Here is a 114,446-nt window from a genome sequence, read left to right on the forward strand (position 1 = left end):
CGTTGAAGCGCCGCCGCGCCCATTCCAGCCCGACAAACACCCACGGCCAAAAGAGTGCACTGACCGGCACGGGGACCAGAAACAACAGTGTCGGTGGACGGTTGCCGGTCAGTGTATTGAGCCACAACTGCACCAGTTGCCCGATCCCTAGAATCACCAGCAGCACCAGGCTTTGCTGAAGCAACGGGAACATACGCAGGCGCTGTTGCAGGCTCAGCACCAGAAAGGTAATCAGCAGCAGTGGTAAGCCGTTCTGCCCAAGCAAAGTGCCCGACAACACATCCAGCATCAGCCCAAAGAAGAAGGCCGCTGCCATCCCTCCACGATGCGGCAGGGCAATTGCCCAGTAGGCGATGAACATGCCGAGCCAGAGCGGACGCGCCAGGCCGAAACTCTGGGGCATAGGGGCCACGCTGAGCAGTAGCGCCAGCAACAGCGACAGCCAGATAACCCAGCCATTGTTTGAACGACCATGGATCATGGTCGCTCCTCCGGTTCCGGGGATGGCAATGGCGATGGCGTATCGGACGCTGTTGGTGCAGCGGGCGCGGTGGGCGCCGGCTGCTCCGAAACCGCACTGTCGCCAACCGTTGCCTCTTCCGCCTTGCGGTCGGCGGACTCCTGGGCCTGGGCCGCAGCAGTCGCTCGCTCTTCAGGCGTCCTTGAATCGCTGAAGACCAGCAACAGGTAACGGCTGCGATTGAGCATGGCGGTTGGAATGGCACGAACGATCAGGAAGGGCTGACCGGAGCCGCGAACCACCTCCGTGACCTGGGCGACCGGATAGCCACTGGGAAAGCGCTGCCCTAAACCGGAACTGACCAAAAGATCGCCTTCTTTGATGTCCGCCGTCTCGGCGACATGACGTAACTCGAGATAATCCGGGCTCCCGGTGCCCACTGCAATGGCGCGCAACCCATTGCGATTGACCTGCACCGGAATGCTATGCGTCACGTCTGTCAACAGCAGCACGCGTGCCGCGTAGGGCATGACCTCGACGACCTGACCCATCAGCCCGCTGGCGTCGAGCACTGGCTGACCGAGAAACACGCCGTCGCGCTCACCCTTGTCAATCAGGATGCGATGGGTGAAAGGGTTCGGGTCCAGCCCGATCAGCTCGCTGACGATCACCTTGTCGTCAACCAGCGCGGCAGAGTTGAGCAATTCGCGCAGGCGCACGTTCTGCTCCGTCAGCATCGCCAGCTTTTGCAGGCGCCGCTGCATGAGCAATGCTTCGGCCTTCAATTTTTCGTTTTCGGCCACCAGGCTGGTGCTGCTGCTGATCTGTTCGGTCGCCCGCTGCCAGGTGCGAACCGGTAAATCGGCCAGCCAGTAAAAGGGGGTGAGCACCAGCCCCATCTGGCTACGTAATGGCTTCAGCGTCTCGAAACGCGCATCCACCACCATCAGCACAACACAGAGCACGGAGAGCACCAGCAGGCGCACTCCGAGCAAGGGTCCTTTAGCGAAAAGCGGTTTGATGGGCGGGTCCTCGCAGCTGCAGGCTTCACACTAAACGCGAAAAGCCGAGAGCAGGGCAGGCCCTGTCATCGGCTTGTAATTAGAGCCTGTTAGCTCACTCCGTGGATAGCAAATCCATGGCGTGACGGTCCATCATTTCCAATGCACGACCGCCGCCGCGCGCGACGCAGGTCAGCGGCTCTTCAGCGACGATGACCGGCAAGCCGGTTTCCTGCGCCAGCAGCTTGTCCAGGTCACGCAGCAGGGCACCGCCACCCGTCAGGACCAGCCCGCGCTCGGCGATATCGGAAGCGAGTTCCGGTGGAGACTGCTCCAACGCACTCTTGACCGCCTGGACGATGGTAGCCAAGGATTCTTGCAGCGCCTCGAGCACTTCATTGGAATTGAGGGTAAAGCTGCGCGGTACGCCTTCGGCCAGATTGCGGCCACGTACGTCGACTTCACGGATATCGCTGCTTGGGAATGCGGTACCGATTTCCTGCTTGATGCGCTCGGCAGTGGACTCGCCGATCAGGCTGCCGTAGTTACGGCGTACGTAGGTCACGATGGATTCGTCGAAACGGTCACCACCGACGCGAACGGATTCAGCGTAGACCACGCCATTCAGCGAAATCAGGGCGATTTCGGTGGTGCCGCCACCGATATCCACGACCATGGAGCCGCGCGCTTCGTCTACTGGCAGGCCGGCACCGATAGCGGCGGCCATGGGCTCTTCGATCAGGAAGACTTCACGAGCGCCAGCACCCAGCGCAGATTCACGGATTGCACGGCGCTCAACCTGCGTCGATTTGCAGGGAACGCAGATCAGTACGCGAGGGCTGGGCTGGAGAAAGCTGTTTTCGTGAACCTTGTTGATGAAGTACTGCAGCATCTTTTCGCAGACGCTGAAATCGGCGATCACACCGTCTTTCATCGGGCGGATGGCGTTGATGTTGCCCGGCGTGCGGCCAAGCATGCGCTTGGCATCGGTACCTACAGCAACAACGCTTTTTTGGTTGCCATGGGTACGGATGGCGACGACCGACGGCTCGTTCAGGACGATGCCGCGATCACGCACATAAATAAGGGTATTGGCAGTGCCCAGGTCGATCGACAAATCGCTGGAAAACATGCCACGCAGTTTCTTGAACATGGAGAAAGGGCCCTGGGGCAAACGCGTGGGGAAAAAAGTGCCGCAAACTCTAACAATGGTGGGAAGTTAGGGCAAGGCGCGTGTCCGCGCTCATCTGATCAGACGTGAGCCACTGCGCGAAAAACGGACAGCGCCATCAGTTCATCGCAGGGGCCGCAAGCCGCAGCCATGCTACCGACAAGCGCCTCAGGCATGTAAGATTGACGGCTTTTCCGGGCTCGAATGCCCGCCGCCGCGGTTCGACACCGTTGCCCTTGTGTTGGCCTTTGCCGACGGAAGGCATACCCGATTCGCTTCCTGTTGGAGATTCCCGATGGCGCTTGAACGCTCCGAGGTGGAAAAGATCGCTCATCTGGCCCGCCTGGGCCTGAACGAAGACGACCTTCCCCGCACCACCGAGACCCTGAACAACATCCTCGGCCTGATCGACCGCATGCAGGCCGTCGACACCAGCGGCATCGAACCCCTGGCGCATCCGCTGGAGACCTACCAGCGGCTGCGCCCCGACGCCGTCACCGAAAGCAATCAGCGCGACGCCTATCAGGCCATCGCCCCGGCCGTGGAAGACGGCCTGTATCTGGTTCCGCGGGTGATCGAGTAATGAAGGACGCCGACATGCATCAGTTGACCCTCGCCGAGATCGCCCGCGCGCTTGGCGACAAGCAGTTCTCCGCCGAGGAGCTGACCCGTTCGCTGCTGGCGCGCATCCAGCAGCTCGACCCACAGCTGAACAGCTTTATTACTGTCACCGAAGAGCAGGCCATCACCCAGGCCAAAGCCGCTGACGTGCGCCGCGCCAACGGCGAGAGCGGCGCCCTGCTGGGTGCACCGATCGGTCACAAGGACCTGTTCTGCACCCAGGGCATCCGCACCAGTTGCGGCTCGAAGATACTCGACAGCTTTCAATCGCCCTACAACGCCACTGTGGTCGAGCGGCTGGCCGCCGCTGGCGCCGTGTCGCTGGGCAAGCTGAACATGGACGAGTTCGCCATGGGCTCGGCTAACGAGTCGAGCTACTACGGCCCGGTAAAGAACCCTTGGGACCTGAGCCGTGTGCCCGGTGGTTCGTCCGGTGGTTCCGCCGCGGCGGTTGCGGCGCGACTGCTACCCGCGGCCACAGGCAGCGACACGGGCGGTTCGATCCGCCAGCCTGCAGCGCTGACCAACCTCACCGGCCTCAAGCCCACCTACGGCCGCGTATCGCGTTGGGGCATGATCGCTTACGCCTCCAGCCTCGATCAGGGCGGCCCGCTGGCCCGCACGGCTGAAGACTGCGCGTTGATGCTCGGCGCCATGGCCGGCTTCGATACAAAGGACTCGACCAGCGTGGACCAGCCGCTGGACGACTACCTCGCCGCGCTGCGCAAGCCGCTGACCGGTCTGCGCATCGGCCTGCCGAAGGAGTACTTCGGCGAGGGCCTGGATGCCAAGATCGCCGACGCGGTGATGGCGGCAGTCGAGGTGCTGAAGAAGCTTGGCGCCACGGTGAAGGAGATCAGCCTGCCGAACATGCAGCACGCGATCCCCTCCTACTACGTGATCGCTCCGGCCGAGGCCAGCTCCAACCTGTCGCGTTTCGACGGCGTACGCTTCGGCTACCGCTGCGAGAACCCGGTGGATCTGACCGATCTCTACAAGCGTTCCCGCGCCGAAGGCTTCGGTGACGAAGTGCGCCGCCGCATCATGGTCGGCACCTATGCGCTGTCAGCGGGCTATTACGACGCCTACTACTTGAAGGCACAGAAGATCCGCCGCCTGATCAAGAACGACTTCGTCAGCGCCTTCGATGAGGTGGATGTGATCCTCGGTCCGACCACACCGAATCTGGCATGGAAGCTTGGCGAGAAGAACAACGACCCGGTCTCGGCCTACCTCGAAGACATCTACACCATCACCGCCAACCTTGCGGGCATCCCTGGCCTCTCCATGCCGGCGGGCTTCATCGACGGTCTGCCGGTGGGCGTGCAGTTGCTGGCCCCATATTTCCAGGAAAGGCGCCTGCTCAACGTTGCTCACCAGTACCAGCAGGCTACCGAGTGGCATAAACAAGCACCGAGCGGATTCTGAGGACGAACACATGCAATGGGAAACCGTGATCGGGCTGGAAATCCACGCACAGCTCGCGACTCAATCGAAGATCTTTTCCGGTAGCGCCACCACCTTTGGTGCCGAGCCCAACACCCAGGCCAGCCTGATTGACCTGGGTATGCCAGGCACCCTCCCGGTACTCAACGCCGAAGCGGTGCGCATGGCCTGCAAGTTCGGCTTGGCGATTGACGCCGAGATCGCCGACAAAAACGTTTTTGCGCGCAAGAACTACTTCTACCCGGATCTTCCCAAGGGCTACCAGACCAGCCAGATGGACCATCCCATCGTCGGCAAGGGTTATCTGGACATCACCTTGGAAGATGGCACCACCCGCCGTATCGGCATCACCCGTGCCCACCTGGAAGAGGACGCCGGCAAGAGCCTGCACGAAGACTTCCAGGGCATGAGCGGCATCGACCTGAACCGTGCTGGCACGCCTCTGCTGGAGATCGTCTCCGAGCCGGAAATGCGCAGCGCCAAGGAAGCCGTAGCCTACGCCAAGGCCATCCACGCCCTGGTGCGCTACCTCGGCATCTGCGACGGCAACATGGCCGAAGGCTCGCTGCGCTGCGACTGCAACGTCTCGGTACGACCCAAGGGCCAGGCCGAGTTTGGCACCCGCCGCGAGATCAAGAACGTCAACTCCTTCAAGTTCATCGAGCGCGCCATCAACACCGAGATCGCCTGGCAGATCGAAGAGTTGGAGTCCGGCCGCAAGATCGTCCAGGAAACCGTGCTGTACGACGTGGCAGCCAACGAGACGCGCTCCATGCGCAGCAAGGAAGAAGCCAACGACTACCGCTACTTCCCCTGCCCGGACCTGCTGCCGGTCGTGATCGAGCAGAGCTTTCTCGATGAAATTCGCGCCAGCCTGCCCGAACTGCCGGTGCAGAAGCGCGAGCGTTTCGAGCGCGAGTTCGGCCTGTCCACTTACGACGCCGACGTGCTGGCGGCCAGCCGCGAGATGGCCGACTACTTCGAAGCGGTGCAGAAGACCTGTGGTGACGCCAAGCTGTCAGCCAACTGGGTCATGGGCGAGCTGTCCAGCCTGCTGAACAAGGAAGGGCTGGACATCGAGCAGTCTCCGGTATCGGCCGAGCAACTGGGTGGCATGATCCAGCGCATCAAGGACAGCACCATCAGCGGCAAGATCGCCAAGATGGTCTTCGAAGCGATGGCCGCCGGCGAAGGCTCGGCTGACGAAATCATCGAGAAGAAGGGCCTCAAACAGGTCACCGATTCCGGTGCTATCGAAAAGATGTTGGACGAGGTGCTAGCCGCCAACGCCGAGCAGGTCGAGCAGTACCGCGCCAGCGACGAAGCCAAGCGCGGCAAGATGTTCGGCTTCTTCGTCGGCCAGGCCATGAAAGCCTCAAAGGGCAAGGCCAACCCCGCTCAGGTCAACCAGTTGCTCAAGAGCAAACTGGAAGGCTGACCGACACGGGCCCGACAGGGCCCGTTTCTTGTTGAACCCCACCTTGGCCACTGCAACCTCATTGTCGAGTGAACGGTGGCGCAGGTCGACGATCCAAAGCTGACAAGACCGAACCAGTAACTGCAGCCTGATCCGTTCAGGAAGGATTGCTTATGCAAACCCGAATACTGACCGCCCCGATCCTGCTTGCCTTTGCCGCCGGCTGTACCGAGTCGCCAGAGGCAGACGCCACCGAAAGCACCGTCACCCAGAAGGGCAAGGCTTCGTATTACGCCCGCAGCTTCCAAGGGAAAGAAACGGCCAGCGGAGAAACGTTCAACCAGAACGAATTGGTGGCCGCACACAAAACGCTGCCCTTCGACACGCGCGTGCAAGTCACGAACCTGGAAAACGGCAAGCAAGTCACCGTACGCATCAATGACCGCGGACCTTTCAAGCCAGGCCGAATCATCGATCTGTCACGAGTGGCGGCGAACCGAATCGATCTGCTCGACGAGGGCATCGCCCCGGTGAAGATCGAAACGCTGGACTGATTGCCGGATTGCCTTCAAAGGAATGCTGATGAGTTTGATGACCTTCGCCTACCTGATCGGCGGCCTTGTGCAGCTGGTTGTTGGCGCCGAAGCGCTGGTACGTGGCGCCTCCAAACTGGCTGCACGCTTCGGCGTTTCGCCACTGATCATCGGCTTGACCGTGGTTGCGTTCGGCACCAGCGCACCGGAAACGGCGGTGAGCATCCAAGCCTCTTTGAATGGCAACGGGGATATCGCCGTCGGCAATGTGATCGGCAGCAACATCGCCAACATCCTGCTCATTCTCGGCCTGTCGGCCCTGATAGCGCCGTTGGTGGTGTCTCGCCAATTGGTGCGCCTCGACGTACCGGTAATGATCGGTGCAGGTCTGCTGACATTCGCGCTGGCGTGGAATGGCCGCATCAGCCAGATAGACGGCCTGATCCTGCTCGCGCTGCTGCTGGTCTATACGGGCTTTCTCGTGGTCGCAAGCAAGCGAGAAGCGCGCCTGCCGTCCGATGAGTTCCGCGATGAATACGGCGCAGACCGTAGCGCCAAGCCGCTCGGATGGATTCTCCAATTGACGTTGGTGCTGCTCGGCCTCGGTTTGCTGATTCTGGGCTCCAACCTGCTCATCGAGGGCGCGGTGGCCCTGGCTCGGACGCTGGGATTGTCGGAGCTGGTCATTGGCCTGACCGTAATCGCCGTTGGAACATCCATGCCCGAACTCGCCACCTCGCTGCTGGCTGTCTACCGCGGTGAGCGGGACATCGCAGTGGGCAATATCGTCGGCAGTTGCATCTTCAACCTGTTGCTGGTGCTGGGCGCCGGAGCCGCGATTTCGCCCGAAGGCCTTTCCATTTCGCCAAATGCCTTGGCGTTCGACCTGCCCGTGATGCTTGCCGTGTTCGCAGCCTGCCTGCCGATCTTCTTTTCCGGGTACCGCATCAATCGATGGGAAGGCACCATGTTCTTTGGTTATTACGTCGCCTATACCCTCTACCTGATCATGTTTTCCACTGGGCTACCGGCGATCAATCTGCTGCGCCATGCAATGACTTGGTACGTATTGCCCTTGACCGCCATCACGCTTTTGGTGATCTTCCTGCGCGCCTGGAAACGCCAGCGCTGAGCATTATCCCTCCCCCTTCTGGAGCCTTATTTTCGTGTCCGCAATGACCTTTGTTTATCTGATAGCCGGTCTGGTACTTCTCGTAGCCGGGGCCGAGGTGTTGGTGCGGGGCGCTGCCAAACTGGCCGCTCAGTTCGGTATCCCACCGCTGATCATCGGTCTCACCGTGGTCGCCTTTGGCACCAGCGCACCGGAAACCGCAGTTAGCGTGCAGGCTGCGCTCAACGGCAGCGGCGACATCGCCATTGGCAACGTACTCGGCAGCAACATCGCCAACGTTCTGTTGATTCTCGGCGTGACGTCGCTGGTCGCACCGCTGATCGTCTCTCGCCAGCTGATTCGACTCGACGTGCCCATCATGATTGGTGCCAGCCTGGTCACCTACGCCCTGGCGTGGGATGGCTCGCTCAGTCGCCTTGACGGTGCATTGCTGTTTTCAGCGGTGATCGCCTACACGCTGTTTCTGATCATTAGCAGCCGTCGTGCCACTGCTGCGGCCACAGCCGACGACGAGTTCGCCAAGGAGTTCGGTCTCGACGAAACACCCAAGCGTTATGCCTCTCTGATTAACGCCGGCCTGGTGGTTGCCGGCCTGGTTCTGCTGGTGACCGGCTCGAATTTTCTGGTGGAAGGTGCCGTATCCCTGGCTCGCGCGCTGGGCCTATCGGAACTGGTTATCGGCCTGACGGTCATCGCCGTCGGCACGTCGCTCCCCGAGCTGGCCACTTCCATCCTCGCTGCCATACGCGGCGAACGGGATATCGCGGTCGGCAACATCGTCGGCAGCAATATCTTCAACCTACTGTGCGTGCTGGGGCTGGCCTCGCTGGTATCACCGGACGCGATCAGCGTGGCCGCCAACGCATTGGCATTCGACTTCCCGGTCATGATTGCCGTTGCCCTGGCCTGTCTGCCGATCTTCTTCAGCGGTTACACCATCAAACGTTGGGAAGGTCTGCTCTTCCTCGCCTACTACGTGGCCTATACGGTCTATCTAGTGCTGGTCAGCACCGGCCGCCCGTTGGCCGAAGTGTTCGGTGACGCCATGATCGGCTATGTGCTGCCACTGACTGCGGTGACCCTGGTGGTGATTGCCGGACGGGCCTGGAAGGCCCAGCGCGCCTGATGGTCACGCCGGCTGGTTAGATCCAGCCGGCCCAGCCCAGGAGGAACAACCCGACATTGATCGTCAACGCCGCGCCGAGCGTGGTGATGACGATGATGGTAGCGGCCAGCTGATGGTTGGAATTAACCGCCCGCGCCATAACGAAGCTGGACGATGCCGTCGGGCAGCCGAAGTAGAGAAACAGGATCCCCAGTTCGGCGCCGCGAAAGCCGCATAGCCAAGCGCCTAGCGTCGCCAACGCCGGAAACCAGACCATCTTCATCAGGCTCGAGCTCATCGCAACGCTGCTGCTTTCACGCAACACTGAAATCGACAGCGTGCCGCCGATGCAGATCAGAGCCAGCGGCAACGTCAGCTGGGCGAAATACTGACCTGATGTCATCAGCCAGTCGGGCAGCGCGATTTGCCAGTAGGCGAAAGGGATCGCCGCAGTCACCCCGATAATCAGCGGGTTGCGCAAGATGCTGCGAATGATCGCCCCGGCATCGGCCTGGCCATCCGGGCTATAGATGGCCAGCACCACCGCGGACAGGCTGTTGTACAAGAGGATTACCAAACCAGCAAGCACACCGCCTAGTGACAGCCCGTAGTCGCCGTAGAGGCTGGTCGCCAACGCCAGTCCCACCACTCCGTTATTGCCGCGGAAGGCGCCTTGTACATAGACGCCGCGGTCGGCGACCGGGCAGCGCCAAAGCGCCCAGGCCCACGCCAGCAGAAATCCCCCCACCGTAGCGGCAACGTAATAGATGAGCAGTGTTGGCTGAAGCGCGGCGCTCAGATCCGCTTTGATGACCGAAAGGAACAGCAGGGTTGGCATCGTGGCCTTGAACACCAGCGTCGATGCGGTGTGAATGAACGCGCCATCGATCAAGCGCAGACGCATCAATGCGACGCCGATGAACAGCATCACGAATACCGGAGCGGTGACGCTCAGGGTCTGCATAACCATGGGCAGCATGGAGAGGCTCGAAAAGTAGAGTCAGGACGGGACGATACGGGAATGAACATGCCGGATCGAGCCATGGCCAGCTGCCGATCCGGCATTGAACGAGCGCTGCGCCAAGGGAGAAACCATTGGCGCTGGCGTGTATGGCGATCAGCGGCGCACGGGGCGCTTCTGCAGTTTGCGCTGCAGGGTGCGACGGTGCATCCCTAGCGCGCGAGCGGTAGCGGAAATATTGCCGTCGTGCTCGGCAAGCACTCGCTGGATGTGCTCCCACTGCAGGCGATCCACCGACATGGGGTTTTCCGGCACCAGCGTATCCAGATCGGCATGTTTGGAGAGCAATGCCGCCAGCACGTCGTCTGCGTCGGCGGGCTTGCACAGGTAGTTGCAAGCCCCGCGCTTGATCGCTTCCACGGCGGTGGCGATGCTCGAATATCCGGTCAGGATCAGCACCTTCATTTCCGGGTCCAGCTCGAGAAGCTTAGGGAGCAGCACCAGCCCGGAGTCTCCCTCCATTTTCAGGTCAAGCACCGCGTAATCAGGTAGCTCTTGCTTGGCCATCTCCAGGCCTTCTTCCGCCGACCCGGCAATGCTGACGTGCAGACCGCGGCGGCTCATGGCGCGTGCCATGACGCGAGTAAAGGTCGGGTCGTCGTCTACCAGCAGCAGATGGGGCTGTTCTTCGCCTTCGTGCTGCAACTCTTCGGTCATGTTTGCATTCCTCGCGTAATGATCGCGTCTGGTCAGGCCCGAACCGAGCCATGCGGCAGACGCAGCTCGGTCAGGGTGCCACCCTCTTCGTGATTGTAAAGCTTCACAGTGCCACCGGCGCGCGTAACGCTCGCCTGACTCAGGAACAGGCCAAGACCAAACCCCTTGCCCTTGGTTGTGATGAACGGCCTGCCGATCTGTTCGGCGATCGCCAGCGGTACACCCGCGCCGTGGTCGCGGATGGTCAATCTGATCCACTGTGCGTCCCAATCCAGACGAATGTCCAGGTTGTCCGGGCTGGCATCGGTGGCGTTGTTCAACAGGTTGAGCAGCGATTGCCCCAGATCCGCCGGGGGCATCAGGCGCGGCGGAGTGCCTTTGCCCAGACACTGGAAACGATAGGTGGCTTCCGGATGCATCAGATGCCAGCGCTGCAACACCGACTCGACCCATTCACGTACGGTCTGTTCGACGATGGCCTGGCGACGATCGGCTTCAGCCGCACGGACCAGCTGGCGCAGGCTGTCCTTGCACAACTGAACCTGCGATTGCAGCAATGCCAAGTCCTCGCTGAGCTCCGCAGGCTCCTTGTAATCCTGACGCAACTCCTTGAGCAGCACACTCATGGTCGCCAATGGCGTGCCCAGTTCATGAGCGGCTCCCGCGGCCTGTGTCGCCACGGCCAACAGCTGCTGGTCACGCATGCTTTCTTCACGACGCTGAGCTTGAAGCTGCTCCTGACGGCGCAGTTGTTCGGCCATGCGCGCCACGAAAAAAGTGATCAGTGCCGCCGCCAGCGCGAAACTCAGCCACATGCCATAGACCAGCAACGTGGTGCGATCGACCGGTGGCACGATGACCGGGTCGTACCACACCAGCATCAAGGTGTATCCAGCCAGCGCGAGCCCGGACAACGCCACCGAATACAGCCACGGCAGCGTTGCCGCCGCAATGGTAAGCGGCACCAGGTAGTAAGAAACGAACGGATTGGTCGAGCCGCCCGAGTAATACAGCAGGGCGCTGTGGATCAAAAGATCCGTCGCCAGGTGCCCGGCATATTCAAGCTCCGTCACCGGCCAAGGTCCGCGCAGCCGCAACGCCGTACCCAGGCAGATCAGCGCTGAAACACCAAGCGTGACCCCCAGATGAAACCACGGCAGACCGAACAGCTGGGTGGCGTAGGCGAGCCCTACCGCACCGGCCTGGGCAGCCAGCACGAGGACGCGGATCAGGGTAAGCAGACGGAGATTCTGGCGGCTGGCAGACAGCAGGTGAACGGATGCGTACATGGGGTCTCCAAAGGAGCGACGAGTATAACCAAGCCGCCCGAAACACAGCCTGTCTGCGGCAACGCGCCGCACGGAAAAACTGCGCACTGGCGAGCAAAGGGCTAAAGTCTTTGCGCCGCACCGTTGGTGCCCTCGAATTCAGGAGTTTCCATGTTCGTTTCCGTTCCGCGCAGCATTGCGCTGTTGGCCTGCATAGCCTGCCTTCCCGCTGTAGCCGACGAGCAACATTACAATCAGATTTCCCTGCGCGCCGAGGCCAGCAGCGAGGTCGCCCAGGACCGCATGCATGTAACGCTGTTCACCGAGTCGCAGCACGAGGACCCGGCGCAGCTGGCAGCGCAAACGACTAGGACGATGAACAAGGCACTGCAGCGCGCCCGGCAGGCGAAAGAAGTCGAAGTCAGTCAGGGCAGCCGTAGCAGTTACCCCGTCTATGAGGAAAAGGGTCAGCAGATCACCGCTTGGCGTGAACGCGCCGAACTGCGCCTGGAAAGTGGAGACTTCGCCGCCCTCTCCAAGCTCACCGGAGAGCTGATGCAAGACCTGAAGATGGGCAGCATGTATTTCAGCGTGTCTGACTCGATCCGACAACAGAACGAAGACGCCTTGCTCAATGATGCGGTAACTGCCTTTCGCGCCCGCGCGCAGCTGGCGACCGAGGCGCTGGGCGGCAGCGACTATAAGATCGTCAGCCTCAACCTCAATAGCAGCGGCAATTTTCAGCCCGAGATGATGCGCAGCGTGTCTATGAAGAGCATGGACGCTATGCCTACGCCGGATGTAGAAGCCGGCACCCGGCAGATCAGTATCAATGCCGATGGTGTGATCGAAGTGCAGATGCCCTGAAGCCATGCCACGCGGCCCACAATGGGCCGCGTCTTTAACCAGACATTACGGCTCGCAACAAGCGTCGGGGATGGTCACCAGACCACGTTGATAAAACGGTAGAACCAGCCTGATACCAGACACAAAAACGCCGCGAACTTCGCGGCGTTTTACATGGCGATGACGCTTAGATGTAGTAAGCCTTGAGCGGCGGGAAGCCATTGAATTCCACGGCGCTGTAGCTGGTGGTGTAAGCACCGGTGGACAGCCAGTACATGCGATCCCCGATGGCCAGGTTCAGCGGCAGGCCGTACTTGTAGTTCTCGTACATGATGTCGGCGCTGTCGCAAGTCGGGCCGGCGATGACCACTTCTTCCATCTCGCCCTTCTTCTCGGTCCAGATCGGAAACTTGATGGCTTCGCCCATGGTTTCGATCAGGCCGGAGAACATGCCGACGTCGGTGTAGACCCAGCGCTCAACGGCAGTACGCGACTTGCGCGCCACCAGCACGACTTCGCTTACCAGGATGCCTGCGTTGGCAATCAGCGAGCGACCCGGCTCAAGAATGATTTCCGGCAGCTCGTCGCCAAAGTCTTCCTTGAGGAAACGGATGATCTCTTCGGCGTAGGTTTCCAGGCTGTTGGTACGAGTGATGTAGTTGGCCGGGAAGCCGCCACCCATGTTGATCATCTTCAGCTCGATGCCGTCTTCTTCTTTCAGACGCTCGAAGATCACCTTGACCTTGGCAATCGCGGCGTCCCATACGGAGATGTCGCGCTGCTGCGAACCGACGTGGAAGGAAATGCCATAGGGTTCGAGCTTCAGCTGACGGGCCAGGATCAACAGATCCATCGCCATGTCGGTCTGGCAGCCGAACTTGCGCGACAAAGGCCAATCGGCGGTAGTCGAACCTTCAGTCAGGATGCGTACATAGACTTTCGAACCCGGTGCGGCCTTGGCGATGTTGCGCAGGTCGGCTTCCGAGTCGGTGGCGAACATGCGCACACCCTTTTCATAGAAGTAGCGAATGTCCTTGGCTTTCTTGATGGTGTTGCCGTAGCTGATGCGCTCCGGGCCGACACCGCGGGACATCACCTTGTCCAGCTCATAGATAGAAGCGATGTCGAAGCTCGAGCCCTTGTCGCGCAGCAGATCGATGATTTCGACCGCAGGGTTGGCCTTCACGGCGTAGTAGACCTTGGCGAAATCGAAACCGGCGCGCAGATCGTCGTACGCCTTGTCGATGGTTTCGGTATCGATGACCACGAACGGTGTTTCGTGCTGATCAGCGAAGGCCTTCATCTTCTGGAAGGTGGATCGGGAATAGTAATCTTCGATCTTGATCGACATGCATGGCTCCAAATCGGGAAACGTAAAGTCGGATTGGGGACTAGCTTCTGCGCGGCTTCACTGCGAAGCGGACAGACCTAACAAGAACGCCTGATCAGTTTCCCCACTTTGGTTCGCCTACTTCCCAAGGCATGTCGCCGAGTATCACGGCCAGGTCATCGCAACGGGGCGGCGACCTGGTGAATCCTGATCTCTCGTCGTCAGTACTTGAGCCGGATGGATCGTTGCCAGCATGGACGTTCGGGCGCGAACTTTAGAACCACAGCTGGTTGAGATCAATGAAAAATCCGCACTCAGTCCATATTTTGCCGCACGGGCGAACCTACCCTATTCAAACCGACCGACATGACGCGGGGATGTTCCTCGCACGAGACGCAAGGTAGCGCTCGACGGCGATGGGTTGAGCGCTCAGCCGACGCAGAGATGCCTGTCAGCATCTACATGCCGAGCGTCCATGCACCCTGCTTGCCCCGGCGAAACCTCGCCTGGCGATCTTGCTGTAATAGGCCTGCTCCGGCTGAGAAGTCGAAAGGGCGTATACACACCCTGCCCGACCGCTCCGCGCCGGCACTGATCCGCCAAGCCAGCCCGGTGGCTTTGCTTTATAATCGCCGGCTTTTTCCGACACGTTTTCATACCGGGACCGCCATGACCTCTCAGGCCGCCGAAGTCGCGAAGCGCCGCACCTTCGCCATCATTTCCCACCCCGACGCGGGCAAGACCACCATCACCGAGAAGCTGCTGCTGATGGGCAAGGCCATTGCCGTGGCCGGTACCGTGAAGTCGCGCAAATCCGACCGTCACGCGACCTCCGACTGGATGGAAATGGAAAAGCAGCGCGGCATCTCCATCACCACCTCGGTGATGCAGTTCCCCTACCGCGAGCACATGATCAACCTGCTCGACACCCCCGGCCACGAAGACTTCTCGGAAGACACCTACCGCACACTGACTGCTGTGGACTCGGCATTGATGGTCCTCGACGGCGGTAAAGGGGTTGAGCCGCGCACCATCGCGCTGATGGACGTCTGCCGGCTGCGCGACACACCCATCGTCAGCTTTATCAACAAGCTCGACCGCGACATCCGCGACCCCATCGAACTGCTCGACGAGATCGAAGCGGTCCTGAAGATCAAGGCAGCCCCGATCACCTGGCCGATCGGCTGCTACCGCGACTTCAAGGGCGTGTATCACCTGGCCGATGACTACATCATCGTCTACACCCCCGGCCACGGGCACGAGCGCACCGACGTCAAGATTATCGAGAAGCTGGATTCGGACGAAGCGCGCCAGCACATCGGCGACGAGTACGACCGTTTCGTCGAGCAGCTCGAGCTGGTCCAGGGTGCCTGCCACGAGTTCGACCAGGACGAATTCATCAAGGGCCAGCTGACCCCGGTGTTCTTCGGCACCGCGCTGGGCAACTTCGGCGTCGACCACGTGCTCGATGCGGTCGTCGACTGGGCCCCGCGCCCTCTTCCGCGCGCCGCCAACGAGCGCGTGGTCGAGCCGGTTGAAGAAAAATTCACCGGCTTCGTCTTCAAGATCCAGGCGAACATGGACCCCAAGCACCGCGACCGCATCGCCTTCATGCGCATCTGTTCGGGCAAGTACGAAAAAGGCATGAAGCTGCGCCACGCGCGCATCGGCAAGGACATCCGCATCGCCGACGCCCTGACCTTCTTCTCCAGCGAACGTGAACAGCTGGAAGAAGCCTGGGCCGGCGACATCATCGGTCTGCACAACCACGGCACCATCCAGATCGGCGACACCTTTACCGAAGGCGAGAACCTCGGCTTCACCGGCATCCCGCACTTCGCCCCGGAACTGTTCCGCCGCGTCCGCCTGAAGGACCCGCTGAAATCCAAGCAGCTGCGCCAGGGCCTGCAGGAGCTGGCCGAGGAAGGCGCCACCCAGGTGTTCTTCCCCGAGCGCAACAACGACATCATCCTCGGCGCCGTCGGCGTGCTGCAGTTCGACGTTGTCGCCAGCCGGCTGAAAGAGGAATACAAGGTCGAGTGCGCCTACGAGGCGATCAACGTCTGGTCGGCGCGCTGGATCGAGTGCGACAACGAGAAGAAGCTGAAGGAATTCAGCGACAAGGCCTACGAAAACCTCGCCCTCGACGGCGGCGGTCATCTGACCTACCTGGCACCAACGCGGGTCAACCTGAGCCTGATGGAAGAGCGCTGGCCGGATGTGAAGTTCAGGGCTACGCGGGAGCATCATTAAGCGCGACGGTTCTACCGGGGCGGAGTCCTGAGCGCTTCGGCAGATCCATGATCGCCAGCAAGCTGGCTCCTACGAAAAGCCAAGGCAAATGTATTTACCCTGTAGGAGCCAGCTCGCTGGCGATCCTCATGTGAAATCAGGGCGACGCGCGAGCATCATTAAGGGCGACGGTTCTGCCGGGGCGGAGTCCTGAGCGCTTCGGCAGAACCATGATCTGCCAGCAAGCTGGCTCCTACGAAAATCCAAGGAAAATGAATTTTCCCTGTAGGAGCCAGCTTGCTGGCGATCCGGCCCCGCTACGCTGGAAAGAATAAAAGTTCGTTAATCCACATGGAGGTGGATGTGCAGAGCCAGTACAACCACCGCGGCCATGCACTGCGTCGCGGCAGGCATTCCGAGCTGGGTCAGGTTTACTTGGTGACCGCAGTTACAGAGCGACGCAAAACCATCTTCACCGACCCGCTGCTAGCCCGAGTGCTGGTGAGCGAAATGCGCCACCTCCATAACGATCGCCACCTCGAATCTCTGGCCTGGGTCGTCATGCCGGATCATGTTCACTGGCTGATCGAACTGGGCTCAGCGCCGTTGCCAAAAGTGGTCCAGCGTTTCAAGTCCCGCAGCGCAGTAGCCATCAACCGCATTACAGGCGAAACAGGCACACGGATCTGGCAGCGGGGGTTTCACGATCGTGCGCTGCGCCAAGATGAATATCTGATCGACGCTGCGCGGTATGTCGTTGCCAATCCGTTGCGGGCGGGCCTGGTTGAGCGTATCGGCGACTATCCGTGGTGGGATGCGGTTTGGTTGTAAGGCTCAGCTCGGGGTGGTTGATCGCCAGCAAGCTGGCTCCTACGAAAAGCCCAGGCGTCGCGCCTCACTCTGTAGGAGCCAGCTTGCTGACGATCCCGACGTCTCGTACAAGCAAGCCGTCGGAAGCATCACGGTAATGTCGCGGCCCTTCTTACCTGCGCCCCAAATCAATCCCAATCACCAGCGGATCGTGGTCAGACGCCCGATAAGGCTCGGTGCTGTACAGCATCGATTGCTGGCGTGGCGTCTTGAACTCGAGGTTGTAGTCCAGCACCCGCGGTTCATCGGCGTTGATGTGCCATTCGGTTGCGCCGCGCACCTGCGGGGTCAGGCTTGCACTGGCCAGGCCGTGGTCGAGGTAGCCGGACTGGCCGGAGAAGACGTAGGAATACGCGTCGCCCCCACCGAAGGTGGCCAGCAGATCGGTGTAACCGGACGCCCTGATCACATTGATCGGATCCTCCTTCGCGTAGGCATTCAGGTCGCCGATGATCAGCCGGTCCGGATCGTAGGAGCGCGTAGGATCACGGCCCAGCCAGGCGACCAGCGCCTGGGCGGCACGAACGCGGGTCAGGTTGCAGTTGCCCTGGCCGTCACCCATGTCCTTGTCACCGAGGTCGTCGCAGCTGGAGCCCTTGGATTTGAGATGATTGACCGCCACCGTCAAACGCTCACCCGTACGGCGTTCACGGAAGGTCTGTGCGAGCACCGGGCGATTACGGGTGTCGTTGAAACGCGGGTCGACCGAGCCATCCAGCACCGCCGCGCCCTTGTGCGGGCTGACCATGTCTTGGCGGTAGATCAGGCCGACGGCAATTGCGTCGGTGCCAAGCCGTTCGCGTTTCGGATCGATGAACGCGTAGCGGTCCCCGCTCCGTGACGCCGCATTGAGGCCGGCCACCAGATCGACGATGGCGCTGTGCTCGCCATATCCGTCATTCTCGATTTCCATCAGCCCGATGATGTGGGCATCGGCACCCAGAATCGCCGCAATGATCTTGTCGCGCTGGCGGTTGAACTCTTCACGGGTATCCGCGCCCCGCGAGGTGGGGAAACCTGCGCCACGACCGTCGCCGTTGAAGTAGTTGAGGACGTTGAAACTCGCTACACGCAAGCGACCCTCGATGGGCTTTGGCGCGCCCGGCCTGGGGTTTGCCGCAACGAAGCTCGGAGCTTGGGTCGGCTGGACGCGATAGCTTCCGGCCAGGTAATGCAGCACACCCTGCACGTCAGTGACTTCATAGCCCACACGCAGCGTGCGGTAGGCGTCGAGTTCCGGTGAGGGGTAGCGGATCGGGTCGGGATTCTGACCGCTGCGGCCGTCATCCAACACGATCCGGTTGAGGTCGTTCTGTGCCTGTAGCTGTCGGGCCGGCTCGCCGGGCGAGACCTTGTTGGTGGGTATCCACAGCCGACCGCCGGACGACAGCACCAGCTCGCCGTAACGTCCCAGGTTGTAGACCTCGCTGACCGTAAGCGGCTGGGCGAAGCGGACCTGCATGCCCTCGTAACGCTCAAGTGCATCAGGCGCCGACAGCGGCAAGCTGATCTGCACCATGCTTGGCAGGGGCTGCGCGCGGGCCAGAACACTGACCTGAGGCGCGGTCAGCTCGGTGAGGCCGTTGTATTCAGCGACCATCGCGCGTACCTGAACGCGATCGCCCACCTTTACATCGACACCGTTGCCGGTGCCGTAGACGAACAGACCTTCGGAGGTTCGAGGATCGTCATCGATCTCGTTATCCGAAGCCTGGATGAAGAATCCACCCAGCTCGTTCTCACCCTGGAAGTCGGCGACCACGACGCCTTCCACTGTGACGCGCTGGTTGATCAGCGGACTGAGGTCGCCAGCGCCTTGCACTTCGGCAATGGAACGCCGGCCTGCGTCGTCTCCACCCGGTTCACCTTCGCCGTACTGGCCAAGCTGGGCGAAGGTGTTGGCCGCATAGCCCTGCCATTCGCTGGCCGGATCGAAGGCATCACTGGGGTCCTGATCGCCGACCCGGACCGACGTCTTGCGGGTCAGCGTGCGATCAGCCGTCTGCGTCTGCCCGGAGCCCCACTTGCTGCCCGGATCGACGCCGAGCTGGCCGAAGCTGTCGAGAATCTCACCGGACGGCCCGCGCAGCACAATCGCATCGTCGCCGTTGTACCAACTGCCGCTACCGCGCTGGTTCGCCGTGGCCTGCAACTCAGGGACGCCGCTCTCGTGCGCCAAGACATGCACGCCACCCGGCGCCACCTCGCCCGCCAGGCTGATGCTCCGGCCGCTGCTGGTCGAGCCATTGAAGTAGAAGTCGACTCGATAGCCGTCGAGGGTAATCGACGTCTCGCCAGCGTTGTAGAACTCCAGCGCTTTGTTATTGCCGCTGCCCTCTACGTACTCGGAAATCAGCAGCTCGGCGGATGCCATGGAGTGCACGCCCATTGCGGCGATTGCCAGCAGGGCGGCGGTGAGCGGGTGCGGCTTGAAGCGGTCGTTGCGGCGCATGGATGTCGCTCCCTGGTATCAGGCGTGTTGGGGTTCGAGGGTTTTGGAAAAGACAGAGGCACCGTCGATATCGCGAAGGGTGACGCTCAGGGCGCCGCTGCGTGAATCGATTTCCACTTCACCGAAGAACTGAAAACCGGCGTAGGGCGATGCGTTGGCATAAGCGGGTGCTTTCTGGAACACCAGCTCGGGGCCAAAGGTGGCATCCAGCGGATTGGGGCCGAAACTTCCTGCGTTGAGGGGCCCGGCAACGAACTCCCAGAACGGATCGAAATCCTGAAATAGCGCGCGGTTTGGATGGTAGTGATGCGCTGCGCAATAGTGAACGTCAGCAGTCAGCCAGACCGTGTTGCGCACGCGGTATTTGCGCAGGTAACCCAGCAGTTCAGCGATTTCCAGCTCGCGCCCGGCTGCCGGCCCGTCCTGTCCGTTGGCGATCGCCTCCCAGCGCGCCCTGCCGGCCGCGTCCTTACCGTCTGGTACGTGCAAGCCAATGGGCATGTCGGCTGCGATCACCTTCCAGGTGGCGCGTGAGCGGCGCAGTTCACGCTTGAGCCAGGCAAGCTGCTGCCGGCCAAGGAAGGTGGTATCCGGCCCTTGCTCGGGTTGCAGATTGTGGGTATTGGGGCCGCGATAGCTGCGCATGTCCAGCACAAACACGTCCAGCTGCGGGCCGTAGGCGATCTTGCGGTAGACACGACCCGTCGCGTCGCGGCCGGTGATGCGCATCGGCGCATATTCGAGAAACGCCTGACGACCGCGACGGGCGAGCAGTTCGATGTCCTTGACCTGATAGCGCTCATCCAGCTCCTTGCCGGGCGACCAGTTGTTGGTGACTTCGTGGTCGTCCCACTGCCAGATCTGCGGCACTTCAGCGTTGAACTGACGCAGGTTGTGGTCCAGCAGGTTGTAGCGGTAGCTGCCGCGGAACTCGTCCAGTGTTTCGGCCACTTTGGTCTTGGCCTCAGTGACGATGTTGCGCCAGAGGCGCCCATTCTCAGCGGTCACTTCAGCCTGGATCACGCCGTCGGCATAGATGGCGTCGCCACTCTGAATGAAGAAGTCAGGATGGCGCTGGCGCATGGCTTCGTAGATGCGCATGCCGCCGAAGTCGGCATTGATGCCCCAGCCCTGGCCGCAGGTATCGCCGCCCCAGACGAAACGGATATCCCGCGCGCGCCTGGGTGCAGTGCGCAGATGGCCCATCCAGGGTTCGCTGCGGGCATGGTCGCGGGCGTCCTCGAAACTGGCGCGGTAGAAGATCGACTGATCCGACGGCAACCCACGCAGATCGATACGCGCGGTGAAGTCGAGTCGTTCATCCGTGACCGGCGAAACCATCCGCCGAGCGTTGTTAAAGCCACTGCTGGTATCCCACTCCACCACCAGCCGCGCCGGGCGATCGCAGCGGCTCCAGATCACGGCACGATCAGCCAGCACGTCACCGGACTGCACGCCATCGGTGATCCAGGGTCGCGCGGTGGGCGCTGCGATGATCGCAGGCGAAACGCCGAGCGCGGGCAGCGCAAGGCCAGCACCGATGCCTTGAACAAGTCGGCGGCGTGTCTGGTCGAGTTCGGGTTTGGTTGATTCGGTCATGGTCGTCCCCTTCAACGGATGCTGGAAGAAGGGTTTAAGCGAGCCGCTTGACAGAACCGTGACGCCCAGACGAACGGTCGTCAATAAATCGGCTTTACTGCAGATCGCCGCCGTACGCGACTTTGTGAAAATCGTTAAGAGCAGACGAGTTCAACGATCGGGATGCCGCCCACACTCAGCGCTTCGGCGATCGGTTATGTTCGCGGTATCAAGGCCAGGGGTTACACCATGAAGCGTTTTCTGTTCGTCTTTGCCTTCATCACGTCCTCTGCTCAGGCAGGCGTGCTGATCAACAGCCCGTACTGGGTCGTTGGCCTGAGCTGTTCCAACAATCAGGAGTGCTATGCCGCCAGTAACAGTAACGGTAGCTATACCGGTTCGTTGAATGGTGCACGGCGCTTCGACGACTAGGCACAGGCCATGAAGTTTTTGGACAGCCTCACGTCCAGCCTGCGGGACAAGTCGCCGCGTATTGAGCAACATACGGAACAGCACTGCGTAGAGCCCAGCCAGAATCGCAACTACAACGGGCGGCCATGCTGAATGGCCGCTAGTACTGGCTGTTGGTGAGTACGATGGCTTTGCTATTGGATCGCAGCCTGTCCAGCCCATCACCTCCGCACTGCGAGAGGCGATGGGCTGACCATTAGGCCCGATGCCCGACCGGTCTAGTTCGCATCATCTTCCTCAAGCGTCCAGGCGATCACCGAGTCGCCGATCTTAGTGCCGAACGAGCCGTGCCCGCCGGCCACCTGCACCACATACTGCTTACCGGTCTGCTCCGAGACGTAGGTCATCGGTGTGGCCTGGCCGCCCGCCGGTAACCGCCCTTTCCACAGTTCCTCTCCGGTCTGCAGGTCATAGGCGCGCAAGTAGTAGTCCAGCGTGCCGCTCATGAAGGCGACGCCGCCTGCCGTCACGATCGGACCGCCCAATGCTGGTGTGCCCACCGGGAAAGGAATGCCCAGCGGCGCACTGTCGCGGCTGGTGCCGTTCTTCTGCATCCAGACCTTCTTCATGGTGCGCAGGTCCACGGCGGTGACATAACCCCACGGCGGGCTCTGGCAAGGCAGGCCCAGCACTGATAGCAGAGGCTTCAGACTGACCATGTAGGGCGCACCAAGGTTGGGTTGCAGGCCGGTTTCGCCGCCTCCGGTGCGCTCATTGGGATCGACCTCGCTGCGCTTGTACATCTTCGAGACAAACGCCAGGTAGTTCGGCGCGCCGAACAGCAACTGCCGACTCGGATCGACCGCCACGGACGGCCAGTTGAAGGTACCGACGTTGCCCGGATAGATCAGCGAGCCCTTTTCCGATGGCGGCGTGAAGTCGCCTTCATAGCGCAGCTTGCGGAACTGGATGCGGCACATCATCTGATCCAGCGGCGTGCCGCCCCACATGTCCTTCTCGTACAGCGGCTCCTGCGGCGCATAGGTCAGCGCCGAGACCGGCTGAGTGGGCGCGGTGAAATCACCATAATCGGTGCCCTGCGGAACAGGCACCTCGGTCACCGGCACGATGGGCTCACCGGTGCGCCGATCAAGCACATAGAGATCACCGCGCTTGGTCGCCTGAATGATGGCCGGCACCTTGCCTTCGGGCCGGTCGATATCGACCAGCGTCGGCTGGGAGGGCAGGTCGCGATCCCAGAGATCATGGTGGACGGTCTGGAATTCCCAGCGGACTTTGCCGGTCTCCAGGTCCAGAGCAATCAGGGTGTCGGTGAAACGCTCGGCCTGGGCCGAGCGATCGATTGCCCACTGATCAGGGGTCTGGTTGCCGGAGGGGATGTAGACCAGGCCCAGCGCCTCGTCGGCGGTGGCCACCGTCCAGGAGTTCGGCGTGCTGCGCACGTAGGTTTCACCCGGTGGCAACGGTTCCGTGGCATCCGGGTTGCCCGGGTCGAAATTCCAGACCAGGCGGCCAGTTTTCACGTCGTAGGCACGAATCACGCCGCCGGGTGAATCCACGGCGCCGTTATCGGTAACCGAACCGCCGATGATCACCAGCTTTTCGGTCACCACCGGCGGCGAGGTGGGCAAGTAGACCCCGAGCGCCCCTTCACCCAGGCGCAGCTTCAGGTCGACGACACCGGCGTTACCGAAGTCTTCGCAGGGCTTGCCGTCTTCCACATCGAGCGCGATCAACGTGGCATCGTTGGTCGGCAGGAACAGCCGCCGCTCGCAACGCGCCGCCGATTGATCCGGCTGGCCGCTGGTCGAACCCGGCGAGGGATAGCGAGTGCCGTCGTGAAACGCCAGGCCGCGGCACGTCATGTGCTGGTAGTACTCGGCGTCGCGGTTGATGCTCGGGTCGAAGCGCCAGCGCTCCTTGCCCGTATCGGCGTCCAGGGCGATGGCGATGCTGTGAGGCGTGCAGATGAACAGGCTGTTGCCGACCTTGAGCGGGGTGACCTCGTAGGTGAACTCGCCGGGATCGTTCGGCCCCGGCAGATCACCCGTGTGGTATTCCCAGGCTTTCGTCAGCGTGCCCACGTTCTCGGGCGTGATCAGATCTGCGGTCGAATACCGGTCGCCCTGCTCTGATCCGCCGTAAGAAGGCCATTCGCTGTTGGAGCGACCGGCCTGCCCTTGCGGATCGAGCCCCTGCATCTGCGCGTCGCTGAACTGGCCGTCGATCGAGTGGTAGTCCTGGGTCAACGAGTACCCTGCCATCAACGCCCCGGCCAGCAGGCCGAGCCCGAGCAAGCCACTGGCACCGTCGCGCCAGACCAGACGGTCGCTCACGTAGCGATTGACGAAGGGCAGGATCAGCCAGAGGCCGAGGATGCACCAGAGGTCGATCCGCGGCGCCAGCTGCCACCAGTCGAAGCGCACCTCATAGAGGGTCCACGCCAGGGTCGCCAGCAACAGCGCTGCATACAGCCAGATCGCCGCGCGGCGACGGGCAAACAGCAGGCCGGCCACTACCAGAAGACCGATGCCGGCCAGCAGGTAGTACCAGGAGCCGCCGAGCACAGCCAGGTACGCACCGCCGCCCGCCATCAGCACACCCAGCACCAGCACCACCACAGCGGTCAGGGTGATACGCAAGGGCCGAGGCCCATAATCGATACTCATGCAACACACTCCAAGCGGGACGTATTTATAAACAGGGAAAGCAAAAAGCCGGCGAAACTTCCTGTGACAAAGTTTCGCCGGCTTTCAGTGGATACGCCGCGAAGGGCTTTAGTTCAGCGCTTGCAGCGTTGAACCTCAGGCCGCAGCGCCAACGGCAAGCGGCTGCGCCTCGGGCCGCTTGATCACCGCGTAAACCACCCCGGTCACCAGGCTGCCGGCCAGAATCGCCAGCAGATAAAGCAATGCGTGATTGATGGCGTTGGGAATCAGCAGTACGAACAGCCCGCCATGCGGCGCCAGAAGCTTCGCGCCGAAGGCCATGGACAGCGCACCGGTCAGCGCACCGCCGGCGATACTCGCCGGAATCACTCTCAGCGGGTCCTTGGCGGCGAAGGGAATCGCGCCTTCAGAGATGAAGCAGCAGCCCAGCACCAGCGCCGCCTTGCCGGCTTCACGCTCGGTCTGCGCGAACTTGCGCCGTGCGATCAACGTGGCGATGCCCATGCCGATGGGCGGCACCATGCCCGCTGCCATGGTCGCCGCCATCGGCGCGTAGCTCTGCGATGCCAGCAAACCCACCGAAAAGGCATACGCCGCCTTGTTCACTGGCCCGCCCAGGTCGACGCACATCATGGTGCCCAGCAACAGCCCGAGCAGGATGGCGTTGGAGGTGCCCATGGTGTCGAGGAATTCGGTGAGCCCAGCGAGCATCTTCGCCACCGGCGTGCCGACCACGTAAATCATCACCAGTCCCGTCACCAGACTCGCCAACAACGGAATGATCAGGATCGGCTTGAGCGATTCGATACTGGCCGGCAAGGGAATCCAGCGACTGACCGCCTTGGCTGCATAACCGGCCACGAAGCCGGCAATGATGCCGCCGATAAAGCCCGCACCCAGGGTGCCCGCCAGCAGGCCACCAATCATCCCCGGCGCTAGACCCGGGCGGTCGGCGATGGAATAGGCGATGTAACCCGCGAGCAGCGGCACCATCAATTGGAAAGCCGTTTCGCCGCCGATCTTCATCAATGCGGCAGCCAGGGTGCCCTCCTCCTTGAAGGCCTCGATGCCGAATACGAACGACAGCGCGATCAGCAAACCACCGGCCACCACCATCGGCAGCATGTAGGACACGCCGGTGAGCAGGTGCTTGTAGACGCCAGTCTTCTCACCTTTCTGCTCACCACCTGCGCTCGTGGCGGCAACACCGCCGCTGAGTACCGCACCCTCTTCCAGCGCGCGATCAAGGGTGGCGTCGGGTTGTTTAAGGGCCACACCGGTGCCGCAGCGGAACACCCGCTTACCGGCGAACCTAGCCACATCCACCTCGATGTCCGCAGCCAGCAGGACCACATCGGCCTCTTCGATGGCCTGTGCTTCGAGCACGTTGCGCGCACCCACCGAACCGCGGGTTTCCACCTGTAGGTCGTAACCCTTGCGGATGGCGGCTTGTTGCAAGGCTTCGGCGGCCATGAAGGTATGCGCGACACCGGTCGGGCAGGCGGTGATGGCCACCAGCTTGGGTTTGCCGTTGGCCGGGGTAGCCTCGGCGTCATCTGCCTCTTGCAACTCGCTCGCCGTTTCGGCGGCGCTGCGCAGGAAGGCCTCGGGGTCGAGCAGCGCTTCGGACGGCGTCGATTGCGCCACACGCTTGCCGACGAAGCGTTGCAGCGACAGCGGCCCGGTTTTCACCACAACCACGAGATCAGCATTGGCGATCTGCGCGGGCGTCAGCGGTGAGCCGATGGCTTTGGGATCGTGGACTTCGACGGCCGTCGACCAACCCATACGATGGGCAGCCGCTTCGAGCAGGCGTGACGTCAGCACGCTGGTGACCATTCCGTTGGGGCAGGCCGTGACGATGAGAAGATTCATTCCTTCACCTCTTGTGATTATTGGCACAGCCGCTGAAGGCGGACTGCAGCCTCCAGCTCGGCGAGTCCATCCGTGTCGGTGATGCCGAAGCCGACCTGCCCGACCGCCTGAGCAGCGATGGCAGTGGCGTGAGTGAGTGTGCGTTCCGCTGGCCAGCCCTCGAGCAGCCCATGGAGCATGCCGGCCAGCAGCGAGTCCCCCGCCCCCACGGTGCTGACCACCCGGACCTTGGGCGGAGAAGCGTGAAGCCCGGCACCGGGCGCGAACCAGCTCACGCCGTCGGCACCCTGAGAAATAACTACGTGCTCGATGCCTTCGGCTTGTAATCGTCGTGCTTCGGCTGCCAGCGCTGCCGACTCGGTGAGCCCGACGCCACGGGCCTCGGCCAGCTCTTCCTCGTTGGGTTTGATCAGCCAGGGCGCGGTCACCAGCCCCACACGCAGCGCTGCACCGCTGGTGTCCAGCGCGACCCGCACGCCGAGCCCCTTGAGCATCTGCAAGAGCTGGACGAACCACTGGCTGTCGATGCCAGGCGGCAAGCTGCCGGCGACGACCACGAGGTCATGGGAGGGCGCCAGCCGTTCGAGCCGCGTCAGCAGCTCCGTGCAGTGCGCCTCGGTCACCTTGAGCCCCGGGCCGTTGATGTCGGTGACCTGCCCGTCGGCTTCAGCCAGCTTGATATTGCTGCGGGTTTCACCGGCGACGCGGACGAATTCGTCGGCAAATCCCCGTGCGACGAACAACTGCTCGAACGCTTGCGGATTACCCTCGCCGAGAAAGCCGGTGACGGTCAGCTGATGGCCGAGATCGGCCAGCACCTGCGCCACATTGAGGCCTTTGCCGGCAGCATGGACCTCTAGGCTGTCGCTGCGGTTGACCTGGCCCAGACGCAGTGAAGGCAGCTGCACGGTCAAGTCCAGCGCGGGGTTCAAGGTTACGGTCAGGACACGAGCCATCAGCAATGCTCCCCGACGAAGGCGCGGACTTCATGGGCACCCGGCAACATCAGCGCCTGCTTGGCCAGCTGCTGGCAGGCAGCGAAGTCCAGCTCGCGCACCCGTGCTTTCACCAAGGCAATGCTGCGCGCCGAAACGCTCAGCTCGTCCACGCCCAGGCCCACCAGCATCGGCACCGCCAATGCATCAGCGGCCAGCTCACCGCACACGCCGACCCACTTGCCATGGGCATGGGCCGCCTCGACGGTCATGCCGATCAAGCGCAACACGGCCGGATGCAGCCCATCAGCCTGGCCGGAAAGCGTCGGATGGCCGCGGTCGATGGCCAGTGTGTACTGGGTGAGGTCGTTGGTGCCGATGCTGAAGAAGTCGACTTCCTGCGCCAGTACCGGCGCGATCAGGGCCGCAGAGGGGATCTCGATCATGATGCCGACCTGCAGATCGGCCACTGGCAGCTCCACGCGCAGGCGTTCGACCATGGCCTTGGCGGTACGCCATTCGTCGATGTTGCCGACCATGGGGAACATGATCCGCAGCGGACGGCCATCGGCCGAGGCGAGCAAGGCGCGCAGCTGGGTTTCGAGAATGTCCGGGCGCTGCAGGCTCAGGCGAATCCCGCGCACGCCGAGGAAGGGATTCTCTTCGGCGGGCATCGGCCAGTACGGCAGCGGCTTGTCACCACCAACGTCGAGCGTGCGAACCACCAGCGGCCGGCCTTCGAGGGCTTCCAGCACACGGCGGTACTCGGCCTCCTGGGTCGCCTGGTCCGGCGCCTGGGAATGGTTCATGAACACCAGTTCGGTGCGCAGCAAACCGATGCCCTCGGCACCCATCGCCACGGCCTCAGGTGTTTCGCCGGCTGCGCCGATGTTGGCGGCGATCTCGACATGATGACCGTCGCGGGTAATGGCCGGCTCCATGCGGCGCTCGTCGGCCAGGCGCTTGCGCTCCTCGCGAGCCGCGCGCTCGCCCCTGGCCTGTTCCAGCTGCGCATCGGTTGGAGCGACTAGGAGTTCACCGCGCTCGCCGTCGAGCAACAGCAGGGTGTTGGGCGCCAACCCGAGCACGCCCGGCCCGGCACCGACGATGGCTGGAATACCCAGCGCACGGGCGATGATGGCGCTGTGGGATGTAGCGCCACCACCGGCCGTCAGGATGCCGGCGACGCGCTGGGCGTTGAGCGTGGCAACGTCCGAAGGCGCCACTTCGTCCATCACCAGAATGTAGGGTTCGTCCGGGGCCTGCTCGGCTTCGACGCCGGTCAGGCAGGCCAGCACCCGACGGCCCACGTCACGCAGGTCGGCGGCGCGCTCGGCCAGCAGTTTGTCGTGAAGTGCCTCCTGCTGCTGCGCCGCGCTCTCGATCTCTTCCATCCAGGCCGCTTCGGCGCTCAAACCCTTCTGCAGCCGCACCTGCACGTCTTCGCGCAGCGCCGGGTCACGCAGCATGGCCTGGTGAGTGGTGAAGATGTCGCGAATGCTGACGACCTGGCTTGCGTCGATCAGCGTGCCGATCTCTGCATGGACCTTGTCCAGCGCAGCATCCAGACGTTGCAAATCCGCCGCTGGCGATTCGCCCCGCTTGGGGTAGTCGATCACCTGCGGCTTGCGCACCAGCACCGGACCGATGGCGATGCCCGGCGAAGCAGCGATGCCGTTTACCTGATCGCCCGCGCGCAGAGCGGCCTGCTCGATGGCCGACTCATCGGGTTGCGTGGCGATGACGGGTTGCACCGTCTCCCCAGCTGCCGGCAAGGGTTCGACCTCTTCGCCCAGCCCTTCTTCCACCGCGCGCACCAGCGCCGGCAGTGCATCGTCGGCAATGGAAGGCTCGGCAATGAACTCCAGCACCTGACCACGATGCGCGCCCATCGCCAGCAATTTGCTCAGGCTCTTGACCGACACTCCGGCGCTCTCGCTGCCGGCCAGGCGCACGCGGATCTCGCCATCGAAAGCTTGAGCCACTTCGGTCAGCGCCTTGGCCGGGCGCGCATGCAGACCATGGGCGTTGGCCAGCGGCACCTGAGCGCTGGGCCAATCTGCCGGTACCTCGCCGCCCAGCGCTTCGAGCACCACGCGGCTGGAAGTCGCCTGGCTCAGCTCCTGGCCGCGCCCTTCGATCAACAGGTTGCACAGACGCTCAAGCATGGCCTGATGCGCTTCGCCCAGGCTGGCCAGCACGAACAGGCCATTCAGCGGCTGGCCCAGATGCTCAAGGTTCGAGGTTGGCGTGACGAACGCGAGCCCCGGACTCTGCACCGACTGCTCGCTACTGAGCCACCAGAGGCCATCGCCCAGCGGCAACGCCTGGCTCATCGGCAGGCTGGCATTGAAGCCAGGCTCCACGCATTGGGCGCGCTTGAGCAATTTGACACCTTGCCAGGCCAACTCGTCGAAATCATCGGCGGCGACGCCCAGGCCCACCAGTTCGCCGTCCAGCGCCAACGCCTGCGGCGCGCCCTGTAGCAGGTCGATGATGGCTTCGGGGCTTTCTGCCTTCTGCAGCGCCTCGCTCAGATCGCCCTCGCCCAACGCTCGGGTCAGCAGTTGCAGCAGCCGCAGATGTTCATCCGAGCGCGCCGCGATGCCGATCGCAAGGTACACCTGCTGACCATTGCCCCAATCGACGCCGGCCGGAAAATGCAGCAGCCGCACGCCAGTGGTGAACACCTGATCGCGGGTTTCCGGCGTGCCATGCGGAATCGCAAGGCCCTGGCCGAGAAAGGTCGACCCCTGCGCTTCGCGCGCGCGAAGCCCGTCGAGGTAGCCCGGCGCGACCAGTCCGTCGGCGACCAGAACCTCGCCCAGCAGAGCCAGCGCCGCAGGCTTGTCCGCCGCGGCCTGATGCATGTGGATGTGCTGTGCATTCAACTCAAGCATGGAGAACTCCTGCGGGGCTCGCGATTGTTGTGGCCGACGGTTACGCCGGCTTTGCCCGAATCCTGGGCTGGCGCTTCAGACCGATACACTGCTGAAACGTTTCACCTAAGACTGGCACATTACGCAATATTGGGTAATTCTAGAAGCCCGAGTTCATACCACCCGTCTCAGGACCCTCTGTTGAAACTGACCGACATCGCCCGCCTCGCCAACGTTTCGGTAACCACTGCCAGCTACGTGCTCAACGGCAAGGCTGCGCAGCGCCGTATCAGCCCGGCCACGGTCGAGCGGGTGATGGCGGTGGCCGAACAGCAGGGCTTTCAGCTAGACCAGCAGGCAGCGGGCCTGCGCCGCGGGCAGTCACGTACCCTCGGATTCATCGTTCCGGATCTGGAAAACCCCAGCTACGCGCGCCTTGCCAAGTTGCTCGAACAGCGCGCGCGGCAGCGCGGCTATCAGTTGTTGATCGCCGGGACCGACGACGAGCCGGACACCGAGCGTCAGGTCATCCAGCTGCTGCGCTCGCGACGTTGCGATGCGCTGATCGTCGCCAGCTGCCTATCCGCCGACGACCAGAGCTATCGCAAAGTGCAGGAGGCTGGCACGCCGGTGATCGCCCTCGACCGTGCGCTGGACGCCAGCCACTTCTGTTCGGTGGTGAGCGACGACTGCGAAGCGGCCGCCCTGCTCACCCGCTCGCTGGCAGTTCCGGCCGCCGCGCATATCGCCCTGATCAGTGCACGCCCCGCATTGCCCATCAGTCAGCAGCGCGAGGAAGGTTTTCGCCAGGCACTGTCGCAGCACACAGGGCAGGTCAGCATCCTGCGCGCCGAACAGTTCAGCCGCGCCTGCGGACGCGAGCAGATGCTCGCCCTGCTCGACCGCGGCCCGCTGCCCGATGCCCTCATCACCACCGCCTACGTGTTGCTCGAAGGTGTCTTCGATGCGCTGCGCGAGCGCGATCTGCTCTGGCCGGAGCAACTGCGGCTGGCAACCTTCGGTGACGCGCAGTTGCTGGATTTCCTGCCGATCCGGGTCAATGCGATTTCCCAGCAGCACGAGCAGATCGCCGAGCAGGCGTTGGAGCAGGCTATCCGCGCCACCGAGCAAGGCGACTATCGCCCCGGGGTCATCGCTGTCGAGCGTGAGCTGAAGGTACGTCGCCTCTGACGCTCCCCTTGCGGGCGCGGGCGCGCTGGCGGAAGCTTGTCGCCTTTCAACGAGCCCGCCCTTCTGAAGATGAACATCGAACAGATCACCCAACGCCTGCACGCGATCCGCGACCAGAACGACTGGCAGCGCTTTCACAGCCCGAAAAACCTCGCCATGGCCGCCAGCGTGGAAATGGCCGAGCTGTTGGAAATCTTCCAATGGCAGACTGAGGACGAATCGCGCCAGCTCTCAGCCGACAAGCTCGCACACGCGGGCCAGGAAGTCGGCGACATCCTCATGTACCTGCTGCTGATGTGCAGCGAGCTGGGCATCGACATGGAACAGGCGCTGCTGGCGAAGCTTGCCGACAACGCACGGCGGTTCGCCCGATGAGCGATCGGCATTTCGATGAGCTGGCGACGCGCTTCGCCGAAAAAATCTACGGCGGCGCCAAGGGCGCGATCCGACTCGCCGTGCTGCAGGCGGACTTGACTGAAATACTGCCAGAGCGCCCGCTACGGGTCCTGGACATCGGTGCAGGCCTCGGCCACATGAGCCTGTGGCTGGCGCAGCAGGGCCATCAGGTCACGCTGTCGGAACCCGCCGAACCCATGCTGGAAGGCGCCCGCAAGCAGTTTGCCGACGCCGGCCAAAACGCAACGTTCATCCAGGCACCCTGGCAAGACGTCGAAAACCACGTCGAGGGCCGGTTCGATCTGGTTATCTGCCATGCAGTGCTGGAATGGCTGGCTGAGCCTCAGGCGATCCTGCCGGTGCTGCATCGCCTGGTTGCCGAGGACGGCTGGCTCTCGCTGGCCTTCTATAACCGCGACGCGCTGATCTACCGCAACCTGCTCAAAGGCCATTTCAAGAAGCTGCGCACTCAGACCTATGCCGGCGAGCGCCAGAGTCTGACACCGCAACAGCCGCTCGACCCGCGCGAGCTGGCTGCGCAACTCGCGCCGCACTGGCGGGTCGAATCAACCAGTGGCGTGCGCGTCTTCCATGACTACATGCCCGCCGATTTCCAGGCCCGTACCGAGCCTGCCGACCTCATCGAGATGGAACTGGCCTACCGCCGCCATCCCAGCTTCGCCGGCCTCGGGCGTTACCTGCACTGGTTATGTCGGCCGCTTTGAGCCGACCGGGAGGTACCGATGTCGATCCGCCCTGCACTGCCCCTGCTCTGTTCGCTGCTCGGCTTGAGCCTCGCGGCCTGTCAGAGCAGCAACCCGTACACCAACGAGTCCGCGCCGATTCCTCCTGCCCCGCCTATCGAACGTATCCAGTCGCCGACTTACCCGGCAGCACCGCAGGACTTTTCCAGCTACCAGAACTGGAGCTGGCGCAACCCACCGGCTGGCACAGCTTCGCTGGGCACCGAGGAGCTGCAGGAAATGATCTCCGGCGCGCTCGACCAACGCGGCTTGCGGCCTGCACCAACGGGCGCCAAGGGCGACGTGCAGATCAGCGCCAGCGCGCAGATGGAGACGCGCGTGCGCCAGGTCTACGATGACTATGGTCCCCGAGTAGGCGTCGGTGCCGGGCGCTATGGCGGCTACGGCCCGGGCTACAACACAGGCTACGGCATTGGCGGCAGCACCCCGGTGGTGCGCAACTATCAAGAGGAAGTGATGACGGTGCGCATCGAGATGATCGACAGCGCCTCCGGCCAGACCGTGTGGAGCAATCGCGCCGAAGCTCGCAGTGGCGGTGATCAGGCCGAGCGCAAGGACGCCGCGCGAGCCGCCGTGAACCGCGCGCTTGCTGATTACCCACCGCGCTGAGCCCACGCACTTAACGCAAGGAGAACCCCGATGTTCCGTTCATTGCTGATGCTGCCTCTGCTGCTGATGCTGGCCGCCTGTCAGAGTACCCAGGTGCAACGCGATTTCGACCCGCAGCGTGATTTTTCCGCCTATCGGACCTGGAGCTGGAAAGAGCCCGCCCTGCAGTACCGACCAGACGATCCCCGCATCAAAAGCGACCTGACCGAGCAACGCATCCGCAGCGCCGTCAGCGAGCAGCTGGACCAACGCGGCCTACGCCAGGCCCAGTCAGGCGCACAACCGGATCTCTTGGTGCAGGCCTGGTTTCTCGTCGATGAGCGCAGCCAGCAATACACCACCTCATCGGTCAGTGGCTGGGGCGGCCCATGGCATGGGTTCTGGGGCGGGCCGGTGATGACTGACACCCGCACCATTCACTATCAGGTCGGCACCCTACAGCTGGATATGTATGACGCTGACGACGGCAAACTGGTCTGGCGCGGCAGTGCCGAACAGGTTCTGCGCGACGACCCGGGGAGCCCTCAGGAGCGGGCCGGGATGTTTCGGGAAACCGTCAATAAGGTTCTCTCGCAATATCCGCCGCGCTAGCATTGTCGGCTCGCTCTGAATAACGCCCGCCGCCTCGGCGGGCTTTCTTTTGCTCTGGAGGAAATCTGCATGCCCGTCGCAGCCTGGTGGCTTCTCGTTCTGCCTTTTATCGCCGGGGCTTTCCTGCCGCTACAGGCCGGCATCAACGGGCAGGTGGCCAAGCACTTTGGCAGCGTCATGAGCGCCGCGATGCTGTCCTTTGCAGTGGGCACCGTCGCGCTGATCTGCGTGGTGCTGTTCCAGCGGGACATGCCGGGCATCCAGGCACTGCGGGGCCTGAACTGGTATCACTGGTGTGCCGGATTGCTGGGAATGTTCTTCATTGCCACCGCCGCCTTCGCCGGCCCGCGTATCGGTGCGCTGCTGTTCATGGCCTTGGTATTGGCCGGCCAGCTGGGGATGGCGCTGCTGCTCGATCACTTCGGCTGGGCGGGCTTTCGCCAGGCGTCGATCAGCCTGGGCAAGCTAGGGGGATTGCTGCTGATTTTCGCAGGCGTCTGGATGATCCGCCGCGGCTGACCCAGGTTCGGCTACTTGCGCTCGAAGGCGTAGAACAGATTGGGTTCGCTGACCAGATACAGATCGCCACGCTCGTCAAAGGTCATGCCTTCGGCCTGAGGCACGCTCTTGTCGAGACCGGCAAAGCCGCTCCACAACGAGCGGAAGCTGACCAGCTCGCCCTCACTGTCGAGCTCGAGCATCATCTTGGCTTCGTCGCTGAGCAGCACCAGGTGGCCGGTGCGCTCGTCGTAGTGCACCGAGGCAAGGTCGCTGGCCATGTCCTTGTCGTCGATCCATGCCTCACGATCGATGACCTTGAGGTTCAGTTGCCCGCTGAGGCTGGCCTTGATGCCCTGGATCTCATAGAGCTTGCGTGGTGAGTGTTCTTTCACCGCAAACAGTCGATCACCGGCGCGGTCGTAGCCCAACCCCTCGAAACCCGAGTTGTCCGATGCGCCCATGGACAGCGAGACTGCCGCGTAATCCTCACGCACCAGCTCACCGGGCTGCGAGGGAACCGGGAGGATCACGATCGTTTGGCTGCGCTCCTCGGCAACTGCCAGCAGGTTGTCGCCCAGGTAGGTAACGGCCTCGACGTCGATGAACCCCTTCAAGGGATAGCGAGCGATGAATTCACCGTTGAGATCCATCGCGACGAGCTCCTCCGGGTTGTTCACCACGGCCCAGAGCTGATTGCGCTGCTCATCGAAGGTCAAGCCGGAAAGGTTGTTACCGACGGTCGCCACCGGCTTAGCCTCGACACGCACCTGGTACTCGGGCAACCAGAGGCTGCGCGTCTGGAGACTGCTCTCCTGCCAAGCCGATTGCAGCGAATAGAACACCCGCTCATCGAGGTGAAAGGTGGCAGCTGTGTGCAGCAGACCTGCAGCCAGCATTCCCAACGCCCAGACCTGCGGGCGAACCTCGGGCAACCAACGCGGGCGGGTACTGGTAACAATCGGCATCGTCTTTTCTCGTTAGGCCGCTACTGGCGAGATAGCCTGATCGCGAAGGGTTGCATTTGCGTGACGGTGCACGCGATGGCGACGATCAGCCTGCTACTGACCCATCGCCTTGGCTGCGGTTCAATCGCAACGCCGGGAACTGCCAGACGGATTGGCAGCCCAATGGACCAGGGAACGGCTGCGCTTGCGGCCGCGGATCGTTTGGCAGGAGTGCAGCATGCAGGTGGAAAGCTTTTTCGAATGGTTGGGCCAGGCGCTCGGCACCGTGATTCGTTACATCGTCGATGCGCTCAGCGGCTTTTTCGGGCTGTTCGCCGATGCCGGCGCCAACTTTCTCGAGGGCCTGTCGCGGACCCTCGGCATGGATCGTTCACTGATCAGCCTCATTGCACTGGCCATCGGCCTGATGTTGCTGGTCGGCGCGTTTCGCGCGTTCTTCCGCCGCTCGATCATCGCTGGGGTGATCTATCTGTTCCTCGGGCTCTGGCTGCTGAGCTGGCTAATCCACTGAGCCATTCGTAGCGCCCTACTCCTCCGACAACCCGACCGAGCACGGCACCAGCGCCATCGCTCGGCTGCGCTCCGGACCATCGCGACGTATCATGCCCGGCTGTTCTGGAGCACTTCATGTCACGGTTATTGACCGCCTGGCAGCACGCCCCCACTCATAAACGGGTCTGGGCGCTGGCTGCGCCGATGATTCTGTCCAACCTCTCCGTGCCACTGGTGGCGTTGGTCGACAGCGCCGTGATCGGCCACCTGCCGCACGCGCATCAGCTCGCGTCGGTTGCGGTAGGCGGCAGCCTCTACAGCCTGCTGGTCTGGGTAATGGGTTTTCTGCGCATGGGCACCACCGGCTTTGCTGCGCAGGCCGCCGGACGTCAGGACGGCGGCGCGCTGCGTCAGGTGCTGCTGCAGGGCTTGCTATTGGCGCTGGGCTTTGCGCTGCTGTTGAGCCTGTTTGCGATGCCGCTGAAAGGTTACGCGCTGCAGCTTATGCAGCCCTCTGCCGAACTCGACGCGCTCACCCAAGCCTATTTTCATACCCGCCTGTTCGGCCTGCCCGCCGCGCTGGCGAGCATGGCGCTGATTGGCTGGTTTCTCGGCACCCAGAATGCGCGCGCGCCATTGGCGATTCTGTTGACGACAAATCTGATCAACGTTGCGCTGGATCTGTGGTTCGTCATTGGTCTGGAGTGGGGCGTGGCCGGCGCAGCCCGCGCCTCGGTCATTGCCGAATGGAGCGGTGTGCTGGTCGGCCTGGCGCTGACCCGAGGCGCGCTGTTGCGTTACGCCGGACGCTTGGACCGTCAGGCGCTGCGCCTGTGGGCCAGTTGGCATCCGCTGATGTCCGTCAACCGCGACATTTTCCTTCGTTCGCTGGCGCTGCAGCTGGTGTTCTTCCTGGTCACGGTCCAAGGGACGCGGCTGGGCGACGCCACGGTAGCGGCCAATGCCTTGCTGCTGAACGGCTTGATGCTCACGGCGCATGCACTCGACGGTCTCGCCCACGCCGTCGAAGCATTGAGCGGGCATGCGATCGGCGCCCAGAGCCGCACCGAGCTGCGACGGATTCTGACTGTTGCCGGCGGCTGGTCATTGCTGGCGAGTCTGGCCTTCGGGCTGTTCTTCCTGCTGGGCGGCGAGCTGTTCGTCAGCCTGCAGACGGACATTCCTTCGGTGCGCGAAACCGCCGCCGTCTATTTGCCCTATCTCGCCGCGCTGCCCCTGGTCGCCGTCTGGAGCTATCTACTGGACGGCTTGTTCATCGGAGCCACCCGTGCGCGGGAAATGCGAAACGCCATGCTGCTTGCCGTTCTGATTTCGCTACCATTGGGCTGGCTGTTGCGTGGGATGGGCAATCACGGCTTGTGGCTGGCCTTTCTCGCCTTCATGCTCCTGCGCGGCGTCTGCTTAGGCAGCATCGCCAGGCGGCTGCAACGCCAGGGGCAATGGTTCGCCTCGACCCATGCGGCGGCAGCTGTCACCGCCGCACCGCAGCAACCCTAACCAAAGGACCTTCAGAAAATGGCCTATGCCGTCGCCGCCTACCTGCACTTCGTGGCGATCTTCCTGCTCTTCTCCCTGCTGGTGCTCGAGCACCAGCTGTTCCGCCTGCCGCTGAATTTCAAACGCGCCCGCAGCCTGTTTCGCGTTGATCTGGCCTTCGGCATCGCCGCCGGGTTCGTCCTGGTCACCGGCGCAGCGCGCGCGATGCGCTATGGCAAGGGGCTGGACTATTACCTCAACAACAGCTTCTTCCACGCCAAGGTCGGGCTGTTCGTCATCGTCGCCCTGTTGTCGATCTATCCGACCGTGACCTTTCTCAAATGGCGTCCGGCGCTGAAGGCGGGCCAGGTCCCATCGATCAGTCCAACCACTGCGCGCTGGGTGAAGACAGTGATCCGCATCGAACTGCTCGCCCTGCTGCTGCTTCCTCTGCTGGCGGCACTGATGGCGCGAGGGCTTGGTGTAATTCCGCAGTAAAACGGCGCGCTCCTGGGCCTGGGCAATCCAGGCTTGTGGACTGATCCTGCGCGAAGCCCATCCACAACGGCTTGCACGCTCTTCGAAAACGATTCCAGACCTCGATTGTCGACTACAGACCGCGGCGCAGCAGTCCATAAGTCCGCATCACCAGACGGAGCCGAGCCGATGACCGATCGCCTGACCGTAACGCCCCTACCCTTCGACCCTGCATACGAACAGGTGCCAGACGACGAAGCCGAGACCATCTCCGGCCTGATCCAGGCCATGCGCGAGATCATCGAGACGACCTTTGCTGACAGTGGCCATGCCGTTCGCAGCGTGCACGCCAAGAGCCACGGCCTGCTGCAGGGCGAAATCGAAATCCTGCCTGACCTACCGCCAGAACTGGCCCAGGGGGCTTTTGCGAAGCCAGGGAAGATGCCGGTGGTGATGCGTTATTCGACCAACCCGGGCGACATCCTTGATGACAAGGTTTCCACTCCGCGCGGGCTGGCGATCAAGCTCATCGGCGTTGAAGGCGAACGCCTGCCGAATGCGGGCGGCCAGGTCACCCAGGATTTCGTCATGGTCAACGCGCCGGCATTCATGGCGCCGACGCCCAAGGACTTTCTCAAGTCGGTGAAGTTGATCGCCAAGACTACCGACCGAGCGCCCCGCACCAAGCAGGCGCTGTCTGCCGCGCTGCGCGGTGCCGAGAGTCTGGTGGAAAAGGCCGGCGGCGAAAGTGCGACGCTCAAGGGCATGGGCGGCCATCCCACCACCAATTTGCTCGGGGAGACCTATTACAGCGTGGTTCCGCTGCTCTATGGCCGCTACTTCGCCAAGCTTTCGGTGGTGCCTGTTTCGCCGGAATTGACGGCGCTGACCGATCAGAACGTCGACCTCAAGGACAAGCCGAACGGGTTGCGCGAGGCGATCAACGACCATTTCGCTCAGCACGGCGGGACCTGGGAGCTACGTGTGCAGCTGGCCACCGACATCGAGAAGATGCCCATCGAGGACGCCAGCGTGGTCTGGCCGGAAGATGCCAGTCCTTACGTCACGGTTGCGCGGATCAACGTCCAGCCGCAATCGGCCTGGAGCGAAGCCCGCGCAGCGGTGGTGGATGACCAGATGTCCTTCAGCCCCTGGCATGGACTGGCGGCCCACCGACCGCTCGGCGGCATCATGCGCTCGCGCAAGCCGGCCTATGAGATGTCATCCGAGTTCCGTGCTCGTCACAACGGCTGCCCGATGCATGAGCCAAAAACACTGGACCGGCTGCCGAGCTGATCCACCTAGCTGTAAGGCACGACGCCCCGGCACGCTTGCCGGGGCGTTTTCACATCAGCGCCAGATATTGTTGTTGATCTTGGCTTTCAGTTCCGGGTAGTCCGCGGCCTTGAACGTAGGCACCTCGCCCGCCTTGATCTGCGCCATATAGTCCTTGGTCAGCTTAACCACCGTGCCGGAGAGCAGCGTGATTGCGATCAGGTTGATCGTTGCCATCAGCCCCATGGACGCATCCGCCGCGTTGAACACGGTCGTGACTGCCTCGTAAGCGCCCCAGATCACCATTCCCAATGCCGCCAGGCGCAGCAGGGTCAGCCCGAGTTTGTTACCGGCACCCAGGAAGATCAGCGCGTTCTCCGCATAGGCGTAGTTGGCGACAATCGAGGTAAAGGCGAAAAACAGAATGGCGATGGCGATGAAGTAGGTCCCAGCCACGCCGATGTGGCTTTCCATCGCCTGCTGGGTGAGCTGCGTGCCGGTTACACCCGAACCGGGCTCCAGAACGCCCGACAGAAGAATCATCACCGCGGTCGCGGTGCAGATAACGATGGTGTCGATGAACACCCCCATCGCCTGCACCAGCCCCTGGGAAGACGGATGATGCGGCGCTGGGGTCGCGGTCGCCGCCACGTTGGGCGCCGAGCCCATGCCTGCCTCGTTGGAGAACAAGCCGCGCTTGATGCCATTGAGCATCGCCGCGGTCACCGAGCCAGCGACACCACCGGCGGCTTCTTCGAGGCCAAAGGCGCTACGGACGATGGTCATCAGCACGCCTGGCACCTCGGTGATGTTCATCAGCAACACGATCAGTGCCATCAACACATACAGGCCCGCCATCAGCGGCACCACGAGTTCGGCGAAGCGCGCGATGGAGCGTAGCCCGCCAAAGATCACCAGCCCGGCGAGGATGGCGATGGCAACGCCAACCCAGAGTTTCGGGACGCCAAACGCGCCCTCCATGGCATCGGCAATGGAGTTGGCCTGCACCGCGTTGAACACCAGCCCGAACGAGATGATCAGCGCCACGGAAAACACGCCGCCCGCCCATGGCGCTTTCAAACCCTTGGCAATGTAGAACGCCGGGCCGCCCCGGTACTGGCCCTCCCCGTCGCGCACCTTGTACAACTGCGCGAGTGAGCTTTCCGCATAGGCCGTGGCCATGCCCACCAGCGCCACTATCCACATCCAGAAGATTGCCCCGGCACCGCCCAGGTAAAGCGCAACGGCTACCCCGGCCAGGTTGCCAGTGCCGACCCGCGACGCGAGGCTGGTACACAACGCCTGGAACGGCGAGATCCCCGAAGCGTCGCTTTGCCGCGCGCCGCGGATGGCCCGCACCATCTCCCCGAAGTGAATGAACTGCAGAAAGCCCAGCCGGATGGTGAAGAACACACCCACCGCAAGCAGCCCATAAATAAGAACGTAGCCCCAGAAGATGGTGTTGAGAAAGTCGACGATGGGAGTCATGAAGGCGCCTTTTCGTGAGAAACGTAAGGGGTACGGCTTACTCTAGTCGCTACGCTGGGCAGCACCAGCCAGAGCGCTTCGAGCAGCCTGGACGCAAGGTCGGAACCGACTCGCCCGCGAGGGTTCAATCGGAACGGCAAAGCCTGTCAACCAGATTGCTACCGCACTGCCCTGGCCCCCAGTTGCAACTGGCGTTATGGTCGGCACACATCCATCCAGGGACGAATCATGGCCGCAAAGCCCAGCAACACCCGTCAGCAAATCCATCTTGCGGTTCTTATCGACGCCGATAACGCCCCCGCCGCGATTGTCGAAGGCCTGTTCGAGGAATTCGCCAAATACGGCGTCGCCAGCGTCAAGCGCATCTACGGCGACTGGACCAAGCCCAACCTCGGCAGCTGGAAGAAGGTACTGCTCGACTATTCGATCCAACCGATTCAGCAGTTCGCCTACACCTCCGGTAAGAACGCCACCGATAGCTCGTTGATCATCGACGCGATGGACCTGCTCTACACGCGTCGCTTCGACGGCTTCTGCCTGGTCTCGAGCGACAGCGACTTCACGCGTCTGGCCGCACGAATCCGCGAAGAAGGCCTGACCGTCTACGGCTTTGGCGAACAAAAAACCCCATCGCCCTTCGTTTCAGCCTGCGACAAGTTCATCTACACCGAAATTCTTCGCGCCGACGCACCCAAGACCTCACAGGAACCCCCAAGCAATGGGGACAAGACGCCCGCACTGGAGCCTGCAGAAAAGCCCGAAGACGAGGCCAAAACCGCCGAGAAAGGCGGCCAGGTCAAAGCGCAAAAAGCGCCGGTGGAGTTCATCGCCAAGGTTCTTAGCGACATTGCCGATGACGAGGATGACTGGGTGCACCTCGGCGAGCTTGGCTCCAACATCAGCAAACTGCGTCCCGCCTTCGACCCGCGTCTGTATGGCTTCAAGAAACTCAGCGACCTGATCAAATCGCACTCCAAACGCTTCGAGCTGGAGGCCAGAGGCACCACCTCCACCGGCGGCAAAGCGCTTTATGCGCGCAATCTGAAGCCGCAGAAGTAGCGCTCACACGCTGGTTGCGAAGCAACGGTCAAGCAAATCGGAGAGCAGACCGAACCCTCACCCCTCGAACCCTTCTAAGCAGTCATCGACTCGAGGAGGTTTCCATGACCAAGGCACTGCTCACGACCCTAGGCTTAGCCCTTTGCGCACCTGTTGCGCTTGCCCAGACACCCAAGCCCGAAGTGATCACCCACCTGAACGGCCTGGATATCGAAGTCAGCGCCATGGGCGTGCCGACCTCGACCACCGAGGCGGGTGGCGAGCTGGTTGGAATACGCGCGGTGAAGGTGAGGAACAATACCGGTGACACCGTGACCTGCGAATTCCACGTGCCCGAGGATGCACGTGCCGACACCTCCGCCCCGCCCGTTTTCACCGTAAGCCCCAACACTCAGCGGGTAGAGCGGGTGCCAGGCGAGTACTCGCCGGACCAGCCTTTCGCCGAGCTGACCTGCCGTGGCGCCTCGCAAAGCATCGGAACGCCAACAGTCGTACCGTCCAGCGAGCCTGAAGCCGGGCCTGCTGACGACACCCAACCCGATACCGAATCCTCGGCAATGACCGGCACCGAAACGCCAGCCGACTCGACTCGGTCCCGCGAGGGTGCCAGCCGGGATCGTTGATTTCAGGATGGCCGTTGCGATGCGCCGGGCATGAGTGGCGCATCCTCGCGGCAAATCAGTGCGCGGGGGGAAGCCTCGATACCACGAGGCTGATCGACCGAGCGCCCTCTGGCCCTCCTTGTAGGGTGCCGAACTCGCGTCATTCGACGCGCAACGTGGCTCGCTGATATCTGGGCTGTCCGTCCTGTCCGCGCAGCATGCCGACTTGCCCGCGCGATGTTAATCATCCGAGCCGGCCGGGTTCGCTCGCTTCCCTACCGGCTCCCTTATTGTCCCCGTCGACAAGACCTGCTCAGCAACATTGCCGGGTTGAACGGCACGGCAATGGCTATCGATAACGCCAAACCGACCCAATTAGGCATCCAGCCAAAAGACTCAATTGATAATAGTTATCAACATCTATAGCATCTGCGCCCCTCTGCTCGAAGCCTTCAAAAAGGAACTGCCGCAATGCGTCGACTTCTCGTGCCTGTGCTGTCGCTACAGGCGCTCGCCGCCACCGCCTACGCTGTCGAACAAGCGGGATCTACCGGGGCCCCCATCGCCCTCGAACAAATGGAGATCACCGCCTCGCAAGCCGAACGCGCCGACGGCCCAGTGGACGGTTATCGCGCTACGCGCTCGGCTAGCGCAACGCGTACCGACACGCCCATCCATGAAATCCCGCAGTCGATCAGCGTCGTCCCTGGCCAGGTGGTAGAAGACATCGGCGCCACCCGTCTCGAGGACGCACTGGACTATGCCGGCGGCGTCGAGCGCGGCAACAACTTTGGCGGCCAGGGCCTGACCGAATTCCTGGTACGCGGCTTCAGCTCCCAGGAGTTCTACCGCAACGGCTTCGCCATCAACCGTGGCTACCCCAACATGCCGGACGCCGCCACTATCGAGCGAATCGAGGTCCTGCGTGGCCCGGCTTCGATGCTGTATGGCCGTGGCGACCCGGGCGGCACCTTCAATATTGTCAGCAAGCAACCGCAGGCCAAGCAGCGGACCGTGCTGGGCACTCAATTCAATACCGAGGGGCTGCGCCGCGGCACGCTGGACACCACCGGCGCACTGGACGAGCAGGCCGAATTCACCTATCGCCTCAACCTGGTGGCCGAAGGCGCTGACAGCTTTCGCGATCATGTCGAAAGCGAACGCTACAACGTTGCCCCAGTGCTGCGCTGGGACCTCAGCGACGCCACCGCGATCATTCTGGAAGGTGACTATCTCCACAACCGGCACCCGCTCGACCGCGGCGTGACGCGCTACGCCAGCCAGCAAGGCCAGCTGCCACGTGATCGCTTCCTCGGGGAAGAAAGCGCCGGCAAGTTCACGAACGAAAACGCCATGACTCAGCTGCGAATCGAGCATCTGCTCGATGACCAATGGACCCTGCGCGGCGGCGTGCAATACCTCGACGGCAGCCTGGACGGTGGCGCCGTGGAGAACAATGGCCTGGCCGCTGACGGCCGCACCGTGGGGCGCAATTACAGCGAACGACGGCTGGAATGGAACGATACGGCCGTTCAGGCCAACCTCGAAGGCCGCTTCAGCGCTCTGGGCTTCATGCATACCCTGCTGACCGGCATCGAGTACGACGACTTTAACTACAACTCCCGCATCGACCGTTCCGCAGGTGGCGTAGGCTCCTTCCCGATCGACATGTACGAGCCGGTCTATGGCCAGCCGCTGCCCCCCATTCTCGGCCCCAACTACTGGGACGACGAAGACCTGAAGTCCTATGCCTTCTATATGCAGGATCAGGTCGAGCTGACCGAACGTTTCACCCTGCAGCTGGGTGCGCGCCTGGAACGCTTCGAGCAGAACTACACCAACAAGCTGTCGGCTGCTGGCAGCTGGGATCAGGCGCATAACGCCGTCTCGCCGCGCATCGGTGCAATCTACGACCTGACCGAAGCGCTGGCCGTCTACGCCAACGCTTCCCGCTCATTCAAGCCCAACCGTGGCGCCGACCGCAGCAGCCAGGCATTCGACCCGGAAGAAGGCGTCGCCTACGAGACTGGCATCAAGTACGACCTGCCCGAACACAACCTGAGCGTGACGGCCGCGCTGTTCCACATCACCAAGGAAAACGTGCTGACGGCTGATCCGGCAAACGTTGGCTCCCAGGCCTTCCAGGTGGCTGCAGGCGAGGTCCGCAGCCGCGGCTTCGACCTCAGCGTTGCCGGCAATATCACCCCGCAATGGCGCGTGATTGGCGGCTATGCCTACGTTGACGCTGAAGTCACCGAAAGCAACAGCGCCGCCGTGCCGGTGGGCAGCCGCATGGCCAACGTGCCAGAGCATAGCTTCAACCTGCTCGACACCTACGAGTTCGACAACGGTGCGCTGGACGGGCTGGGCCTTGGGGTCGGCGTGAAGTACGTCAGTTCACGCAAGGGCAGTACCTCGAACACGGCCTACGACATGGGCGCCTACACCGTGGTCGATCTGCTGGCCTACTACCCGCTCACCGACCGCATTCGCCTCAACCTCAACCTCGACAACGTCTTCGACGAGGAATACGAAGAGCGCGCCTGGAACATCTGGGCCTACCCGGGCGCTCCGCGCACCCTGCAGGCCGGGGTATCAATCGAGCTCTAGTGCCTATTGGTGCAATGCCCTGGGTTGATGGCTTGGCCATCGCCCAGGGCGCGGTATCACCCACCGTTACAGCTCATTCTTTTACAACGATCACACGGGCCCGTCCTAGCGATCCTAGGCGGTTCGCCCTTTAGCGATCGAACCTGGCGGCCTTATAGCCGGACCAGCGCATCCCTCTGCGCATACCGCAAACTTACAAACGATCCAACGGACTCAAAACCGCCAAGCCGCCCCGGTTTAGTACGTGCGTGTAGATCATGGTTGTCTTCACGTCTGCATGGCCCAACAACTCCTGCACAGTGCGAATATCTTGTCCGCTTTCCAACAGATGAGTTGCGAAGCTATGCCGCAACGTATGCGGGATCGCCAACTTGGCTATACCGGATTGCGCTACTGCGCGTTTGAAAGCCCTTTGCACCCGCTTTTCATCCAGATGATGACGACGCACTGAGCCACTGCGTGGGTCAACCGACAGGCCTGCCGCAGGGAACACGTACTGCCAAGCCCATTCCCATGGCGCGTTGGGATACTTACGAGCTAAGGCGTCAGGCAAGTAGACATCACCCCGCCCTGCAACGACCTCGCTCTGATGAATAGCCCGTACGACAGTGATGTGCTGCTTAAGCGGCAGCACAAGGCTTGCCGGCATGACGGTGACGCGATCCTTCTGCCCCTTACCGTCACGGATGATGATCTCGTTGCGCGAGAAATCGACGTCCTTGACCCTGAGCCGTAGCCCTTCCATCAACCGCAGGCCGCCACCATATAACAGTCGTGCTATCAACCCGACGTCGCCATCCAGTTGGCTGAGAATCCTTTGCACTTCGTCGATAGAGAGCACCACCGGCAACCGAGCGGGCTTTTTTGCACGTACCACTTCGCCAAGCCAGGGTAGCTCCTGCTTGAGTACTTGCTTATAAAGAAACAACAACGCAGCCAGCGCCTGATTCTGCGTCGAAGCGGATACATCACGGCGCACAGCCAAATCCGAAAGAAACGCCTCAACTTCAGCTGCGCCCATTTCAAGCGGATGTCGATATTTGTGAATATCGGATATAGCGCTTCACCCACTCGCAATAGACACGTTCAGTTCTGATCGAGTAGTGTTTCAGCCGGATCTGGTCCCGGACCTGACGAGCAATCGCGGCCTTCCATCCATGGTGTATAACTTCCTTATACAGTCACCGTCCTTCGGAAACGCCCAGCCTAGAAAAGGAGCACCGCGATGACAAGGAATGTTATACACCACGCCCGTCCGGCGTCTTATACACCAAATGGTGTCTAATTATAGTTAGGGTGTTTATCAAAATGGAACTTGACGAGCTAGCAGTAAATTACTACCACGAGTCTCTAGCTCTAGCACAGAAATCACTGATCTCTGGTATCACTGTTTCAGGTATTGCTTATTTAGTTGCAATATCTGGGATAGGAAAATCCTCATACTCAATACCTTTCATTGGTATTGAAGTAGAGTCATTGAGTTATTTTTCTATATCGCTTCTATGTTTGTATTTCACTTGTGGCATGCTGTGCATGCACGGTATGGAGAGAGCAGAAACAAACTGGAAGCTTATCTCAGACGTTAAGCTTGCGGCCAGGCTTCTTCACGCGCCTAACATACTAATGACTGGAAGCATATCAAAAGCAATCTTGTATGGTGGCCTATTCTCGGTAGGAGCCCTATTGTCTGCGCAAATTCTTAACCTTGAAGGTTGGAAGGTATCTATAGTCGGCAGTATTGTGAGCTCTCCTTACTTCTTGGCCCTTAGAACGTCCTCGTATTTTGTAAAACCGTCTCTCCTTAAGAGTACGGACAACCCTAACTAGTGGTTCAAACCGTTCGCTTCGCTCACTGGGACGGGCTAAAGCCCGCCCCTTAACCAAACGTTAGAAGCCTTCAAAAACATGAATCTAGCCACCTTATCAACTCATAATTTACTAAAGCTCCAAGCCGCAGTAATAGGTGAGCTTAAAGTTCGAGGAATCCTCAGAACAAAAAACAATCCTGTCGGCGACTATGCCGAATGGCTAGTTGCTTCGGCTTTAAATTTGAAGCTCGCGAAAAACTCAGCCGCAGGTCATGACGCAGAATCTGACTCAGGTAAGAAAATTCAAATAAAAGCACGCCGAGTTACAGCCGATAATAAATCCAGGCAGCTAGGCGTAATTCGTAACCTAGAAAAAATAGACTTTGACGAACTAGTTGCTGTAATTTTTAATGAGTCGTATGAGGTCATTGAGGCCGTGTCTATTCCTCACTCCGTCATCGCTGAGTACAGCACCTTTAGGCCACACGTAAACGGTCATGTCCTGCATGTTCGTGGAGCATTGCTTTCCGATAATCGCATTCGAAATATCTGCGTAGAGTTAAACGCTGCTAACAATGCGCTCAAATCGCTCGCTTCACTCGCTGGGACCGGAGAAGCCGGCCCCTTAGCTTAATCGTTATAGGCACAAGCTTATACTGCAGATATCGGAGCCTTTGATGATTGCAAAACAAATATACGATGAACTAGTTTCCATATCTAAAAGGGCTTCAGATGCCCAAGACGCCAATATAATAGTCCACGAAATCCCCAAAACTGGGGCAACGGTTATCGGGAAATCGAATTACATGCTGCTCAACTGTAAATATACTGATGAGCGAGGCGACTCAGTCGTGTTTCACTATAGGTCATATGACCCATCAGGCCCATTTCAAAATTTACCAGACATTAATAAATTCAGGGTTGAGCTTTGGGTGGATGAAAAGCTATTGGAGCTCTTTGAAGATGGTTTCGATGACCCGCGATGAAGCTATAACAATCGGTTCAAATCGTTCGCTTCGCTCACTGGGACGGGCTAAAGCCCGCCCCTTAACCAAACGTTAGGGGGGTGCTCTGAAGTAGCACTGTAATTCCGGTCAACTTCGGCCGCCGCTGATTTTGAAAGCGAGATACCGACCAAGAAACAATCAGATCGCCCGCTTATTGCTGAGCTTTTAGCCGCCACGAGCTTTTCTTGGCAGCCATTTCCTGCACTACAGGCGCGCCTCTCCTGTATTCGCCAGTAAATGTCGGCGCGCCATCCACAAGTCCGACAGGGCGAACAGGGTCACCAAGGCTGTGCTGATGCGGCCCAATTCACTCGCCTACGAACAAGCGCCTCGTCGATACGCGTGAACTTCCCCCCAACGGCACGATCCCCATTTATGCACAGTCAGAGCGAACCAGGGAGCAGGCGCATCCGCGCGATGCATCAGGCCTGGGTCGCCATCCATGAAATCCCGCAGTCGATCAGCGTCGTCCCGGGGCAGGTGGTAGAAGACATCGGTGCCACCCGTCTCGAGGATGCGCTGGACTACGCCGGCGGCGTCGAACGCGGCAACAACTTCGGCGGCCAGGGGCTGACCGAATTCCTGGTACGCGGCTTCAGCTCTCAGGAGTTCTACCGCAACGGCTTCGCCATCAACCGTGGCTACCCCAACATGCCGGACGCCGCGACTATCGAGTGAATCGAGGTCCTGCGTGGCCCGGCTTCGATGCTGTATGGCCGTGGCGACCCGGGCGGCACCTTCCATATTGTCAGCAAGCAACCGCAGGCCAAGCAGCGGACCGTGCTGGGCACTCAGTTCAATACCGAGGGGCTGCGCCGCGGCACGCTGGACACCGGATCTCGTTGGCCTGGCGCCGCTCACGTATTTCTCGCTCCAGGGTCTCCGCTCGCGTTCGCTGCTGGTCTGGCGTTCACGCTTACCGCTATCACGCTCGACGCACTCAGCTGCGCACCGTTTCGGCAGTAAGAATCGATCTTGGCGGAATAGAGCAGATCGATTCACGCTCCGACTCATGGTGGTCTTGATGCTCCAGTACTGGTCGAACCGCTCGCTCATGGGCTTCTTGGGAATGCTTCGTCGTTGTGTTCATGGCTCAACCTGTCAAGAGTCAGAGCCTCTGGGAACGCAGGGGCGGTTCAGCTTCCTTAGATGTGATCAGCACACTTTAAAAGGTTGCCGGGACGTGCCTTTGCGCAGGAGAGCCAGTCTCAGGTCGAAGCCAAGCGGCAGCATCATTGCCAAGCTTTCGTTGTAGGTGAGGGGCAAGCTGCGATTGGCCTTTTTGCGGTCCTTGAAAACGCACAGCGTATAGCCGGACATGTTTAGAACATTGCGTCGCGCATAGCCGTCCAGCCACGAACCGTTGAAATGGTGAATGGTGAAGTTTTTTTTGTGCGGCGCAGGCGTGCAAAAGTAATGAACCGGATAGATAAACGAGTAACTATCTAACGCGGTTGGCTCATCGGTCTTATAGGGCTTTTTCAGGCCGAACCTGCGCGCGTAATACAGCGTCATGCGTTTGGTATTGGCCGTAAGGTCGAGATTGCCGTTGCGGTCCACTAGACTCAGCGACGCATACTCGGCTAGCAGATCACCAATAATTGCATTATTAGGAACCGCGCCGATGAACGCCGACATCGGATACCGGTTGCCCTGATACTCTTCGAAGCCAGCAACAAAGTCATGTTCGCGGAACGGCTCTATATCGGCTGTGACTTCTAGATCGGAGTCGAAGTAAAAGCCGCCATAGCGGTGCAGTGCGTACAACCTCATGTAGTCCGATGCGAACGCCCACTTGCGGTGTTCCAGCGCCTGACGGACATAGGGAATGTCGATTCCGTCGATTTGCGAGTTGCCCCATTCCTTGATTTCGTAGTCCGGCAGATATTTTTTCCAGCTCTCGATGCAGCGCAGAAGCAGCTCATTCTTTGGCGCATCGCCGATCCAGACGTAATGAATGATCTTTGGAATCATATTCGCCTCCTTCATGCATTAGATAGATCGCCCGCGCCCGTAGCGCGAGCAGAAATACGAGGGAACCTGAGGCGTTCGCTCAAGCTTGATCTGAGGCGAGATGGCTTTTCGCAGACTTGCCGTGCGCATCCAGCAGCGCACGGAACAATTCTCCCTTCTGCTCCCACAGGCAATGCTTCTGAATATTCTCCAGTCCCGCCTGTGCGTATGCTCTGAGCAATTGCGGCGCATCCATCAGCTCAAGTATGGCGCGTGCAAACTCTCTGACCGCCTCGTTATAGGAGTGCGCATCGATCAACCGTCCGCCCCCGTTTTGCAGGATTTCTCGGGGGCCCTGGTGATTGAGCGCTATAGCTGGCAGGCCGCTGGCCAGCGATTCGAGCAGCACGTTACCGGAGGTATCCTGAACGCTGGTGAAGACGAAAAGGTCGGCGCCCTCGTAGAGCGGCTGGACTTCGGCGAAAGGCAACGCGCCGAGCAACTCGACTTTGCCGGCCAACCCTAGCGCAGCTACTTCCACCTCGGTCTTCTGTGCATCAGGTCCAGTACCGAGCACCTTGATCCGCAATCGCTCGTAGGCCTGAGGCTGATCTGCCTTGATCTGTGCGATGGCGTCGAGCAACAGCTTGAGAGCCTTGCGGGGCTCCAGCCGACCGACCCAGAGCAACGTGAAACTTTCCTTCGGCTCCTGCGCCGCAGGGCTAGCGGTTACGCCGCTCACCGCTGTTTCAAGCGTCTTGATGCATTTGCGGTGCGCGAAGCGAGGCAGCATCTCGAGGGTGTCCTGGTTGGCCACCAGGATTGACGATGAGCAGTACGATGCTAGGCAGATATACGGGTTGAACCGCAACGTGCGTTTCATCAGCGTGCGCCAGCGCTGCTTGATCCAACCCCGCCCATAGAGCGGTTTCGCCCAGGCTGGTGGTATCTGACCACCACCCACCGGCCCCCAGATGAACCGCGTTCCAGGAACCAGCCATAGCAACCCAGGCATATCCACCACGTTGTAGGTGCACTGTTGTATTACCGCGAGCGAACGATGACGCAGCTGGTAGGCCAGCACGACAAACAATGCGGCTACTTGCCAGAACACGTAGTACGGCTTCATCAGGCTGTGGTGATGAGCCATACCGGCACAGCCGGGCAAATCGAAAGCAACGATATCCAGACGCGCGCGGCTGGTCGGTTCGAGCGCCTCGCGCACTGGCCGCTCATGCATCCGGCGAGTGAGTAGCACGACATTTCCGTCGGAGACAGTCAGGATCTGTTTGAGCCAGTTCCAACCTACGTAGGGCTCTGAACCCATGGACGGGTCGCAGGCAAACGCGGAAATCAAAACGCAATCTTTCATGGGCACTTCCTGTACTGACATGCGGATGAGAATTCAGCGGGTGAGCGTTAGGAGAATTGTCAGCCTGGCGACTTCGCAACATCAGCAGTGCGCGAACCGACCCGCACCACTGCGGCATTGGGCGAGCGCTGGTGCCGCAAGATCCTGCGCGGTATCAGAAGCATCAGCCCGATAATGAAAGCGGCGAAGGCATGCGATAGACGCGTTGAGTCCAGATACGCATTCACCGATAGCGAGAACAGGGTGACGAACAACAGGGCGTAGACGTAATGGTTGGTCATCTTGTCTAGCCAGATGACGCGCAGGAACACAACGGCAAACAGTGCGTAAACGAAGATCCCAAAGCGAAAGAACACGTCGAACAACGAGTTGTGATTAGACACCTGATGCGCGAGAAATCGTGTATCGAGCAGCGGATGCCAGAAGGCATATTCGAAGCTCACGTCACGATAGGGGCCGCCAAATCCGATCCCATGCAGGAATTCGGCAACACCAATCATCGAGCTGGCGCCCTTGAGCATTTCCAGGCGGATCTCGGCGTTGTCATCGACATCCGCCATGCTGGTAGACAGATCCAGGCCCATCAGAAAGAAACCGGCCACTGGCGTTAGCAAGATCACACTCACGACAACCGCCTTGAGCACCGGCTTCGGCGGTTTCAGGAGACAGCAGCCGGCAACCAGCAGAGCGATACCCAAAGGCGTTGTGCGGGTCGAGATGAGAAACATCAGCACCAGGTAAGCCAGCAGCATCGCCAACATCAAACCGCGCTGGCGCGCCTGGAGCGCCAGGCGAATCAGCATGAAGGCTTCCAATACGCCAACTTCGTAGGTGTAGCCGACCTTGACCTGAACAACGAGGTAAACAACGCACAGAAGCAGATAGTGGAACAGCGGCAGATTGGTGATGAAGTTCAGCAGATCATCGCGACAGACGTAGAAGAACCGTAGGCTGAACAGAAACACATAGTAGGAAGAAATCTGCGGCACGATGAAGCTGCGCTCATAGCCATCCACGGTCAGCCAGGAATAGGCGGTGATACCGAGCAGACCGAGCAGCAGCCAGTCAACCAGCGACAAACGCCTATTGATAACCACGGAAAGCAACAAAAGTAGCAGAGAGATCCGCAACGCAATCACGGAGTCAATGAACCCGATCGGGCACAGTGCTACCAGGTAGCCGAGCTTCTTCATCGTTGAGCGCTCTCAGTCGTGCATCAATGCACCGACATCCGTTTCCGGATGTGCCATCCAGGTTTTTTTCTGGCTGGTCTGTAGCCAGATGGCACCCAGGCAAAGCCAACCCCAGGGTGCTCGTCGCTTTGGAGCAGCTACAGGCAAAAGCTTGTCCGTGCCATACGCAGCTTGGTCCTGCCTAGCTGCGCTTCGTTCCGTCGCAATAGCGATATTTCAACGCATTCCGCCGCTGCATCGGAAAGCACACCAACAGCCACCGGCGCCCCTAAAACAGCGCCTCGACGAGTTCGGGGATAAGGTGCTCGCCATGCTCACCCACTGAGGTTTGCTGGAACAGGTTGAAGTCGCCAAAAGCCTGATGTACGACCCAACCGGCGAAATTGTTTGCCTCAGTCTGCACGCGGATCTTGTGCATGAAGTAGGCGCGTGAAGCGACATCCGGCAGTGCGGGGGGTCCGTTGTAGTTGAACTCGGAAACAACGCCGAATTCGCCGGCGATGATCCGCCTGGGATTGATCCCGCTCGAATCAACCCAACGTTGCAACTCTGTCCAGTCCTCCCAGCGCGCTCCATCGTTCCACCACAGGTGATCGATGATGCGCCCGTAACGGCTGATTTCTTCGACCTTGCGCTCGGGCGTCAGCGTTGTATCCGCTTCTATGCGCGCGCTGACGTCCGCCAGCATTTGCACCTTGCCGCCAGCGTAGCGGGTAATCGGCATCGGAACGTTGTACAGGTGCGGCTGGCTGCCAGTGCCCTGATGAGTGAACTCGCCCGGTGCGTAAGGATGGAAAGCGAACATGGTGTTGGCATCGTACTGGCTCAGGTTGAAGTACCCGAGCGCGCCATGCCAGCCGGCTTCCGGTTGTAGAATGATGGTCAGGTTCGGTGCCTTGGAGCGGCAGGCCGAATACCAACCCGGCGCAACTGAGATGTAATAGCTCGGTGCCAGCTGTTCGCCAGGAGGCTCGTTAAGCATCTCCAGCGCAACCTGCTCTTCCGAAAATGATCCGTGAAGGGCGCCGCACAGGGTACCGAGAGCCCTCTCAAAGCGCGCACCTGTCGTCGGCTCGTTAATCACAGCAATGCGCTGCTCCCAGGTAGAAGCCCAGGAAACCTGTACCCGGAAACCGGTTTCTGCCGCGCGACTGATATAGCCGGTCCAGCGCGAAAGGGTGGCCTCCATACTGACCGGCGGGGCCAGGAATTCTTCCAGCGAGATCCAGATCCTCAGCGTGTTGAACCCAGCCTGCTCCAGGGCGTCCAGCCGTGCCTGAGTCAGGCCATAGGCCGGCGCTTCCCAGTTGCTAATCGGCGGACTGACTCCGATTCCCTTGATAGGCCCGCTACGGGTGAATGCAGGTTCACTGGTGTCCGCAACGGCGGCCGGTACGTTTATGAGCAGCGAGACCAAGGCGTATGCATATTCTCGGAAAGCCAACATGGTTCGGTTCCTGAGGCGCATTAATAAGAAGTTGGAAACCGTGCTGATGAAAAGAAACTCTGAAAGTGCTGGCGAATAACCAATCGTCGGAAGTTAAGTGATATTCAAGTGCCATCTTTCGATGACATCCGAGCACATCTTTTTTACCTGAAATCTCTAAACACACCGTTAGGCTTAATTCTTACGAAATATCAAAACAGTGGCGCATGGTCTAAAGCTGTTACCAGGCTGGTGGTCAAGGGAATTCGCGGATATTCCTAACAGACCTAAATGCAACTATTCTCAAGCCCGCAAACGACCAAAGCCAAACCCGCACAGGGTTTCTTCAGGAGAACCTTATTTCTAGTTATATCAATTGAACTAATCGCCGTTCCGATTCGCACACCCTGTTATCCACTCCCGCTACTTTTCCACGGCAATACGCCTGGAAGTATTAGGTCGCAGAGAGCCATCATGTTTGACACCCTTTTTTACCAAACGCGTCGGGCGCTGGTGCTGTCCGTTGCGTCAGCAGTTCTGTGCTGTGCACCCCTTGCAATCACTCAAGCCCACGCAACCACTTCGGTCACTACGGAAACCGCATTTGTTTCCAAGATCAACTCGTTCACCAGTAAAGACTTCTTGCGCGGTATCTGGCGCCAATATGCAGGGCTTTCGGTTCCTGCCACTCAGGCGAGCATCGACGCATTCAAACCCGGCGTACATCTACGCTTCGCCGATGGGCAGTTGCGCGAGATCAGCAAGGTGTTTCGAGTCGGTGTCAACCTCAGCATCTACGTCAAAGGCGGACTCCTTGACGGCAACAAGGTCGGCGCCCCAAACACGGTAAGCACAGTGCCAGCACCGCGCAGCGTGACCTCACCTTCCGCGACGTCAAATCTCTTGTCCACAACGGCCTCTGCCGCTCCTGCATTCATGGCCCGAGGCGACATCAAGGGTATCGACATCACACCGCCAGTGAATGACTGGGAAGCACCCGCCTACGGCATGACCCAGACGCGGCTGACCGCACTGACGGCGGCTGGCTTCAATACCCTGCGCATCTGGATTTCGCTTGACGAATTCCTGGCTCCGCCGGTGAGCATGGAGGCCACTTTGTCGCGTTGGATTGGCTATATAGATCGGGCCGCACAAACCGGATTCCGCGTACATGTTGCCTGGGCCTCGACTTGGGACGAACGCATCGCCCTGGTCAACGAACCAGCTCAGCAAGCTCGCTTTCATTACGCTCTCAACAGGCTCTGCTCAGCCATGGGCAGCTACTTCTCGAAGCAGCAGGTGGCGCTGGAAATGATCAACGAGCCACCGGGAGAACAACTCACCCCGGGCTACTACCGCTCAGCTGCACCGGGATGGTATTCCGCCTGCCGCTCGACCGCTCCGGATATGACCATCATCCTGCAGCCTGAGGCCGGCTGGCATGGCGCTCTGGGTCGCTTCAACCTGAGCGACTTCGACGAAAACACTATGTTCTCCTTCCACCCTTACGCACCGGGCGAGTTCACCCATCAGGGCATAGGAAGCCAACCTCATCTATATAACGTACCGATGCCAATCACTCGCTATGTCGGAGGCAAGACACAGATGTTGGCCGACGTCAGCGCTCGTGTTCATGCAGATCCGCGCTTGAGTTCAGAGCAGAAAAACTCTGAGATAACCCGCTACAGCCGCCTGATCAATGACTTGTGGTATGACAACGGTTCGCGCTGGGAAGACTGGTCCGAGCTAGAACGATGGGTAGTTTCGAGCGGGATCAACCCCAAGCGAATCATCGCCGGAGAATTCGGCGTCGTCTCCGAGTTCAATTACAACGGAACACCTGCCTTGAAAGATGTAGCCTCACGCGCGCACTTCATGCGTAAGATCCGCGAGCAAACCGAAGCAAACCGGTTCGCAGGCTGGGTCGTGCATCAGGCCTTCGGTGACTTCAACGTCTTTCAGCAGAACTCAGTAGGCCAACACGGCGACCGTCTTATCCCTGAACTGACAGAGGCGCTATTTGGTAGTCAGCCGCTGCCGTTAGGCCCGCCAGTTACTGGTCAATAACAGACGCAACGCAGGGGCGACTGCAGAATTCACTCCTGCGTTATCAGCCAGCCTCGGCAGCAACCGCAGCCTCGACGGAACACGCATAGCCGTTGGGGTGCGCGGACTGCCAGCGCCAAGCGTCACGCACCATCTGATCAAGACTGCGCTTGGCTTTCCACCCAAGCTCGAGGGCGGAGAGCGCCGGATCGGCCCAGCACTCGGCTACATCACCGCGCCTGCGATCGACCACTTGATACGGTATGGCGCGCTGGCTTGCACGCTCAAAGGCTGCGATAACCTCCAGAACGCTATGGCCTACGCCAGTACCTAAATTCCAGACTGAAACCCCTCGGCGCTCGCGCAAGGCGTCCAGCGTTTTTACGTGTCCTTCAGCAAGATCCATGACATGAATGTAGTCACGTACGCCGGTGCCGTCTCGGGTCGGGTAGTTGTCGCCAAACACTGAAAGCTCTGCCAGCCGACCGACTGCCACCTGGCTAAGGTAGGGCAGCAGATTGTTGGGAATGCCGTTGGGATCATCACCGATCAGACCGCTTTCATGGGCACCAATTGGGTTGAAATAGCGCAACAGGGCGATGCTCCAACGTGGGTCGCATGCAGCCAGGTCGCGCAACATTTCCTCGACGATCAGCTTGGACCGTCCATAAGGGTTGGTAGGCCAGATGGTGGGAGTAGTTTCGCGCAGCGGCATCTGGCTGGCCTCGCCATAAACCGTAGCGGAAGAACTGAATACCAAGCGATAAACCCCCGCCCGAGCCATAGCTTGGTAAAGCTCGCCACTGCCACCTACATTGGTTGCGTAGTATTCGAGCGGCTTGCGTACGCTCTCGCCAACAGCCTTGAGGCCGGCAAAATGCAGCACGGCAGTAATCGGGTAACAGGCGAAAAGGCTATCTAGCAGAGCAGCGTTACGAATATCGCCGTGCACGAATATGGGCATCCGGCCGCAAAGCGTGGCGACCCGGTGCAGCGACTCGACCGAGCTGTTGCACAGACTGTCCAACACTACTACTTCATAGCCGGCAAGCATGAGCACCAGGGTAGTGTGAGAGCCGATATAGCCGGCTCCTCCTGTCACGAGTATGGTCTCTCTCATCGTTAGTCCTTTGGCCAGCTGTGTCGCCAGCTCGGCAAGCTGATTGGTACGCAGAAGCTATGACCGCCTCGGCTAACAACCTCGTACGCCCCGGTCGCTGGCTATACGGGTCGGTGAGGTCAATGCCGTCGGATACGCGAGAAATGCACAACCCACAGCATGTTGCCCAAGGCAAACTTCCACTCCCGGCCCTTGTGCTCTAGGTTGACCACCCCTGCTGCCGGTGCTGGCGTCGGCGCAATCGACGCGGCAGGAAGAAGCCCCAGCAGTTGGCGACCGGCATAGACGATGAACAGCGAATTGGTGACGAAATAGCGTTTCCATAACCGTCTCGGTTCGCTGCATAACCGGTGAAACCATTCCAGGCCGCCGCGTTGCATCCACATGGGTGCTCGCTTGATGGTTCCGGCGTGGTAGTCGAAAGCAGCGCCCACGCCGATCATCGCGGCCTGAATCCGCCCCTGGTGAGCTGCCATCCACAACTCCTGCTTGGGGCACCCCAACCCGACCCAGACAGTGCCGGCACCCGATGCATTAATGAGGGCTACGATTGCGTCGTCTTCTTCCTGACTGAGCGGTCGATAGGGTGGCGAGTAGGCACCAGCAATACGCAGCGACGGAAAGTTCTGCAGCAACACGCGCTGCAGCGCGTCAAGCGTCTCCTGCTTGCCGCCGAACAGAAAAAGCGACTCATCGCGATGGGCCGCTTCCGCACAGTACCGCCACATCAGGTCCGGGCCGTTAATCCGTTCCTGCCGCACCATGCCCAGCCGGCGCAACATCCAGGCCAGTGGTGCACCGTCGGGCGTCGCCATGTCCGCCTCGTGAATGACCTTGGCGAACGTCGCATCACCGCGCGCTGTCACTAATGAGTGCACATTGCAAATGCACACGTATCGGCTTTCACGCCGGCTTGACCATTGCGCCAGAAGAGACAGTGCCGTATGCCAACTCAGTGCGTTTATTGGCAGTCCGATCACCGAACATACGGATCCGTCGGGCGACTGTTGTTTTCCCATGTAGGTATCCCTCTGCGTTGAAGATGCACATTGCAAGCGTCTAGGCAGGTACCAACCGGTCGGACACAACTCGAGTCACGCCAGAAAGCGTCTGCGTTGGAAATCGATCAGCCCTGTCCGGGCGAGGTGCTGGCGGTAGCGACAAAGCGGGGGCGTGTAGAGGCACGCACGCCCGTTCAACCGGCGATGAGCTCACTCAGTCATCGAGAAGGTTTTCCGCGAATGAGAAGAAGGCAGTTACAGTTGAGCGTGGGTGGTGCTCGCTATCGGTGCTCCAACGCTGGACGCTCGCTGCGACACGCCAGCCCCAGAGAAGTCATCAGCACGATCATCATCACCACCTGATTGAACAAAATGCCAAACATCACGCCGGCTACCCCAAAGTCTGTTACTAGCGCTCGAGCTGCCAGCAGCGCAAAGGTGGTACCCAACACATAGGCAAAGAAGATTGCCCGCGTTTGCTCCAGAGTGCGCAGCCCTGCGCGCAGTGGCAAAGCAAGCGCCACCAGCAGGTAGATCGGCACGTACCATCCCAGCGCCTCAATGCTGACCGGATCGGCGGCACCATAAGCGAGGTTCAGCAAGGGCCTAGAAAATTGGGCCGCCAGCGCCGCGACTAGCCCTGTGCTGGCCAGCAGGGCCAGACCGATCCTCACCAAATAACTGCGCAGAGCAGGGATCCCGCCCTGATGAAAGCGTTGACTGGCCTCGCCCGGCACCACGTTTTCCAGCCCGAGGAAGAAGATATGAGTCAACGCCAACAGGTTCTGCGCGCCCCGGATCGCTCCCACCGCAGCCGGGCCGAGCACGACGCCAGCGATGATTAGAAAATAGTTGTCGGACAGCCACTGCAACAGTGTCGAGCCCAGCAACCATCGCGATGAACGCCAATGTCTAACGGCCACGTCGCGGGTATTCAGCGCCTGCCCTTCAGCCCTAGGCAGCCAGCGTCCGCCCACCAGAATCGACACCAGCATGGCCGCGACGATACTCAATAGAGCCGCCTGGAATGACGGATACACTGCCACCACCATGAGCATTAATGGCAGTTGTGCGCCGTAGGCAATCAGGTCGACATAGAAAGCCCGCTGCGATGCCAGCCGCGAGAAAAGATTGCGTCGTAAAAAATCCTGCAGTTGCAGGAAGACCATGCAGCTGACCAAAGGCAGAGTGGCACCATCAGCAAGCCACTGCGGCCGATAAACGGTCGGAATTAATGACAGCGCCGCGACCAGCAAGGCGGCAAGTGCGATCAGCAGCGTTTGCAGTCTGAATGTCGCGGCGTAGTAGCCGCTGCGCCTGGTGCCGCTCAACTTAGGCGCGATGGACATCATCGGCGAGACAATCAATGCGTTCTGCACGCCCATCACGAACTGCACCGCCATCCAAGCGAGTACAAACAACCCGTATTGCTCGAAACCGAGGTAGCGCACCAGCAGCACACCCATTAGGAAATTGGTGCCACTGACCAGTGCTTGGTCGAGCAGCGCCCAGTTCCATTGCGCGCCTCGTGCTAACAATGTCTTCATTAGACCTCCATGACTCGCCAGCGTAGCGACGGGCAACCGGCGCGATCAGGAGTGCACTGTGCGGTAGTCCAGCCGGTAGCAGCTCTTGCTGTACCCATACCGCGTGGACGTCCGCTCTTCCACTGAATTGAAGATCGCTCCATGTAACTCCGTATTGTTCTGCTCGAAGCGGCGCAAGGCGAGTTCAACCTCGCGTGTGGCAGTAAAATCGAAGCGCAACACCATCAAATTGACCCCAGTGTGCTGACCGATGATCAACGCATCGGATACAGCTAGCAAAGGTGGCGTGTCGATTACGACCAGATCGAAAAGCTCGCCGACGCGCTGTAAAACGTTCTCCAGGATAGGCTGCAGCAATAGTTCTGCAGGCCACAGTGGGGGCTTGCCACGCGGCAGAAAAGACAAATTCTCGACCGCTGTGAGGCGGATCGCCTCCGTCACACTGCTCTGGTTTTGCAGCACTTCAGCGAAGCCATTCTCTTCACTTAGAGCCAACGCTTCGTGCAGATGCCCACGCCGCATGTCTGCATCGATGAGTAACACTCGCTGTCCGGCACGGGCGGCGAGGACCGCAAGATTTAGCGAGATGAAACTTTTCCCCACGGCCGGACTTGGACCGCTGAGCATGATCAGGTTGTTACGTCGGTTCGGCAGGGACAAACGCAGGCAGGTACGCAGGCTGCGGAGGGCCTCTGTGTATGGATCATTTGCGCGCATCAGCACCGCCGGCTGTTTCGCCGTCGCACGATCGTCCACAACACCATCAAGCTGCTTTGCAGAAAACATTGGCACTGCTGCAAGGACCGGCAACCCCAGTCGCTCGATCTCTTCGATGCTCTCGATACTCGGGAAGAGCTTGCGGCGAATGAAGACAATCGCCAACGCCAGACCGAAACCGAAAACCAGACCTCCCAACACCACAAGCTTGCGATTCGGCCAGGCCGGGCTGATGGTGTCCGCTACGGGTTGATCCAGCACATGCACGTTGCCGGCGATCCCATTGCGCATCACTTCCAGCTCCTGGGCGCGGTTCAACATCAACAGATAGATCTCATTGTTGACCTTTACGTCGCGGCTCAAACGAACCAGCTCCTGCTGGGTCTCGGGAAGGGTGCCAATCTTCCTGGCCAATGACTGCTGCTCGAGCGTCAGGCTCTCGATCTGGTTGACCAGCGTCTGATAAGCCGGATGTTCGCTGGTGAAGCGACTCGCTAGCTCCGTCTGCTGCAGCCGCAAGGCTGAGATTTTCGAATCGAGCGCGACCAGCTGATTCAGATAGCCCTCGATCTCAAGGCTGATGTCGACAGAACCCGCCTGTGTTTGGAAGCGGTTCAGCGCCAGTTCCGATTGTTCGAGCTTTGCCCGCATGGCAGGCAACTCTGTGGTGAGGAATTCCAATCCGCTACTGGCATCGGCCGCAGCGCGCTCAATGTTCTGTGCCACGTAGGCTTTCATCACCTCAGCAAGAATGTTGACCGCTCGCTCTGGATCGGTATCTGTGATCGAGAGGAGAAAGATGCCTGAACCTTCCTCCACCTCGTCAATCTCCAGTTGATTTTGCAGTCGCAGCAACGCTGCCAGGCGCGGCTCCTTGGTCAATACGAATTCGCTACCCGGCTCGGCATCGAGCCGGCTGATTTTCAATTGCACCGCATCGTCGGCGCTTTTCGCGCCATGCGGGCCGATGCCGGACAGCAGCTCGCGCCCCTTGGGATCGAACAACTGAAACGCACCATCCTGGCCAATCAGCAGTCTGAGTGGCTGATCGCGCAACTTCTCAGGTACATCCAGTTGCTCAATAAGCGGAAGCTCACTTTGACTTGCATCGAATATGAAATGGCGTGAAAGAAACTCACCGATAACTGGGATTGCCTTCGGCCGAACCGAGATATCCAGTTCCAAGGCGTCCACGGCCGCCCCGAGCACGGCGGCCGACTTCATCACATGCGTCTGAGCAATGGCGGGCGGGACATTCAGTGCAACGCTTTCGTGGCGCTCGGAGAAGCTCGCAGCGCCAGGGCTCTTCGGCTCGACCTCAAGCATCGATATCGCTTCAAACAAGGGCCTCGCAGACAGCAAATAGGCTAGCGCGAGGGCTCCAAACAGCCCCGTAATGAGCGTGATGAACCGCCAGTTATCTATAACAATGGCAAGTATCTGAACCGGGTTGATTTCCTGCCCATCTTCTTCACTCCTGTTTGAAGACTTGTCCGTATACATAGAATTTTCCTTTATCAACCCAACCACTAACGTTCATTCGCCTTTTTTCAGCCAAGGCTACCGCAAGACCGCTACCCATTAACGGGGCGGACAGTTAACAAACAAACGAAACGCTATCCAAATAAAGCTAAATATATTCGCCGATTATCGATAAGCGATAACTACGTTCCGTAGCTGACTTGTCAAAGCCAAGCCCGACAGGCTTATGCGACTAGACAATCCCATCCGGACGCTCTATGGCTTGGCTTGGTACTCGCGCCACTCAAGGCCAACAAGCTAAATGCATGGCTACCGCAGGGTCCGCCTAAAAACTACGGAGCTGATATTTTAATGCCACCTTGAATTCTCAACCGCCCTTTTACCGAAGCGGCACCTGCCTCAACCTAACTCAAAACAAAATTATGCAGATGCAATGCCAATTCTATAAACATATGAATCCTGCTTGTAGAGCCATTGAACAGTGCTCAAAACGGCCAGGACGGTGCATTTTTCTATATTTATGTTTCAATTTTGTGCACGCACTACAGCCGGCGGAAGGATAACAACAGAGCAAAACCAAACAATCAATCTTTAGAGCGAGTATACAAGCCCTAGTTAATACCAATATAAGACTCACGATTAATACCACCGAAACTAGAATCCGATGCTGTTAGACAGAAATCAACCATCTTCTTGCGGTCGCAGCAGATTCACCAGAGCGTCGTAACAGATGTACAGATAACTTGGACTTAACTATCAAAAAAACAAACGGGATAACACTTAGCTACCGAGCGCACCGGTTGAGGTCCCGCCTGAGCTTGATTCGCCGGCTGAAGCGGTTCCTTGCGTGCCAACAGGCCGATCAGCACGCCCACCCGCCTCGATCCAGGCCGATCGAGACCATCCAAAGTGAACTTACCCCCCAACGGCACGATCCCCATTAATGCACAGTCAGAGCGAGCCAGGCAGCAGGCGCATCCGCGCGATGCATCAGGCCCGGATCGCCCAGCGATGAGGATGCCTCCGTGACCGTTATCACCCACAGCACGCACCACACGACACACAGTATTTCCCGTCATGTACCGAGCCCGGTTCACGCGACGTTGCTCGCAGGGACCGTTCCGCTGTTTCTAGGCGGCCTGCTAAGTGATATCGCCTACTTCCAGACCTATGAGATTCAGTGGACCAATTTCGCGTCGTGGCTGGTTGCTGGCGGCCTGGTTTTCTGCGGATTGGCGATCGTGTTCGCGCTGGTTAATCTGGTCAAAGCCACGCATAAGAATGGGCGGCCGCTGATCTATCTGCTGTTGCTGGTCGCCACTTGGGTGCTGGGCTTTTTCAACGCGCTGGTACACGCCAAGGACGCCTGGGCGAGCATGCCATCCGGCCTGATCCTGTCAGTGATCGTGACACTTCTGGCCTGCGCGGCGACCTGGATCGGCTTTACCAATCTACGTTCGGGAGGTGAAGCATGAACTACGCAGGCCCACTGAGCGCCCTGACCGTGGCGCTGTTCTTGAGCGCCTGCGGCGGCGCGGAGCAGGACATCGCCTCGGTAAAAGGCGAAAACCCCAGACTAGACAAGCCTCAGCGCGGACTGTTGCCCAGCATGACGATTGCTGACCCTGTCGGCTGGGGCGATAGAAAGCCAACCGTTCCCGAGGGTTTCACGGTGAGCGCGATCGCGACCGATCTGCAAATCCCACGGCAGACCCTCGTATTGCCGAACGGAGACATCCTTGTGGCCGAAGGCCGCGGAGGCAATGCGCCCAAGCTCAGGCCTAAGGATGTGATCGCCGGTTACATCAAGGCAAAGGGCACGACTTCGGTCAAAAGCGGCAATCGCCTGACCCTGCTACGGGATGCGGATGGCGATGGCGTGTATGAACTGCAGAAAGTGTTTGCGGACGACCTAAACGCGCCGTATGGCCTGGCGCTGGCCAACGGCAACCTCTACGTCGCCAATCAGGATGCGCTGGTGCGCTTCGAGTATCAGGAAGGTCAGACCGAGGCCAGTGGCGAGCCGGTGAAGGTCACCGACCTGCCCTACCGGATCAACCATCACTGGACCAAAGCACTGACGGCGAGCCCGGACGGACGCTTCCTGTATGTGGGCATTGGTTCGAACAGCAACATCACCGAACGCGGGATGGAGGCTGAAGTCGACCGGGCGATGATCTGGCAGATCAATGCGGAGACAGGTGCGCACAAGCCTTACGCCACGGGCCTGCGCAACCCAACAGCACTGACGTTTCGCCCCGACACGGACCAGCTGTGGGCGGTGGTGAACGAGCGGGACGAACTTGGACCGAACCTGGTCCCCGACTACCTCACGTCGGTACAGGAAGGCGGCTTCTACGGCTGGCCCTATAGCTACTGGGGCCAACATGTCGACGAGCGCGTGCGCCCACAAGACCCGGATTTGGTCGCCAGGGCGATCAAACCCGACTATGCGCTAGGCCCACACGTGGCGGCGCTGGGCGTGGACTTCTCGTCACCAGTCATGGGTGAAAAATTCGCCGAAGGCGTGTTCGTCGGCGAGCACGGCAGCTGGAATCGCGAAGATCCGTCCGGTTATCAAGTGGTGTTCGTGCCCTTCAGGAACGGAAAACCCTCGGGCGAACCGGTGGATTTCGTGACCGGGTTTCGCACCGCCGAAGGAACGCACGGCAGGCCGGTGGGCGTGACGGTCGATCCGAAGGGGGCGCTCATCGTCGCGGACGACTTGGCTAACATCGTATGGCGGGTGACCCGGACACAGTAGTGCCCACGACCGGCTGCGCTGGGCGAGACGGCCAACACAGGTTCCAGCACAGCTCGAATGGCCCCAGTGCGGTTTTACTGGGGCCTGATTTTTGGAGACAGACGGCGATGAAAAAGCTTTCGTTGCAGATCCTTAGCGCTGTGGCTGCCGGCGCGGCTTCCCTCGCCATTGCCGCACCCGCTACGGTTGAGAAGAGCCAGTGGCCATTTAGCGTGACGCCACGAGCCAGCTTCTCCGAACCCTGGGCCATGACCTTTCTGCCGGACGGCACGGCATTGGTCACGGAAAAGCGCGGTGCGCTCAAGCACGTCGACGTAAAGACCGGAACGGTTCATGAGATCACCGGCGTGCCAGAGGTGGCCTATGGCGGTCAGGGCGGGCTGGGTGACGTCATCCTTCATCCGGATTTCGCACAAAACAACGTCATCTACCTCAGCTATGCCGAGCATGGTGAGGACGGCAACCGGGGCGCAGCGGTCACCCGCGCAACCCTGAAGCGGAGCGCCGACGGCGGCGAGCTGTTAGACCCTAAAGTGATCTGGCGACAGTCGCCCAAGGTTTCCGGCAAAGGCCATTACGGGCATCGTCTCGCATTCGGCCCGGACGGCAAGTTGTGGATCACCTCCGGGGAGCGGCAGAAATTCACGCCTGCGCAGGACATGAACGCCAATCTCGGCAAAGTGATCCGCCTGAACGAAGACGGCAGCGTGCCGGCTGACAATCCGTTCGCGGACAAAGGCGGCGTGACGGCGCAGATCTGGTCGCTCGGGCATCGCAATCCTTTGGGCATCGCCTTCGATGGGCAGGGTCGCCTGTGGGAACACGAGATGGGCCCGGAAGGCGGCGATGAGTTCAACCTGATCCAGAAAGGCGGCAACTACGGTTATCCCGAAGTCTCCAACGGCAACCACTACGGCGGCCGCCCGATTCCCGATCACGACACGCGCCCCGAGTTCATCGCGCCGAAGATTTCCTGGACGCCGGTGATCTCCCCGGCTGGCCTGATCATTTACGACGGCGAACGGTTTACCGACTGGAAAGGTGATGCGTTTATCGGCGGCCTGTCGGCCGAGGCTTTGGTCCGTGTCACTTTGAACGGCGAAGAAGCCAGCGAGGCCGCTCGCTACGACATGGGCGCGCGCATTCGCGAAGTCGAGCAAGGCCCGGACGGCAGCATCTGGCTGCTGGAAGATGGGGATGGGGGGCGTTTGCTGGAGCTCAGCCCGAAATAGGTTCAATCTATGCGGGGCCGCTTCAGGCGGCTTCGTCCAGCCAGCCAAACCAATCAATCAATCAATCAATCACCTGTAGTCAAAATGCCCAGTCCGTTCTTCCTCGTGTTTATAGCGCTACTGGTGCTATTCCCATTGCTCGCGCCCTGGAAGAGACCGTTTGGTGTGGCATGGCTCGTAATTTGGTTTGGTTTGTGGCTCTGTTTGTTCGCACGCCTCGAATACGAAACAGGCCGCTTAGCGACAGGTAACGTCTCGATCGAACTAGGGCTAGGCATTCCTCTACTCACTGCAAGCAGCCTGATGCGGCTCGTCTTACGAGGACTGCTTTACCTCTGTTGTTCCAAGAAAACAGCGATACCACAGTAACCAGCCACGTTACGCACGTAGCTGCTACGGTCTGAGGAGGCTATCCACACCAAATCCGCTCGTAACGCCCTCGTAACAATCCCCGCCTAGCGTGTTTCGGCCAAACCCCATCGCCAATCGCCGAGGCTCGCATGAGAACACCGACCCGCCTGACCCGTACCGCGCTATCCACTGCGTTAACACTGGCCTTGCTGCCGCTCGCCTCTCAAGCTGCCTCATCGCGCGCCGCGGAATACTTCGAGCGGGTTGCAACGTTTCCGGTGTACAGCAACCTCGGTGCGGACGAAGACGCCTCCCGCGAGACCGTCGCTGAGATCACCGCTGTCAGCCGCGACGGCCGTACGCTGATCTACACCGACAGCCCCGGCGAGCGGATCGGTCTGGTCGACATTCATGACCCGAAATCGCCAAAGCCTGCAGGCTTCGTGAAGCTCGAAGGCGAGCCGACCTCGGTCGCAGTGCATCACCACTTTGTACTGGTGGCGGTCAACACTTCGGCCAGCTTTGCCCAGCCCGACGGTGTGCTGGCGGTGTTCGACATTCGCAACCCCGCCCAGCCCAAGCGCGTCGCCACGTTGCCCATGGGTGGCCAACCGGATTCCATCGCCGTCAGCCCGAAGGGCCGTTATGCCGCCGTGGTGATCGAGAACGAGCGTGACGAGGATCTGAACAACGGCCTGCTCCCGCAGCTGCCGGGCGGCTTTCTGCAGATCGTCGATCTCAAGGGCCAGCCGTCGCGATGGACTACGCGCGACGTGAGCCTGACGGGCCTAGCCGAAGTAGCACCGGAGGATCCGGAGCCGGAATACGTCAGCATCAACGACCAAGACGTTGCGGCCGTCACGCTGCAGGAGAACAACCACATCGTGCTGGTCGACCTGCGTAGCGGTCGGGTGATCCGACACTTCACCGCCGGCCAGGTCGATCTTGAAGGCGTGGACGTTGAGGAGAACGACCGCATCGAGCCGGTGGGCGTCCTTAAAGGCAAACGCCGCGAGCCGGATTCCATCGCGTGGCTCGGTGCGCTGCTGGCCACTGCCAACGAAGGCGATTATGAGGATGCAAACGGCGAGGAAGGTGGCAGTCGCGGATTCACCCTCTTCGACTACAACGGCCAAGTCTGGCACGACGCCGGAGTCTCGATGGAACACGCCTTCATCCGCGCGGGCCACTATCCGGAGAATCGCTCGAAGAACAAAGGCATCGAGCCGGAAGGCATCGCGGCGGGGAGCTTCCACAAGCAGGATTTTCTCTTCGTCGGAAGCGAGCGCGGCAATGCCGTCGCGGTGTACGACGTCGCGCGCCCTTGGGCACCCGTGATGCATCAGTTGTTGCCGGCCGGCATGGGCCCCGAAGGCATCCTGCCGATCCCGGCGCGCAACTTACTGGTGGTCAGCAGTGAAGAAGACTCGGCCGAAGACGGCTATCGCTCGACGATTTCGATTTATCAGTACGGCGCCGGGACTGCGAATTATCCGGAGATCCGCTCCAGCGATAGCGATCTGATCCCCTGGGGAGCGCTCAGCGGCCTGGTTGCGGACGGTACGCAGATTGATCGCCTGTATGCCGTACCGGATAGCTACTACAAGGCCTCCCGGATCTTCCACATCGACACCAGTCAAACACCTGCAGTCATCGACGGGCAGACCGAACTGCGCAAGGACGGCGAGACCGTCAACTATGACCTTGAAGGCATTGCCCGAGCCAACAATGGCGACTTCTGGTTGGCCTCCGAAGGCAACGGCAAGGCCAAGCCGAACCTGCTGATCCATGCCAATTCAAAAGGCGACGTGCTGGCCGAATACGCGCTCCCGAAAGCCGTCTCGGCACAGCGCACCAGCAATGGATTCGAAGGCGTATCGGTGGTCGGCGAAGGCGCCAGCACCCGCGTGTATGTGGCCTTCCAGCGCGAGTGGAAGAACGACCCGGCCGGCAAGGTGCGTATCGGCGTATTCAATCCGAGCAGCGGCGAATGGGGCTTCGTCCATTACCCGCTCGACCCGGCTGTCGAAGGCGGCTGGGTCGGGTTGTCCGAGCTGACGTCCATCGGTAACGGTCAGTTCCTGGTCATCGAACGTGACAACCAGCAAGGCCCGGCAGCGCAAATCAAGCGCCTGTACCGCATCGACCTGACCGGCGTGCAGCCCATAGCCGAAGGCCAGAGCTTCCCAGTGGTGAGCAAGCATCTGGAGCGCGATCTGCTGCCTGATCTGCAGAGCACTGGCGGCTGGGTGCTGGACAAGGTCGAAGGCGCGGCAGTCGACAAACAGGGCCGTCTGTTCGTCGTCACTGACAACGATGGCGTGGAAGACGCCAGCGGCGAGACGCGCTTCATGCGCCTCGGCACAATCAAGCGCTGAGATTGCCTGCGGAGCGGCAATCCCGCTCCGCAGCAGCGCTCAGCTTTCGCGAGCGCGCTTGATGCGGTGATCCCAACGGCGCTTGGCGAAGCGGCGCATGTTCGGGATGTCGTCCGTTTCGTCCATGATCGGCTGGCCGATGATGGTTTCCATGATGTCTTCTAGCGTCACCAGGCCGCGCCAGCTGCCGAACTCGTCGTAGACCAGGCACATATGCTGACGCTCGTGCAGTAGCTGGGTCATGAGGTTCTCGACACTGGTCAGCTCCGGCGAAACCTTCACCGGCTTCATGATCGAAGAGACCGGGGCTTCGTCGTCCGTCGCTGACAGCGCGTCATAGCGGAACACGACACCCAGCGGGCTCTCGTTGTCGCCAATCACCGGGTAGCGCGAAAACTGGCTGTCAGCAACCTGCTCTTTGAATGCGCCGATGCTGGTCTCTGGCGCCGTATGGTCGCAAACCGTTCGCGGCGTCATCACGTCGCGGACCTTGATCTCGTGCAGGTCGAGGATATTCCTGATGACGCGCTGCTCGTCCTCGTCGAGGCTTTTGTTCTCGCGTCCTAGCACCGTCAGCGCCTTGATTTCCTGGCGGATGTCGTGCTCCGGCTCCTTGCCGCCGACCAGCCGCATGATCATGTCGGACAGGTAGATGAACGGCTTCAGGATCCAGATCATGCCACTCAGCACCGGCGGCAGGAACGGCGCCAGGGTGCGCCAGTAACGGGCACCGATGGTCTTGGGCAGGATTTCCGAGAGCACCAGGATCAGCACCGTCATCACCGCTGAAGCGATTCCGACGTAGCCGTTGCCAAACACCACGGTGACCTGAGCGCCAACGCCGGTCGCGCCGACGGTATGGGCAACGGTGTTCAAGGTCAGGATCGCCGCAAGTGGCTGGTCGACTTTGTCTTTGAGCTGTTTCAAGCGCTCGTAAAGCTTCGGACGGGACGTCTTCTGGTGTGCGATGAAGCTAGGCGTCAGCGAGAGCAGCGCAGCTTCCAGGATCGAGCAGATGAATGAAACGAGGATGGATAAGACAGCGAACGCTATCAGGAGGGTCATGTAAGGGAGGTTTCGTTGCCAATGGCAGGCCAATTTACAGCAAAGCTGCCCGGGGTTAGCTGATGACCGCGATGGGCTTGCAACATTTGATTTCCCCATTCGAACGCTCGCGCAGGACACTGATTTCGACAGCAGCCTTCAAGGGAGTTCACGACCACGGAACGGGCCAGCGAGCCAACCCGTCTGCCTAGATACTCCTCACACTTGTTTCCCGACACACTCCTCGGCTAGGGTGCGGCCCTCGATGAGACAGCCCTTCAGGAGCATTGCAGATTGATCAGAACAGGGATGTTGGCGCTGGGTTTGCTGTTGGCGCTACCGACACAGGCAGCCGAACAGCGGGTCTATTTGGTGGCCACGATGCAGCTCGACGGCTCCAGCCTGGCACAGAGCATTTTCTTGCATGAACCAGGCATCACCGAACTGGAAGGCTGCCGCGAAGCGGTGCGCGCGGGCCAGCGCGACCGTGACTGGCAAAAATACCATCACATTTTCCGCAGCGACCGCTTCAAGGGTTTCTCCGGCCACATGCAATACCGCTGCGCAACCAGTGAACAGCAATTCAGCAGCTGGCAAGACGGCCCACGTTACAACCGGTCGTACCTGATTGGCGTCGACGAACATTCGAAGCTCAACGTAGAACGGACCTCGAGCCAGGCCCAATGCATGACGCAGCTACGGGCGTTGCCGGCTGCCCGGCAGGCGCATCGCTTCTGCGCCATGGGCAACCAGCAGATCATGCCCTGAGCCGCTCGTCCTTCCAGCCGAGCGGTGCTAGGTAGTTGCTCTACTCCGGCTGGTAGCTGCCCGGCACCGGCGCGAAGGACACCCCGAAGCGATTCCAGGCGTTGATGGTCACGATGGCCAGGGTCAGGTTAGCGAGCTGGGCCTCGGTAAAATACTCGCGCGCCTCCTCGAACAACCGCTGCGACACACCCTGAGGCAGCAGCGTATTGGCCTCGGCCCAGGCCAGCGCAGCACGTTCGCGGTCGGTGAAAAACGGCGTTTCGCGCCAAGCGCTCAGGGCATAGATGCGCTGTTCGGTTTCGCCCAGGGCGCGAGCGTCTTTGGTGTGCATGTCGATGCAGAAGGCGCATCCGTTGATCTGCGAGACACGAATCTTCACCAGCTCCATCAGCGGTTTGTCGACGCCATCCTCGCGGCGGCTCTGCCTTGCCAGATAGGTTTCCAGCCCTATCATGGCGGTCATCACGTCAGGTGCGGCGGTCTGGTAGTTCATACGCATGGTGGTCACTCCTCGGTTGAATGTGCAACCCAGGCTACGCAGCCGCCACGCTGCGCTATTGTAGATTTTCGACATCTTTGAGCGCCCGCCATGTCCGCTTCCTTGCACGGCCGCCCGCCCTCCCTGCAGGGCTTCGTCACCCGCCCGCCGAGCCCGGCGCTGGCCGCATACGTCCAGCGTTTCTGGTGGCTGGAAGGCGACGGCTCGCAGATCTATGACGAGCAGATGCTGCACCCGGACGGCGGCAGCGGGCTGATCTTCAACTTCGCTGATCCGCTGCGTTTCGATGGCACCCCGCGAGAGCGACGGGCCCTGATCGCCGGGCCGCAAGTGGCCAGCACCCGGCTGCAGCTGCTCGGCCAGGTCAAGATGATGGGCGTACGTTTTCTTCCCGGCATGGGTGCCCCCGTGTTCGGCATCGGCCTCGACGAACTGACCGGTCTTCACGACGCTGACTGGCCCAGGCTGGCGCTCGCGCATCTGATTGACCAGTTGGCCGAATTGGAACGGGACGCGCAGCAGGCACTGGTTGAACGGGCCCTGCTCGGTCGTCTCGGTGCGCTCCAGGCGCGGCGCACCCCGGTGCAGCAGCTGCTGGAACAGATCGCCACCAACCAGGGCCGGGCGCGGCTGGCGGACCTGCTCCAGACCGTGCCGCTCGGCCACCGCCAGCTGGAACGGCTGTTCCGCTATCAGGTCGGTCTGACGCCCAAGCAATTCAGCCGTATCCAGCGTGTGGCGCTGGTCCGCAACCAGTTACGCGCCGGCCAGCCACTGCTGGATACCGCCATGGTCTGCGGCTACAGCGATCAGGCGCACTTCATCCACGATTTCAAGACGGTGGTCGGCATGACGCCGGGGCAATATCGGGCCCGGGTAAAGATCGCGGAGAGGTAAGACTCCTGGCTCTTCACGCGCCGAATTACCTGTCCACACAGATCGGCATGCCCGCGCCTCACGGTCATCTCAAGCGCATGCGAACGCGGCGGCCATCCAGCTGTGCCGTCCGGCAAAGCCCAGCCGGGGAAGAAGTAAGCTCACAGGCGATGGCAAGATCCGTGGGGTCCTTGTCATTGCGACACGGCCATAGCAGCCGCAGACTGCAGGCATCTTCCTGAGAGGTGCACCATGGACGCCACTCGCACCATTGCCTGCCTGGTTTACCCCGACGTCATGAGCCTGGACGTGACCGGGCCGATGCAGGTGTTTGCATCAGCCAACGTCGAGCGCCAACGACAGGGGTTGGCCGCCCACTATGCGCTGCTGTTGATTGGCGAACAGGCCGGTCCCTTTGCCACTTCCGCGGGGTTCAAGCTGGTTGCGGATGCCCCGTGGGGCAGCATGGATCCCGCGGGATTGGACACGCTGTTGGTTCCGGGAGGCGGTGGCGTACAGGTGCAGATGCACAACCGCTCGCTACTGGACTGGCTTCGCTGTGCCGAACCGCAGATACGCCGTCTGGGCTCGGTATGTTCTGGCGCGCTTATTCTGGCCGAAGCCGGGCTACTCGACGGCCGCAAGGCGACCACTCACTGGGCGGACCTCGCAGCCTTAAGTGAATACAGCACCATTGAGGTACAAGGCGACCGGCTGCATACCTACGACCCGACGGACCGGGAGTCCGCTCACCTGTTCAGCTCGGCCGGCGTCACGGCGGGCATCGACCTGGCACTGGCGCTGATCGAGGCAGACCTTGGGCGCGCGCTGGCCCTCAGAGTGGCGCAACGACTGGTGATGTTTCTGCGCAGGCCAGGCGGGCAGACCCAGTTCAGCCCGATGCTGGCCGCGCCGACCGGTAGCGTGGCCCGCCTCGCCGAACTGCTTGAATGGATTTCCGGACACCTGGGCGAAGACCTGTCCATCGAGGCGTTGGCCGAGCAGGCGCACATCACGCCACGCACCCTGTGCCGACTGTTCAACCTGGAGGTTGGCATGGGCCCTGGGCAGTACGTCGAACGCGTACGGCTCGAGGCGGCCCGCAACCTGTTGCTCGATGCCCAGGCATCGATCGCGACGGTGGCGCGGCTGACCGGATTCGGCCACCCGGAAAACCTCAGGCGCAGCTTCCAGAAGCACCTTGCAGTCGGCCCCGGGATTTCTTCCAGCGCTTCGGCTAGCGCGCCCTCCCAGCTCCCAACTTATCGCTCACGGCAACCCGGCTCATTGCCAGGCTCCGCTGTGCCCGCTTTTCATGACAAGGGCCGACCCCATGCTTCTACTGTTCAGCAACAGCCAGGTACTGCGCCTGTTCATCGCCCAGGCGCTGTTCTGGTCATGCTCGATGACCGGCATCATCCTGACCTCCATTGTCGGCCTGCATCCGGCGCCCGTTGCAGACCTGGCGACCCTGCCGCTTGCAGTGCTGATGCTCGGCGGCCTGCTCGCTCTGCAGCCTATTGCGTGGTTAATGCAGCGCCGCGGCCGCACGATAGGCTTTCTCGTTGGCACCCTGGCCGGCGTGCTGGGCGGTCTGACAAGTGCACTGTCGCTCTGGCTGGACAGCTTCACCCTGCTCTGCCTCGGCGCACTGCCCATCGGCGCGTATCAGGCGTCGGCGATGTATTACCGGTTTGCCGCCATGGAGGCGGTGAGTGAAGCCTTAAGAGGCCGAGCCACAGGATGTGTGATCGGCGGTGGCGTGGTCGCTGCGCTGGCTGCACCCGCGCTTGGCGACGCCGCACGCGGCCTGGTCTCCGTGCCCTTTGCTGGCGCCTATCTGATGATTGCAGCACTGGCTGCGGTGGGATTCTTCATCCTGGCAGGACTAAAGAGCAGCCAGGCTAGCGCACCCGTACCGGCAGCCTCCTCCGCGGTGTCCTGGCGCGACCTCCTTGCCCGGCCAGTGGTGAGAGCTGCCGTGTTGACCACCGCTGCTGGGCACGGGTTGATGATTCTTGTGATGAACGCAACGCCCCTGGCAATGCACGGCGAAGGCATGAACCTGCAGGTTAGCGGCCAGGTGATCCAGTGGCACATGCTGGGCATGTTCCTGCCGGCGTTCATCGCCGGGCCGCTGGTGGACAGGCTGGGTAGCAGGATGGTGGCCTGCCTGGGCGGCGGATTGCTTATCGCGAGCGCGCTGGTCGCCCTGCTCGGTGTCAGCCATCTGCATTTTCTGATCAGCAGCTGCCTGCTCGGTATCGGCTGGAATTTGATGCTGGTGGCCGGCACCACGCAGCTGGGGCAGGGGCACGGGCCGCAGGAACGAGCGCGGGCACAGGGCTTGATGGAACTCTGCAACGGCAGTGTCGCCGCCGTGATGTCATTCGCCTCGGGTGCATTGATCGCGCAGGCGGGGTGGGCCGCGGTGAACATCGGCATGCTGCCGATCGTCGCGCTGGTACTGCTGGTGCAGCTCGCCGAGGCCTATCGGCAACGGCAGCCAGCGTGAGAGGAGCCTGCGGTCGCTGCATATAAGCAAGGTGCGCTAGCTGCGCGGCCGAATCCCATCGAGTATCAGCGCTTGCAAACTCGTCAGCGCTTCTTCAAAAAACACCGGATCGTCCAGCGTCTTACCTGTAACGGCCTCGATCTGCACGCGGAAGTCGGCGTAGTGCTGCGTCGTGGCCCACAGCGAGAAGATCAGGTGACGGGGCTCGACCGGAGCCAGTTTCCCGGCGTCTATCCAGCCCTGAATGACCGCGACCTTGCTCTCGACGAGCTCGCGCAAAGGCTGCTCCAACTCGGCAAGCATCAGCGGCGCGCCCTGCATGACTTCCATGCAGAACAACCGCGACTCAGCAGGATAATCGCGGGAAAGCTCCAGCTTGACGCGCAGGTAGCCCTTTATCGCTTCGATCGGGTCCTGGTCCGCAGCGAATGTCTGCAAGGGCTGCAGCCAGACTTCCAGCAACTGCCGCAAGACGCTGACATAGAGCTCTTCTTTGCTGTCGAAGTAATACAGCAGATTGGTCTTGGAGACGTCGGCCGCGGTGGCAATCTGATCGAGGCTGGTGCCATACAAGCCAAAGCGGGAGAAAAGGCCGAGTGCGGCATCGATGACGGTCGCACGCTTGCTTTCGATCATGCGTGAACGGCGGTCGACTGCGCTGGCGCTGGGCTCGCGTGCCGAGCCTTTTATCTTGGCGGTCTTGCTGGCGGTCAGGCGTCGGCGTGGTGGTACGGGGGTCTGGTCTGTCACATCGCTACCGGTCGGGCTCAAACGGGCCGCTACTGTAGCGCGAGGCGAAGCATGCGCGCAGGAATGCCGACGGTCGACCTTATCGTTGCTCAACGGGCGCAGCGTCAGAGCAGCGCATGGACTGATCTGGCTATACCACGGATCGCTAGGCAGCCTTTCAGGCCGACTCACATTCTGTCCTGCGCCTGTTTCAAACGCTGCGTTCAATCAACTGATCTCCAGCTGGCTGTATAGACACCCCTCATGTTGCACCGCAAAGAGAATGTTATGTTATAACTATCGCACTCAATTCGCTGTGCACCTGCCATGACCGAAGCCGAACTCCTCGCCCTCCCTGCCGACGCCTATATGAACGAGGCTCAGCAAAGTTTCTTTCGTGACTTGCTGCTGCGCCAACGCACGGAGCTGCACGCGCGCATTGCCGAGGAATTTCAGCTGCTGCGCCACTACGAGCCCAGTAGCGACCCATCCGACATCGGCACCACCGAAGAACAGCGCCAGTGGCAGCTGCGGCTGCTGGAAAGGGAAAAGAAGCTGCTCGACAAGATCGACGACTCCCTCGATAGCCTGGCCCGGGGCGACTACGGCTGGTGCGATGAAACCGGCGAGCCCATAGGCCTGAAACGCCTGCTGCTGCGCCCCACTACGACGCTGAGCATCGAAGCCAAAGAGCGCCAAGAACAACGCGAAAAACACCAACGAACCGCCTGAGAGATCGCCATGAATCGCCTCCCCGTCACTGTGCTGTCCGGCTTCCTCGGTGCCGGCAAAAGCACGCTGCTCAATCACATCCTGAAGAACCGTGAAGGTCGCCGCGTCGCGGTCATCGTCAACGACATGAGCGAGATCAACATCGACGGCGCCGAAGTCCAGCGCGACGTCAGCCTCAATCGCGCCGAAGAGAAGCTGGTCGAGATGAGCAACGGCTGTATCTGCTGCACCCTGCGCGAGGACCTGCTCGAAGAGGTCGGCAAGCTCGCCCGCGAGGGTCGCTTCGATTATCTGCTGATCGAATCCACCGGCATTTCCGAGCCGCTGCCGGTGGCCGAGACCTTCACCTTCCGCGACGAGCAGGGTCAGAGCCTCGCCGACCTTGCACGTCTGGACACCATGGTCACGGTAGTCGACGGGGTCAATTTCCTGCGCGACTTCCACGAAGCCGAAAGCCTGGCAAGCCGGGGCGAAACACTGGGCGAGGACGATGAGCGCTCCATCACTGAGCTGCTGATCGAGCAGGTGGAGTTCGCTGACGTCATCCTCATCAGCAAGATCGATCTGATCTCCAGCGCCGAGCGCGAGGAGCTCATCGCGATCCTGGGCCGCCTGAACACCCATGCCGAAATCCTGCCCATGAGCATGGGCAATGTGGCGCTGGCAAAGATCCTCGATACCGGCCGCTTCGATTTCGAGCGGGCCGCCCAGGCGCCGGGCTGGCTCAAGGAAATGCGCGGCGAGCACGTCCCCGAGACCGAGGAATATGGCATTGCCTCGACGGCCTACCTCGCGCGGCGCCCCTTCCACCCGCAGCGCTTTCACAACTTCCTAAGCCGCGAATGGACAAATGGCCGCCTGCTTCGCTCGAAGGGCTATTTCTGGTTGGCCAGTCGTCCGCAGGAAGCCGGCAGCTGGTCCCAGGCCGGCGGGCTGATGCGCTACGACTATGCAGGGCGCTGGTGGCGATTCACACCCGAGGCCCAGTGGCCGGAAGACGAAGCGTCACGCGTCGCGATCCAGCAAAAATGGACCGACGAATGCGGTGATTGCCGACAGGAATTGGTGTTCATCGGCCAGAACATCGACTTTCACCGCCTGCGCGCAGAACTCGACACCTGCCTGCTAAGCGACTACGAATGGAACCTTGGCCCCGAGCACTGGTTGCGCATGGATGATCCCTTCGCTCCCTGGCTCGAGGAGGTCGCATGATACTGGCGAGACAGTTGGCCTGGGGATCACCGCAGCAGGTGTTTGGCGAGACTCCTGCCGTACTCGCCGATGCGCTGATCGATGGTGTCAACCTCGCGGCCTGGCAACGTCAGTTACCGTCTCCAATCGACCAGTTCGCCGGGGCGCTGCGGGCGCTGGAAGAGCCCTTTTCCGAATCACTGACCGTCGAGCCAGACGCAAGCGGCACCGTATCGATGCCATCGTTGGCGGCAGCCTACCGTGGCATCACCGGTCACAGCGAATTCGTCGCCGATGTAGCGTGGCTTGTCAGCGCCTTCACGTGCCTGCTTGGAACACGGCGCATCGGGGTGCGCCTGCGTGTGTTGGACAAGCCCATGTGCCCGCGCTTCCATGTCGATCACGTGCCGCTGCGGTTGATCACCACCTATGCCGGCCCCGGCAGCGAGTGGTTGCACGAAGGTGCCATGCCGCGTCACCGTCTGGGCGAGCCGGCCGCTGAACCGCATGACAGCCGAGACATTCAGCAACTGCTAGCAGGTGAGGTCGCGCTCTTCAAAGGCGAGAAATGGACCGGAAACGAAGGCGCCGGCATCATCCACCGGTCACCGCTGACCTCTCCGGCAAACAAGCGGCTGATCCTGACGCTCGATTGGCTGGCATGAAAAAGGGCCGACAGCTGCGCTAATCGGCCCTTGGGGATGTAGCTCATTTCGATCAGGCAGCCATCTTTTCACACTCTTCGGCGCACTTGCGGCAGGCTTCGGCGCAGGCCTGGCAGTGGTCCATCTGATGGCTACCGCACTCTTCGTCGCACTCGCGGCAGGCCTGAGCACAGATACGGCACATCTCTTTGGCCAACTTGCTGTCGCGTGCCATCAGCGTGGCGGCGAGTGCGCAAAGGTCGGCGCAGTCGCGGTCGAGCTCGATGCAGCGAGCCATCATCTTGACGTCGTCTTCGCGCAGGCATGAAGCGGCGCAGGTTTCGCATACGATGGCGCAGTTGGAACAGGCCTGAATGCAAGCCTCGTACTTGGAATTAAGCATTGGGGTTCCTCCAAGGTCGATGTTCGCGAAATGGGTGAGAGCGAATCGCCCCCTTCATACAGTTCGTGCCGGGTACACCGCTCGAAGTTCAGTTTGATCGACCCAATGGTCCATTCACCCCACAGCGCGTTGCGCATCGGGTCCCCGCTCGGCTGCGGTCATCGCTACAATTCCCGATCCCTTTGCCAGTTCCGCGATGCACATGACCTCCACCCTCGCCGCACCTTGCGAATATCAAGAAACCATCCGCAAGAGCCGCTTCCTGGCCAAGGCTGCGCCCGTGTCCAGTGCCGAGGAGGCTCAGGCTTTCATCCAGGCGGTCAGCGACGCCAGCGCCACGCATAACTGCTGGGCGTGGAAGGTTGGCAATCAGTACCGATTCAGTGATGACGGCGAGCCCGGCGGAACGGCCGGGCGACCCATGCTGACCGCGATCGAAGGGCAGGAGTGCGACCAGGTGGTGGTGGTAGTGATTCGCTGGTTCGGCGGCATCCAGCTGGGAACCGGCGGCCTGGCACGTGCTTACGGCGGCTCGGCGGCGAAATGCCTGCAGACTGGCGAGCGCGTAGAGCTGGTCGCCCGGGTTCGCTGCAGCTGTCATTGCCGCTTTGCCGAGCTGGCGCTGCTCAAGTCGCGCCTGAGCGACTTTGACGCATTGATCGACAGCGAAACCTTCGACGCGGAAGGCGCCGAGCTGCAGCTGGCCTTCCCCGCAGCGCAACAACCCCAGGTGCAGAAACTCCTGTCCGACATCAGCCGTGGCCGCTCGGAACTGCACCCGCTTGACCCTTGAGCATCGTTCCCCGTTGAACTGCGCGATATCAGAGAAGTCCCTATAACAGCGGCACTTGCCGTTGGGTCGGCGCATTCATGCGTACGTGCCCCAACACAAACGAGTGGAAGTGCCGAGACACGCATTCCGCTGCGAAACAGGAGTCTGATGAATGAAAAGCAAATATAAGTGGCTGATCCCCGGCGCCGTACTGCTCACCACCCTAGGGATGGCAGGCTGCGACGTCGAAAAAACCGAAGAAGGCTCGCTCCCAGACGTTGAAGTCGAAGGCGGCAACATGCCGGAATATGACGTGGATGCGCCAGAAGTGGACGTAGGCACCAAGGAAAAGACCGTCACAGTGCCTGATGTCGATGTCACCATGCCCGACGACGACGAGCCGGACGTAGGTGAACCCGTGGAGCCACGCGCACCCGCCCCCACTCAGAACTGACAGATAGTAGAGGCGTGCGCCTTATCGGCGCGCCTGCACTCGAAAGCCACGCTGCCCCAGGCAAGCGTGGCTTTTTTTTCGTCCGCAGGTTGTCCACCGTTCGTGTGCATCACATTGTGGATAACACTGGGAACAATGCGGCAAACCCAACGGCGACGCGGCCTGGGCACCTTCGTTCATTTTTTAACCGAAACGCTTTAGCAGCCCGTCGAGATGCGAAAAACCATTGATTCGCAAGCATTTTTTACGCTTCAAATCAGCTTGGACGGATGATTTCACGTCGCCACCACGCATCTGTTTGGTTATCCGCAGAACAGGTGGACAAGATTGTGGATAACCGTTGGGCTGAGCGCGCTTAACCGCGCCCGCTCTCGCTTCGACGACCTTGCTCATTTTTTGCACAGCTCTTACGGCACGTGACGAACTGAGCGTGCAACGCGGTGACATAAATCCATAAGCGGAAAAACGGTGGGCTGAAGCCCACCCTACCCGCAGCGGCTGGCATCTGACCCTGGGGTCAATCCGGCCAGCGTGATTAAATGCGCCTTTTCCAGATGGGGAATCTCTCATGTACGACTGGCTAAACGCCCTACCGAAAGCCGAGCTTCATCTGCACCTCGAAGGCTCACTCGAACCCGAGCTGTTGTTTCGCCTGGCTGAACGCAACAAGATCGCCCTGCCCTGGGATAACGTCGATGCGCTGCGCAGCGCCTATAACTTCGGCAACCTGCAAGAGTTCCTCGATCTCTACTACGCCGGCGCCGATGTGCTGCGCACCGAGCAGGACTTCTATGACCTGACCTGGGCGTACCTGCAGAAGTGCGAAGAGCAGAACGTCGTGCACACCGAGCCCTTCTACGATCCGCAGACTCACACTGATCGCGGCATCCCGTTCGAGGTCGCGATGCGCGGCATCAGTGGCGCGCTGGCCGATGGTCGCGAGCTGCTCGGCATCAGCAGCGGCCTGATCCTGAGCTTCCTGCGTCATCTGCCGGAAGAGGAAGCCTTCAAGACGCTGGAACAGGCGATGCCTTTCCGTGATGCCTTCTTCGCGGTTGGCCTGGACAGTTCCGAAATGGGACATCCACCGAGCAAGTTCGAGCGAGTCTTCGCCAAGGCCCGCGCTGAAGGTTTCCTCGCCGTCGCCCATGCCGGCGAAGAAGGCCCGCCGGAATACATCTGGGAAGCGCTGGACCTGCTCAAGGTCAGCCGCATCGACCACGGCGTGCGTGCATCAGAGGACCCGAAATTGATTGAACGGCTGATCGCCGAGCAGATTCCGCTTACGGTCTGCCCGCTGTCGAACACCAAGCTCTGCGTGTTCGATGACATGAGCCAACACAACATCCTGCAGATGCTGGAACAGGGCGTGAAGGTGACGGTGAACTCCGACGATCCGGCCTACTTCGGCGGCTACGTAACGGAGAACTTCATGGCACTGCATGAAAGCCTGGGCATGACCGAGGGTCAGGCTCGCCGGCTGGCACAGAACAGCCTCGACGCCCGCCTGGCCAAGTGATCGATAAGGGCCGCCGTGCGCGGCCCGTCAAGGGGCGAACGGCGCCAGCTGGATCAGCCTCTGGCATCGCTCAACCAGGTGCTCGCGTAACAGCCGCACCCGTTCGCCCAAATGTGCACGATGGGCACAGATCAGGTTCAGCGGCGTCGGCTCGCCCAGCAGCTCCGGCAACAGCACCACCAGTCGCTCCGACTGCACATCCTGAGCGATGTCCAGCCAGGATTTATACACCACGCCCCGCCCGGCCAGCGCCCAGCGGCGCACCACATCGGCATCGTCGCTGACGCGATCACCGCTCACCAGCTGCTCCAGCTCGCGGCGGCGGTCGTCGAGAAAGCACCAGCGCTCATGCACCCGCCCGGCCAACATGAATCGCAGACAATTATGGTCGACGAGATCGGCCAGCGTGCGCGGCGATCCATGTGCCGCCAGGTAGCCCGGCGAAGCGCAGAGCACGCGCCGATTGGCCGCCGCCACCGGGACCGCCACCAGGCTGGAATCTTCCGGCTGGCCATAGCGCAGCGCGATATCGACCGACTGCCGAAACAGGTCGGCATTGCGATCCGCCAATAACAGTCGAAGGCTCAAGAGCGGGTGCTGCAGCTGGAACTCGTCCAGCCAGGGCAGCAGCACATTGCGGCCGAAATCTGACGGCGCTGACAGCTGCAGCGTGCCACTGATAGTCGCTTTACCGCCCGCAAGCAGTTGTTGACCCTCGACCAGGCTCTGCAAGGCCGAACGCGCATGGGGCAAATAGAGCTCGCCTTCGCCCGTCAGCCTCAGGCTCCGGGTCGAACGCACCAGCAAGCGGCAACCCAATTGCGCTTCCAGTCGCTTGAGCGCCGCACTGGCCACGGCCGGCGACAATTCCAGCTGCCGAGCAGCGGCCGATAGGCTCCCCAGTTCAGCGGTCAGCACGAATACCTGTAGGTCATCGCTACGCAGCATTTTCAATATTCCATTGAAAGAGTCTCTGCGAAATATGCGGTTTTTCATCGCAGCGCGAAAGCCGAACATGGCGGTATTCAATTCTCAGCTCTAGAAGGAGACTCACGATGAAAGCCATCGGCTACCAACACTCCCTGCCAGTCGACGACGTGAATTCACTGATCGACATCGAACTGCCTGATCCCACACCCGGCCCGCGCGACCTGCTGGTCGAGGTCCGCGCCATTTCGGTGAACCCGGTGGATACCAAGATCCGCATGCGCGTGCAGCCGGAAGCCGGTCAATATCAGGTGCTCGGCTGGGATGTCGCCGGCGTGGTGCGCGCGGTAGGCAGCGAAGTCACCCTCTTCCAGCCCGGCGATGAGGTGTTCTATGCCGGCGCGCTGGACCGCCCCGGCGCCAACAGCGAGCTGCATCGGGTAGACGAGCGCATCGTCGGCCGTAAGCCCGCAACACTGGATTTCGCGGCTGCAGCGGCGCTGCCGCTGACGTCGATCACCGCCTGGGAACTGCTGTTCGAGCGTTTGGAAATCAGCGAAAGCAAAGATGAGCGTGACCAGCGTCTACTCATTGTCGGTGCAGCAGGAGGTGTCGGTTCGATCATGACGCAGCTGGCGCGCCAGCTGACCGGACTGAAGGTAATCGGCACGGCCTCGCGCAGCGAAACCCAGGACTGGGTGCGAGAGCTGGGCGCTCATGAAGTGATCGATCACAGCCAGCCACTGGCCGCCGAGCTGCAACGAGTGGGCATCGCCGACGTCACCCACGTTGCCAGCCTGACCCACACCGACGTGCATCTGGCGCAGATCGTCGAGGCGTTGCAGCCTCAAGGGCGCCTGGCCTTGATCGACGATCCGGCAAGCCTCGACATCAGCCTGCTCAAGCGCAAGAGCCTGTCGCTGCACTGGGAGTTCATGTACACCCGTTCGCTGTACCAGACGCCGGACATGATCGCCCAGCACGAGTTGCTCAACCGGGTCGCCGAGCTGATCGACAGCGGCGTACTCAAAACCACGCTGGGTGAGCACTACGGCACGATCAACGCCAAAAATCTGCGTCGCGCCCATGGCTTCATCGAAAGCGGCAAAGCCAAGGGCAAGATCGTCCTCGAAGGCTTCTGACCTCTGGTCGGCTGGCGTGCCGCCTCAGGACGAGGCGGCCTCCTGGTTGGGCTGCGAAATCGCGATCTGGCCGGTGTACCAGGCCAGACACGCCGCCAGGCCAGCACACACCGTGATCGCCAGGGCCATCGGCACCGCGGTGCCGTTATGCATCCAACCCACCGCTGCCGATGCAAAGGCAGCGACGCAAAACTGCATGCTGCCCATCAAGGCCGACGCCAGCCCCGCCTGCTTGCCCTGCTTTGCCATGGCACAAGCAGTCGCGTTGGGCAGGATGCTGCCAAGGCTCGCCAGCCCGGCGAACAAGGGGATCAGCAACGGCCACAGCGCATCGGGCTCGCTCAGCGCGATCACCAACAGCGCCGCGCCGCAAGCGAAGTAGAACCAAACCAGGCGCCTTAACCAGAAACCCGGACCGCGCAAGCGCAACAGCCGTGCATTGATCTGCGAAACGAGGATGAATCCAGCCGCATTGCTGCCGAACAGCCATCCGTAGTGCTCGGCCGGAACCCCATAAAGCTCGATGAAGACGAAGGGCGACCCGGCGATATAGGCAAACATGCCCGCCATGGCTACACCGCCGGAGAGCGCGAAGGCGATGAATTCGCCGTCACGAAACAAGGCGACGTAGCGCCCGAAGGTTCCGCTCAGAGCGTGTTTGGGCGCATCAGCCGGCAAGGTCTCCGGCAGCCGCATCGCGACTGCAACGCCGCACAGCGCACTGAATATCGTCAGCGAGACGAAGATCGCCTGCCAGCCAAAGACGTTCATCAACAGCCCACCCGCCAGTGGTGCGAGGATCGGCGCCAGCCCCATCACCAGCATCAGTTGGGAAAAGACTTTGGCGCCCTGGACCGGATCGCAGCTGTCACGCACAACCGCGCGGGTCACCACGATGCCTGCACAGCCACCCAGCGCCTGGACGAAACGCGCGGCGATCAGCCAGTCCAGCGACGGCGCGAACGCGCACGCCAGCGACGCCAGAGTAAACAGCGTCACGCCCACCAACAGCGGCCAACGCCGGCCATACCGATCCGCCAGGGGCCCATAGATCAGCTGACCAAGGGCCAGGCCGATGAAGTAAGCCGCCAGCGACAGCTGGACGTGTTCCACGTCTGTGGCAAAAGCGCGCGCAATCGAGGGAAACGCGGGTAGATAGAAGTCGATGGCCAGCGGGCCAAAGGCGCTAAGAGCGCCCAGGATGAGCAAAATCGGAAGGGGCATGGAGAGAACTCGCGAAGCGGAAAAAGCCGAAGCGTCAACGCGCAGGGAAGCCGCAGTAGAGATCGATCATTTACAGAGAAGGTCAGATGCTGTTACATACACAGACGATTGTAAACATCCAAAGTTGCAGAAGTTGAAGGACAAACTCCGCATAGCCCGCCCGCCAAGGCCTTAATCAATGCAGCGTCAGGCTGCCGTAGCTCTCACATGCGAAGAACCAAAGAAGACGCCGAAAAGACCCGTATCGCCCTGCTCGCCTCTGCCGAGCGGCTATTTCTCGACAAGGGTGTGGCGCATACCAGCCTGGATCAGATTGCCCGCGACGCCGGGGTGACTCGCGGCGCTGTGTATTGGCATTTCCAGAACAAGGCACATCTGTTTCATGAAATGCTCAACCAGGTTCGCCTGCCGCCGGAGCAAATGGCCGAGCGACTCTGCAGTTGCACCCAGCAGCAGCCGTTGCGAGCGCTGCATGAACTCTGCATCGAAGGCATCAGTGCACTGGGCCGGGACGAGCAGAAGCGCCGCGTGATGACCATTCTCCTGCACCGCTGCGAATTCACGGAAGAACTGCGCGAAGCGGAAGAACGCCACCACGCGTTCATCAATCTGTTTATCGAGCTATGCGAGAAACTGCTGGAGAGTGCCGCCGACAGTCTCTATCCAGGCATCACGCCAAAACTGGCCGCGCGCACCTTGCACGCGCTGATCGTCGGTGTGTTCAGCGACTGGACCCGTGATCCGACCCTGTTCGATCCGGAAAAGGATTGCGCCGCCCTGATCGACCCGGTGTTCCGTGGCCTGGTGAAGGACTGGGACAGTTCCGTCGCCCACTGACCTATCGCATAAAAACGCGGCAGCACCGGCTGCCGCGTATCGCGTCACTGGACCTGATAGCCCTCTTCTTCAATGGCCTCGCGGATAGCCGCCTCGTCCAGCCCACCCTCCACTCGCACCACACCTGCCTCAAGATCGACATCAACCTTGGCACTGGGATCTCGGGACTGAATCGCCTGGGTCACGGCGCGCTGGCAATGCGCGCAAGTCATGCCTGTCACGTTGAACGTCTGCATCAGGTGCTCCTCTCGTTTATTGACAACTTCAGCATGCTCAACCTTGCCATACTGATAAGGTCAATAGACTGGCTGCGACAACCTGTTACTCGACTTGACCTTCCCATAAGGTGAAGGTTGATCATCATCGGCATCAGGCCCATTCGGAGCGAACCATGACCAGCGCAACCTACACTTTGCCTATTACCGGCATGACCTGCGCCAGCTGCGCCGGGCGGGTCGAACGCGCCCTGCTGAAGGTGCCCTGCGTCGACGATGCGGCGGTGAACCTCGCCGCCGAGCAGGTCCGCGTGCAAACCCATGAAGGCGATATCGCCGCGCTGATACAAGCCGTGGAAAAGGCGGGTTACGGCGTGCCGGTGCAGACGCTGGAGCTGGCTATCGAAGGCATGACCTGCGCCAGCTGCGCCGGCCGCATCGAGCGCGCCCTGCTCAAAGTCCCGGGCGTACGCAGCGCGACGGTGAACCTGGCCAGCGAACGCGCACGCATCGAGGTGCTCGGCGCGGTAGACGCAACGGTACTGATCCAGGCCGTCGAAGCAGCCGGCTACAAGGCACAGGCCAGCAGCGATAGCGAGCCCGCCGCAGACACAGGCGAAAGCCGTCTGCGCCGCGAACGCTGGGCAGTGATCGCCGCGTTGCTGCTGGCCGCGCCGCTGGTGATCCCGATGTTCGGCGACCTGCTGGGGCTGCATTGGATGCTGCCACCCTGGATTCAATTTCTGCTCGCCACACCTGTGCAATTCATCCTCGGGGCGCGTTTTTATGTGGCCGGCTGGAAAGCCGTGCGCGCTGGCGCCGGCAACATGGATTTGCTGGTTGCGATCGGCACCAGCGCCGGTTACGGCTTGAGCCTCTACCAGTGGTGGGCCGTTGAGGCCGGGCAGATGCCGCATCTGTATTTCGAAGCGTCGGCTGTGGTGATCGCCCTCGTCCTGTTGGGCAAGTATCTGGAAAGCCGCGCCAAACGTCAGACCAGCGCGGCTATCCGTGCGCTGGAGGCGCTCAGGCCGGATCGCGCCTTACGGGTGGTCGACGGTCGTGAAGAGGACGTTGCCATCGCCGCCCTGCGCCTGGACGACCTGGTACTGGTCAAGCCTGGCGAGCGCTTCCCGGTGGACGGCGAGGTGGTCGAAGGTGAGAGCCAGGCCGATGAAGCCTTGATCAGCGGTGAAAGCCTGCCGGTGAACAAAGAGCCGGGCGACCGCATCACCGGTGGAGCGATCAACGGCGAAGGCCGCTTGCTGGTGCGCACCACGGCCCTCGGCGGCGAAACGGTGCTGGCGCGCATCATTCGGTTGGTGGAGGACGCTCAGGCCGCCAAAGCACCCATTCAGAAGCTGGTGGACAAGGTCAGCCAGGTCTTCGTCCCGGCCGTATTGGTCATCGCCCTTATGACGGTCGCCGGCTGGCTGTTTGTCGGCGCTCCGGCTGAAGTTGCGTTGATCAACGCGGTTGCGGTGCTGGTGATCGCCTGCCCCTGCGCCTTGGGCCTTGCGACACCTGCGGCGATCATGGCGGGCACCGGCGTCGCCGCCCGCCACGGCATTCTGATCAAGGACGCCGAGGCGCTGGAAGTCGCCCATGCCGTGACAGCCGTCGCCTTCGACAAGACCGGCACACTCACCTCCGGCAAGCCACGCGTCGTGCATCTGCATGCCGTGGACGGCGACGAAGCCGAGCTGTTGCAACAAGCTGGAGCACTGCAACGCGGCAGCGAACATCCACTCGCTCAGGCGGTGCTCGACCGTTGCGCAGAACAAGGTATTACGGTCGCCGACGTTGAGCGCAGCCAGTCGCTAACCGGTCGCGGCATCTCGGGCGACCTTGATGGCCGCTCGCTGGCGCTGGGTAATCGCAGGCTGATGGACGACAGCGGCCTGCAACCGGGCGAGCTGGCGGGCAAAGCCGAAGCTTGGGAAAGCGAAGGTCGCACGCTGTCCTGGCTGATCGAGACTGCACCGCAACCTCGCGTGCTCGGCCTGTTCGCCTTTGGCGACAGCCTCAAAGAAGGCGCCGCTGAAGCGATTGCAGCTCTCAACGCCCGGCATATTCGCAGCCATTTGATCACGGGTGACAACCGCGGCAGTGCGCGCGTTGTGGCTGAGGCCCTGCAGATCGACAGCGTGCATGCCGAAGTGCTGCCGGCAGACAAGGCGGCCACGGTCGCCGAGCTGAAAAAAGGCGGCGCGGTGGTGGCGATGGTCGGCGACGGCATAAACGATGCGCCAGCGCTGGCCGCAGCCGATGTCGGTATTGCCATGGGCGGCGGGACCGATGTGGCCATGCATGCCGCCGGCATCACCCTGATGCGTGGCGATCCTCGCCTGGTGCCCGCTGCACTGGAGATCAGCCGCCGCACCTACCGCAAGATCCAGCAGAACCTGTTCTGGGCGTTCATCTACAACCTGGTGGGTATTCCGTTGGCAGCGTTCGGCTTTCTCAGCCCGGTGGTAGCAGGCGCTGCGATGGCGCTGTCGAGTGTCAGCGTGGTCAGCAACGCGTTGCTGCTAAAGCGTTGGGAGCCGAAGGACTAGCGTGCCGCCGCGCGCGGGCTGTGGTCGGCGGGACGCATGGAGTAACGCGCCGACGCAGCACACAACAGCCTCACACCGATTCGTCTGGATGCGCACATGAACATTGGCCAAGCAGCAATGAAAAGCGGGTTATCGGCAAAGATGATTCGCTACTACGAGTCCATCGACCTGATCTCACCCGCCGGACGCAGCGCCAACGGCTATCGCCACTACGGCGATGAAGACCTGCACCGCCTCGCCTTCATCAAGCGCTCGCGCGACATGGGCTTTTCGCTGGATGAAGTGAGCAAACTGCTCACCCTCTGGCAGGACCGCCATCGCGCCAGCGCTGACGTGAAGTCCCTGGCCGGGGCGCATATCGAGGCGCTCAATCAGAAGATCGCTGAACTGGTGGGGTTACGCGACACCCTGCAAGAGCTGGTCGACACCTGTCAGGGCGATGACCGGCCGGATTGCCCGATCCTCAAGGACCTTGAGTCCGGCGGGTGTTGCGCTTAACGGCACATCTGGCAAGCCTGCCCCGGCGATGAACACTCAACGCCGTCCAGATGCAACGAGGCCAGGCATTGCGCCTGGCCTCGTGGTGAATCGTTTGCGCGATCAGCTTGCCTGCGTCTGCAGATAATTCTGCAAGCCGATACGATCGATCATGCCGAGCTGCTGCTCCAGCCAGTAGGCGTGATCCTCTTCGGTGTCCATCAGCTGCAATTCTAGAATTTCACGCGTCTGGTAATCGCCATGCTGCTCGGCCAGCGTGATGCCTTTGGCCAAGGCTTCGCGCACCTTGTATTCGAGTGCCAGATCGGCTCGCAACATCTCAGGGACCGTTTGGCCTGGATGCATCGCCTCGGGCGTCATGTCCGGAGTGCCTTCAAGGAACAGGATGCGTTTGAGCAGCGCGTCGGCGTGCTGGGTTTCCTCTTCCATCTCGTGATTGATTCGCTCGTAGAGCTTGGTGAAGCCCCAATCGGCATACATCCGCGAGTGCAGGAAATACTGATCGCGCGCCGCCAGCTCCCCACGCAGCAGTTCTTTCAAATATTCGATGACCTGTGGCTGACCTTGCATTGCGACTCTCTCCTGCACTGACATTTGAACGCCGGGCAATGATACGCCCAATCGGCGGCAGATTGACCGCAGCCCCATTGCCGCAGGCAAAAACGGCTGACCAGCGGGTCACTTCAGCATAGGTCGAACTCCCGAGCCAGAGCGGGGTTCTACTGGTTCTGTCGCGGCGTTTCGCACTGGCACCGCGACGTCTTGCTCGCCCCTATCGTCCAGGAGAACGGATGCCGCTTTTATCGTCGAGAGGCCACTCACCGCATCTCAATATCACCGCTTCGATCTGCATGTTGCTGGCGCTGTCTGGCTGCTCCGAGGACACGGAACCTGCGCAAGTCCCGCCACGCGTCGCTTTCGTCGAGCCCCTGCAGCGCATTGATAACGGCCCCGAGGCGCTACGCTTTCCGGGGGTGGTCGACAGCGTGACCAGCACGCAGCTGGCATTCCAGGTGCCGGGCCGCGTCGAGCGGATCCTCGTCGACGAGGGCGAACGCGTTGAAAAAGGTCAGCCGGTGGCCAAGCTCGATGACACCGACTACGAGCTGCAACTGCGCGAAGCCGAGGCGCGGCTGCGCCAGCTGGAGGCAGATCTGACCCGTAAACGCGCCCTTTTGGCCGAGGGGATTCTCGCTCCCGCCGCGGTCGAACCCCTGCAGGCCAATGTGGTGGCGGCGCGGGTCGCCCGTGACAGCGCCCTTCGTAACGTCAATCACAGCACGCTGGAGGCACCGTTCGACGGTGTGGTCGCGCGCCGGCTGGTCGAACCGGACATGGTGGTTGCCACAGGCTCGCCCGTACTGGAACTGCAGAACAACCAGCACATCGAGGTCGCGGTCGACCTGCCAGAGAGCGCGGCGCTGAGCATTCCACTGAACAGCACATTGGAGGCCGTGGGCGAACTGGTCATCGCCGACCTGACCCTGCCATTGGCCTACAAGGAACACAGCACCCAGCCTCGCGAGGGCTCACGCACCTACAATCTGACATTGCAGGGCGAGTCGCCGGCGGACTACAACCTGCTGCCGGGAATGGCTATGCGGGTTCGCCTCCAGCGGCCTGCCGCCTCGCAAAGCGATACGCCGCCGCGTTTTCGCCTGCCGCTCAACGCCGTGCAAACAGCGCCGAACGGCAGCCATTACCTCTGGTTAGCGGTTGACGGCCATGCCCAGCGCCAGGACTTGCAGCTCGAGCGCATCGAAAACGATCACGCGGTGGTCAGCGGCGAGCTGAACAACGACATGCTGGTGGTGGTAGCGGGCGGCAGCAAGCTGGCGGAAGACCAGCCGATCAAAGCCGAACGGCGGAAGTAAGCGGATGGATTTAGCTCGTTACGCCATCTGCAAACCGGTCAACATTTGGGTTCTGGTCCTGATCTGCCTGGTCGGGGGCGTCGTCGCGTTCTTCGAAATGGGCCGACTGGAAGATCCCGAATTCACCATCAAAGAAGCCATCGTCACGGTGCAGTATCCCGGCGCGACGGCGCTCGAGGTCGAGCAGGAAGTGACAGAACCCCTGGAAAGCGCCATCCAGGAGCTTTCCGAGGTGAAGCAGATCCGCTCGCGCTCGATGATCGGCCTGGCGGAAATCCGTGTCGAAATTCAGGACCGTTACTCGGGTGAACAGCTCGATCAGATCTGGGACCAGTTGCGCAGCAAGGTCGAGGATGCTCGACAACAGCTGCCTCCCGGCCTGGACCCACCGCTGGTTAACGACGACTTTGGCGATGTCTACGGCATCTTCTTTGCCCTGACCGGTGAAGGCCTGACGCTGGAAGAGCTGCATGAAGTCGCAAAGGACCTGCGCCGCGGGCTGATCACGGCGGACGGCGTTGGTCAGGTCGAACTGGCCGGCGTGCGTGAAGAGCGAATTCTGGTGGAAGTCGATCAGGCGCGTCTGGCCGCACTGAAGCTGTCTCCACAAGAGCTGGTTGCGGCACTGACCGATGCCGACGCCGCGGTGGAAGCCGGCGGTGTGCGAGCCGGCGAGTTTTTCGTCCACATCCGCCCGACCGGCGCGTTCGACTCCCTGGATGCGCTGCGTGCATTGCCAGTGGGCCAAGGCCAGCAAAGTGTCGACCTGGGCTCCATCGCCACCTTGAAACGCGAATACGCCGAACGCCCGCGCCAGATCATCCGCCACAACGGTGAGCCGGCATTGACCCTCGGCGTCAGCGGTGTGTCGGGCAGCAACATCGTCGAAGTCGGTCGTAGCGTCGAGGCGAAGCTGGAGTCCATGCAGTACCTGATGCCGCTGGGCGCCGAACTGCATCCGTTGTATCAGCAGCACAGCATCGTCAACGAATCGGTCAACAGCTTCGCGCTCAACGTCTTCCTGTCGGTGGCCATCGTCGTCGGCGTGCTGTGCCTGGCCATGGGTGTACGCGCCGGCGCGATCATCGGCGCCGTGCTGTTTCTCACCGTGCTCGGCACGCTGCTGCTCATGTGGATCGGGGGGATCGAGCTGGAACGCATCTCCCTCGGCGCGCTGATCATCGCCATGGGCATGCTGGTGGACAATGCCGTAGTGGTCTGCGACGGCATGCTGATCGAGAAACAGCGCGGCAAAAGCATTCTCGAAGCCTCTCGCAAGACGCTGCAGCAAACGCAGTGGTCGCTGCTGGGCGCAACCATCATCGGCATCCTGGCCTTTGCCGGGATCGGCCTGTCCCAGGACACAACCGGTGAATTCCTCTTCTCGCTGTTCTTCGTCATCGCCGCCTCGCTGCTGCTCAGCTGGTTGCTTGCGCTGCTGGTCGTGCCGCTGTTCGGGCACTACCTGCTCGAGCGCAAGGGCGATAAAGAGGACGATGACACCGACCCGGACGATGCCTACAGCGGGCCGATCTACAACCGCTACCGCCGTATCGCCGGTGGAGTGCTGGGTCGCCCCTGGCTGACACTGGGCATCTTAGTGGTGCTCACAGTCCTCAGCGTGCTGGGCTTCAGCCGCGTGCCGCAGAGCTTCTTTCCGCCGTCGAGTACACCGATCTTCTACGTGAACCTGTTCCTGCCGCAGGGCACGCATATGCGCGAGACCAGCCGCACTGCCGAAGATGTTGAGGCCTACCTGAAGCAGCTGGACGGCGTAACCGATGTGTCGACCTTTGTCGGCGCGGGCGCGTCGCGCTTCATGCTCACCTACGCGCCAGAACAGCCTAACCCGGCGCTGATGCATTTTCTGGTACGCACCGAAAATGCCGAGGTGATCGCCGACCTGGTTCGCGAGGTGAACCAGACATTACCGGGCCGCTATCCTTCTACCGACGCCGCCGCCGCGCAATTCATGTTCGGCCCTAACGCCGAAGCCAAGCTCGAAGCGCGGATCAGCGGCCCCGACATTGACGAGCTGCGCCGACTGTCGGCCGAAGGTCAGCGAATCCTTCAGGAGCAGGGTCAGGTCTTCAACATCCGCGACGACTGGCGCTCGCCTGTGCCGGTGCTGCGTCCGCGGCTGGCCCTGGACCGCCTGGCCGATGCAGGGCTGACCCGCCAACAGGTGGCGCAGGCGCTGTCGGTGGCCAGCGAGGGCCAGCAGGTCAGCGTGTTCCGCGATCAGGACGAGCTGATCCCGATCCTCCTGCGCGCCACGCCGGAGGATCGCGTCGAACCAGGCGATCTGCTGCAACGGCTGATCTGGAGCCCGGCCACCCGCAGCTATGTGCCCCTGGCCCAGGTTGCGGACGGCGTTGAGGCTACGACCGAGGAGTCGATGATTCGCCGTTACGGCCGCGAACGGACCATCGCCGTCCGTGCTGAACCGCGCGACGGCGAGAACACCAACGTCGCTTTCGAGCGCATTCGTCCGTTGATCGAAGACATCGAACTGCCGATCGGCTATTCGCTGGAATGGGGCGGCGACCACGAACAGTCATCCGATGCCCAGCAGGCGCTGGCCAGCACGCTCGCGGTGCCCTATCTGGCGATGGTGTTGGTCACGGTGCTGCTGTTTGCCAAGGTCCGCCAGCCCATGATGATCTGGCTGGTGGTGCCGATGGCGCTGTGCGGCGTCACGCTCGGGCTGCTGGTGACCGGCCAACCGTTCGGCTTCATGGCCCTGCTCGGCCTGCTCAGCCTGACGGGCATGCTAATCAAGAATGCCGTGGTGCTGGTGGACGAGATCGACCGGCAGATAGAAGACGAGGTCCCTCGACTGACGGCCATCATCGAAGCCTCCGCTTCGCGCCTGCGACCGGTGATGATGGCGGCCGGCACCACGGTACTGGGCATGGTGCCGCTGCTGTTCGACCCCTTCTTCGCCAACATGGCCGTGACCATCATGGGCGGGCTGGGCTTCGCCACCCTGCTCACCTTGCTGGCGGTGCCCTGCCTGTACCTGTTGTTCATGCGCGTCAAACCGGAGGAAACCTGATGCCGAGCCGATTGCCCCGCACGCCGCTGGTCTGGGCACTGGCTTTGGCCCTTGGCGCCTGCTCCAGCGTACCGGAGCGCCCGGCGCCCGACGTGCCGGATAGCTGGTTCCATGCAGTGCGCCAACAGCCAGCCGATGCCGAGGCGCTTGCCGACTGGTGGCAGCGATTCGATGATCCAGTGCTGACAAGGCTCGTGCGCCAGGCGCTGGAGAACAACCGCGACATCCGCCTGGCCATGCTGCGCGTCGACACCGCACGTGCGCAGTTGCGGCAGGCCCGCGCGGGACTCTTCCCCACCTTCGATCTGCCCGGTTCGGCCAGCCGCCAGTGGATCGAGAACAACAACGAGCAGGACCCCAACAGCCCCATCGGCCAATTTATTCCAGATGAAGACGTGATCACCTTCGATAACTGGGAACTGGCGCTACAGGCCAGCTGGGAGCTGGATATCTTCGGCGCCACCCGCGCGCGAACCGAAAGTGCGCGCCAGCAGATCCGATCCGCCCAGGCCCAGGCCATTGCAGCCCGGCTGGCGGTCGCCTCGAGCATGGCGCAGGGCTACATGCAACTGCGCGCCCTTGAGGGGCAACGCGCGCTTTTGGTTGAGGGGATCGAGCTGGCGAAAGGCCTCGAACACATCGCCCGCCGACTATTCGAGGCGGGCGAGGTCACTCGGCTGGATGTCGAATCCAGCGCCGCTGAGCGTGCCTCACTGCAGGCGGATCTGGACGAACTGGAAATCAACCTGGCCGAAGCGAGGCTGGCTCTGGATACGCTGCTCGCCGAACCACCGGGAAGCATCGCCCGGCGGCTAACAGCCGACGCCAAGGTTCCGCTGGCAGACAAACCCATCCCGCCCGGACAACCCCTGGACCTGCTGCGAAGACGTCCGGACTTGATTGCCGAAGCGGCGCAACTGCAGGCAGCTCAACTGCAATCGTTGGCCGCCCGCCGCGACCTGTTCCCGACCCTGGCGCTACAGGCGGCTCTGGGGCGTTCCGGCCTGGCGCTGGGCGATGCCTTTTCCACCGCGTCGAATTTCGCCCGCCTCGGTGCGACTTTCGGCCTGCCCTTTCTCGACTACCGCCGGCGCGGTGCGGCGATCGACCTAGCCGATGCAGAGGGCGAGAGCGCCTACCTGGGCTTCCAGCAGGCACTGGCTCAAGCACTGGAGGACGTGGAGCGCTCACTGGTGCGCATCGACGGGCAACAACGCCGCCTTGAGTCGCTGCGCACCACCCTCCGCCATCGTGCCTACGCCTATGAGCTGGCGCAGAAGAGCTATCGACTGGGCGAGGCGAACCTCAACGAGGTGCTCGATGCCCAGCGCGGATCGCTACAGGCTCGCCAGCAGGCGTTGCAGGGACGAACCGCTCTGGCAACTGCGCAGGTGGCTTTGTTCGTGGCATTGGGTGGCGGCTGGGAGATGAAGCCGAGCGCCGTGTCGGATGCAGACAACACGAGCGAAGCGCCGGAGCAGCCGGAGCATTCGGAGCAGTAGTTCTGCGACTGTCCTAGAGTGAACGCCGGGCGCTGATCGCGAGCAAGCTCGCTTCTACGACAAGCGGACCGCCGACCAGCCTTGCGAACCTCAGCGCCCGGGACGCCTTCGCTCTGTAGGAGCCAGCTTGCTGGCGATCAGGACTAGTACAGGCAGCGAGCACCCCGGGAACGCCGGCTATGAGCGCGAGCAAGCTCGCTCCTAAGAAAAGCGGAAAGCCGACCAATCTTGCGAGCCTCAGCGCCCGGAACGCCTTCGCTCTGTAGGAGCCAGCTTGCTGGCGATCAGGACTCGCACAGGCAGCGAGCATCCGGGGGAACGCCGGGCGATGATCGCGAGCAAGCTCGCTCCTACGAAAAGCGGACCGCCGACCATCCTTGCGAGCCTCTGCGCCCGGAACGCCTTCGCTCTGTAGGAGCCAGCTTGCTGGCGATCAGGACTCGCACAGGCAGCGAGCATCTGGGGGAACGCCGGGCGATGATCGCGAGCAAGCTCGCTCCTACGAAAAGCGGACCGCCGACCAGCCTTGCGATCCTCAGCGCCCGGAACGCCTTCGCTCTGTAGGAGCCAGCTTGCTGGCGATCCCGACGCTAATAGGCAGCTAGCATCACGCGGACACTGAACAGTGATCGCTCCAAAGTGGGACGCCCGAATAGCGTCCCTCCGTGTCTGAGATCAAGCGATCAAGCCCCGCCAGGCGCCGCTCAGTTGCGCATCCAGGGCGGCGTGGGCGGCTCGTCGCTAGGCTCGTCCGTTGCGTTGCGCAGGGCTTCCTTGCGCGCCTGATCGGCCAGGGTCGCCTTGATTTCCCGCATCACGGCATCCAAGTCCGCCGCGTCTTCCGGCTCGGCGAATTCCCCGGTGAGCTCGGACTCAGGCGTGAGCTTGCCGTCTTCGTACAGCGCCCACATTTCCTTGGCGTAGCGGGTGAACTTGAGTTCGGGCGCGAACTGCCCGAAGTAGGCGGACATGTTGCCAACGTCCCTTTCGAGCATCTCGAAGGCGTGGTTGTTACCCGCCGCATCGACTGCCTGAGGCAGGTCGATGATCACTGGCCCATGCTCATCAAGCAGCACGTTGAACTCGGAGAGGTCGCCATGCACCAGCCCGGCGCAGAGCATCTTGACCACTTCATGGATCATGAACGCATGAAATTCCCGCGCATCGTCGGGGTGCAGGTCGACGTCGTTGAGACGTGGCGCGGCATCGCCGTCTTCGCCGGAGATCATCTCCATCAGCAGCACGCCATCGAGAAAGTCATACGGTTTGGGCACACGCACGCCCGCATCCGCCAGCCTGAACAAGGCGGCCACTTCAGCGTTCTGCCAGTTTTCTTCTTTCTCCTTGCGCCCATGCTTGGAGCCCTTGGCCATGGCGCGAGCATCGCGGCTGCTTCGAACCTTGCGGCCTTCCTGGTATTTGACGGCCTGTCTGAAGCTGCGGTTGTTGGCTTCCTTGTAGACCTTGGCGCAACGTAGCTCATCACCACAGCGCACTACATAAACCGCTGCTTCCTTGCCGCTCATCAGCGGGCGCAGCACTTCGTCGATCAGCCCATCCTCGACCAACGGCTCGAGTCGTTTTGGCGTTTTCATCAGCGGCTTACAGACCCTATTTGACTATGCAGATCTGCAGGTTACGGCAATCACGAACGGGCTTCCATGCTCGCCCGCAAGTTTGAAAGCGTACTGTGGATTGGCATCAGAGCCGGCCAGGGCGGACAATCGCGCTCATTCACCCAGGGAGCACTGCAATGCTCGATTTCGACCACTGCTGGCAAGCGCTCTGCGATCGCGATCCGAGCTTCGATGGGCGCTTCGTGTTTGCCGTGCATTCGACCCGAATCTTTTGCCGTCCGAGCTGCCCGGCACGTCGTCCCCGGCGCGAGGGTGTCAGCTTTTTCAGCCACATCCACGAGGCCGAGGCCGCCGGTTTCCGCGCGTGCAGACGCTGTTCGCCTCAAGGCAAGAGCCTCGCCGAACAGCTCGATGAGCTGGTAATCGCCGCCTGCCGCCTGCTGGATGAGAGCGTCGAACCGATGACCCTGGAGCAGCTGGCTGCCCGTATCGGCCTGTCATCGTCGCATCTGGCGCGCGCATTCAAGGCGCGAACCAGCCTGACGCCTCGCGCCTGGGCCGCAGCGCGCCGACGAGAGCGATTGGAGATGCAGCTGCCGGATGCCGAGTCAGTGCTTGGCGCAGCCTTGGACGCCGGCTACGGCAGCACGCGCGGCGCCTATCAGCACACCGCCGCGATCAGCCCGGCCCAGCGCCGACGCAAAGGTGCCGGCGAAACCCTGCGCTATGCCACCAGCCCGTGCCCCTTGGGGCTGCTGCTGGTGGCGGCCAGCGAGAAGGGGATATGCGCACTGTTGTTCGGAGATGAACGGCAGGCGTTACTTGAAGAACTGCGCTCCCGTTTCTCGGCAGCAGATCTGCTGCCCGATCAGGCTGGGCTCGGCGAATGGCTGCGTTCGATCATCACCCAGCTGGAAGAGCCCACCCGCGCCGCGCAGCTGCCGCTGGACCTGCGTGGTACTGCATTCCAGCAACAAGTCTGGCAGGCGTTGCGGAGCATTCCGCCGGGCGAGACCCGACGTTACGGTGAGCTGGCAGCAAGCCTTGGCAGTCATGCGCGCGCTGTAGCCCGTGCCTGCGCCAGCAACCCGGTGGGCTTGCTGGTGCCTTGTCATCGCGTGGTGGGCGCCAACCAGGCACTGACCGGTTACCGCTGGGGTGTCGAGCGAAAAGCCGCCCTGCTCGACTCGGAGCGTGATGAATCGGGAGCCTGAGAGCGATTTAGCGGTCGGATGCTTCACATGCCACCGCAAAGAGCCCAGCCATGACCGAACTGAAACGCTACCGCATCCATTACCTGATCAATGGCGAACCCGCCTCGCTGACAATGAGCGCCTTCGAAGCGCCCGCCATCGAGCAAGCCGAACTGGAGATCCTGCTGCACCACGTCAAAGAGCCCCGCGCCAGCGTCGACGCGCCCTGGGAAATCCCGGAACGCGCCAGCGAGCACAGCCGCATGGCCGAACTGGGCGTCAGCGATATCCAGATCGAAGAAGAATTACACCGCTGACGCACTGCCACGCACCCACTGAAGGAGAGCCAGCCTTGCCCTTGATCGACACCCACACCCATCTCGACTTCGATCCCTTCGACGCGGACCGTGGTGAGGTGCTAGCCCGCTGCGCCACGGCTGGAGTCGAGCGCGTTCTGGTGCTTGGCGTGCATCAGGCGAACTGGGACAGGGTCTGGCAGATGGCATTGGACGAGCCAGCCGTCTATGCCGCGCTGGGCCTGCATCCAGTATTCCTGCAGGATCACCGACCGGAGCATATCGACGCGCTGCGCGACTGGTTGCAGCGCTTGCGCGGCCAAGACAAGCTCTGCGCCATCGGCGAGATCGGCCTCGACTATTACATCGAAAACCCGAACAAGGATCGCCAGCAAGAGCTGCTCGAAGCACAGTTCGACTTGGCCAATGAATTTGAACTGCCGGTACTGCTTCACGTTCGCCGCGCCCACGCGCCGATGATCGCCGCCTTGAAGCGCTACAATCTCAAGCGCACCGGCATCGCACATGCCTTCAGTGGCAGCTGGGAAGAAGCGCGGGAGTACATCAAGCTCGGCTACAAGCTCGGTCTGGGCGGCGCCGGTACTTGGCCCCAGGCGCACCGCATGCACCGTGTGCTGCAGCAACTGCCACTCGAGAGCATCGTCCTGGAAACAGACGCCCCGGACATCACACCCCACAGCCACGCCGGTCAACGCAATAGCCCGGAATTCCTCCCGGACATCTGCAGAGAGCTGGCCGAACTGCGCGGCATCAGCCCGGAAGAGCTGGCGGACGCAAGCTATCGCAACAGCTGCGAGTTGTTTGGCTGGAAGTGATCGCGCTCAGTCCAGGCCCGCTCTGCCCAAAATCACTGCCTAGGCACAACGCCGACAAGCGACTGGGCGCCACTTAACAAGCGGCAGGATCAGACGCGGAACGCACCGATCAGTTGCTGCAGCCGCCCGACCAACTCGGTGAGCTCGCGACTTGCCTGCTCGGTATGGCCTGCGCCCTCGGCGGTGCGCTGCCCAGCCTCGTTGATCGCGACAATGTTGCGATCAATGTCATGAGCAACGGCGGTCTGTTGCTCGGCGGCCGCGGCGATCTGGTGATTCTGGTCAACGATGACACCGACCGCACCAAGGATATTTTCAAGTGCCTGCTGAACCTGGGCCGACTGGCTGACCGTTTGTTCAGCCATCGAGTGGCTGGAGTGCATGGTCTTGACCGCGGCACCGACGCCGCCCTGCAGGCGACCGATCATCTGCTCGATTTCTTCGGTGGATTGTTGGGTGCGCTTGGCCAGACTGCGCACTTCATCAGCCACAACAGCGAAGCCGCGGCCCTGCTCGCCTGCGCGTGCCGCCTCGATTGCCGCGTTGAGCGCCAGCAGGTTGGTCTGCTCGGCTACGCCCTTGATGACATCCAATACCTGGCTGATGGCTTTGCTGTCGCTTGCCAGCTGGTTGATCACACTGACCGACTGTTCGATCTCGGCGGCCAGGAGGCCGATGCCGCTCACCTGCGCCTCGACCAGGGTGCGACCGCTGACGGTTTCCTCATTGACACTCTGAGCGCTGCCCACTGCGGCTTCAGCACTGGTGGCCACTTCCTGCGCGGTCGCGGACATCTCGTTCATTGCCGTGGCGACCTGCTCGATCTGCCCTCGCTGCTCCGACACCGTCTGGTTGCTCTCGCCAGAGACGGTTTCCACGCGCGAAGCCTGACGCTCCACTTCCCCGACTGTATGTCCGACGCGCTCGATAAGTTCGCGGATTTTCGACACCGTCTCGTTGAACACCTGACCCAGCTCGCCCAGCTCGTCGCGGCTTTGCACCTTGAAACGCGCTGTCATATCCCCTGCCGCCACTCGGTCCATGGTGGCACCGAGGCTGCGCAGCGATGCGCGGGTAGACATGTAGAACGCGCTGTAGAGGTAGACGATCAATACAAACACCACTGCCAGTGCGGCCAGCAGCAACACCATCAGTAATTGCTTCTGCTCCAGGCGCTGCTCGAGCTGGTCCTCCAGGAAGCCGAGGATGGCGTCGTTGAGCGCATAGGTTTTCGCCATCTCGGCGCTGATCAGGTCGTAGAAATTTTCCCAGGGCTGATCCAGCGCCTCGGCCATGATCACCTGATCCTGGAAGATATCGCTGCTGGACTGCAGAGAGTCGCGGCTCGCCTTTGCCTGTGTATCAAGTTGGCTCTGGGCGGCGGGGCTGCTGCCCAGCACGTCATGCAGTTGGGCACCGTATTGCGCTTGCTGCTTCTCCAGCTCGAGCAGCAGGTCGTCCAGTTTGTTGCTGGCATCGGAGTTCAAATAGCCCTGACCAAAGGTGTAAGAGCCCACCGCCCGACCTTCACCGAGCGCAGCGGTGATGGTCGGCGTCGCCGAGGTCAGAAGCTCAGAGAGTAAGCGGACATCACGCTGACTGTCCTGGCTCAAGCCCGACTGGCTGGCGATCAGCTTGATCATGACCTGCGCCTTGGCCAACACCGCCCGCGCCATAGCGGCTTTTGCTTGCAAGGACTGCTGCGACTGAGCCTCACGCAGTGCAGCATTGAGCTCATCCCGGCGCGCTTCGAATTCGGCGACCTGCTCAGGGTTATCGCTGACCGGCGTCAGGTTCTGCATTCGCGCGGCAAGTTCTCGTTCGGCATTGGCCAGTCGGGTGATCAGCGCCTGCACTTCACCGGTCTGCCCGATAATGCCTTCGATCTCGACCAGATCTTTCCAGTCTTCCATTTCCCGGCGTAGCTGCAAGGCCGTGCCCAGCAGCTCCAGGCTGCGCAACTCAGTGCGGGTGCCGACGAACTCCTCGTAGGAGTCGCGCACCAGATAGAAATTGGTCAGCAGCATTGGGACGAAAAACAGAACGCTGATCAGGCTGAACTTCATACCGAAGCTCAGACGGTTCATCAGGGCGATGGCCGGATACAACAGACTTTTCAAAAGACGTCTCCCAATTTTTTGTTGTATTGCCATCAGCGTCGAGACTGCGGCAGGGCTCGTCAGAGAAGGGTGCGAGAAAACTTATACGGGATATCGGACGGGGCTCATGTAACTTAAGGTAATGGCAGAGTGACACCCCGACAACTGGCAGAAGACACGCCGATTCCGGCATATCCACCGCACTTATGCGGAGTGCCTATTGTGCGGAGTGTCTCTACCCAGCGCTGAGCGGCATCGATTCGCTAGAGGAGCAGAATCCAGAGTGCGATTGCCGCGTACCAGAGGATGCGAGCGCGCACGAGCAAGGCGGCGAGACTGTCGAGGCGCCCGATGCCCGCCTGCCCGGCGTAGGGTTCGTCCAGGTCAGCCGCCACTGGGCCGACCTCGGCCAAGAGCTGCCGAGCAGGAACACCCCAGTGCAACAAATCAGCCAGCATGGCGCGATTAGCCGCAACGAAATTGCCGACCAAGCCGAAGCTGGCCAGCAGCACCCGCACCGGTATCCAGTCGAAGGCATGCCTGAACTGGCCCGCCCGCTCGCGTATGGCCTCGGCCTTGGCGTGCTCGATGGTCAACGCAAGCAGCCGATAGGCGAGCGCCGCCACGGGACCAAGCAGTACGTACCAGAAGATCACGGCAAAGAAGCCTTGATGGCTGCGCCAGAGCAGCTGTGCTTCCACGGCACGTAATAGGCCCGGCGCATCCGCCGCGCTGAGCCCCAGGTCACGCTCGGCGACCAGTGCTGCAGCTTCGTCATCGCCACGACGCCAGGCATCGCGGAACGGCCCGAGCTCACGCTTGCCCTGGCCTCGACCCAGACTGTAAAGCAGCACCAGCAGGTGCAAGGGCAGGCTTAGCCAGCCATAGGCCAGCGGCTCGAGCGCCATCAACAACAGGCCAAGCAACAGCACCGGCAGCAGCACCAGAATGGCCAGACTTAGCCATGGACCGCGCCTCGACTCCGTGCCGCCCTCGACGCGCTCCAGCAGGCGCAGCCAGGGCCCGTCATCCTGCACCGCACGCCGCCAATCGGTTAGCTTATCGATGACCAGGGCCAAGAACACCACGAGAAAAATCATCTATCGAATCCTGTCAGGGCAGTTCAGGCAACGATCGAGGCCGTGCGCAAACGTTGCCAATCAAATGCGGGACCGGGGTCCGTCTTGCGTCCCGGCGCGATATCGCTATGGCCACAGACGCGCTCCGGCGTGATCGCCGGATAGGCTTGCTGAAGCAGGCGACACAGTGAGATCAGGCTGTCGTACTGGGCTTCGCTGAACGGCTTTTCATCAGTGCCCTCCAGCTCGATCCCAATGGAGAAATCGTTGCAACTTTGCCGGTCACCGAAACAGGAAACACCGGCGTGCCAGGCGCGCTCCAGACAAGAGACGAACTGAGTGATCGCGCCATCACGTTCGATCAGAAAGTGCGCTGACACCTGCAGGTTCGCTATTTCTCCGAAGAAGGGATGCTCGTCGCACGGCAGACAGTTCTGAAAAAACTGTTGGACTTTCCCGGTCCCGAACTGGCCAGGCGGCAGGCTGATGTTGTGGATGACCAGCAGCGAAATCTCGCCATCCGGACGCTGGTTGAAGTTGGGCGAAGGGCAATGGCGTACACTTCGGCACCATCCTGTCGCATGATCCAGCTGCATCACGGCGAAACCTGGTTGAACTGCGGGTCTGAAGGCTAGCGCCTGCAACCACCCTGCTGCAAGCAGTCAGGCTATCGCAACTCCATCGACTGCTGAGCACCGGCGCTCTTCTCATCGCGGCGCGAGGCCAGGCGATCGGCCAGCCGGGTTGGCTCGGGCAACCGATAGCGGGTGACGTAACGCATGACTAATTGCGGTGCGGTTTCCAGGCTGACCCGGTTGCCCGGTGAAATGATCAGCGGACGCACCTTGTCCTTGCTGCGTAGAACCGTGCCGATCACCTTTCCGCCCTTGTCCAACAGATCGACCTGCTCGCCCCGCTGCTCGCCGAGCGCCGTATGCGTCCCGATCAGGATCTTCTTCGCGACGCCGATGGTCGGCAGCCCGGTAACGACTCCCAGATGAGCCGCAATGCCAAGACCACGCGGATGAGCGATGCCATGCCCATCGGAAAAAATCAGATCGGGCGTCTGATCGAGGGAGTCGAGCGCCTGCAGCACGGCAGGCAGTTCGCGAAACGACAGTAGCCCCGGAATGTAAGGCATACAAGTCGGTATTCGCGCCAGCGCCTGGGCCAGCGGTTCGAGGGTTTCGGCATCGAGAAGTACGACCGCAGCACGGGTGATCTTGCCGCCGTCCTCGAAGCCCACATCGACGCCGGCGATCACTTTTAACGGACCGAACTCATCGGCAAGGACGACCTTGTCGGCTAGCTGGGTCTGGATTGCGCGGGCATCAGCAGTGCTTCCGCTCCAACGCTGAAGGTCAGCGCGAGGTTGCGATCTAGGTTCTGTCATGGTGCTCCTCAGCCTGATCTGACGGTCGCTAGCAGGTACGGTTCCACAGCCGCACCGCATTGGGACTGGACAGTCACGCGAAAAAATAAGACGCTCCCGCCGGACTGCGGCAGTTTTACCCTGCTTTACCCCAAACAATAACAATCGGAACAGCCTGATCTCGCATGCTCACCGCCCCCCCCTTGAAACGTATCAGTATTCTGGCAACAGACGGTGTGTTCGCCTCCACCCTGCTCCATGCCAAGGACTTCTTCCACATGGCCAGCCTGCGCTACGGCAAGCAGCTGGGACTCGATCTCAACCCCGCGTTCGAGACGTCATTGGTCAGCCCGGACGGGCTGTCGGTCAGTACATTCAGCGGCCCACGCATTGAAGTGGACGGAGCCCTGGATGAGGCAGACGCCGTGATCCTACCAGCGTTCTGGGGCGACTTTGACGCTATCTGCCAGCGCTATCCGCAGGTTTCGCCCTGGTTACAGGAGCGGCATGCGGCCGGCAGCGCGATTTGCGGCGAGGCCAGCGGGGCCTTCTGGATGGCTGCTGCGGGGTTGCTTGACGGCCGTGAGGGCACCACTCACTGGCGTTTCGCCCATGAATTCGTCGAACGGTTTCCGCGCGTGCTGTTCACTCAGGAAAAGCACCTGACCGACAGCGATAATCTTTACTGTGCAGGCGGCACCACGTCAGCCTGCGACCTCTATATCCATCTGGTCGAGCGCTACTGCGGCGCCCATATCGCTCAAGGCATGGCGCGGGACATCCTGTTCGAGGTCCGGCGCAACTACAACCCGGGGCGAATAGGCTTCGGCGGACAGAAGCTCCACCTGGACACCCGGGTTTTGCAGATCCAGGAATGGCTTGAGGAGCATTTCGCGGAGAAATTTCGGTTCGAAGATGTGGCGCGCGATCACGGCATGAGCATTCGCAATTTCATGCGCCGGTTCCAGACGGCCACTGGCGACAAGCCGCTGCACTATCTCCAGCGATTACGCATCGAAACGGCAAAGACGCTGCTTTCCACGACCCGAAAAAGCATCAAGACCATCAGCTACGAAGTGGGTTACGACGACGCGAGCTTCTTCGCCCGCCTGTTCCGCCAGCACACCGAACTGTCGCCGAATCAGTATCGACAGCAGTATCGCCATAAAAGCGCCTGACCCATAAAACACAAACGGCAAGTCGTGCGAGAAGCAGACTTGCCGCGTGTGTCGCATGGGCGTTATCAGGGCTTGTGCGGGCGCGACAGATATTCGTGGGATTGCATCTCCAGCAGACGACTCAGGGTCCGCTGGAATTCGAACTCAAGCCGGCCGCCTGCATACAGGTCTTTCAACTCAACCTCGGCCGACAGGATCAGCTTGACGTTGCGGTCGTAGAACTCGTCAACCATGTTGATGAACCGACGTGCCATGTCGTCCTTGGAAACGTCCATCCGCTCGATGTTGGAAACCAGCACTGCATCGAAAATCTTGCCCAGCTCGATGTAGTCGTTCTGGCTGCGCGGACCGTCGCAGAGTTCACGGAACTCGAACCAGGCCACGCCACTGGCAACCTTGCGCGCAACGATCTCGCGGTTCTCGATCATCAAGGGTTCGTTTTCCTGAACCCGGCACTTCTCCGGCAGCAAGCTGCGGAAGCTCTTTTCCAGACTCTGCTCCGCCTCGGCATCCAGCGGGAAGTGGTAGAGCTCGGCCTGTTCGAGCGCACGTAGACGGTAATCGATACCGCTGTCGACGTTGACGATCTCGGTGTGCTTCTTCAACAACTCGATCGCTGGCAGAAAGCGCGCACGTTGCAGGCCATCCTTGTAGAGCCCGTCCGGCACAATGTTGGACGTTGCGACCAGGCTGACGCCATTCTTGAAAAGCTCTTCCAGCAAGGTCGCAAGGATCATCGCGTCAGTGATATCCGACACGAAGAATTCGTCGAAACAGATCACCCGCGACTCATCCGCAAAGCGTTTGCCGATGATGGTCAGCGGGTTCTTCTCACCCTTGAGCGTGCGCATCTCTTCGTGCACGCGCTTCATGAAACGGTGAAAGTGCGTACGGGTCTTTCGCTCAATGGGCAGCGCGTCGAAGAAGGTGTCGACCAGATAGGTCTTGCCGCGGCCAACGCCGCCCCAGAAATACAGGCCTTTCACAGGCTCCTGGTGTTTCTTGCCGAACAGCTTGCCAAGCAGCCCGGACTTGTTGCGGTCGTCTGCGACCAGATCGTCATACAGACGCTGCAGATGTCGCACCGCGGTTTCCTGGGCGGCATCGTGGAAAAAGTCAGGACGTTTCAGGTCTTCCTGATAGCGCTCAAGAGGGGTCATGGCGGGTTCTGGGTAGTGAAACGGGGCCGACACTTTAGCCGCGCCCTGGGTGGTTGGCAATTTACTCAGGTCGTTCAATTGCTGGAGCCTCGTATGAGATCAGCAGGGAAGCGCCGACCACGATCGGCGCATCCGGTGCGGGAGTTACGCAGCAAGCGTCGCCAATGCCTGGCGCAGACGCAGCATGGCTGCTTCCAAAGCCTGCTCATCGGCGTAGCTGGGGCTGTCAGCGATGCAATCGCCGTCTAGCCACAGGGTAAATTGATTGTCTTCATCCGCTCGGAGTTCCAGGGCATCCACGCCCTGCGCGATCAGGCGCTGACTCAGCGCACCAATCGCCTTGGGATCGCTGAACGGCCGTGACAACAGCAACTCTTCTCCATCGGCGGCAAAAAAGCGGAAACGGAAGCTGCCGTCAGTTTCGCGGAAACTGGCGAAGCGAGCGGCCTTGCCACCTTTTTTCTTCACCGGCGCGGCACTGGCCACTTCGCTGCGGAAATTCCGCAGCCCCACCGATTCCCGCAATTCGCCGAGGAACGGCGTTGCGACCTTGCGCGCCTTGGCGGCACCTGCCTGCAGGATATCCTCCAGATCTCCCGGGCGCTGCATCAGGGTGTGGTAGCGCTCTCGCGCCTCGCCCAGCTCGCGATCGAGCAGGTCGAACAAGCGCTGCTTGGCCTCGCCCCAGGCCAGACCGCTGACCAGCTCGGCGCGGAACTCGGCCAGTTGCGCCGGGGTGGCAAATGCCTGGTAGATGGTGAACAGGTGGGAGTCGTCTGGATTCTTAGGCTCACCGGGCAGCCGGGAGTCGGTGACAATGCGCGCGATGGTGCTTTTCAGCTCTTTAGCGCTGGCGAACAGCGGAATGGTGTTGTCGTAGCTCTTGGACATCTTGCGTCCATCAAGGCCAGGCAGTGTTGCCACGCTTTCCTCGATCACCGCTGCGGGAAGGGTGAAGAGTTCCTTGCCGTTGCCAAACAAGTGGTTGAAACGCTGGGCGATGTCACGTGCCATTTCCACATGCTGAATCTGATCGCGCCCGACCGGCACCTTGTGTGCATTGAACATGAGGATGTCGGCCGCCATCAGCACCGGATAGCTGAACAAGCCCATCGTGATGCCCGCGTCAGGGTCTTCACCGAGTTCGACGTTCTTGTCTACCGACGCCTTGTAAGCGTGGGCGCGGTTTAGCAGTCCCTTACCGGCGACGCAGGTCAACAGCCAGGTCAGTTCGGGTATCTCGGGAATATCGGACTGGCGGTAGAAGGTCACCCGATCCGCATCCAGGCCACAGGCCAGCCAGGTTGCAGCAATTTCCAGACGCGACTGCTGGATGCGCAGCGGGTCGTCGCACTTGATCAGCGCGTGGTAATCGGCCAGGAAGTAGAAGGAGTCGGCATCGGCCTCCCGGCTAGCCAAGATGGCCGGGCGGATGGCGCCGGCGTAATTGCCCAGATGAGGCGTGCCGGTGGTGGTGATACCGGTGAGAATTCGGGTTTTCATAGGTTGATCTCGATTCGGTCGACGCCAGCGGCAAACCTGCTGGCGTTCCGTTGAAAATGGAGCGAGCCACGGCCAGTTCGAGTGATCGTGCAGCACGTGCGGCGACTAGCTCACCGCTAGCCCAATCGCGGCGCGACCAGCTCTTTCAGCTCTACCAGCTTGCCGTGAAAAAAGTGGCCGCATTCTGCCACTTTCAGCAATTCATGAGGATGTTGAAGTCCGGCTGAAAACGCATGTACCGACGCTGGCTCGATGACCTCATCATCGTCGGGCTGGATGATGGTCAACTTGCAGCGTTCAGCCAATGGCTGATCAACAAGACGCGAAACCGCGGGCGCGACCAGAACCAGTCTTTCCAACGCTTCGCCTCGGGCTTCGAGCCGCCCCGCTAGCGCCGCCGCAACGAAGCCACCGAAGGAAAAACCCAACAATGTCAGCGGCAATCCTGGGTGCTGCGCCTGAAACCAGCGCAGCGCGGCCTCGGCGTCGTCGACTTCGCCGGTGTGCATGTCATGGTGCCCAGCACTGCCGCCAACCCCACGAAAGTTGAACCGAAGCGTCGCATAACCCGCATCGCGAGCCGTGCGCTGCAAGGTCGACACCACCTTATTCAGCATGGTCCCACCCTTGACCGGGTTGGGATGACAGATCAGCGCCAGTCCGCACGCTTCGGGCTGATCGAAATGCAGGCCCTCCAGCACGCCGGCCGGACCCTCTATGGATATGGGGTTTTCGCGTTTCAACAAAGTAACTCCGTGACCTTGGGGCTAATTGGCTCGTCTTGCTTACACCCTGCGCGGTGATCGCCATAGCGTGTTGCGGTATACAGGGCAGGAACGAGACGTTAACGTATCAAGCCGTGGAAAAACCACCGCATCAGGCGGTGCGCCCGCGCATAGCAGCTGCGTCCCGGCCCGACAGTCGCCCTGCCCGACCGCCAGCGCAAGGTTTCGCTGCTGAACAGCACAGCCGTTTTTATAGAGGAAGTATTCGTGGAACAGACCTTCGCGACCTGGTTGCTCCCGATCGTCGGCGTGATCGTCGGCATCGTCATTGGTTACCTGATTGCGCGAAACAGCGCGCCGAATAGTACACAGCGCCAGGTGGACGAACTGCAAGAGCGCCTGGACACCTATCAAAGCGAAGTGGTGACCCATTTCAATACCACGGCCAGCTTGTTGCGCAAGCTGACTAACAGCTATCAGGACATGCAGGATCACCTGTCAGAAGGTGCGGACAAGCTGGCGCTTGACGAGCAGACTCGCCAGCGCCTGCAAGCGGCGCTGCACAGCGAGGAGAATCATAGCCACCGTGAGCGCCTCAGCTCGCCGACATTCACCGAGCCGCCGAAGGATTACGCGCCCAAAGACGCGGATGTACCCGGCACGCTGCATGAAAACTTCGGCCTGAAAAGCAAGCACTGAGCCTGACTGGCGGCACTTTGGTGCCGCCTCGTGTTGCGTTATTGCGTTAGACGCATGGACAGGTCAACTGCACGCACATGCTTGGTCAACGCGCCGATGGAAATATAGTCCACGCCGGTCTCGGCAATCGCACGCAGCGTACCGTCATCAATCCCTCCCGACGCCTCCAGTTTCGCCCGCCCCGCCGTAATGCCAACCGCGGTGCGCATGTCCGCCAGACTCAACTCATCAAGCATTACCACATCAGCGCCTGCGCGCAGGGCCTGCTCCAGCTCGTCAAGACTCTCGACCTCGACCTCGACCGGTTTGCCCGGAGCGATGCGGTGTGCGGCTGTGACGGCTTCAGCGATCCCGCCGCAGGCAGCGATGTGGTTTTCCTTAATGAGAAAGGCGTCGTACAGCCCGATTCGATGGTTATGGCAACCGCCACAAGTAACTGCGTACTTCTGCGCCAGACGCAACCCAGGAATAGTCTTGCGCGTGTCAAGCAGCCGCACACCAGTGCCTTCGACGAGATCGGCGTAATGTCGGCAACGAGTCGCAACCCCCGACAACGTCTGCAGGAAATTCAGCGCCGCGCGCTCGCCAGTTAGCAGCGCACGTGCAGGGCCCTCCAGTTGAAACAGCACACGGTCCGCCGCAACCTGTTCGCCATCGACCACACGCCAATGCACAGCCACCCGCGGGTCCAGCTGCCGGAACACCGCGTCGACCCAAGCCGTACCACTGATAACGGCCGCCTCGCGAGTGATGATCACCGCTTGGGCGAGCCGCTCTGCAGGGATCAACTGCGCGGTGATATCGCCGGCGCCAACATCCTCCATCAGCGCCTTGCGTACATTGGTTTCGATTTCGGCGGACAGGTCTGCAAGAGTGATATTGGTCACGATGGGCTCCCAGATAATTCAGCAAAGTATAAAGCTTGCGCTGGTCATGACGCATGAACCGAACCGGATGAAACGTCATGTGGCTCTTGGTGCGCTCGGCATTTTCCGACCACCTGTAGGAAACACGCGAGTATCTGTGAGCTGCTTCATGTCCAAAACAAAACCGCGCTAGGCTAGTGAACAAGCGGCATATAATGGACTCATAAATTGGCGCCACAGAAATGGCGAGCCCAGCCCAAGCGATTTCGGCCGTTGCCCCCGCCTAAAATCAGCGGCATGCTACAAATGTACAGCGCTTGAATCACAGGCGACCGGAGAGTCTCGATGCGAACCGATGCGAAAGTGGTGCACCTCAAGGCCAGCGCCGAGCAAAAGCCCACCTCGCCGGCAGGTAGACTACCTGTCGCGCTCATCAGCGTGCGCGATAAAGCCGCCCAGCAGCTGCGCCTGGCATTGCAGACACTGTTCGACAACGCTGACGACTCGCTCTTTGAGATTGCCGACCGCGCCACCAGCAACGCCGAACAGAACGCCTTTTTTGAAGCTATGCGTGATCTGCGCATGAAGCGCCGCGGCATCGAGCGCAGCTTCCTGCAACAGGTTTTCGAGTCTTTTTCCAAACTCAACCAATACGAAATCGGTAAGCCCGCGCCGCAGGAAGCATCGTTTGAGAGCCTGGCGCTGGTGCAGAACGACGAACTGGAAGAGTCGGTCGCGATCGACACCATGGTCGCCAAGGTAATGAGCCGTGCCAGTCAGCCACTCAGCCACCTCACAACCCGCATCAACGTCCTCGTCAGCAAAAAGCTCGACGACAAGAACAATCCGCTGGGCCCCCAGCAACTCTGTGAGTATTTCCTCGAGGCCTGCCGCAGCCTGGGCGTCGAGATCAAGGTTAAGCTGATCATTCTCAAGCTGTTCGAGCGTTACGTGCTGACCGATCTTGAGCAGCTGTATGCCGAATCCAACCAGATACTGGTGGCGGCGAGCGTCCTGCCGGAACTGCAATCAGCGCAGCCACGCCGCTCGTCAAGCCGATCAGTCGCGCCAGGAAACAGCCCCTCAAGGTCTGGAGCGGGTTTCAGCGAAGCACCCGCATACGTTGACAGTAGCGTTCAGGAAGCTTTCGGCAGCCTGCAGGCGTTGCTTTCGGAACTGCGCGGAAGTGCGCTACCGGCCCGTAACCTGCCCAGCGACGCCATTCCGATCTCCAGCAACGACCTGATGCGGCTGCTCTCGCATTTGCAGTCACGCGCACCGCAGCAGGTCGATGAATTCGATCTGCAGGACCAGCTAGAGCAACTGCTGCATCGGGTCAGCGCCAAGAGCGGCAAATCACGCGTGGTCGGCGAAGTCGACGAAGACGTCATAAACCTTGTGTCGATGCTGTTCGAGTTCATTCTCGACGACCGCACCCTGCCCGACTCACTCAAGGCACTGATCGGACGATTGCAAATCCCGGTGCTAAAAGTCGCGGTGCTGGACAAGACCTTCTTCAGCCGAGGCAGTCACCCGGCCCGACGTCTGCTTAATGAGATCGCCTCAGCCTCAATGGGCTGGGCCGATCAGGACGAAGTCCAGCGCGACAGCCTGTACCAGAAAATCGAGCAGATTGTGGCGCGCCTGCTGAACGATTTTGTCGATGATCCTGCCATCTTCTCCGAACTGCTCGCCGACTTCCTCGCCTTCACCGGCGACGAGCGACGCCGTAGCGAACTGCTAGAACAGCGCACGCGGGACGCCGAAGAAGGACGCGCTAAAGCCGAAATGGCGCGCCAGGAGGTCGAACATGCGCTTAATCAGCGCCTGCTCGGCAAAACCCTGCCCGAAGTTGTTGTTCGACTGCTGCAAGAAGCGTGGAGCAAGGTTCTACTGCTAACCTGCCTGAAGCATGGCACTCAGTCCGAACAGTGGCAGGCTGCGCTGGCCACTATGGATGACCTTATATGGAGCGTTGCGCCACACGAAGATCTCAAGTCCCGCGCGCGACTACTGGAGCTTGTTCCAAGCCTGTTGAAGAACCTTCGCGACGGCCTGGTAAGCGCGGCGTTTGACCCCTTCTCTACCAGCGATTTCTTTACCCGACTCGAAGCGCTGCATGTGCAGACTCTGCAGCAGCTCAACAAACCGGCCAAAACTGCGCCAGCCAGCGAACCACTCGACCTTGGTAGTTCTACAGCCGACCAGAAGCTGGAACTGCCTCCGCGCGAAGATCCCGTCAACGAACCGGCCAGTTCAGCGATGGTTGAGGTCAACGAGGAGATCGTTTTACTCGCCCCAGGTGAAACCCGGGAGCATGAGCCGGAAATCAATCTGGACGACAACGACGAAGCGCTCATGCAGGTCGATAACCTGCGAGTCGGCAGCTGGGTCGAGTTTCAGGAGGACGAAGAGCACAAGCTCCGCTGCAAGCTTGCTGCGGTGATAAAGCCCACGGGCAAATATATTTTCGTCAACCGCACCGGCATGAAAGTCTTGGAGAAAACCCGGATGGGTCTCGCGATAGAATTCCGTCGTGGTGCAATACGCCTGCTCAACGATGCGCTGCTCTTCGACCGCGCCCTGGAATCGGTCATTGGCAATCTTCGGAGCCTTAAACACAACAATGGGCGATAGAGACAAGTGGGACGGGTGAAACCCTGCCCCACGCGATTGCCCCAGTAGCCCGCCCCACGCTGTCATCCAGCCAACCAGAACCAACTGCCAAGCATCGTCACGCTTGGCTTTTGCCCTCGCACCGCTAGAATGCCTGCATCCCCTTTCGAGGTGCGTATGCCCAGCCGTCTTAAACCCGAAGACCAGGAACGCGTTGACCACTACCTCAGCGCGCCTCAGCACCAAGTCGAGCGCCGGCCTTTTCGGCCGTGGCTGCTCCTTGTGCTGGTCCTGGCAGTGGTACTCGGCCTGGGGCTGCTGAGCCGCCTCCTTAGCCGCCTGGTCCTATGACCGCCACAAGGCGCCGAACCGAATTCCGTAAAGCCTATGAGTTCATTCCATGACACATCGCATCGTAATCGTTGGCGGCGGCGCCGGCGGCCTGGAGCTTGCCACCCGCCTGGGTAGAACCCTGGGCAAGCGTGGCAAGGCGCGTATCACCTTGATCGACGCCAACCTGACGCATATCTGGAAACCCTTACTGCACGAAGTGGCCGCCGGCTCGCTGAACTCGTCCGCTGACGAGCTCAACTATGTAGCGCAGGCGAAATGGAACCACTTTGAGTTCCAAATGGGTCGTATGAGCGGTCTGGAGCGTGAGCGCAAATGCGTACACCTTGCAGCCTCTTTCGATGAGCATGGAGTCGAGTTGGTGCCGGCTCGCACGCTGAGCTATGACACGCTGGTGATCGCAGTCGGTAGCACAACTAATGATTTCGGCACCAAGGGCGCCGCCGAGCACTGCATATTTCTCGACACACGTGAGCAAGCAGAACGATTCCACCGCCTGCTACTGAGCCACTACATGCGCGCCCATGCCGCTGAAGGCCATCAAAGCACCATCAACATGGCGATCGTCGGTGCTGGCGCCACAGGCGTCGAGCTTGCCGCCGAGCTTCACCACGCCGCACGAGAGCTCGCCGCCTATGGCCTAAACGGCATCAAGCCGGAAAACGTCCATATCACGCTCATTGAAGCTGGCCCACGGGTGCTGCCGGCGCTACCGGAGCGGATCAGCCAGCCGGTGCACCAAACGCTCAAAGATCTGGGCGTTACGGTACTCACTGACGCCGCAGTGAGCGAGGTGACGGATGAAGGCTTGCATACCAAGGATGGCAACTTTGTTCCCGCCACCTTGAAGGTGTGGGCTGCCGGTATCCGAGCGCCAAGCTTCCTAAAAGACATAGACGGACTGGAAAGTAATCGAATCAACCAGCTGCAGGTGCTTCCCACACTGCAGACCACCCGAGACGAAAACATATTCGCCTTCGGCGATTGCGCCGCATGCCCACAACCGGACAGCGATCGCAACGTACCACCGCGAGCGCAGGCGGCGCATCAGCAAGCATCGCTACTCGCTAAATCGATTGCCCGGCGACTCGAGGGCAAAGACCTGCCCACTTATCGGTATCGCGATTACGGCTCCCTGATATCGCTGTCGAGCTTCTCAGCCGTAGGCAATCTGATGGGCAACCTCACCGGCAATGTGATGCTGGAAGGATGGTTAGCGCGGATGTTTTACGTTTCCCTGTATCGGATGCATCAGATCGCGCTATACGGCGTGGCTCGTACCGGCCTGATGATGATCGGGGACAAACTCAGCACCAGCACAGTGCCACGCCTCAAGCTTCATTGATTGAGCCGGTAGCCAGCGCCATTATGAGGACAAGCGCTGGCTGTACCGGATAGCTTTCCGGCGACAGAAGTGAAAAACGAGAGGAATCCAGGCCAAAAAAAAACGGGAGACCCTTTCGGATCTCCCGGTTTCTCACGTCTCTTAACGAGGCGATTTTGGTGGGTCGTGTGGGATTCGAACCTACGACCAATTGGTTAAAAGCCAACTGCTCTACCAACTGAGCTAACGACCCAAAAATGGTCGGGGTAGGGGGATTCGAACTCCCGACATCCTGCTCCCAAAGCAGGCGCGCTACCGGACTGCGCTATACCCCGATATGGAATTTGGCTCCGCGACCAGGACTCGAACCTGGGACCCAATGATTAACAGTCATTTGCTCTACCGACTGAGCTATCGCGGAACTTCATTTCCAGCTCCTCAGGTGGTCTGCGTTACCGCTTGCTTTCCCCCCTCAGAGGCGCGCCATTTTACGGTTATCGGCGCGGCTGTCAACAGAAAAAATACGATTTACTACAATGATTTGCACGACTCGGTGACGCGACCCCGTTCCGCTTAATAAAGAGGCCGCAGGCACCGCTCGATAGAAGGGTGCCTGCATCACCAGCGTCAGGCGAAGACGATCTCATCTCCCTGTACGGTGCCCGATACACTCGAGCCTGGCTCGAATGCGCCGGACAATATCTTCTGTGCCAGCGGATTCTCGATCCAACGCTGAATTGCCCGCTTCAGAGGCCGAGCGCCATAGACCGGGTCGTAGCCAATCGCGACCAGTTTATCCATGGCTTCGTCACTTAGCTCCAGACTCAGCTCACGCTCAGCCAGTCTCTGGCGCAGTCGACTCAGCTGGATGCGAGCGATGCCGGCAATCTGATCGCGGGCCAGCGGATCAAAGACCACCACTTCGTCGATACGGTTGATGAACTCCGGCCGGAAGTGCTGGCTCACTGCATCCATCACTGCTGCACGCTGCGCATCAGGATCGCCTACCAGCTCCTGGATCTGGGTCGACCCCAGGTTCGAGGTCATGACGATTACGGTATTGCGGAAATCCACGGTCCGCCCGTGACTGTCGGTCAGCCGGCCATCCTCAAGCACCTGCAGCAGAATATTGAACACATCGGGATGCGCCTTCTCCACCTCATCGAGCAGGATCACTGAATAAGGTTTGCGCCGTACGGCCTCGGTCAGGTAGCCGCCCTCTTCATAGCCCACATAGCCCGGCGGTGCTCCAATCAGGCGCGCAACCGAATGTTTCTCCATGAACTCGGACATGTCGATTCGGACCATGGCCTCTTCGGTGTCGAAGAGGAATTCGGCCAAAGCCTTGCACAATTCGGTCTTGCCCACCCCGGTCGGACCGAGGAACAGGAAAGAGCCGCTGGGACGATTCGGATCGGCCAATCCGGCCCGCGAACGGCGAACGGCATTTGCTACTGATACGACCGCCTCGTGCTGGCCGATCACACGCTGGTGCAGGAGGCCTTCCATGTTCAGCAACTTTTCGCGCTCGCCTTCGAGCATCTTCGACACGGGAATACCGGTCCACTTCGAGACAACTTCAGCAATTTCCTCATCGGTCACCTTGTTACGCAGCAGCTGGTTCTCGGTCTTGCCGTGCTGATCGACCATCTGCAGGCTGCGTTCGAGGTCAGGAATGATGCCGTACTGCAGCTCAGCCATGCGCGCCAGGTCGCCCTTACGCCGCGCCGCTTCCAGATCCGCCTTG

At 61.1% G+C, this 114,446-nt stretch carries 98 protein-coding genes, 3 tRNA genes and 3 pseudogenes (2 of these 104 cut by a window edge); 57 read left to right on the forward strand and 47 right to left on the reverse strand.

Features of this window, described 5'->3' with window-relative positions; all coding sequences use genetic code 11:
* The 3 genes from mreD to mreB form a co-directional block, all read right to left on the reverse strand.
* A protein-coding gene (mreD, locus tag ACQKIK_RS06850) for a rod shape-determining protein MreD (RefSeq protein WP_045424678.1) crosses the window boundary here: on the reverse strand, positions 1-481 show its 5' portion. It extends 8 nt beyond the left edge of the window; 481 of the gene's 489 nt are visible here — the first part of the coding sequence; it begins with the start codon at positions 479-481; its stop codon lies beyond the left edge, outside the window.
* Complete coding sequence (gene mreC / locus ACQKIK_RS06855; protein WP_499135878.1) at positions 478-1,482, reverse strand: rod shape-determining protein MreC; 1,005 nt, start codon at positions 1,480-1,482, stop codon at positions 478-480. The genes mreD and mreC overlap by 4 nt, the downstream gene beginning before the upstream one ends.
* 94 nt (positions 1,483-1,576) lie before the next feature.
* A complete protein-coding gene (gene mreB, locus ACQKIK_RS06860) occupies positions 1,577-2,614 on the reverse strand; it encodes a rod shape-determining protein MreB (protein ID WP_045424672.1) in 1,038 nt (345 codons plus the stop codon).
* A 313-nt stretch (positions 2,615-2,927) separates the two neighbouring features.
* Between mreB and gatC the strand changes: the two genes are divergently transcribed.
* The 6 genes from gatC (at position 2,928) to ACQKIK_RS06890 (ending at position 8,907) form a co-directional block, all read left to right on the forward strand.
* The gene (gatC, locus tag ACQKIK_RS06865; RefSeq protein WP_392570055.1) at positions 2,928-3,215 is read left to right on the forward strand and encodes an Asp-tRNA(Asn)/Glu-tRNA(Gln) amidotransferase subunit GatC; all 288 of its coding nucleotides are present in this window, start codon (positions 2,928-2,930) and stop codon (positions 3,213-3,215) included.
* 14 nt (positions 3,216-3,229) lie between these two features.
* On the forward strand, positions 3,230-4,681 hold the full coding sequence (gene gatA, locus ACQKIK_RS06870; RefSeq protein ID WP_499135320.1) for an Asp-tRNA(Asn)/Glu-tRNA(Gln) amidotransferase subunit GatA: 1,452 nt from the start codon (positions 3,230-3,232) through the stop codon (positions 4,679-4,681).
* Between the two features lie 10 nt (positions 4,682-4,691).
* Positions 4,692-6,137 (forward strand): Asp-tRNA(Asn)/Glu-tRNA(Gln) amidotransferase subunit GatB, encoded by a 1,446-nt coding sequence (gene gatB / locus ACQKIK_RS06875; protein WP_499135321.1) that lies wholly within the window; start codon positions 4,692-4,694, stop codon positions 6,135-6,137.
* A 152-nt stretch (positions 6,138-6,289) separates the two neighbouring features.
* Positions 6,290-6,670: a septal ring lytic transglycosylase RlpA family protein gene (locus tag ACQKIK_RS06880; RefSeq protein ID WP_499135322.1), complete on the forward strand. Its 381-nt coding sequence runs from the start codon at positions 6,290-6,292 to the stop codon at positions 6,668-6,670.
* 28 nt (positions 6,671-6,698) lie between these two features.
* Positions 6,699-7,781, forward strand: a complete 1,083-nt coding sequence (locus tag ACQKIK_RS06885; RefSeq protein WP_499135324.1) for a calcium/sodium antiporter — start codon at positions 6,699-6,701, stop codon at positions 7,779-7,781.
* A 34-nt stretch (positions 7,782-7,815) separates the two neighbouring features.
* Complete coding sequence (locus tag ACQKIK_RS06890; RefSeq protein ID WP_046163097.1) at positions 7,816-8,907, forward strand: calcium/sodium antiporter; 1,092 nt, start codon at positions 7,816-7,818, stop codon at positions 8,905-8,907.
* 16 nt (positions 8,908-8,923) lie between these two features.
* Here ACQKIK_RS06890 and ACQKIK_RS06895 read toward each other — a convergent pair whose 3' ends face one another.
* The 3 genes from ACQKIK_RS06895 to ACQKIK_RS06905 form a co-directional block, all read right to left on the reverse strand.
* Positions 8,924-9,865: an AEC family transporter gene (locus tag ACQKIK_RS06895; RefSeq protein ID WP_499135326.1), complete on the reverse strand. Its 942-nt coding sequence runs from the start codon at positions 9,863-9,865 to the stop codon at positions 8,924-8,926.
* Between the two features lie 138 nt (positions 9,866-10,003).
* Positions 10,004-10,564: a response regulator transcription factor gene (locus ACQKIK_RS06900; RefSeq protein ID WP_045424659.1), complete on the reverse strand. Its 561-nt coding sequence runs from the start codon at positions 10,562-10,564 to the stop codon at positions 10,004-10,006.
* A gap of 32 nt (positions 10,565-10,596) precedes the next feature.
* Entirely contained in the window at positions 10,597-11,853 is a 1,257-nt protein-coding gene (locus ACQKIK_RS06905) for an ATP-binding protein (protein ID WP_045424657.1), read from the reverse strand.
* 150 nt (positions 11,854-12,003) lie between these two features.
* Here ACQKIK_RS06905 and ACQKIK_RS06910 point away from each other — a divergent pair, with 150 nt between their 5' ends.
* Positions 12,004-12,699, forward strand: coding sequence for an SIMPL domain-containing protein (locus ACQKIK_RS06910; RefSeq protein WP_499135328.1), 696 nt, complete (start codon positions 12,004-12,006; stop codon positions 12,697-12,699).
* Between the two features lie 166 nt (positions 12,700-12,865).
* Here ACQKIK_RS06910 and ACQKIK_RS06915 read toward each other — a convergent pair whose 3' ends face one another.
* Complete coding sequence (locus ACQKIK_RS06915; RefSeq protein WP_045424653.1) at positions 12,866-14,029, reverse strand: type III PLP-dependent enzyme; 1,164 nt, start codon at positions 14,027-14,029, stop codon at positions 12,866-12,868.
* Between the two features lie 648 nt (positions 14,030-14,677).
* On the opposite strand from ACQKIK_RS06915, the gene ACQKIK_RS06920 reads away from it, so the two are divergent.
* Complete coding sequence (locus ACQKIK_RS06920) at positions 14,678-16,261, forward strand: peptide chain release factor 3 (RefSeq protein WP_241529127.1); 1,584 nt, start codon at positions 14,678-14,680, stop codon at positions 16,259-16,261.
* Positions 16,262-16,591: 330 nt separating this feature from the next.
* A complete protein-coding gene (locus ACQKIK_RS06925; RefSeq protein ID WP_499135331.1) occupies positions 16,592-17,071 on the forward strand; it encodes an REP-associated tyrosine transposase in 480 nt (159 codons plus the stop codon).
* 151 nt (positions 17,072-17,222) lie between these two features.
* Here ACQKIK_RS06925 and ACQKIK_RS06930 read toward each other — a convergent pair whose 3' ends face one another.
* Complete coding sequence (locus tag ACQKIK_RS06930) at positions 17,223-19,562, reverse strand: ExeM/NucH family extracellular endonuclease (protein ID WP_499135332.1); 2,340 nt, start codon at positions 19,560-19,562, stop codon at positions 17,223-17,225.
* An 18-nt stretch (positions 19,563-19,580) separates the two neighbouring features.
* Positions 19,581-21,161 (reverse strand): alkaline phosphatase D family protein, encoded by a 1,581-nt coding sequence (locus ACQKIK_RS06935; RefSeq protein ID WP_499135333.1) that lies wholly within the window; start codon positions 21,159-21,161, stop codon positions 19,581-19,583.
* A 228-nt stretch (positions 21,162-21,389) separates the two neighbouring features.
* On the opposite strand from ACQKIK_RS06935, the gene ACQKIK_RS06940 reads away from it, so the two are divergent.
* Entirely contained in the window at positions 21,390-21,572 is a 183-nt protein-coding gene (locus ACQKIK_RS06940; protein ID WP_499135334.1) for a hypothetical protein, read from the forward strand.
* Positions 21,573-21,829: 257 nt separating this feature from the next.
* Here the strand turns inward: ACQKIK_RS06940 and ACQKIK_RS06945 are convergent, their stop codons facing one another.
* The 4 genes from ACQKIK_RS06945 to ptsP all read right to left on the reverse strand — a co-directional run bounded on the left by ACQKIK_RS06945 (position 21,830) and on the right by ptsP (position 29,951).
* Entirely contained in the window at positions 21,830-24,241 is a 2,412-nt protein-coding gene (locus ACQKIK_RS06945; protein ID WP_499135336.1) for a membrane-bound PQQ-dependent dehydrogenase, glucose/quinate/shikimate family, read from the reverse strand.
* Between the two features lie 135 nt (positions 24,242-24,376).
* Positions 24,377-26,116 (reverse strand): PTS fructose-like transporter subunit IIB, encoded by a 1,740-nt coding sequence (locus tag ACQKIK_RS06950; RefSeq protein WP_499135337.1) that lies wholly within the window; start codon positions 26,114-26,116, stop codon positions 24,377-24,379.
* A 17-nt stretch (positions 26,117-26,133) separates the two neighbouring features.
* Positions 26,134-27,072 (reverse strand): 1-phosphofructokinase, encoded by a 939-nt coding sequence (pfkB, locus tag ACQKIK_RS06955; RefSeq protein ID WP_499135339.1) that lies wholly within the window; start codon positions 27,070-27,072, stop codon positions 26,134-26,136.
* Positions 27,072-29,951 carry a phosphoenolpyruvate--protein phosphotransferase gene (ptsP, locus tag ACQKIK_RS06960; protein ID WP_499135340.1) on the reverse strand — a complete coding sequence of 960 codons (2,880 nt, stop codon included), beginning with the start codon at positions 29,949-29,951 and terminating at the stop codon, positions 27,072-27,074. Before ptsP ends, pfkB begins: the two co-directional genes overlap by 1 nt.
* 180 nt (positions 29,952-30,131) lie before the next feature.
* Here ptsP and cra point away from each other — a divergent pair, with 180 nt between their 5' ends.
* The 6 genes from cra (at position 30,132) to ACQKIK_RS06990 (ending at position 34,000) form a co-directional block, all read left to right on the forward strand.
* Positions 30,132-31,121: a catabolite repressor/activator gene (gene cra, locus ACQKIK_RS06965; RefSeq protein WP_499135342.1), complete on the forward strand. Its 990-nt coding sequence runs from the start codon at positions 30,132-30,134 to the stop codon at positions 31,119-31,121.
* Positions 31,122-31,190: 69 nt separating this feature from the next.
* Positions 31,191-31,496, forward strand: a complete 306-nt coding sequence (locus tag ACQKIK_RS06970; protein ID WP_499135879.1) for a nucleotide pyrophosphohydrolase — start codon at positions 31,191-31,193, stop codon at positions 31,494-31,496.
* Positions 31,493-32,242, forward strand: a complete 750-nt coding sequence (locus ACQKIK_RS06975) for a methyltransferase domain-containing protein (protein WP_499135344.1) — start codon at positions 31,493-31,495, stop codon at positions 32,240-32,242. The genes ACQKIK_RS06970 and ACQKIK_RS06975 overlap by 4 nt, the downstream gene beginning before the upstream one ends.
* 18 nt (positions 32,243-32,260) lie before the next feature.
* A complete protein-coding gene (locus tag ACQKIK_RS06980; protein ID WP_499135346.1) occupies positions 32,261-32,890 on the forward strand; it encodes a DUF4136 domain-containing protein in 630 nt (209 codons plus the stop codon).
* A 30-nt stretch (positions 32,891-32,920) separates the two neighbouring features.
* Complete coding sequence (locus ACQKIK_RS06985; protein ID WP_499135347.1) at positions 32,921-33,481, forward strand: DUF4136 domain-containing protein; 561 nt, start codon at positions 32,921-32,923, stop codon at positions 33,479-33,481.
* Positions 33,482-33,550: 69 nt separating this feature from the next.
* Positions 33,551-34,000 carry a DMT family transporter gene (locus ACQKIK_RS06990; RefSeq protein WP_046163114.1) on the forward strand — a complete coding sequence of 150 codons (450 nt, stop codon included), beginning with the start codon at positions 33,551-33,553 and terminating at the stop codon, positions 33,998-34,000.
* A gap of 11 nt (positions 34,001-34,011) precedes the next feature.
* On the opposite strand, the gene ACQKIK_RS06995 is transcribed toward ACQKIK_RS06990, so the two are convergent.
* Entirely contained in the window at positions 34,012-34,947 is a 936-nt protein-coding gene (locus ACQKIK_RS06995; protein ID WP_499135348.1) for an SdiA-regulated domain-containing protein, read from the reverse strand.
* A 217-nt stretch (positions 34,948-35,164) separates the two neighbouring features.
* On the opposite strand from ACQKIK_RS06995, the gene ACQKIK_RS07000 reads away from it, so the two are divergent.
* The 4 genes from ACQKIK_RS07000 to ACQKIK_RS07015 all read left to right on the forward strand — a co-directional run bounded on the left by ACQKIK_RS07000 (position 35,165) and on the right by ACQKIK_RS07015 (position 38,709).
* Positions 35,165-35,458, forward strand: coding sequence for a hypothetical protein (locus ACQKIK_RS07000; RefSeq protein WP_045424622.1), 294 nt, complete (start codon positions 35,165-35,167; stop codon positions 35,456-35,458).
* Positions 35,459-35,574: 116 nt separating this feature from the next.
* On the forward strand, positions 35,575-36,957 hold the full coding sequence (locus ACQKIK_RS07005) for an MATE family efflux transporter (protein WP_499135349.1): 1,383 nt from the start codon (positions 35,575-35,577) through the stop codon (positions 36,955-36,957).
* An 18-nt stretch (positions 36,958-36,975) separates the two neighbouring features.
* A complete protein-coding gene (locus ACQKIK_RS07010) occupies positions 36,976-37,434 on the forward strand; it encodes a DUF2214 family protein (protein ID WP_045424618.1) in 459 nt (152 codons plus the stop codon).
* A gap of 168 nt (positions 37,435-37,602) precedes the next feature.
* Positions 37,603-38,709 carry a catalase family protein gene (locus ACQKIK_RS07015; RefSeq protein ID WP_499135351.1) on the forward strand — a complete coding sequence of 369 codons (1,107 nt, stop codon included), beginning with the start codon at positions 37,603-37,605 and terminating at the stop codon, positions 38,707-38,709.
* Positions 38,710-38,763: 54 nt separating this feature from the next.
* On the opposite strand, the gene ACQKIK_RS07020 is transcribed toward ACQKIK_RS07015, so the two are convergent.
* On the reverse strand, positions 38,764-40,176 hold the full coding sequence (locus tag ACQKIK_RS07020; protein ID WP_499135352.1) for an alanine/glycine:cation symporter family protein: 1,413 nt from the start codon (positions 40,174-40,176) through the stop codon (positions 38,764-38,766).
* Between the two features lie 228 nt (positions 40,177-40,404).
* On the opposite strand from ACQKIK_RS07020, the gene ACQKIK_RS07025 reads away from it, so the two are divergent.
* From ACQKIK_RS07025 to ACQKIK_RS07035, 3 genes and pseudogenes are all read left to right on the forward strand, one after another.
* Positions 40,405-41,235, forward strand: a complete 831-nt coding sequence (locus ACQKIK_RS07025) for an NYN domain-containing protein (RefSeq protein ID WP_499135353.1) — start codon at positions 40,405-40,407, stop codon at positions 41,233-41,235.
* Positions 41,236-41,339: 104 nt separating this feature from the next.
* Positions 41,340-41,708, forward strand: a pseudogene (locus tag ACQKIK_RS07030) (hypothetical protein); the annotation flags it as partial.
* Positions 41,709-42,308: 600 nt separating this feature from the next.
* Positions 42,309-44,447 (forward strand): TonB-dependent siderophore receptor, encoded by a 2,139-nt coding sequence (locus tag ACQKIK_RS07035; protein WP_499135355.1) that lies wholly within the window; start codon positions 42,309-42,311, stop codon positions 44,445-44,447.
* Positions 44,448-44,640: 193 nt separating this feature from the next.
* Here the strand turns inward: ACQKIK_RS07035 and ACQKIK_RS07040 are convergent, their stop codons facing one another.
* Positions 44,641-45,468, reverse strand: coding sequence for an integron integrase (locus tag ACQKIK_RS07040; protein WP_499135356.1), 828 nt, complete (start codon positions 45,466-45,468; stop codon positions 44,641-44,643).
* Between the two features lies 1 nt (position 45,469).
* Positions 45,470-45,628: a phage integrase N-terminal SAM-like domain-containing protein gene (locus ACQKIK_RS07045; protein WP_499135880.1), complete on the reverse strand. Its 159-nt coding sequence runs from the start codon at positions 45,626-45,628 to the stop codon at positions 45,470-45,472.
* A 127-nt stretch (positions 45,629-45,755) separates the two neighbouring features.
* Here ACQKIK_RS07045 and ACQKIK_RS07050 point away from each other — a divergent pair, with 127 nt between their 5' ends.
* The 4 genes and pseudogenes from ACQKIK_RS07050 to ACQKIK_RS07065 form a co-directional block, all read left to right on the forward strand.
* Complete coding sequence (locus ACQKIK_RS07050; RefSeq protein ID WP_499135357.1) at positions 45,756-46,274, forward strand: hypothetical protein; 519 nt, start codon at positions 45,756-45,758, stop codon at positions 46,272-46,274.
* Between the two features lie 78 nt (positions 46,275-46,352).
* On the forward strand, positions 46,353-46,889 hold the full coding sequence (locus ACQKIK_RS07055; protein ID WP_499135359.1) for a DUF6998 domain-containing protein: 537 nt from the start codon (positions 46,353-46,355) through the stop codon (positions 46,887-46,889).
* Between the two features lie 43 nt (positions 46,890-46,932).
* Positions 46,933-47,241 carry a hypothetical protein gene (locus ACQKIK_RS07060; RefSeq protein ID WP_499135360.1) on the forward strand — a complete coding sequence of 103 codons (309 nt, stop codon included), beginning with the start codon at positions 46,933-46,935 and terminating at the stop codon, positions 47,239-47,241.
* A 456-nt stretch (positions 47,242-47,697) separates the two neighbouring features.
* Positions 47,698-48,093 (forward strand): annotated as a pseudogene (locus ACQKIK_RS07065) (TonB-dependent receptor plug domain-containing protein); the annotation flags it as partial.
* A 324-nt stretch (positions 48,094-48,417) separates the two neighbouring features.
* Here ACQKIK_RS07065 and ACQKIK_RS07070 read toward each other — a convergent pair.
* The 4 genes from ACQKIK_RS07070 to ACQKIK_RS07085 all read right to left on the reverse strand — a co-directional run bounded on the left by ACQKIK_RS07070 (position 48,418) and on the right by ACQKIK_RS07085 (position 53,227).
* Positions 48,418-49,236 (reverse strand): glycosyltransferase family 32 protein, encoded by an 819-nt coding sequence (locus ACQKIK_RS07070; protein ID WP_499135362.1) that lies wholly within the window; start codon positions 49,234-49,236, stop codon positions 48,418-48,420.
* Positions 49,237-49,315: 79 nt separating this feature from the next.
* Entirely contained in the window at positions 49,316-50,587 is a 1,272-nt protein-coding gene (locus ACQKIK_RS07075; protein ID WP_499135363.1) for a glycosyltransferase family 4 protein, read from the reverse strand.
* Positions 50,588-50,646: 59 nt separating this feature from the next.
* Positions 50,647-51,780, reverse strand: a complete 1,134-nt coding sequence (locus tag ACQKIK_RS07080; RefSeq protein ID WP_499135365.1) for an O-antigen ligase family protein — start codon at positions 51,778-51,780, stop codon at positions 50,647-50,649.
* A gap of 268 nt (positions 51,781-52,048) precedes the next feature.
* Positions 52,049-53,227: a cellulase family glycosylhydrolase gene (locus ACQKIK_RS07085; RefSeq protein ID WP_499135367.1), complete on the reverse strand. Its 1,179-nt coding sequence runs from the start codon at positions 53,225-53,227 to the stop codon at positions 52,049-52,051.
* 270 nt (positions 53,228-53,497) lie between these two features.
* Here ACQKIK_RS07085 and ACQKIK_RS07090 point away from each other — a divergent pair, with 270 nt between their 5' ends.
* On the forward strand, positions 53,498-55,273 hold the full coding sequence (locus ACQKIK_RS07090) for a cellulase family glycosylhydrolase (RefSeq protein WP_499135368.1): 1,776 nt from the start codon (positions 53,498-53,500) through the stop codon (positions 55,271-55,273).
* A gap of 43 nt (positions 55,274-55,316) precedes the next feature.
* Here ACQKIK_RS07090 and galE read toward each other — a convergent pair whose 3' ends face one another.
* From galE to ACQKIK_RS07110, 4 genes are all read right to left on the reverse strand, one after another.
* Entirely contained in the window at positions 55,317-56,372 is a 1,056-nt protein-coding gene (gene galE / locus ACQKIK_RS07095; RefSeq protein WP_499135369.1) for a UDP-glucose 4-epimerase GalE, read from the reverse strand.
* Between the two features lie 119 nt (positions 56,373-56,491).
* Positions 56,492-57,391 (reverse strand): WecB/TagA/CpsF family glycosyltransferase, encoded by a 900-nt coding sequence (locus tag ACQKIK_RS07100; protein WP_499135370.1) that lies wholly within the window; start codon positions 57,389-57,391, stop codon positions 56,492-56,494.
* Between the two features lie 263 nt (positions 57,392-57,654).
* The gene (locus ACQKIK_RS07105) at positions 57,655-58,920 is read right to left on the reverse strand and encodes an MATE family efflux transporter (RefSeq protein ID WP_499135371.1); all 1,266 of its coding nucleotides are present in this window, start codon (positions 58,918-58,920) and stop codon (positions 57,655-57,657) included.
* Positions 58,921-58,965: 45 nt separating this feature from the next.
* Entirely contained in the window at positions 58,966-61,140 is a 2,175-nt protein-coding gene (locus ACQKIK_RS07110; protein ID WP_499135372.1) for a polysaccharide biosynthesis tyrosine autokinase, read from the reverse strand.
* A gap of 1,004 nt (positions 61,141-62,144) precedes the next feature.
* On the opposite strand from ACQKIK_RS07110, the gene ACQKIK_RS07115 reads away from it, so the two are divergent.
* From ACQKIK_RS07115 to ACQKIK_RS07130, 4 genes are all read left to right on the forward strand, one after another.
* A complete protein-coding gene (locus ACQKIK_RS07115) occupies positions 62,145-62,594 on the forward strand; it encodes a DUF2231 domain-containing protein (protein ID WP_499135374.1) in 450 nt (149 codons plus the stop codon).
* A complete protein-coding gene (locus tag ACQKIK_RS07120) occupies positions 62,591-63,883 on the forward strand; it encodes a PQQ-dependent sugar dehydrogenase (RefSeq protein ID WP_499135375.1) in 1,293 nt (430 codons plus the stop codon). Before ACQKIK_RS07115 ends, ACQKIK_RS07120 begins: the two co-directional genes overlap by 4 nt.
* A 107-nt stretch (positions 63,884-63,990) precedes the next feature.
* A complete protein-coding gene (locus ACQKIK_RS07125; protein WP_499135377.1) occupies positions 63,991-65,115 on the forward strand; it encodes a PQQ-dependent sugar dehydrogenase in 1,125 nt (374 codons plus the stop codon).
* Between the two features lie 500 nt (positions 65,116-65,615).
* On the forward strand, positions 65,616-67,844 hold the full coding sequence (locus ACQKIK_RS07130) for an esterase-like activity of phytase family protein (RefSeq protein ID WP_499135380.1): 2,229 nt from the start codon (positions 65,616-65,618) through the stop codon (positions 67,842-67,844).
* Positions 67,845-67,883: 39 nt separating this feature from the next.
* Here ACQKIK_RS07130 and ACQKIK_RS07135 read toward each other — a convergent pair whose 3' ends face one another.
* Positions 67,884-68,909 carry a CNNM domain-containing protein gene (locus ACQKIK_RS07135; RefSeq protein ID WP_045424555.1) on the reverse strand — a complete coding sequence of 342 codons (1,026 nt, stop codon included), beginning with the start codon at positions 68,907-68,909 and terminating at the stop codon, positions 67,884-67,886.
* 288 nt (positions 68,910-69,197) lie between these two features.
* On the opposite strand from ACQKIK_RS07135, the gene ACQKIK_RS07140 reads away from it, so the two are divergent.
* Entirely contained in the window at positions 69,198-69,656 is a 459-nt protein-coding gene (locus ACQKIK_RS07140; protein WP_045424554.1) for a hypothetical protein, read from the forward strand.
* A gap of 40 nt (positions 69,657-69,696) precedes the next feature.
* Here ACQKIK_RS07140 and ACQKIK_RS07145 read toward each other — a convergent pair whose 3' ends face one another.
* A complete protein-coding gene (locus ACQKIK_RS07145; RefSeq protein ID WP_045424553.1) occupies positions 69,697-70,155 on the reverse strand; it encodes a carboxymuconolactone decarboxylase family protein in 459 nt (152 codons plus the stop codon).
* Positions 70,156-70,245: 90 nt separating this feature from the next.
* On the opposite strand from ACQKIK_RS07145, the gene ACQKIK_RS07150 reads away from it, so the two are divergent.
* The 3 genes and pseudogenes from ACQKIK_RS07150 (at position 70,246) to ACQKIK_RS07160 (ending at position 73,546) form a co-directional block, all read left to right on the forward strand.
* Positions 70,246-71,052 (forward strand): helix-turn-helix domain-containing protein, encoded by an 807-nt coding sequence (locus ACQKIK_RS07150; protein ID WP_045424551.1) that lies wholly within the window; start codon positions 70,246-70,248, stop codon positions 71,050-71,052.
* Between the two features lie 300 nt (positions 71,053-71,352).
* Positions 71,353-72,186: pseudogene (locus ACQKIK_RS07155) on the forward strand (GlxA family transcriptional regulator); the annotation flags it as partial.
* Positions 72,187-72,364: 178 nt separating this feature from the next.
* Positions 72,365-73,546 carry an MFS transporter gene (locus ACQKIK_RS07160; protein ID WP_499135382.1) on the forward strand — a complete coding sequence of 394 codons (1,182 nt, stop codon included), beginning with the start codon at positions 72,365-72,367 and terminating at the stop codon, positions 73,544-73,546.
* A gap of 36 nt (positions 73,547-73,582) precedes the next feature.
* On the opposite strand, the gene rutR is transcribed toward ACQKIK_RS07160, so the two are convergent.
* The gene (gene rutR, locus ACQKIK_RS07165) at positions 73,583-74,260 is read right to left on the reverse strand and encodes an HTH-type transcriptional regulator RutR (RefSeq protein ID WP_499135881.1); all 678 of its coding nucleotides are present in this window, start codon (positions 74,258-74,260) and stop codon (positions 73,583-73,585) included.
* A 342-nt stretch (positions 74,261-74,602) separates the two neighbouring features.
* On the opposite strand from rutR, the gene dksA reads away from it, so the two are divergent.
* Genes dksA through ACQKIK_RS07180 form a run of 3 tightly spaced genes read left to right on the forward strand, consistent with a single transcriptional unit; the run spans position 74,603 to position 76,863 of the window.
* Positions 74,603-75,007 carry an RNA polymerase-binding protein DksA gene (gene dksA / locus ACQKIK_RS07170; RefSeq protein ID WP_499135385.1) on the forward strand — a complete coding sequence of 135 codons (405 nt, stop codon included), beginning with the start codon at positions 74,603-74,605 and terminating at the stop codon, positions 75,005-75,007.
* A 9-nt stretch (positions 75,008-75,016) separates the two neighbouring features.
* On the forward strand, positions 75,017-76,219 hold the full coding sequence (zigA, locus tag ACQKIK_RS07175; protein WP_499135387.1) for a zinc metallochaperone GTPase ZigA: 1,203 nt from the start codon (positions 75,017-75,019) through the stop codon (positions 76,217-76,219).
* Positions 76,219-76,863: a DUF1826 domain-containing protein gene (locus ACQKIK_RS07180; RefSeq protein WP_499135882.1), complete on the forward strand. Its 645-nt coding sequence runs from the start codon at positions 76,219-76,221 to the stop codon at positions 76,861-76,863. The genes zigA and ACQKIK_RS07180 overlap by 1 nt, the downstream gene beginning before the upstream one ends.
* Positions 76,864-76,915: 52 nt before the next feature.
* Here the strand turns inward: ACQKIK_RS07180 and ACQKIK_RS07185 are convergent, their stop codons facing one another.
* On the reverse strand, positions 76,916-77,245 hold the full coding sequence (locus ACQKIK_RS07185) for a four-helix bundle copper-binding protein (protein ID WP_499135389.1): 330 nt from the start codon (positions 77,243-77,245) through the stop codon (positions 76,916-76,918).
* A gap of 202 nt (positions 77,246-77,447) precedes the next feature.
* Between ACQKIK_RS07185 and ACQKIK_RS07190 the strand changes: the two genes are divergently transcribed.
* Positions 77,448-78,038: an IMPACT family protein gene (locus tag ACQKIK_RS07190; RefSeq protein WP_499135391.1), complete on the forward strand. Its 591-nt coding sequence runs from the start codon at positions 77,448-77,450 to the stop codon at positions 78,036-78,038.
* A gap of 151 nt (positions 78,039-78,189) precedes the next feature.
* Complete coding sequence (locus tag ACQKIK_RS07195; protein ID WP_499135392.1) at positions 78,190-78,471, forward strand: hypothetical protein; 282 nt, start codon at positions 78,190-78,192, stop codon at positions 78,469-78,471.
* A gap of 183 nt (positions 78,472-78,654) precedes the next feature.
* Here ACQKIK_RS07195 and ACQKIK_RS07200 read toward each other — a convergent pair whose 3' ends face one another.
* Complete coding sequence (locus ACQKIK_RS07200) at positions 78,655-78,864, reverse strand: hypothetical protein (RefSeq protein ID WP_499135394.1); 210 nt, start codon at positions 78,862-78,864, stop codon at positions 78,655-78,657.
* 175 nt (positions 78,865-79,039) lie between these two features.
* Between ACQKIK_RS07200 and ACQKIK_RS07205 the strand changes: the two genes are divergently transcribed.
* Entirely contained in the window at positions 79,040-79,990 is a 951-nt protein-coding gene (locus ACQKIK_RS07205; protein ID WP_499135396.1) for an adenosine deaminase, read from the forward strand.
* A 27-nt stretch (positions 79,991-80,017) separates the two neighbouring features.
* Here the strand turns inward: ACQKIK_RS07205 and ACQKIK_RS07210 are convergent, their stop codons facing one another.
* Complete coding sequence (locus ACQKIK_RS07210) at positions 80,018-80,938, reverse strand: LysR family transcriptional regulator (RefSeq protein ID WP_499135398.1); 921 nt, start codon at positions 80,936-80,938, stop codon at positions 80,018-80,020.
* Between the two features lie 107 nt (positions 80,939-81,045).
* On the opposite strand from ACQKIK_RS07210, the gene ACQKIK_RS07215 reads away from it, so the two are divergent.
* Positions 81,046-82,059, forward strand: coding sequence for a zinc-binding alcohol dehydrogenase family protein (locus ACQKIK_RS07215; protein ID WP_499135400.1), 1,014 nt, complete (start codon positions 81,046-81,048; stop codon positions 82,057-82,059).
* A gap of 24 nt (positions 82,060-82,083) precedes the next feature.
* Here ACQKIK_RS07215 and ACQKIK_RS07220 read toward each other — a convergent pair whose 3' ends face one another.
* Entirely contained in the window at positions 82,084-83,283 is a 1,200-nt protein-coding gene (locus tag ACQKIK_RS07220; RefSeq protein WP_499135402.1) for a Bcr/CflA family multidrug efflux MFS transporter, read from the reverse strand.
* A gap of 207 nt (positions 83,284-83,490) precedes the next feature.
* On the opposite strand from ACQKIK_RS07220, the gene ACQKIK_RS07225 reads away from it, so the two are divergent.
* The gene (locus ACQKIK_RS07225) at positions 83,491-84,120 is read left to right on the forward strand and encodes a TetR family transcriptional regulator (protein ID WP_045424521.1); all 630 of its coding nucleotides are present in this window, start codon (positions 83,491-83,493) and stop codon (positions 84,118-84,120) included.
* A 44-nt stretch (positions 84,121-84,164) separates the two neighbouring features.
* On the opposite strand, the gene ACQKIK_RS07230 is transcribed toward ACQKIK_RS07225, so the two are convergent.
* A complete protein-coding gene (locus ACQKIK_RS07230; protein ID WP_045424518.1) occupies positions 84,165-84,356 on the reverse strand; it encodes a heavy-metal-associated domain-containing protein in 192 nt (63 codons plus the stop codon).
* Positions 84,357-84,511: 155 nt separating this feature from the next.
* On the opposite strand from ACQKIK_RS07230, the gene ACQKIK_RS07235 reads away from it, so the two are divergent.
* Both ACQKIK_RS07235 and cueR read left to right on the forward strand, forming a co-directional pair.
* A complete protein-coding gene (locus tag ACQKIK_RS07235; RefSeq protein WP_499135403.1) occupies positions 84,512-86,893 on the forward strand; it encodes a heavy metal translocating P-type ATPase in 2,382 nt (793 codons plus the stop codon).
* Between the two features lie 96 nt (positions 86,894-86,989).
* Positions 86,990-87,391: a Cu(I)-responsive transcriptional regulator gene (gene cueR / locus ACQKIK_RS07240; RefSeq protein WP_499135405.1), complete on the forward strand. Its 402-nt coding sequence runs from the start codon at positions 86,990-86,992 to the stop codon at positions 87,389-87,391.
* 102 nt (positions 87,392-87,493) lie between these two features.
* Here cueR and bfr read toward each other — a convergent pair whose 3' ends face one another.
* Positions 87,494-87,961 (reverse strand): bacterioferritin, encoded by a 468-nt coding sequence (gene bfr, locus ACQKIK_RS07245; protein ID WP_045424510.1) that lies wholly within the window; start codon positions 87,959-87,961, stop codon positions 87,494-87,496.
* Between the two features lie 221 nt (positions 87,962-88,182).
* On the opposite strand from bfr, the gene ACQKIK_RS07250 reads away from it, so the two are divergent.
* Genes ACQKIK_RS07250 through ACQKIK_RS07260 form a run of 3 tightly spaced genes read left to right on the forward strand, consistent with a single transcriptional unit; the run spans position 88,183 to position 93,825 of the window.
* The gene (locus tag ACQKIK_RS07250) at positions 88,183-89,265 is read left to right on the forward strand and encodes an efflux RND transporter periplasmic adaptor subunit (RefSeq protein WP_499135407.1); all 1,083 of its coding nucleotides are present in this window, start codon (positions 88,183-88,185) and stop codon (positions 89,263-89,265) included.
* A 4-nt stretch (positions 89,266-89,269) separates the two neighbouring features.
* Positions 89,270-92,323: an efflux RND transporter permease subunit gene (locus ACQKIK_RS07255; protein ID WP_499135408.1), complete on the forward strand. Its 3,054-nt coding sequence runs from the start codon at positions 89,270-89,272 to the stop codon at positions 92,321-92,323.
* Entirely contained in the window at positions 92,323-93,825 is a 1,503-nt protein-coding gene (locus tag ACQKIK_RS07260) for an efflux transporter outer membrane subunit (RefSeq protein WP_499135410.1), read from the forward strand. Before ACQKIK_RS07255 ends, ACQKIK_RS07260 begins: the two co-directional genes overlap by 1 nt.
* Before the next feature lie 704 nt (positions 93,826-94,529).
* On the opposite strand, the gene ACQKIK_RS07265 is transcribed toward ACQKIK_RS07260, so the two are convergent.
* A complete protein-coding gene (locus tag ACQKIK_RS07265; RefSeq protein WP_045424500.1) occupies positions 94,530-95,420 on the reverse strand; it encodes a PA4780 family RIO1-like protein kinase in 891 nt (296 codons plus the stop codon).
* 158 nt (positions 95,421-95,578) lie between these two features.
* Here ACQKIK_RS07265 and ada point away from each other — a divergent pair, with 158 nt between their 5' ends.
* Genes ada through ACQKIK_RS07280 form a run of 3 tightly spaced genes read left to right on the forward strand, consistent with a single transcriptional unit; the run spans position 95,579 to position 97,727 of the window.
* Positions 95,579-96,616 carry a bifunctional DNA-binding transcriptional regulator/O6-methylguanine-DNA methyltransferase Ada gene (gene ada / locus ACQKIK_RS07270; RefSeq protein ID WP_499135411.1) on the forward strand — a complete coding sequence of 346 codons (1,038 nt, stop codon included), beginning with the start codon at positions 95,579-95,581 and terminating at the stop codon, positions 96,614-96,616.
* Positions 96,617-96,666: 50 nt separating this feature from the next.
* A complete protein-coding gene (locus ACQKIK_RS07275; RefSeq protein ID WP_127840095.1) occupies positions 96,667-96,912 on the forward strand; it encodes a hypothetical protein in 246 nt (81 codons plus the stop codon).
* A gap of 35 nt (positions 96,913-96,947) precedes the next feature.
* Complete coding sequence (locus tag ACQKIK_RS07280) at positions 96,948-97,727, forward strand: TatD family hydrolase (protein ID WP_499135412.1); 780 nt, start codon at positions 96,948-96,950, stop codon at positions 97,725-97,727.
* A gap of 89 nt (positions 97,728-97,816) precedes the next feature.
* On the opposite strand, the gene ACQKIK_RS07285 is transcribed toward ACQKIK_RS07280, so the two are convergent.
* The 4 genes from ACQKIK_RS07285 to nfi all read right to left on the reverse strand — a co-directional run bounded on the left by ACQKIK_RS07285 (position 97,817) and on the right by nfi (position 102,298).
* Complete coding sequence (locus tag ACQKIK_RS07285; protein ID WP_499135413.1) at positions 97,817-99,847, reverse strand: methyl-accepting chemotaxis protein; 2,031 nt, start codon at positions 99,845-99,847, stop codon at positions 97,817-97,819.
* 242 nt (positions 99,848-100,089) lie between these two features.
* Positions 100,090-100,926, reverse strand: coding sequence for a regulatory signaling modulator protein AmpE (ampE, locus tag ACQKIK_RS07290; protein WP_499135414.1), 837 nt, complete (start codon positions 100,924-100,926; stop codon positions 100,090-100,092).
* Between the two features lie 23 nt (positions 100,927-100,949).
* Positions 100,950-101,501, reverse strand: a complete 552-nt coding sequence (gene ampD / locus ACQKIK_RS07295) for a 1,6-anhydro-N-acetylmuramyl-L-alanine amidase AmpD (protein WP_499135415.1) — start codon at positions 101,499-101,501, stop codon at positions 100,950-100,952.
* A gap of 71 nt (positions 101,502-101,572) precedes the next feature.
* Positions 101,573-102,298 carry a deoxyribonuclease V gene (nfi, locus tag ACQKIK_RS07300; RefSeq protein ID WP_499135417.1) on the reverse strand — a complete coding sequence of 242 codons (726 nt, stop codon included), beginning with the start codon at positions 102,296-102,298 and terminating at the stop codon, positions 101,573-101,575.
* A gap of 164 nt (positions 102,299-102,462) precedes the next feature.
* On the opposite strand from nfi, the gene ACQKIK_RS07305 reads away from it, so the two are divergent.
* Positions 102,463-103,455, forward strand: coding sequence for a GlxA family transcriptional regulator (locus tag ACQKIK_RS07305; protein ID WP_045424480.1), 993 nt, complete (start codon positions 102,463-102,465; stop codon positions 103,453-103,455).
* 65 nt (positions 103,456-103,520) lie between these two features.
* On the opposite strand, the gene zapE is transcribed toward ACQKIK_RS07305, so the two are convergent.
* The 3 genes from zapE to ACQKIK_RS07320 form a co-directional block, all read right to left on the reverse strand.
* Entirely contained in the window at positions 103,521-104,615 is a 1,095-nt protein-coding gene (zapE, locus tag ACQKIK_RS07310) for a cell division protein ZapE (protein WP_045424478.1), read from the reverse strand.
* A gap of 144 nt (positions 104,616-104,759) precedes the next feature.
* Positions 104,760-106,118 carry a tryptophan--tRNA ligase gene (locus tag ACQKIK_RS07315; protein ID WP_499135419.1) on the reverse strand — a complete coding sequence of 453 codons (1,359 nt, stop codon included), beginning with the start codon at positions 106,116-106,118 and terminating at the stop codon, positions 104,760-104,762.
* A gap of 116 nt (positions 106,119-106,234) precedes the next feature.
* Complete coding sequence (locus ACQKIK_RS07320; RefSeq protein ID WP_046163154.1) at positions 106,235-106,864, reverse strand: alpha/beta hydrolase; 630 nt, start codon at positions 106,862-106,864, stop codon at positions 106,235-106,237.
* Between the two features lie 246 nt (positions 106,865-107,110).
* Here ACQKIK_RS07320 and ACQKIK_RS07325 point away from each other — a divergent pair, with 246 nt between their 5' ends.
* On the forward strand, positions 107,111-107,542 hold the full coding sequence (locus ACQKIK_RS07325) for a Z-ring associated ZapG family protein (RefSeq protein ID WP_045424472.1): 432 nt from the start codon (positions 107,111-107,113) through the stop codon (positions 107,540-107,542).
* 38 nt (positions 107,543-107,580) lie between these two features.
* Here ACQKIK_RS07325 and nadC read toward each other — a convergent pair whose 3' ends face one another.
* On the reverse strand, positions 107,581-108,429 hold the full coding sequence (nadC, locus tag ACQKIK_RS07330; protein ID WP_499135422.1) for a carboxylating nicotinate-nucleotide diphosphorylase: 849 nt from the start codon (positions 108,427-108,429) through the stop codon (positions 107,581-107,583).
* A gap of 324 nt (positions 108,430-108,753) precedes the next feature.
* On the opposite strand from nadC, the gene ACQKIK_RS07335 reads away from it, so the two are divergent.
* The 3 genes from ACQKIK_RS07335 (at position 108,754) to ACQKIK_RS07345 (ending at position 112,720) form a co-directional block, all read left to right on the forward strand.
* Positions 108,754-111,045 carry a DUF1631 domain-containing protein gene (locus ACQKIK_RS07335; RefSeq protein ID WP_499135423.1) on the forward strand — a complete coding sequence of 764 codons (2,292 nt, stop codon included), beginning with the start codon at positions 108,754-108,756 and terminating at the stop codon, positions 111,043-111,045.
* Positions 111,046-111,201: 156 nt separating this feature from the next.
* Positions 111,202-111,375 (forward strand): DUF3094 family protein, encoded by a 174-nt coding sequence (locus ACQKIK_RS07340; protein ID WP_045424464.1) that lies wholly within the window; start codon positions 111,202-111,204, stop codon positions 111,373-111,375.
* Positions 111,376-111,424: 49 nt separating this feature from the next.
* Entirely contained in the window at positions 111,425-112,720 is a 1,296-nt protein-coding gene (locus ACQKIK_RS07345) for an NAD(P)/FAD-dependent oxidoreductase (protein ID WP_046163157.1), read from the forward strand.
* A 156-nt stretch (positions 112,721-112,876) separates the two neighbouring features.
* On the opposite strand, the gene ACQKIK_RS07350 is transcribed toward ACQKIK_RS07345, so the two are convergent.
* The 4 genes from ACQKIK_RS07350 to clpB all read right to left on the reverse strand — a co-directional run.
* A tRNA-Lys gene (locus tag ACQKIK_RS07350) sits at positions 112,877-112,952 on the reverse strand.
* 5 nt (positions 112,953-112,957) lie between these two features.
* Positions 112,958-113,034 (reverse strand) — tRNA-Pro (locus ACQKIK_RS07355).
* A 10-nt stretch (positions 113,035-113,044) separates the two neighbouring features.
* A tRNA-Asn gene (locus ACQKIK_RS07360) sits at positions 113,045-113,120 on the reverse strand.
* A gap of 206 nt (positions 113,121-113,326) precedes the next feature.
* Positions 113,327-114,446: the 3' portion of an ATP-dependent chaperone ClpB gene (gene clpB, locus ACQKIK_RS07365; RefSeq protein WP_499135425.1), read on the reverse strand. Its footprint extends 1,445 nt past the window's final position; 1,120 of the gene's 2,565 nt are visible here — the last part of the coding sequence; the start codon falls outside the window, past its right edge; its stop codon occupies positions 113,327-113,329.

It is taken from the genome of Pseudomonas sp. NPDC047961, from assembly GCF_050272435.1.
Lineage (GTDB): Bacteria > Pseudomonadota > Gammaproteobacteria > Pseudomonadales > Pseudomonadaceae > Stutzerimonas.

Excerpts from the sequence above, each read along its gene's own strand:
- ACQKIK_RS07000 (WP_045424622.1), top strand. The coding sequence starts at position 35,165 with ATGCAGGTGGAAAGCTTTTTCGAATGGTTGGGCCAGGCGCTCGGCACC.
- ACQKIK_RS07260 (WP_499135410.1), top strand. The coding sequence starts at position 92,323 with ATGCCGAGCCGATTGCCCCGCACGCCGCTGGTCTGGGCACTGGCTTTG.
- gatA (WP_499135320.1), top strand. The coding sequence starts at position 3,230 with ATGCATCAGTTGACCCTCGCCGAGATCGCCCGCGCGCTTGGCGACAAG.
- ACQKIK_RS07040 (WP_499135356.1), bottom strand. The coding sequence starts at position 45,468 with ATGGGCGCAGCTGAAGTTGAGGCGTTTCTTTCGGATTTGGCTGTGCGC.
- ampE (WP_499135414.1), bottom strand. The coding sequence starts at position 100,926 with ATGATTTTTCTCGTGGTGTTCTTGGCCCTGGTCATCGATAAGCTAACC.
- ACQKIK_RS07340 (WP_045424464.1), top strand. The coding sequence starts at position 111,202 with ATGCCCAGCCGTCTTAAACCCGAAGACCAGGAACGCGTTGACCACTAC.
- ACQKIK_RS07010 (WP_045424618.1), top strand. The coding sequence starts at position 36,976 with ATGGCCTATGCCGTCGCCGCCTACCTGCACTTCGTGGCGATCTTCCTG.
- ACQKIK_RS07315 (WP_499135419.1), bottom strand. The coding sequence starts at position 106,118 with ATGAAAACCCGAATTCTCACCGGTATCACCACCACCGGCACGCCTCAT.
- ACQKIK_RS07135 (WP_045424555.1), bottom strand. The coding sequence starts at position 68,909 with ATGACCCTCCTGATAGCGTTCGCTGTCTTATCCATCCTCGTTTCATTC.
- gatB (WP_499135321.1), top strand. The coding sequence starts at position 4,692 with ATGCAATGGGAAACCGTGATCGGGCTGGAAATCCACGCACAGCTCGCG.
- ACQKIK_RS07185 (WP_499135389.1), bottom strand. The coding sequence starts at position 77,245 with ATGCTTAATTCCAAGTACGAGGCTTGCATTCAGGCCTGTTCCAACTGC.
- ACQKIK_RS07120 (WP_499135375.1), top strand. The coding sequence starts at position 62,591 with ATGAACTACGCAGGCCCACTGAGCGCCCTGACCGTGGCGCTGTTCTTG.
- ACQKIK_RS06995 (WP_499135348.1), bottom strand. The coding sequence starts at position 34,947 with ATGCCGATTGTTACCAGTACCCGCCCGCGTTGGTTGCCCGAGGTTCGC.
- ACQKIK_RS06900 (WP_045424659.1), bottom strand. The coding sequence starts at position 10,564 with ATGACCGAAGAGTTGCAGCACGAAGGCGAAGAACAGCCCCATCTGCTG.
- ACQKIK_RS06950 (WP_499135337.1), bottom strand. The coding sequence starts at position 26,116 with ATGAATCTTCTCATCGTCACGGCCTGCCCCAACGGAATGGTCACCAGC.
- ACQKIK_RS07085 (WP_499135367.1), bottom strand. The coding sequence starts at position 53,227 with ATGTTGGCTTTCCGAGAATATGCATACGCCTTGGTCTCGCTGCTCATA.
- ACQKIK_RS07075 (WP_499135363.1), bottom strand. The coding sequence starts at position 50,587 with ATGAAAGATTGCGTTTTGATTTCCGCGTTTGCCTGCGACCCGTCCATG.
- ACQKIK_RS07195 (WP_499135392.1), top strand. The coding sequence starts at position 78,190 with ATGAAAAGCAAATATAAGTGGCTGATCCCCGGCGCCGTACTGCTCACC.
- ACQKIK_RS07210 (WP_499135398.1), bottom strand. The coding sequence starts at position 80,938 with ATGCTGCGTAGCGATGACCTACAGGTATTCGTGCTGACCGCTGAACTG.
- ACQKIK_RS07215 (WP_499135400.1), top strand. The coding sequence starts at position 81,046 with ATGAAAGCCATCGGCTACCAACACTCCCTGCCAGTCGACGACGTGAAT.
- ACQKIK_RS07025 (WP_499135353.1), top strand. The coding sequence starts at position 40,405 with ATGGCCGCAAAGCCCAGCAACACCCGTCAGCAAATCCATCTTGCGGTT.
- ACQKIK_RS06885 (WP_499135324.1), top strand. The coding sequence starts at position 6,699 with ATGAGTTTGATGACCTTCGCCTACCTGATCGGCGGCCTTGTGCAGCTG.
- zapE (WP_045424478.1), bottom strand. The coding sequence starts at position 104,615 with ATGACCCCTCTTGAGCGCTATCAGGAAGACCTGAAACGTCCTGACTTT.
- ACQKIK_RS06910 (WP_499135328.1), top strand. The coding sequence starts at position 12,004 with ATGTTCGTTTCCGTTCCGCGCAGCATTGCGCTGTTGGCCTGCATAGCC.
- ACQKIK_RS07005 (WP_499135349.1), top strand. The coding sequence starts at position 35,575 with ATGTCACGGTTATTGACCGCCTGGCAGCACGCCCCCACTCATAAACGG.
- ACQKIK_RS07220 (WP_499135402.1), bottom strand. The coding sequence starts at position 83,283 with ATGCCCCTTCCGATTTTGCTCATCCTGGGCGCTCTTAGCGCCTTTGGC.
- mreB (WP_045424672.1), bottom strand. The coding sequence starts at position 2,614 with ATGTTCAAGAAACTGCGTGGCATGTTTTCCAGCGATTTGTCGATCGAC.
- ACQKIK_RS06985 (WP_499135347.1), top strand. The coding sequence starts at position 32,921 with ATGTTCCGTTCATTGCTGATGCTGCCTCTGCTGCTGATGCTGGCCGCC.
- ACQKIK_RS07060 (WP_499135360.1), top strand. The coding sequence starts at position 46,933 with ATGATTGCAAAACAAATATACGATGAACTAGTTTCCATATCTAAAAGG.
- cueR (WP_499135405.1), top strand. The coding sequence starts at position 86,990 with ATGAACATTGGCCAAGCAGCAATGAAAAGCGGGTTATCGGCAAAGATG.
- ACQKIK_RS07190 (WP_499135391.1), top strand. The coding sequence starts at position 77,448 with ATGACCTCCACCCTCGCCGCACCTTGCGAATATCAAGAAACCATCCGC.
- ACQKIK_RS07070 (WP_499135362.1), bottom strand. The coding sequence starts at position 49,236 with ATGATTCCAAAGATCATTCATTACGTCTGGATCGGCGATGCGCCAAAG.
- ACQKIK_RS06925 (WP_499135331.1), top strand. The coding sequence starts at position 16,592 with ATGGAGGTGGATGTGCAGAGCCAGTACAACCACCGCGGCCATGCACTG.
- pfkB (WP_499135339.1), bottom strand. The coding sequence starts at position 27,072 with ATGGCTCGTGTCCTGACCGTAACCTTGAACCCCGCGCTGGACTTGACC.
- ACQKIK_RS07255 (WP_499135408.1), top strand. The coding sequence starts at position 89,270 with ATGGATTTAGCTCGTTACGCCATCTGCAAACCGGTCAACATTTGGGTT.
- ACQKIK_RS07230 (WP_045424518.1), bottom strand. The coding sequence starts at position 84,356 with ATGCAGACGTTCAACGTGACAGGCATGACTTGCGCGCATTGCCAGCGC.
- ACQKIK_RS07015 (WP_499135351.1), top strand. The coding sequence starts at position 37,603 with ATGACCGATCGCCTGACCGTAACGCCCCTACCCTTCGACCCTGCATAC.
- ACQKIK_RS07130 (WP_499135380.1), top strand. The coding sequence starts at position 65,616 with ATGAGAACACCGACCCGCCTGACCCGTACCGCGCTATCCACTGCGTTA.
- ACQKIK_RS06920 (WP_241529127.1), top strand. The coding sequence starts at position 14,678 with ATGACCTCTCAGGCCGCCGAAGTCGCGAAGCGCCGCACCTTCGCCATC.
- ACQKIK_RS07150 (WP_045424551.1), top strand. The coding sequence starts at position 70,246 with ATGTCCGCTTCCTTGCACGGCCGCCCGCCCTCCCTGCAGGGCTTCGTC.
- ACQKIK_RS07055 (WP_499135359.1), top strand. The coding sequence starts at position 46,353 with ATGAATCTAGCCACCTTATCAACTCATAATTTACTAAAGCTCCAAGCC.
- ACQKIK_RS07275 (WP_127840095.1), top strand. The coding sequence starts at position 96,667 with ATGACCGAACTGAAACGCTACCGCATCCATTACCTGATCAATGGCGAA.
- ada (WP_499135411.1), top strand. The coding sequence starts at position 95,579 with ATGCTCGATTTCGACCACTGCTGGCAAGCGCTCTGCGATCGCGATCCG.
- ACQKIK_RS06935 (WP_499135333.1), bottom strand. The coding sequence starts at position 21,161 with ATGACCGAATCAACCAAACCCGAACTCGACCAGACACGCCGCCGACTT.
- ampD (WP_499135415.1), bottom strand. The coding sequence starts at position 101,501 with ATGCAGCTGGATCATGCGACAGGATGGTGCCGAAGTGTACGCCATTGC.
- ACQKIK_RS07110 (WP_499135372.1), bottom strand. The coding sequence starts at position 61,140 with ATGTATACGGACAAGTCTTCAAACAGGAGTGAAGAAGATGGGCAGGAA.
- ACQKIK_RS07090 (WP_499135368.1), top strand. The coding sequence starts at position 53,498 with ATGCAACTATTCTCAAGCCCGCAAACGACCAAAGCCAAACCCGCACAG.
- ACQKIK_RS07200 (WP_499135394.1), bottom strand. The coding sequence starts at position 78,864 with ATGAGCAAGGTCGTCGAAGCGAGAGCGGGCGCGGTTAAGCGCGCTCAG.
- ACQKIK_RS07020 (WP_499135352.1), bottom strand. The coding sequence starts at position 40,176 with ATGACTCCCATCGTCGACTTTCTCAACACCATCTTCTGGGGCTACGTT.
- ACQKIK_RS07050 (WP_499135357.1), top strand. The coding sequence starts at position 45,756 with ATGGAACTTGACGAGCTAGCAGTAAATTACTACCACGAGTCTCTAGCT.
- ACQKIK_RS06975 (WP_499135344.1), top strand. The coding sequence starts at position 31,493 with ATGAGCGATCGGCATTTCGATGAGCTGGCGACGCGCTTCGCCGAAAAA.
- ACQKIK_RS07080 (WP_499135365.1), bottom strand. The coding sequence starts at position 51,780 with ATGAAGAAGCTCGGCTACCTGGTAGCACTGTGCCCGATCGGGTTCATT.
- ACQKIK_RS06940 (WP_499135334.1), top strand. The coding sequence starts at position 21,390 with ATGAAGCGTTTTCTGTTCGTCTTTGCCTTCATCACGTCCTCTGCTCAG.
- ACQKIK_RS06905 (WP_045424657.1), bottom strand. The coding sequence starts at position 11,853 with ATGTACGCATCCGTTCACCTGCTGTCTGCCAGCCGCCAGAATCTCCGT.
- ACQKIK_RS07100 (WP_499135370.1), bottom strand. The coding sequence starts at position 57,391 with ATGGGAAAACAACAGTCGCCCGACGGATCCGTATGTTCGGTGATCGGA.
- ACQKIK_RS07140 (WP_045424554.1), top strand. The coding sequence starts at position 69,198 with ATGTTGGCGCTGGGTTTGCTGTTGGCGCTACCGACACAGGCAGCCGAA.
- ACQKIK_RS07035 (WP_499135355.1), top strand. The coding sequence starts at position 42,309 with ATGCGTCGACTTCTCGTGCCTGTGCTGTCGCTACAGGCGCTCGCCGCC.
- zigA (WP_499135387.1), top strand. The coding sequence starts at position 75,017 with ATGAATCGCCTCCCCGTCACTGTGCTGTCCGGCTTCCTCGGTGCCGGC.
- ACQKIK_RS06990 (WP_046163114.1), top strand. The coding sequence starts at position 33,551 with ATGCCCGTCGCAGCCTGGTGGCTTCTCGTTCTGCCTTTTATCGCCGGG.
- ptsP (WP_499135340.1), bottom strand. The coding sequence starts at position 29,951 with ATGCTTGAGTTGAATGCACAGCACATCCACATGCATCAGGCCGCGGCG.
- bfr (WP_045424510.1), bottom strand. The coding sequence starts at position 87,961 with ATGCAAGGTCAGCCACAGGTCATCGAATATTTGAAAGAACTGCTGCGT.
- ACQKIK_RS06945 (WP_499135336.1), bottom strand. The coding sequence starts at position 24,241 with ATGAGTATCGATTATGGGCCTCGGCCCTTGCGTATCACCCTGACCGCT.
- ACQKIK_RS07105 (WP_499135371.1), bottom strand. The coding sequence starts at position 58,920 with ATGAAGACATTGTTAGCACGAGGCGCGCAATGGAACTGGGCGCTGCTC.
- ACQKIK_RS06970 (WP_499135879.1), top strand. The coding sequence starts at position 31,191 with ATGAACATCGAACAGATCACCCAACGCCTGCACGCGATCCGCGACCAG.
- ACQKIK_RS06930 (WP_499135332.1), bottom strand. The coding sequence starts at position 19,562 with ATGCGCCGCAACGACCGCTTCAAGCCGCACCCGCTCACCGCCGCCCTG.
- ACQKIK_RS07235 (WP_499135403.1), top strand. The coding sequence starts at position 84,512 with ATGACCAGCGCAACCTACACTTTGCCTATTACCGGCATGACCTGCGCC.
- nfi (WP_499135417.1), bottom strand. The coding sequence starts at position 102,298 with ATGACAGAACCTAGATCGCAACCTCGCGCTGACCTTCAGCGTTGGAGC.
- ACQKIK_RS07305 (WP_045424480.1), top strand. The coding sequence starts at position 102,463 with ATGCTCACCGCCCCCCCCTTGAAACGTATCAGTATTCTGGCAACAGAC.
- dksA (WP_499135385.1), top strand. The coding sequence starts at position 74,603 with ATGACCGAAGCCGAACTCCTCGCCCTCCCTGCCGACGCCTATATGAAC.
- ACQKIK_RS07125 (WP_499135377.1), top strand. The coding sequence starts at position 63,991 with ATGAAAAAGCTTTCGTTGCAGATCCTTAGCGCTGTGGCTGCCGGCGCG.
- ACQKIK_RS06880 (WP_499135322.1), top strand. The coding sequence starts at position 6,290 with ATGCAAACCCGAATACTGACCGCCCCGATCCTGCTTGCCTTTGCCGCC.
- ACQKIK_RS07225 (WP_045424521.1), top strand. The coding sequence starts at position 83,491 with ATGCGAAGAACCAAAGAAGACGCCGAAAAGACCCGTATCGCCCTGCTC.
- ACQKIK_RS07250 (WP_499135407.1), top strand. The coding sequence starts at position 88,183 with ATGCCGCTTTTATCGTCGAGAGGCCACTCACCGCATCTCAATATCACC.
- ACQKIK_RS07145 (WP_045424553.1), bottom strand. The coding sequence starts at position 70,155 with ATGCGTATGAACTACCAGACCGCCGCACCTGACGTGATGACCGCCATG.
- ACQKIK_RS07160 (WP_499135382.1), top strand. The coding sequence starts at position 72,365 with ATGCTTCTACTGTTCAGCAACAGCCAGGTACTGCGCCTGTTCATCGCC.
- ACQKIK_RS07265 (WP_045424500.1), bottom strand. The coding sequence starts at position 95,420 with ATGAAAACGCCAAAACGACTCGAGCCGTTGGTCGAGGATGGGCTGATC.
- ACQKIK_RS06895 (WP_499135326.1), bottom strand. The coding sequence starts at position 9,865 with ATGCTGCCCATGGTTATGCAGACCCTGAGCGTCACCGCTCCGGTATTC.
- ACQKIK_RS06980 (WP_499135346.1), top strand. The coding sequence starts at position 32,261 with ATGTCGATCCGCCCTGCACTGCCCCTGCTCTGTTCGCTGCTCGGCTTG.
- ACQKIK_RS07335 (WP_499135423.1), top strand. The coding sequence starts at position 108,754 with ATGCGAACCGATGCGAAAGTGGTGCACCTCAAGGCCAGCGCCGAGCAA.
- ACQKIK_RS07345 (WP_046163157.1), top strand. The coding sequence starts at position 111,425 with ATGACACATCGCATCGTAATCGTTGGCGGCGGCGCCGGCGGCCTGGAG.
- gatC (WP_392570055.1), top strand. The coding sequence starts at position 2,928 with ATGGCGCTTGAACGCTCCGAGGTGGAAAAGATCGCTCATCTGGCCCGC.
- ACQKIK_RS06915 (WP_045424653.1), bottom strand. The coding sequence starts at position 14,029 with ATGTCGATCAAGATCGAAGATTACTATTCCCGATCCACCTTCCAGAAG.
- ACQKIK_RS07205 (WP_499135396.1), top strand. The coding sequence starts at position 79,040 with ATGTACGACTGGCTAAACGCCCTACCGAAAGCCGAGCTTCATCTGCAC.
- galE (WP_499135369.1), bottom strand. The coding sequence starts at position 56,372 with ATGAGAGAGACCATACTCGTGACAGGAGGAGCCGGCTATATCGGCTCT.